This window comes from Pelagibius sp. (assembly GCF_028281305.1).
In the GTDB taxonomy this organism is placed as follows: domain Bacteria; phylum Pseudomonadota; class Alphaproteobacteria; order Kiloniellales; family Kiloniellaceae; genus Pelagibius.
This window is the reverse complement of the sequence record NZ_JANQKD010000022.1, coordinates 1-115,343: the sequence shown is the minus strand read 5'-3', so window position 1 is coordinate 115,343 and position 115,343 is coordinate 1. Positions and strand designations below refer to the sequence as shown.

The 115,343-nt window shown below is 65.2% G+C and carries 97 protein-coding genes (1 of these 97 running past the window's edge); 46 read left to right on the top strand and 51 right to left on the bottom strand.

Annotated elements, in window-relative coordinates; all coding sequences use genetic code 11:
- The 3 genes from Q0982_RS05880 to Q0982_RS05870 all read left to right on the top strand — a co-directional run.
- Positions 1–526, top strand: the end of a protein-coding gene (locus Q0982_RS05880; protein ID WP_299392848.1) for an FGGY-family carbohydrate kinase. 1,016 nt of this gene lie to the left of the window's left edge; only the last 526 of its 1,542 coding nucleotides appear in the window; its start codon lies beyond the left edge, outside the window; it ends in the stop codon at positions 524–526.
- Between the two features lie 69 nt (positions 527–595).
- A complete protein-coding gene (locus Q0982_RS05875; RefSeq protein ID WP_299392846.1) occupies positions 596–2,674 on the top strand; it encodes a 4Fe-4S binding protein in 2,079 nt (692 codons plus the stop codon).
- Complete coding sequence (locus Q0982_RS05870) at positions 2,671–3,603, top strand: FAD:protein FMN transferase (protein WP_299392844.1); 933 nt, start codon at positions 2,671–2,673, stop codon at positions 3,601–3,603. The genes Q0982_RS05875 and Q0982_RS05870 overlap by 4 nt, the downstream gene beginning before the upstream one ends.
- A gap of 36 nt (positions 3,604–3,639) precedes the next feature.
- On the opposite strand, the gene Q0982_RS05865 is transcribed toward Q0982_RS05870, so the two are convergent.
- Positions 3,640–4,539: an ABC transporter substrate-binding protein gene (locus tag Q0982_RS05865; RefSeq protein WP_299392843.1), complete on the bottom strand. Its 900-nt coding sequence runs from the start codon at positions 4,537–4,539 to the stop codon at positions 3,640–3,642.
- Positions 4,540–5,250: a cytochrome c-550 PedF gene (gene pedF / locus Q0982_RS05860; protein WP_299392841.1), complete on the bottom strand. Its 711-nt coding sequence runs from the start codon at positions 5,248–5,250 to the stop codon at positions 4,540–4,542.
- 199 nt (positions 5,251–5,449) lie between these two features.
- Between pedF and Q0982_RS05855 the strand changes: the two genes are divergently transcribed.
- The 6 genes from Q0982_RS05855 to Q0982_RS05830 all read left to right on the top strand — a co-directional run bounded on the left by Q0982_RS05855 (position 5,450) and on the right by Q0982_RS05830 (position 10,220).
- Positions 5,450–6,640: an ABC transporter substrate-binding protein gene (locus Q0982_RS05855; protein ID WP_299392839.1), complete on the top strand. Its 1,191-nt coding sequence runs from the start codon at positions 5,450–5,452 to the stop codon at positions 6,638–6,640.
- A gap of 5 nt (positions 6,641–6,645) precedes the next feature.
- On the top strand, positions 6,646–7,605 hold the full coding sequence (locus Q0982_RS05850; RefSeq protein WP_322096960.1) for a YVTN family beta-propeller repeat protein: 960 nt from the start codon (positions 6,646–6,648) through the stop codon (positions 7,603–7,605).
- A 14-nt stretch (positions 7,606–7,619) separates the two neighbouring features.
- Positions 7,620–8,072 (top strand): hypothetical protein, encoded by a 453-nt coding sequence (locus Q0982_RS05845; protein ID WP_299392837.1) that lies wholly within the window; start codon positions 7,620–7,622, stop codon positions 8,070–8,072.
- The gene (locus Q0982_RS05840) at positions 8,072–8,806 is read left to right on the top strand and encodes an ABC transporter ATP-binding protein (protein WP_299392835.1); all 735 of its coding nucleotides are present in this window, start codon (positions 8,072–8,074) and stop codon (positions 8,804–8,806) included. The genes Q0982_RS05845 and Q0982_RS05840 overlap by 1 nt, the downstream gene beginning before the upstream one ends.
- Positions 8,803–9,594: an ABC transporter permease gene (locus Q0982_RS05835; protein ID WP_299392833.1), complete on the top strand. Its 792-nt coding sequence runs from the start codon at positions 8,803–8,805 to the stop codon at positions 9,592–9,594. Before Q0982_RS05840 ends, Q0982_RS05835 begins: the two co-directional genes overlap by 4 nt.
- 65 nt (positions 9,595–9,659) lie before the next feature.
- Positions 9,660–10,220 carry a sel1 repeat family protein gene (locus tag Q0982_RS05830; protein WP_299392830.1) on the top strand — a complete coding sequence of 187 codons (561 nt, stop codon included), beginning with the start codon at positions 9,660–9,662 and terminating at the stop codon, positions 10,218–10,220.
- On the opposite strand, the gene Q0982_RS05825 is transcribed toward Q0982_RS05830, so the two are convergent.
- From Q0982_RS05825 to Q0982_RS05815, 3 genes are read right to left on the bottom strand one after another with little or no spacing between them, the layout of a single operon-like run.
- The gene (locus Q0982_RS05825) at positions 10,205–10,843 is read right to left on the bottom strand and encodes an ATP-binding cassette domain-containing protein (RefSeq protein WP_299392827.1); all 639 of its coding nucleotides are present in this window, start codon (positions 10,841–10,843) and stop codon (positions 10,205–10,207) included. The genes Q0982_RS05830 and Q0982_RS05825 overlap by 16 nt on opposite strands.
- Positions 10,844–10,850: 7 nt before the next feature.
- A complete protein-coding gene (locus Q0982_RS05820) occupies positions 10,851–11,627 on the bottom strand; it encodes an ABC transporter permease (RefSeq protein WP_299392825.1) in 777 nt (258 codons plus the stop codon).
- A complete protein-coding gene (locus tag Q0982_RS05815; protein ID WP_299392824.1) occupies positions 11,599–12,597 on the bottom strand; it encodes an ABC transporter substrate-binding protein in 999 nt (332 codons plus the stop codon). The genes Q0982_RS05820 and Q0982_RS05815 overlap by 29 nt, the downstream gene beginning before the upstream one ends.
- A 286-nt stretch (positions 12,598–12,883) precedes the next feature.
- Here Q0982_RS05815 and Q0982_RS05810 point away from each other — a divergent pair, with 286 nt between their 5' ends.
- From Q0982_RS05810 to Q0982_RS05765, 10 genes are all read left to right on the top strand, one after another.
- The gene (locus Q0982_RS05810; RefSeq protein ID WP_299392821.1) at positions 12,884–14,650 is read left to right on the top strand and encodes a PQQ-dependent methanol/ethanol family dehydrogenase; all 1,767 of its coding nucleotides are present in this window, start codon (positions 12,884–12,886) and stop codon (positions 14,648–14,650) included.
- A 162-nt stretch (positions 14,651–14,812) separates the two neighbouring features.
- On the top strand, positions 14,813–15,535 hold the full coding sequence (locus tag Q0982_RS05805; protein ID WP_299392819.1) for a response regulator transcription factor: 723 nt from the start codon (positions 14,813–14,815) through the stop codon (positions 15,533–15,535).
- A gap of 45 nt (positions 15,536–15,580) precedes the next feature.
- Positions 15,581–16,768 carry an FIST N-terminal domain-containing protein gene (locus Q0982_RS05800; protein ID WP_299392817.1) on the top strand — a complete coding sequence of 396 codons (1,188 nt, stop codon included), beginning with the start codon at positions 15,581–15,583 and terminating at the stop codon, positions 16,766–16,768.
- On the top strand, positions 16,765–19,014 hold the full coding sequence (locus tag Q0982_RS05795; RefSeq protein WP_299392815.1) for a PAS-domain containing protein: 2,250 nt from the start codon (positions 16,765–16,767) through the stop codon (positions 19,012–19,014). Before Q0982_RS05800 ends, Q0982_RS05795 begins: the two co-directional genes overlap by 4 nt.
- Before the next feature lie 133 nt (positions 19,015–19,147).
- Complete coding sequence (locus tag Q0982_RS05790; protein ID WP_299392812.1) at positions 19,148–20,278, top strand: 4Fe-4S dicluster domain-containing protein; 1,131 nt, start codon at positions 19,148–19,150, stop codon at positions 20,276–20,278.
- 20 nt (positions 20,279–20,298) lie between these two features.
- Positions 20,299–20,793, top strand: coding sequence for a Crp/Fnr family transcriptional regulator (locus tag Q0982_RS05785; protein WP_299392810.1), 495 nt, complete (start codon positions 20,299–20,301; stop codon positions 20,791–20,793).
- Entirely contained in the window at positions 20,790–21,653 is an 864-nt protein-coding gene (locus Q0982_RS05780; protein WP_299392808.1) for an FAD/NAD(P)-binding protein, read from the top strand. Before Q0982_RS05785 ends, Q0982_RS05780 begins: the two co-directional genes overlap by 4 nt.
- A 2-nt stretch (positions 21,654–21,655) precedes the next feature.
- On the top strand, positions 21,656–22,423 hold the full coding sequence (locus Q0982_RS05775; RefSeq protein ID WP_299392805.1) for an oxidoreductase: 768 nt from the start codon (positions 21,656–21,658) through the stop codon (positions 22,421–22,423).
- Complete coding sequence (locus Q0982_RS05770) at positions 22,413–23,720, top strand: Ni/Fe hydrogenase subunit alpha (protein WP_299392803.1); 1,308 nt, start codon at positions 22,413–22,415, stop codon at positions 23,718–23,720. Before Q0982_RS05775 ends, Q0982_RS05770 begins: the two co-directional genes overlap by 11 nt.
- Positions 23,704–24,195 (top strand): hydrogenase maturation protease, encoded by a 492-nt coding sequence (locus tag Q0982_RS05765; protein ID WP_299392801.1) that lies wholly within the window; start codon positions 23,704–23,706, stop codon positions 24,193–24,195. The genes Q0982_RS05770 and Q0982_RS05765 overlap by 17 nt, the downstream gene beginning before the upstream one ends.
- A 55-nt stretch (positions 24,196–24,250) precedes the next feature.
- Here Q0982_RS05765 and ltnD read toward each other — a convergent pair whose 3' ends face one another.
- The 4 genes from ltnD to Q0982_RS05745 form a co-directional block, all read right to left on the bottom strand.
- Positions 24,251–25,150, bottom strand: coding sequence for an L-threonate dehydrogenase (gene ltnD, locus Q0982_RS05760; protein WP_299392799.1), 900 nt, complete (start codon positions 25,148–25,150; stop codon positions 24,251–24,253).
- A gap of 280 nt (positions 25,151–25,430) precedes the next feature.
- On the bottom strand, positions 25,431–26,591 hold the full coding sequence (locus Q0982_RS05755) for a mannose-1-phosphate guanylyltransferase/mannose-6-phosphate isomerase (RefSeq protein ID WP_299392797.1): 1,161 nt from the start codon (positions 26,589–26,591) through the stop codon (positions 25,431–25,433).
- Between the two features lie 48 nt (positions 26,592–26,639).
- Positions 26,640–27,413, bottom strand: coding sequence for a sulfotransferase family 2 domain-containing protein (locus tag Q0982_RS05750; RefSeq protein ID WP_299392796.1), 774 nt, complete (start codon positions 27,411–27,413; stop codon positions 26,640–26,642).
- A gap of 75 nt (positions 27,414–27,488) precedes the next feature.
- Positions 27,489–28,598, bottom strand: a complete 1,110-nt coding sequence (locus Q0982_RS05745) for a glycosyltransferase (protein WP_299392794.1) — start codon at positions 28,596–28,598, stop codon at positions 27,489–27,491.
- 203 nt (positions 28,599–28,801) lie between these two features.
- On the opposite strand from Q0982_RS05745, the gene Q0982_RS05740 reads away from it, so the two are divergent.
- Genes Q0982_RS05740 through Q0982_RS05730 form a run of 3 tightly spaced genes read left to right on the top strand, consistent with a single transcriptional unit; the run spans position 28,802 to position 32,025 of the window.
- Positions 28,802–30,247: an oligosaccharide flippase family protein gene (locus tag Q0982_RS05740; RefSeq protein WP_299392792.1), complete on the top strand. Its 1,446-nt coding sequence runs from the start codon at positions 28,802–28,804 to the stop codon at positions 30,245–30,247.
- Positions 30,244–31,167 carry a sulfotransferase gene (locus Q0982_RS05735; RefSeq protein WP_299392791.1) on the top strand — a complete coding sequence of 308 codons (924 nt, stop codon included), beginning with the start codon at positions 30,244–30,246 and terminating at the stop codon, positions 31,165–31,167. Before Q0982_RS05740 ends, Q0982_RS05735 begins: the two co-directional genes overlap by 4 nt.
- Positions 31,168–31,203: 36 nt before the next feature.
- Positions 31,204–32,025 carry an FkbM family methyltransferase gene (locus Q0982_RS05730; RefSeq protein ID WP_299392789.1) on the top strand — a complete coding sequence of 274 codons (822 nt, stop codon included), beginning with the start codon at positions 31,204–31,206 and terminating at the stop codon, positions 32,023–32,025.
- A 57-nt stretch (positions 32,026–32,082) separates the two neighbouring features.
- On the opposite strand, the gene Q0982_RS05725 is transcribed toward Q0982_RS05730, so the two are convergent.
- The 9 genes from Q0982_RS05725 to Q0982_RS05685 all read right to left on the bottom strand — a co-directional run bounded on the left by Q0982_RS05725 (position 32,083) and on the right by Q0982_RS05685 (position 43,684).
- Positions 32,083–32,982, bottom strand: a complete 900-nt coding sequence (locus Q0982_RS05725; protein WP_299392787.1) for a sulfotransferase — start codon at positions 32,980–32,982, stop codon at positions 32,083–32,085.
- Between the two features lie 223 nt (positions 32,983–33,205).
- Positions 33,206–34,198, bottom strand: a complete 993-nt coding sequence (locus tag Q0982_RS05720) for a sulfotransferase domain-containing protein (protein WP_299392785.1) — start codon at positions 34,196–34,198, stop codon at positions 33,206–33,208.
- A 279-nt stretch (positions 34,199–34,477) separates the two neighbouring features.
- Positions 34,478–36,310, bottom strand: coding sequence for a gamma-glutamyltransferase family protein (locus tag Q0982_RS05715; RefSeq protein WP_299392782.1), 1,833 nt, complete (start codon positions 36,308–36,310; stop codon positions 34,478–34,480).
- 16 nt (positions 36,311–36,326) lie between these two features.
- On the bottom strand, positions 36,327–37,847 hold the full coding sequence (locus Q0982_RS05710) for an amidase (protein ID WP_299392779.1): 1,521 nt from the start codon (positions 37,845–37,847) through the stop codon (positions 36,327–36,329).
- A gap of 12 nt (positions 37,848–37,859) precedes the next feature.
- Positions 37,860–38,714, bottom strand: a complete 855-nt coding sequence (locus Q0982_RS05705) for an ABC transporter permease (protein WP_299392777.1) — start codon at positions 38,712–38,714, stop codon at positions 37,860–37,862.
- Between the two features lie 32 nt (positions 38,715–38,746).
- A complete protein-coding gene (locus Q0982_RS05700) occupies positions 38,747–39,697 on the bottom strand; it encodes an ABC transporter permease (RefSeq protein WP_299392775.1) in 951 nt (316 codons plus the stop codon).
- A 66-nt stretch (positions 39,698–39,763) separates the two neighbouring features.
- Entirely contained in the window at positions 39,764–41,557 is a 1,794-nt protein-coding gene (locus tag Q0982_RS05695) for an ABC transporter substrate-binding protein (RefSeq protein WP_299392772.1), read from the bottom strand.
- 67 nt (positions 41,558–41,624) lie between these two features.
- Positions 41,625–42,695 carry an ABC transporter ATP-binding protein gene (locus Q0982_RS05690; protein ID WP_322096959.1) on the bottom strand — a complete coding sequence of 357 codons (1,071 nt, stop codon included), beginning with the start codon at positions 42,693–42,695 and terminating at the stop codon, positions 41,625–41,627.
- Positions 42,692–43,684, bottom strand: a complete 993-nt coding sequence (locus tag Q0982_RS05685) for an ABC transporter ATP-binding protein (protein ID WP_299392770.1) — start codon at positions 43,682–43,684, stop codon at positions 42,692–42,694. Before Q0982_RS05685 ends, Q0982_RS05690 begins: the two co-directional genes overlap by 4 nt.
- A 253-nt stretch (positions 43,685–43,937) precedes the next feature.
- Here Q0982_RS05685 and Q0982_RS05680 point away from each other — a divergent pair, with 253 nt between their 5' ends.
- The 3 genes from Q0982_RS05680 (at position 43,938) to ppsA (ending at position 48,203) form a co-directional block, all read left to right on the top strand.
- Complete coding sequence (locus tag Q0982_RS05680) at positions 43,938–44,663, top strand: GntR family transcriptional regulator (protein WP_299392767.1); 726 nt, start codon at positions 43,938–43,940, stop codon at positions 44,661–44,663.
- 170 nt (positions 44,664–44,833) lie between these two features.
- Positions 44,834–45,541 (top strand): endonuclease III, encoded by a 708-nt coding sequence (gene nth, locus Q0982_RS05675; RefSeq protein WP_299392765.1) that lies wholly within the window; start codon positions 44,834–44,836, stop codon positions 45,539–45,541.
- A gap of 229 nt (positions 45,542–45,770) precedes the next feature.
- On the top strand, positions 45,771–48,203 hold the full coding sequence (ppsA, locus tag Q0982_RS05670) for a phosphoenolpyruvate synthase (RefSeq protein WP_299392762.1): 2,433 nt from the start codon (positions 45,771–45,773) through the stop codon (positions 48,201–48,203).
- Between the two features lie 39 nt (positions 48,204–48,242).
- Here ppsA and Q0982_RS05665 read toward each other — a convergent pair whose 3' ends face one another.
- The 9 genes from Q0982_RS05665 to Q0982_RS05625 all read right to left on the bottom strand — a co-directional run bounded on the left by Q0982_RS05665 (position 48,243) and on the right by Q0982_RS05625 (position 59,886).
- Positions 48,243–49,445: a mandelate racemase/muconate lactonizing enzyme family protein gene (locus tag Q0982_RS05665; RefSeq protein WP_299392760.1), complete on the bottom strand. Its 1,203-nt coding sequence runs from the start codon at positions 49,443–49,445 to the stop codon at positions 48,243–48,245.
- Positions 49,446–49,482: 37 nt separating this feature from the next.
- Positions 49,483–50,661, bottom strand: a complete 1,179-nt coding sequence (locus Q0982_RS05660) for a mandelate racemase/muconate lactonizing enzyme family protein (RefSeq protein ID WP_299392756.1) — start codon at positions 50,659–50,661, stop codon at positions 49,483–49,485.
- A 28-nt stretch (positions 50,662–50,689) separates the two neighbouring features.
- Complete coding sequence (locus Q0982_RS05655; RefSeq protein ID WP_299392754.1) at positions 50,690–51,796, bottom strand: CapA family protein; 1,107 nt, start codon at positions 51,794–51,796, stop codon at positions 50,690–50,692.
- Between the two features lie 28 nt (positions 51,797–51,824).
- Positions 51,825–53,588 (bottom strand): ABC transporter ATP-binding protein, encoded by a 1,764-nt coding sequence (locus Q0982_RS05650; RefSeq protein WP_299392750.1) that lies wholly within the window; start codon positions 53,586–53,588, stop codon positions 51,825–51,827.
- A 17-nt stretch (positions 53,589–53,605) separates the two neighbouring features.
- Positions 53,606–54,763, bottom strand: coding sequence for an ABC transporter permease (locus Q0982_RS05645; RefSeq protein WP_299392746.1), 1,158 nt, complete (start codon positions 54,761–54,763; stop codon positions 53,606–53,608).
- Between the two features lie 9 nt (positions 54,764–54,772).
- Positions 54,773–55,762, bottom strand: a complete 990-nt coding sequence (locus Q0982_RS05640; protein ID WP_299392743.1) for an ABC transporter permease — start codon at positions 55,760–55,762, stop codon at positions 54,773–54,775.
- A gap of 113 nt (positions 55,763–55,875) precedes the next feature.
- A complete protein-coding gene (locus tag Q0982_RS05635; protein WP_299392740.1) occupies positions 55,876–57,810 on the bottom strand; it encodes an ABC transporter substrate-binding protein in 1,935 nt (644 codons plus the stop codon).
- A 194-nt stretch (positions 57,811–58,004) separates the two neighbouring features.
- Entirely contained in the window at positions 58,005–58,868 is an 864-nt protein-coding gene (locus Q0982_RS05630) for an IclR family transcriptional regulator (RefSeq protein ID WP_299392737.1), read from the bottom strand.
- Positions 58,869–58,980: 112 nt separating this feature from the next.
- Positions 58,981–59,886, bottom strand: a complete 906-nt coding sequence (locus tag Q0982_RS05625; RefSeq protein WP_299392733.1) for an alpha/beta hydrolase — start codon at positions 59,884–59,886, stop codon at positions 58,981–58,983.
- 1,030 nt (positions 59,887–60,916) lie between these two features.
- Between Q0982_RS05625 and Q0982_RS05620 the strand changes: the two genes are divergently transcribed.
- The gene (locus tag Q0982_RS05620; protein ID WP_299392731.1) at positions 60,917–71,158 is read left to right on the top strand and encodes a hypothetical protein; all 10,242 of its coding nucleotides are present in this window, start codon (positions 60,917–60,919) and stop codon (positions 71,156–71,158) included.
- A 79-nt stretch (positions 71,159–71,237) separates the two neighbouring features.
- On the opposite strand, the gene Q0982_RS05615 is transcribed toward Q0982_RS05620, so the two are convergent.
- The 9 genes from Q0982_RS05615 to Q0982_RS05575 form a co-directional block, all read right to left on the bottom strand.
- A complete protein-coding gene (locus Q0982_RS05615) occupies positions 71,238–72,323 on the bottom strand; it encodes a histone deacetylase family protein (protein ID WP_299392728.1) in 1,086 nt (361 codons plus the stop codon).
- Between the two features lie 22 nt (positions 72,324–72,345).
- On the bottom strand, positions 72,346–73,746 hold the full coding sequence (locus Q0982_RS05610; RefSeq protein WP_299392727.1) for an aspartate aminotransferase family protein: 1,401 nt from the start codon (positions 73,744–73,746) through the stop codon (positions 72,346–72,348).
- On the bottom strand, positions 73,743–74,255 hold the full coding sequence (locus Q0982_RS05605; RefSeq protein ID WP_299392724.1) for a GNAT family N-acetyltransferase: 513 nt from the start codon (positions 74,253–74,255) through the stop codon (positions 73,743–73,745). The genes Q0982_RS05610 and Q0982_RS05605 overlap by 4 nt, the downstream gene beginning before the upstream one ends.
- Positions 74,245–75,117, bottom strand: coding sequence for a 3-keto-5-aminohexanoate cleavage protein (locus tag Q0982_RS05600; RefSeq protein ID WP_322096961.1), 873 nt, complete (start codon positions 75,115–75,117; stop codon positions 74,245–74,247). The genes Q0982_RS05605 and Q0982_RS05600 overlap by 11 nt, the downstream gene beginning before the upstream one ends.
- 136 nt (positions 75,118–75,253) lie before the next feature.
- Complete coding sequence (locus Q0982_RS05595) at positions 75,254–76,285, bottom strand: extracellular solute-binding protein (RefSeq protein ID WP_299392719.1); 1,032 nt, start codon at positions 76,283–76,285, stop codon at positions 75,254–75,256.
- A gap of 47 nt (positions 76,286–76,332) precedes the next feature.
- A complete protein-coding gene (locus Q0982_RS05590) occupies positions 76,333–77,184 on the bottom strand; it encodes an ABC transporter permease (RefSeq protein WP_299392717.1) in 852 nt (283 codons plus the stop codon).
- Complete coding sequence (locus Q0982_RS05585; RefSeq protein WP_299392714.1) at positions 77,181–78,074, bottom strand: ABC transporter permease; 894 nt, start codon at positions 78,072–78,074, stop codon at positions 77,181–77,183. The genes Q0982_RS05590 and Q0982_RS05585 overlap by 4 nt, the downstream gene beginning before the upstream one ends.
- The gene (locus Q0982_RS05580; RefSeq protein WP_299392711.1) at positions 78,071–79,141 is read right to left on the bottom strand and encodes an ABC transporter ATP-binding protein; all 1,071 of its coding nucleotides are present in this window, start codon (positions 79,139–79,141) and stop codon (positions 78,071–78,073) included. The genes Q0982_RS05585 and Q0982_RS05580 overlap by 4 nt, the downstream gene beginning before the upstream one ends.
- Before the next feature lie 166 nt (positions 79,142–79,307).
- Positions 79,308–80,372 (bottom strand): P1 family peptidase, encoded by a 1,065-nt coding sequence (locus Q0982_RS05575; protein WP_299392709.1) that lies wholly within the window; start codon positions 80,370–80,372, stop codon positions 79,308–79,310.
- Positions 80,373–80,468: 96 nt separating this feature from the next.
- Here Q0982_RS05575 and Q0982_RS05570 point away from each other — a divergent pair, with 96 nt between their 5' ends.
- The gene (locus Q0982_RS05570) at positions 80,469–81,434 is read left to right on the top strand and encodes a LysR family transcriptional regulator (protein WP_299392706.1); all 966 of its coding nucleotides are present in this window, start codon (positions 80,469–80,471) and stop codon (positions 81,432–81,434) included.
- 223 nt (positions 81,435–81,657) lie between these two features.
- On the opposite strand, the gene Q0982_RS05565 is transcribed toward Q0982_RS05570, so the two are convergent.
- The 3 genes from Q0982_RS05565 to Q0982_RS23840 form a co-directional block, all read right to left on the bottom strand.
- Positions 81,658–82,119 (bottom strand): GNAT family N-acetyltransferase, encoded by a 462-nt coding sequence (locus Q0982_RS05565; RefSeq protein WP_299392704.1) that lies wholly within the window; start codon positions 82,117–82,119, stop codon positions 81,658–81,660.
- Between the two features lie 225 nt (positions 82,120–82,344).
- On the bottom strand, positions 82,345–83,820 hold the full coding sequence (locus Q0982_RS05560; RefSeq protein ID WP_299392702.1) for a tripartite tricarboxylate transporter permease: 1,476 nt from the start codon (positions 83,818–83,820) through the stop codon (positions 82,345–82,347).
- A 1-nt stretch (position 83,821) separates the two neighbouring features.
- Positions 83,822–84,253, bottom strand: coding sequence for a tripartite tricarboxylate transporter TctB family protein (locus Q0982_RS23840; protein ID WP_367575445.1), 432 nt, complete (start codon positions 84,251–84,253; stop codon positions 83,822–83,824).
- A gap of 190 nt (positions 84,254–84,443) precedes the next feature.
- Between Q0982_RS23840 and Q0982_RS05550 the strand changes: the two genes are divergently transcribed.
- Positions 84,444–85,436 carry a tripartite tricarboxylate transporter substrate binding protein gene (locus Q0982_RS05550; protein ID WP_299392697.1) on the top strand — a complete coding sequence of 331 codons (993 nt, stop codon included), beginning with the start codon at positions 84,444–84,446 and terminating at the stop codon, positions 85,434–85,436.
- A gap of 68 nt (positions 85,437–85,504) precedes the next feature.
- On the opposite strand, the gene Q0982_RS05545 is transcribed toward Q0982_RS05550, so the two are convergent.
- Positions 85,505–86,413 (bottom strand): alpha/beta hydrolase, encoded by a 909-nt coding sequence (locus Q0982_RS05545; protein WP_299392695.1) that lies wholly within the window; start codon positions 86,411–86,413, stop codon positions 85,505–85,507.
- 364 nt (positions 86,414–86,777) lie between these two features.
- Here Q0982_RS05545 and Q0982_RS05540 point away from each other — a divergent pair, with 364 nt between their 5' ends.
- The gene (locus tag Q0982_RS05540) at positions 86,778–87,632 is read left to right on the top strand and encodes a class I SAM-dependent methyltransferase (protein ID WP_299392692.1); all 855 of its coding nucleotides are present in this window, start codon (positions 86,778–86,780) and stop codon (positions 87,630–87,632) included.
- An 82-nt stretch (positions 87,633–87,714) separates the two neighbouring features.
- Here the strand turns inward: Q0982_RS05540 and Q0982_RS05535 are convergent, their stop codons facing one another.
- Entirely contained in the window at positions 87,715–89,112 is a 1,398-nt protein-coding gene (locus Q0982_RS05535; protein ID WP_299392690.1) for a multicopper oxidase family protein, read from the bottom strand.
- Between the two features lie 246 nt (positions 89,113–89,358).
- Here Q0982_RS05535 and Q0982_RS05530 point away from each other — a divergent pair, with 246 nt between their 5' ends.
- From Q0982_RS05530 to Q0982_RS05480, 11 genes are all read left to right on the top strand, one after another.
- Positions 89,359–89,793, top strand: a complete 435-nt coding sequence (locus Q0982_RS05530) for a hypothetical protein (RefSeq protein WP_299392688.1) — start codon at positions 89,359–89,361, stop codon at positions 89,791–89,793.
- A 157-nt stretch (positions 89,794–89,950) separates the two neighbouring features.
- A complete protein-coding gene (locus Q0982_RS05525; RefSeq protein ID WP_299392685.1) occupies positions 89,951–90,733 on the top strand; it encodes a MotA/TolQ/ExbB proton channel family protein in 783 nt (260 codons plus the stop codon).
- On the top strand, positions 90,690–91,112 hold the full coding sequence (locus tag Q0982_RS05520) for a biopolymer transporter ExbD (protein WP_299392683.1): 423 nt from the start codon (positions 90,690–90,692) through the stop codon (positions 91,110–91,112). The genes Q0982_RS05525 and Q0982_RS05520 overlap by 44 nt, the downstream gene beginning before the upstream one ends.
- An 8-nt stretch (positions 91,113–91,120) precedes the next feature.
- A complete protein-coding gene (locus Q0982_RS05515; RefSeq protein WP_299392680.1) occupies positions 91,121–91,525 on the top strand; it encodes a biopolymer transporter ExbD in 405 nt (134 codons plus the stop codon).
- Positions 91,525–92,622, top strand: coding sequence for an energy transducer TonB (locus tag Q0982_RS05510; protein WP_299392678.1), 1,098 nt, complete (start codon positions 91,525–91,527; stop codon positions 92,620–92,622). The genes Q0982_RS05515 and Q0982_RS05510 overlap by 1 nt, the downstream gene beginning before the upstream one ends.
- A 222-nt stretch (positions 92,623–92,844) precedes the next feature.
- On the top strand, positions 92,845–92,997 hold the full coding sequence (gene hemP, locus Q0982_RS05505; protein WP_299392676.1) for a hemin uptake protein HemP: 153 nt from the start codon (positions 92,845–92,847) through the stop codon (positions 92,995–92,997).
- Between the two features lie 202 nt (positions 92,998–93,199).
- Positions 93,200–95,338, top strand: coding sequence for a TonB-dependent hemoglobin/transferrin/lactoferrin family receptor (locus Q0982_RS05500; protein ID WP_299392674.1), 2,139 nt, complete (start codon positions 93,200–93,202; stop codon positions 95,336–95,338).
- 37 nt (positions 95,339–95,375) lie between these two features.
- Positions 95,376–96,287, top strand: a complete 912-nt coding sequence (locus Q0982_RS05495; protein WP_299392671.1) for a hemin ABC transporter substrate-binding protein — start codon at positions 95,376–95,378, stop codon at positions 96,285–96,287.
- A 12-nt stretch (positions 96,288–96,299) separates the two neighbouring features.
- Positions 96,300–97,385 carry an iron ABC transporter permease gene (locus Q0982_RS05490; protein ID WP_299392669.1) on the top strand — a complete coding sequence of 362 codons (1,086 nt, stop codon included), beginning with the start codon at positions 96,300–96,302 and terminating at the stop codon, positions 97,383–97,385.
- Positions 97,385–98,191, top strand: coding sequence for a heme ABC transporter ATP-binding protein (locus Q0982_RS05485; protein WP_299392667.1), 807 nt, complete (start codon positions 97,385–97,387; stop codon positions 98,189–98,191). Before Q0982_RS05490 ends, Q0982_RS05485 begins: the two co-directional genes overlap by 1 nt.
- A 62-nt stretch (positions 98,192–98,253) precedes the next feature.
- Positions 98,254–98,565, top strand: a complete 312-nt coding sequence (locus tag Q0982_RS05480; RefSeq protein ID WP_299392666.1) for an antibiotic biosynthesis monooxygenase — start codon at positions 98,254–98,256, stop codon at positions 98,563–98,565.
- Between the two features lie 156 nt (positions 98,566–98,721).
- On the opposite strand, the gene Q0982_RS05475 is transcribed toward Q0982_RS05480, so the two are convergent.
- The 6 genes from Q0982_RS05475 to Q0982_RS05450 form a co-directional block, all read right to left on the bottom strand.
- A complete protein-coding gene (locus Q0982_RS05475; protein WP_299392663.1) occupies positions 98,722–100,032 on the bottom strand; it encodes a TRAP transporter large permease subunit in 1,311 nt (436 codons plus the stop codon).
- Positions 100,032–100,538 (bottom strand): TRAP transporter small permease, encoded by a 507-nt coding sequence (locus Q0982_RS05470; RefSeq protein ID WP_299392661.1) that lies wholly within the window; start codon positions 100,536–100,538, stop codon positions 100,032–100,034. Before Q0982_RS05470 ends, Q0982_RS05475 begins: the two co-directional genes overlap by 1 nt.
- A gap of 60 nt (positions 100,539–100,598) precedes the next feature.
- Positions 100,599–101,612 carry a TRAP transporter substrate-binding protein DctP gene (gene dctP, locus Q0982_RS05465; protein ID WP_299392658.1) on the bottom strand — a complete coding sequence of 338 codons (1,014 nt, stop codon included), beginning with the start codon at positions 101,610–101,612 and terminating at the stop codon, positions 100,599–100,601.
- Between the two features lie 76 nt (positions 101,613–101,688).
- Positions 101,689–102,300 carry a 3-isopropylmalate dehydratase small subunit gene (gene leuD / locus Q0982_RS05460; protein ID WP_299392655.1) on the bottom strand — a complete coding sequence of 204 codons (612 nt, stop codon included), beginning with the start codon at positions 102,298–102,300 and terminating at the stop codon, positions 101,689–101,691.
- Positions 102,300–103,691 (bottom strand): 3-isopropylmalate dehydratase large subunit, encoded by a 1,392-nt coding sequence (gene leuC / locus Q0982_RS05455; protein ID WP_299392653.1) that lies wholly within the window; start codon positions 103,689–103,691, stop codon positions 102,300–102,302. Before leuC ends, leuD begins: the two co-directional genes overlap by 1 nt.
- Positions 103,688–104,482: a GntR family transcriptional regulator gene (locus Q0982_RS05450; RefSeq protein ID WP_299392652.1), complete on the bottom strand. Its 795-nt coding sequence runs from the start codon at positions 104,480–104,482 to the stop codon at positions 103,688–103,690. The genes leuC and Q0982_RS05450 overlap by 4 nt, the downstream gene beginning before the upstream one ends.
- A 145-nt stretch (positions 104,483–104,627) precedes the next feature.
- Between Q0982_RS05450 and Q0982_RS05445 the strand changes: the two genes are divergently transcribed.
- The 6 genes from Q0982_RS05445 to Q0982_RS05420 are packed head-to-tail and all read left to right on the top strand — an operon-like array spanning position 104,628 to position 111,792.
- Positions 104,628–105,188, top strand: a complete 561-nt coding sequence (locus Q0982_RS05445; protein WP_299392650.1) for a nuclear transport factor 2 family protein — start codon at positions 104,628–104,630, stop codon at positions 105,186–105,188.
- On the top strand, positions 105,185–106,879 hold the full coding sequence (locus Q0982_RS05440) for a hydantoinase B/oxoprolinase family protein (RefSeq protein ID WP_299392648.1): 1,695 nt from the start codon (positions 105,185–105,187) through the stop codon (positions 106,877–106,879). The genes Q0982_RS05445 and Q0982_RS05440 overlap by 4 nt, the downstream gene beginning before the upstream one ends.
- Positions 106,880–106,884: 5 nt before the next feature.
- Positions 106,885–108,939: a hydantoinase/oxoprolinase family protein gene (locus Q0982_RS05435; RefSeq protein ID WP_299392855.1), complete on the top strand. Its 2,055-nt coding sequence runs from the start codon at positions 106,885–106,887 to the stop codon at positions 108,937–108,939.
- On the top strand, positions 108,936–109,541 hold the full coding sequence (locus Q0982_RS05430; protein WP_299392646.1) for a cysteine hydrolase family protein: 606 nt from the start codon (positions 108,936–108,938) through the stop codon (positions 109,539–109,541). Before Q0982_RS05435 ends, Q0982_RS05430 begins: the two co-directional genes overlap by 4 nt.
- The gene (locus tag Q0982_RS05425) at positions 109,538–110,398 is read left to right on the top strand and encodes an oxaloacetate decarboxylase (protein WP_299392644.1); all 861 of its coding nucleotides are present in this window, start codon (positions 109,538–109,540) and stop codon (positions 110,396–110,398) included. The genes Q0982_RS05430 and Q0982_RS05425 overlap by 4 nt, the downstream gene beginning before the upstream one ends.
- 44 nt (positions 110,399–110,442) lie before the next feature.
- Positions 110,443–111,792 (top strand): FAD-binding protein, encoded by a 1,350-nt coding sequence (locus Q0982_RS05420; protein WP_322096958.1) that lies wholly within the window; start codon positions 110,443–110,445, stop codon positions 111,790–111,792.
- Between the two features lie 316 nt (positions 111,793–112,108).
- Here Q0982_RS05420 and Q0982_RS05415 read toward each other — a convergent pair whose 3' ends face one another.
- The 4 genes from Q0982_RS05415 to Q0982_RS05400 form a co-directional block, all read right to left on the bottom strand.
- Positions 112,109–112,318 carry a hypothetical protein gene (locus Q0982_RS05415; RefSeq protein ID WP_299392639.1) on the bottom strand — a complete coding sequence of 70 codons (210 nt, stop codon included), beginning with the start codon at positions 112,316–112,318 and terminating at the stop codon, positions 112,109–112,111.
- 5 nt (positions 112,319–112,323) lie between these two features.
- A complete protein-coding gene (gene thrS / locus Q0982_RS05410; protein WP_299392636.1) occupies positions 112,324–114,309 on the bottom strand; it encodes a threonine--tRNA ligase in 1,986 nt (661 codons plus the stop codon).
- A 111-nt stretch (positions 114,310–114,420) separates the two neighbouring features.
- On the bottom strand, positions 114,421–114,903 hold the full coding sequence (locus Q0982_RS05405) for an iron-sulfur cluster assembly scaffold protein (protein WP_299392635.1): 483 nt from the start codon (positions 114,901–114,903) through the stop codon (positions 114,421–114,423).
- A gap of 174 nt (positions 114,904–115,077) precedes the next feature.
- On the bottom strand, positions 115,078–115,343 hold a 266-nt coding region (locus Q0982_RS05400; protein WP_299392632.1), incomplete at its 5' end, for a GTP-binding protein.

The following is a 115,343-nucleotide window of genomic DNA, read 5'->3' as shown; positions in this document are numbered from 1 at the left end:
GCCCTATCTCTCGGGCGAGCGCTTCGGTGCCGCCGTCAACGCCCGCGCCCAGTTCTTCGGCCTGACGGCGGCCCACGGCCTGCCCGAGCTGCACCGCGCGGTGCTGGAGGGCGTGGCTTTCGCGGTGCGCCGCAAGCTCGCCATGCTGCAGGGCGGCGGCGAGCGGCCGGAGCGCTTTGTCGCGGCCGGCGGCGGTGCCAAGTCCGCACTCTGGGTGGCCATCAAGGCAAGCATGCTGGGAACGCCCTATCTGATCCCCGAGGAGTTGGAGTGCGGGGTTGTCGGCGCTGCCTGCATGATGGCGGTGGCCAGCGGCGACGCGCCGGACCTCAAGGCCGCCGTGGCCCGCATGGTCCGCTTCGAGAAGGAGGTCTTACCCGACCCCGCCTGGTCCGAGCGCTACGACCGCATGGCGCCGGTCTTCGACCAGATCTTCGATGCCTCCGTCGGCCTTTATGGTTGTCTGGACGCGCTGGACGGAGACATCGAACAGTTGGTCGAAGACCGGCAATCAAGGAATTGCTGATGCGCTACCCGGGCCGGGCCTTGCGACCTTCGTAGGGTTTTCGCGGCCCTGCGGCCTCCCTAGACTTGCATGATGGGGTGGATCGGCCTTCCGCGCTTCTGTCGCTTTGCCTTGGCGCTCCTGGCGGTGGTCCTGCCGCTGGGCAGTGGCGCCGCTGCGCTGGAGCGTGACGAACTGGCCGCGCTCATCATGCCGCCCTTTTCCCTCGGCGAAGCGCTCAACGACCAGGGCGTCTGGTCGTTGCTGAACTCGGGCGGAGCCGAGGCCGGCTATGTTTTCGAGACCCAGCCCCTGGCGCCGCTGCCCGGCTTTTCGGGCGCCCCGATCAACGTGCTGATAACCCTCGACCTGGAGGGCCGCTTTATCGACGCCCGGCTGATCGAACACAACGAGCCGATTTTCGTCTCCGGTCTCGGCGAGGCGCCTTTCCGCAGGTTCTTCGAGCAATACCGCGGCCATTCGATCTCCTCGACCCTGGTGGTCGGCGTTCCCTATGGGCGCGACGACGGGGCTTCCTCGCTGGTCTACCTCGACGGCGTCACCAAGGCGACGGCCAGCGTGCGCATCGCCCACGAAAGCATCCTGGCCGCCACCCTGGCGGTGGCCCGGGAGAAGATGCAGGGCTTGGCAAAGGGGCCGCCGGCGCACCCCGACCCCGACTATGATGAGGCCCTGACCTGGCAGGATCTGGTGGACGAGGGACTGGTGACCCGGCGCCTCTTCACCAACGGCGAGGTGCAGCAGGCCTTTGCCGGAACCGTCTGGGCGGATGACGACCCGGAGGCGTTGGACGACCCGCACGGTGCCTATCTCGATCTCTGGGTGGCCGACCTGGGGCCCCCGGCGATCGCCCGGGCTGTCCTGGATGAGGACAGCTTCGCCGAGCTGCAGGATTTCCTGACCCTGTCGCCGAACGACGAGCCGATCCTGGTCATCGACGCTGGCCGCCACGGCCTGGTGTCCGAGGACTTCGTGCGCAACACCAGTCCTGACTGGATGTCGGCGGAGCAGGACGGCCTGCCAGTGGCGCTGCGAGACGCCGACCTCTTCGTAGAGCTTCGCGACGGCGTGCCCGAGGGCACGGCCATGATCCTGCGCACCGACCGCAGGTTGGGTTTCGATCCGACGCGGGAGTGGACGCTGAACGTCCTTGCGGTGCGCGAACACGGGTCCTTTCAGCCGCAGGTGGGGACGATAAAGCTGGCGGCGGCGCATCAGACCGACGAGCGGTTCTTCACCCGCCCGGGGGTCATTGAGCCGGTAGCGCCCTGGGTCGAGGCGCTGCGCAACCGCGCTTCCGATCTCGTCGTGCTCTCCGTGTTCCTGGCCGCCCTGGTCGCCGTTCTCGGCCTGCGCATGAACAGCTTTGCGGCACTTCCCGCCTTCACACCGCTGCGCCTCTGCGTCCTGGCCGCCATGACGGGGTTTGTGGGCTGGTGGGGCCAGGGTCAGCTCTCCATTGTCACCGTTCTGGCGGTGATCCGGACGGCCTTCGACGGCGGCAGCTTCGCCTTCCTGCTCTACGATCCCTTCTCGCTGGTCATTTGGGCGGTGGTGATCGTCAGCTTCGTGCTCTGGGGGCGCGGACTCTTCTGCGGCTGGCTCTGCCCCTTCGGCGCGCTTCAGGAGTTCGCCCATCATATCGGCACGAAGCTCGGCCTGCGCCAGATCGAACCCAGCGCCCTTTGGGACCAGCGCCTCAAGGCGCTGAAGTACGTGCTGCTGGCGGGCCTCGTTCTATCGGTCTTTGTGGCTCCGTCAATGGTCGATACCTTCGCGGAGGTCGAGCCCTTCAAGACCGCGATCACGGTCTACTTCGTGCGGGAATGGTACTACGTCATCTATGCCGCCTTCTGGCTTGTGCTGGGGCTCTTCCTCTTCAAGGGGTTCTGCCGTTATGTCTGTCCGCTGGGGGCCGTCATGGCCATCGGCGGACTGCTGCGCGGCCGCGACTGGATCGCCCGGCGCGAGGACTGCGGCAGCCCCTGCCAACTTTGCCGCGTGCGCTGCAAGTACGGCGCCATCGCCAAGACCGGGGAAATCCAGTACGCCGAATGCTTTCAATGCCTGGACTGCGTGCAGATCCACGACGATGCGGCGCAGTGCGTCCCGCTGGTCCTTGCCAACCGCAAGCGGGGGGCAGCATGACCCGGCCAGGGCTATCGCGGCGCCGCTTTCTCGCGATCGCTGCGAGCTGCGCCGTCGCCGGACCGGCCCGCGCGAAAACCACCACGCGTTGGCGCGGGATCGCGCTCGGGGCGGAGGCGGAAATCACTCTGCACGGGCCCGAGGAGGCTGCCGGCCCCGCCCTGCAGGCGGCCAGAACGGAACTGCGGCGCATCGAGCGTCTCTTCAGTCTCTACGATCCGGCCTCGGACCTTGCGCGCCTCAACCGCGACGGCCGGCTCGACGATCCCGCGCCCGATTTCCACGCCCTGCTGGATCTCTGCAGCAGGGTTCACGCGGCAACCGGCGGTCTTTTCGATCCGAGCGTCCAACCGCTCTGGCGGGCCATGGCCAACCATCGCGGTGCGCCGCCACGCGATGTTCTGGAGGAAGCGCAGGTGCGGGTTGGCTGGGACGGTGTGGTCTATGGCCGCACCGCGGTGCGGTTGACCCGGCCGGGGATGGCGCTGACCTTCAACGGGATCGCCCAGGGCTTTGCGACGGACCGGGTCGCCGGGGCGCTCGCCCGCTTCGGTTTCGAGGAGACCCTGGTGAACATCGGGGAGTTTCGGGCCGGTGCCGGGTCCTGGCGGATCGGTATCGCCGACCCGGATCAGGGTCTTGTCACGACCCGTTCCCTGGAACGGGGTGCCATGGCCACCTCAAGCCCCGCGGCGCTCGTGTTCGGGGGCGGCGGCCTGGGTCACATTCTTGACCCGGGCTTTCCCCTGCGCGAAGCGTCGTGGTCGACGGTCAGCGTCGAGGCGGAAAGCGCGGCGCTGGCCGACGCCTTCTCGACGGCACTCTGCCTGCTGGACGCCCCGGCTGTCCAAACTGTCCTGGCGGCGAACGCGGCGTTGAAGCGCATCGTGCTTGTGGATCGCGACGGCGACGTGGCAACGCTGGTCTAGGCAACGCTGGTCCAGACAAAGCCCGCAAGGCCCCGCTTACCACTCCGCCGGCGTGTAGGAGAGGCCGTAGTCCTCGAAGACCGTCTGCAGGCGCCCGTTCTCGAAGGCAGCCCGCACGGCGTCGCCCACGGCGTAGGCCAGCGGACGGTAACGGTGATTGACGGCAACACCCAACGTCCACTCGCTGGTCGAAAAGCCCAGAAGCGGCGGCATGTGGATGTCCAGATCCGCTGTCAGCCCGTGCTCCAGCTGGGACTTCGGGCCCATTACCGCTTTCACTTCGCCCTGTGCCAGGGCCGCCATGGCCTCTTCCGGTGTCGTATAGCGCCGGACGTTGGCCCGGAGTTGGCCGCCGGCAAAGCTGGAGAGATAGAAGTCGGCAATGGTGTCGTTCTCCACCCCGACGAGATCGAAGCGGAAGTAGGCCGGAACCGGCGGGTCTTCCGGATAGGCATCGCGGCGGAACGCGATGGCGATCTTTTCGTTGAAGTACTGACCGGTCAGCACGACCTGCTCCGTGCGGCAGCTCAGATCGCTGTCGTAGGGTACGTGAATCATCACGTTGCTCACCCGTCCGCCGACGATGGGGCCCTTCCAGACGTAGTTGCGCAGGTCCGCATCGACGTTTTCGCCGGCAGCCACGAAGTTGAAGCGCGGCTCAACCTCCAGGGCCTCGGCGATGATGCGGCCGAGCTCGATGTCGACACCGCGCGGCCGGCCCTTTTCCTCCCAGGAGTAGGGCGCAAAGTCTTCGTAGACCGCGAACTCGATGAAACCGCGCTCCTGGATCTGATCGAGGTCCTGGCCGACGATATCGCGGCTCGCGTTCTGCGGCTTTGGTCCGGGCACAAAGCCTTCGCAGCGGGCTTGGGCGGTTGCGCTTGCGGCCAGCAGGGCCAGCACCGCAGCGCAGAGGCCGGCGGCGGACTTGATCATCTACTGCGCGGCCGAGAGACCGATCGTCAGCGTATCTGCGGCGGTCTTGAAGCTTTCCGCGGAGCCGTCGAGCATGCGGGCGGCGCGGAAGGCGACACTGTCGGCAATCGGCGCGCCGGATCCGGTCTCCACCTCGGAAGCAATCTCGGTCAGCTCCTGCCGCACGGCATCGATGGCACCCGGATCGCTCTTTTCCTCGGCCGCCCAGGTCTGAAGCTGGTCGCGGATCTCCTTCAACCGGCCGCTGAAGGGGTCCAGCGCCCCTTCATCCGGCCGGGTTTCGATATAGGTGCGAATGGCCCAGGCCGCCTTCTGGCCGAGCAGATCTCCGAACGCAGGCATCTTGGTGATGCCGTTCTGCGTGTAGCCGTTGCGGAAGCGCTCCATGTACCACTCGTCGCCGTACTCTTCTGCTTCCAGATAGCGCAGGTCCGGAGCCAGGCCGCCGGAGACCGCGCCGAGACCGTGGCAGCGCGCGCAGTTTTGGTTGTATCCGGAGGCACCGATGTCGATCGCCGCCTGCCAGACCTCTTTCTCGACATCTCGATAGGGGTTCTCGATCAGCCACTCCTCGCCGACATCAGGCAGAGCGTCGGTGTTGACCGGCTGTGGCGCGACGTCGCCGTGCGCGTAAACCATCGTTGCAGCGGCCAGTGTCGACAGGCCGAGAAGGGTCCCCTTGATCCAGCGTCGTGATGGCAAAGATGGCATGTCCATGCTCCCAGAGCTTTCCTGCTTTTGGTGAGTCGTAGCACAGCCCTTGAACCGCTCCATATTGGACTTTCGGTCTAAGTCCACCCCGGATCGCAGACCTACACGGGGTGTTCTAGACAGTCCGGGCGTAAGACCATCGTCTTATTCGAGGCCCGGGGGTCTGCTGGTACCGTTTCAAGAAAAAGGGAGGAAATCGATGCAGAGGCGTTTCCGTTCCGCACTGATTGCGGTCACAGCCTTTGCAGTCCTGGCGACTGTGGCCCCTGCTTCGGGGCAGATCAAGGTAGCGGTCAGGATCGCTTACCTGGAGCAGCAGGTCGACCTGCCGCCCACCTTGTCGAACCTCGATCCTCTGCCGGAGGATCTGGGCCTGGCCGGTGCCGAACTTGGTGTCAAAGACAACGCCACGACCGGAAGCTTTCTCGGCCACGACTACAGCCTGACCGTTGTCACCGTTCCGCCTGGGGAGGACTTTCTTGCTGCGGGCCGGGCCGCCCTGGCGGACAGCAGCTTGCTGGTCGTGAAGGCACCGGCCGAGAGTCTGACCGCCCTGGCCGACCTGCCCGAGGCAGCCGGCGCCCTTGTGTTCAACGCCTCGGCCCAGGACGGCCGCCTGCGCGACGCCGACTGCCGGCCCAACCTGTTTCACACCATCGTCAGCTACGGCATGCGCGCCGATGCTTTGGCGCAGCTCATGAGCAAGAAGCGCTGGAGCGACTGGGCGCTGGTCGAGGGCAGCTACCCCGGCGATACCGCTTTTGCCGAGGCCCTGAGGACTTCGGCGCGGAAATTCGGTCTCTCGATCAGCAGCGAGCGGCAATGGGTGTTCGACGCCGACATGCGCCGCAACGCTGCGCAGGAAGTGCCGCTTTTTACGCAGACGCTGGGCGACCATGATGTCCTGGTGGTGGCCGACGAACTGGGCGACTTCGGCCGGTACATTCTCTACAACACTTGGGAGCCTCGGCCGGTCGCGGGGTCCGAAGGCGTTGCGCCGCGCGCCTGGTCCTCTGTCGTCGAGCAGTGGGGGGCCGCTCAGCTTCAGAACCGCTTCGAAGACATGGCCGAGCGCCGGATGTTCTCCGAAGACTACGCTGCCTGGGCGGCGGTGCGCAGCATCGGCGAGGCCGTGACCCGCACCGGCGTGGCGGAAGCCGACGCTCTGCGCGACTACATTCTGTCCGATGCCTTCGAGCTTGCCGGCTTCAAGGGCCGCCCGATGAGCTTTCGCACCTGGAACGGCCAGCTGCGCCAGCCGGTGCCGCTGGTGCATCCGCGCGCCCTCGTCGCCCTGGCGCCGCTGGAAGGCTTTCTGCACCAGCGCAGTGAACTGGATACCCTCGGCCTCGACGCGCCGGAATCCGCCTGCCGTGCTTTTGGGGAGTGACCGCAATGATGAGAACGATCCTGGCAGCCAGTCTGTTAACTCTCGCCGCGCCTGCCGGCGCTGCTGAAATCTGGGTCAGCAACGAGAAGGACGACACCATCAGCGTCATCGACGTGGAGACGCTGGAAGTCGTGCGTACCATTCCCACCGGGGAGCGCCCGCGCGGGATCACCTTTTCCCAGGACTACAGCCGGCTCTACATCTGCGCTTCCGACAGCGACACGGTGCAGGTGATGGATCCGGAGACCGGCGAGATCCTGCATGACCTGCCGTCTGGGGAGGATCCGGAACAGTTCGTCCTCCATCCCAACGACCGGCACCTCTACATCGCCAACGAAGACGATGCGGTGACCACCGTTGTCGACACCGAAACCCGTAAAGTGATCGCCCAGATCAACGTCGGCATTGAACCGGAAGGCATGGCGGTCTCGCCGGACGGCAAGATCGTCATCACCACCTCCGAGACGACCAACATGGCGCATTGGATCGATACCGAAAGCAAGTCGATCTTCGCCAACACGCTGGTGGACTCGCGCCCGCGCCATGCCGAGTTCATCAAGGAAGGCGGCGAGCTCTGGGTGAGTTCCGAGATCGGCGGCACGATCACTGTCTTCAACGTCGCCGACCAATCGGAGGTCGCGAAGATCCGCTTCGAGGTGCAGGGCGTTCATGAGGATCGCGTGCAGCCGGTCGGCTTCGAGTTCACGGCGGATGAGAAGCGGGCTTTCGTTGCCCTCGGTCCTTCGAACCATGTGGCGGTGGTAAATGCCGAAACCTTTGAGGTGGAGAAGTACATTCTGGTCGGCCGGCGTGTCTGGCACATGGACTTTTCGCCCGACCGCTCGCTGCTGTTCACGACCAACGGTGTCTCCGGCGATGTCACGGTCATCGACGTTGCCGCCCTGGAGCCCATCAAGACCATAAAAGTCGGCCGCTTCCCTTGGGGCGCGGCGGCAAGACCCTGAGGGAGGAAAGCACAATGAGGGGACTTCTGATCGCACTGGCCATGGCCGTTGCACTGCCATCGGCCGCCATCGCGGACCAGCACGGCGGCGAAGAGAACAGGTTCGGCCTGGCGGGACTGCTGTCCGGCTCCAACAAGGCGGACCTGCCGAGCCTGACCCTGGCAGCCGGCGAACCCATCGCGGACGGCCCGCTGATGCTGAAGTCCGGCACCTACTACGAGATCGAGATCGAAGCCGACGGCTCGGCCGAGCTGGCGCTGGCCGGGGCGGAGTTCTTCCGCGCCATCTGGATCGACGAGATCGTCATCGAAGGGCTGGAGATCCGTCCGCTCGGGCTCGACAGCGTGGAATTCGACGAGGCCGGCACCATGGAGATCGGCTTTGTCGCCATCAAGCCCGGGCGCTATGAACTGAAGATCCCCGGGTCGACCGGCGAGAACCAGCGGGTCGACATCATCATCCAGTGATGCCGGAAGCTGACAGCGGGCTGAGGGTTTCCCACGTCAGCTATTCCTATGGCAGCAAGGAGGCGCTGCAGGACGTCAGCTTCTCCGTTGCCCGGCACCGCTTCTGTGCCCTGTTGGGGCCGAACGGGGCCGGCAAGTCGACGCTCTTTGCCCTGCTGACCCGGCTTTTCGTCAGTCCCGAGGGCCGGATCGAGATCGCCGGGATCGATCTGGCCAGGACCCCGCGGGCGGCGCTGGCGCGGATCGGCATTGTCTTTCAGCAGCCGACCCTCGATCTCGAACTGACCGTGCGGCGGAACCTGACTTACTTTGCCGCCCTGCACGGTCTCACCGGGCGCGCCGCCGCCCAGCGGATCGACGCTGCCCTGGAGCGCCTGGATATGCGCGAGCGGGCCGGGGAGCGCGCGCGGGAACTGAACGGCGGCCACCGGCGGCGCACCGAAATCGCGCGCTGCCTGATCCATGACCCTGAGGTCATCCTGCTGGACGAGCCGACGGTGGGCCTGGATGCGGCCAGCCGCCGGGCGATCACCGACTATGTGCATCGGCTCTGCGAAGAGGACGGCCTGACGGTGCTCTGGGCGACCCATCTCGTCGACGAGGTGAAGCCGCAGGACCAGCTTCTCGTTCTGCACCGCGGGCGTATTCTGGCGGAGGGAACCGCCGCCGAGGTCGCTGGAGACAGGCCCCTGGCCGATGCGTTTCTTTCGATGACCGCGGCGGAAGCCTCGTGAACGCCTATATCATCTGCCTCTATGCCATCCTGGAGCGGGAGTCGCTGCGCTTCGTCGGCCAGCGCGGCCGCTTCGTTGCGGCCCTGGTGCGCCCGCTGGTCTGGCTGCTGGTTTTCGCTGCCGGCTTCCGCGCGGCCCTGGGGCTCTCCATCACGCCGCCCTATGAGACCTACATCACCTACGAGGTCTACATCGTGCCCGGGCTCTGCGGCATGATCCAGCTGTTCAACGGCATGCAGAGCTCTCTCAGTCTGGTCTACGACCGGGAAATGGGATCGATGCGTCTGCTGCTGACCAGCCCCATGCCGCGCTGGTGGCTGCTGTTCTGCAAGCTGCTGGCGGGCGTCACCATCTCCATCTTCCAGGTCTACGCCTTTCTCGCCATCGCAGCGGCCTTCGGCATCGTTCTGCCCTGGGCCGGCTACCTGCTGGCGCTGCCGGCCCTTGTGATCAGCGGGCTCACCCTGGGTGCGCTCGGCCTGGCGCTGTCCTCCATCATCCGTCAGTTGGAGAATTTCGCCGGGGTGATGAACTTCGTCATCTTCCCCATGTTTTTTCTGTCGTCGGCGCTCTATCCGCTCTGGCGGATGGCGGAGAGCTCCGTGCTGCTGCGCGACATCTGCGCCGTGAACCCCTTTACCCATGCGGTCGAACTGATCCGCTTTGCCCTCTACGCAGAGGTGAACGGCCCGGCCCTGGGCTGGACGCTGCTCGCGCTGACCGTCTTCATGGCCCTGGCGCTCTGGGGATACGACCCGGCGCGCGGGCTCATCCGACGAAAGGGCTAGGGCAACGCGGTCGCTCTCGCCGCCGGTTCCCGCTATACTGCCTTGCGACGAGAGGAGCAGGCGCCATGAGAAAGCTGCTGCTGGTCGGGTGCCTCTGCCTGCTGCCGGGCCTGGCGCAGGCCGAGGGGGGGACCCTCGATCACGGGACCCACGAGCACGGGACCCTGAATCCCGAGGAAATGTCCCTCAACACCGTTATGCAAAAGGCGCTGCGGGGCGAGGTCGACATGGTGACCTGCGCCCAGGGCTACTTCATCACCAAGTCGGGGCGCCATGCCATGGCGCGGCAGCTCTTCGAGCGCTGTGCCGAAGCGGGCTATACCGGCGCCATGACCTGGATGGCGCAGCTCGACGACAACGGCCTCGGTGCGCCGGAGAACCCGGAGGCCGCGGCCGCCTGGGACCGGCGCGCGGCCGAGACGGGGGACCCGGTGGGGCAGTTCAACTACGGCCTCGATCTGATGCGCGGGCGCGGCGTCGATCAGGATCTGGCCCTCGGCCGCAGCTACGTCGATCAGGCGGCTGCAGCGGGTCTCAAGGTGGCAAAGCGTCTGCAGGATGCGGGCTATGATCTCGACGAGGTCACGCCTGACGCCGACAACTGGAAGTATCAGGTCCTGTTCTGATCCCGGTTTTGGGAACCGGCGCCGTTGCGCGCGTCCACCGCAATCGTGGCCGGCATGCCTTCCAGCCGGACGATGCGGCTGGCCAGGCGCTCGGCCTCCATCTGCGAGTGGGTGACGAAGATCGTCGCGACCGGCCGCGCGGCCAGCAGACGTTCGGTCAGCTCCAGCATTTCCCCGGTCAGGGCCGGGTCAAGCGAGACGAAGGGCTCGTCCATCAGCAGCAGATCCGGTTCCGCCGCGAACGCGCGGGCCAATGCCAAACGCCGTTGCTGGCCAAGCGAGAGCTGGGTCGGAAAACGCTCGCCCATCCCCGCCAGCCCCACCTCAGCCAGCAGGCTGTCCGCCTTTTCGGGCCCGGCGCCGGTGGTCAGGCAGATGTTGTCGCGCGCGCTGCGCCACGGCAGCAGGGTCGGTTCCTGAAAGACCATGGCCAGACGCTCGGGCCGGCGGACGCGGCCGTCGAAGTCCTTGTCGAGGCCGGCGATGATCCGCAGCAGGGTGGTCTTGCCGATGCCGGAAGGCCCGGTCACGGCCAGGGTTTCCGGCGGCTCCAGATCGAAGGCGACCGGTCCCAGCACAGCGGCGCCCGGGTAGTGCTTTTCGGTGATCGCGACGGAGATCATGATCCGGTCACATCCGGCGCCAGCGGGCCGCCCGGGCCTCCCAGGGGCGCAGGACGAAGGTTTCGATCGCCAGCATGACGGCGATGAAGCTGAGCGCATAGACCAGGATCATCCCGACGTCGAAGAGTTGGAAATAGAGGTGGATCTGGAAGCCGACGCCGTTGCCGCGCCCCAGAAACTCGACCACCAGGACGATCTTCCAGATGAGCGATATGCCGGAGCGGCCGGCGGAGGCGAAGAAGGGCGCAAGCTGTGGAACGACAACGTGCCTGAGCCGGGCGCCACGATCCATCCGGAACACCCGCGCCATGTCCTCCAGCGCCGGGTCAAACGCCCGTGCGCCCTCGCGGATCGTCACCACCACCGTCGGAATCTTGTTCAGCGCCACCGCCAGGATCGCGGCGGCCTCGTTCAGCCCGATCCAGAGGTAGCAGAGCACGATGGTGACGAGGGCGGGCAGGTTCAAAAAGAAGATCAGCCAGGGGTCCAGCCAGCGGTCGGCGCGGCGGCTGCGGCCCATGAACATACCGATGGCGCTGCCGATGGACATGGCGACAACAAAGGCCAGCACCACCCGTGCAAGGGTGGCGCCCAGGTGCCGCAGCAACTCGCCGGAGGCCAGTTCTCGAACCGCCAGGGGCGCGACCTGCCAGGGTGCCGGCAGCAACGCGGGATCGCCGCCGGCCAGCGCCAGAAGCGACCAGCCCGCCAGCAGCCCGGCGAGCGAGAGCAAAGGAACCCAGGGGTGCCGGGTGTCAGCTTCCGGCTTCGACAAAGAGCCCATCGGGTAGGTCGCTTGCCAACCCCACAAGATCGCTGCCGCCCAGGCGCGACATCAGCGCCAGCAGGGCCGCCGCCGAGTCCTCGTCAACCGGGCCCGGTGCAGGGATGCCGGCGCGGAAGCCCGCCTTGAGGGCGTCGAACTGGGCGTCGGAGGCGGCTTTCATGCGTGGGCGCAGGCGCTCCCACTCCGCATCGTCTTCGGCGAGCAGGGCCTTGGCGCTGCGCGATGCCGCTGCGAGGCCGGAGACGAGCTGCGGCCTGTCGCGCAGCATCTCACCCTTCACCACGTAGCCGAGCAGCGGGGTTTCCGGGTCGAGCCCCAGGTCTTCCGCCGCCTCGGCCACCGAGATCAGGCGCCGCATGCCCGCGGCCTCCATCTTGGCCATGAAGTGCCAGTAGTTGATGGCCCCGCCCAGTTCGCCGCCGAGCGCGGACTTGAAGATCAGCGGCGGCGCGCCGAAAACCTGCTCCGTCTCCTTTTCCAGGTCGATGCCATGGGCCTGTTCGGCCAGGGCGCGCAGAATGATCCAGCTTTTGTCCAGGGGGCCGCCGGCCACGCCGATCTTCTGGCCCTTGAGATCGACCAGGGTCCGGGCCGGGCTGTCGGCGGGCACCACGATGCCGCCGACGGCCTTGGAGTAGGGAATGAAGACGTAGTCCCTGCCGGCCGCACGCTGGCGGGCCACCCAGATCCAGTCGGAGACGATGACGTCGGCTTCGCCGCCCTGGAAGGCCACCTTGGCGGCCGCCCCACCGGCTACGCCTTCGACCTCCAGCGCAAAGCCGTTTGCCCGGTCGAGGCCATGATGGGTGATCGTGTCCAGTTCCCAGTTGACGGTGCCGAACTTCAGCACCGAGATCCGCAAAGCCGGCATTTCGGCCAGCGCATCGGCGGCGGCGAGGAGCACCGCCAGTGCTGCGGCCAGTACAACCGCCAACGACCGGCTTGGCCCTACGACGGCAAGCCTCATGGCGCTACCTCCCTGGTTTACGACCCCTTTTGTCTCTTAGAGCCACAGACTACAGCTTCCGCGGAAACTTGGAATACGACCAAGGCAGCACATCGTTTTGTTCCGGGTTTTGTTCCGGGTTTTGTTCCGGGTTCTGTTCTGGGCTTTGTGCCGGCCGTTTCGGCTACGACCATGGTGCAATTTTCAAGCCGCAGCCGGCCAAGAGATACTCCAGAGTGCACGGAAGGCCGGCTGCAGCCGGCGACTTCGGAATCGGCCGTGGCGAACGCGGCGAGGGAGGAAAGACATGCATCGGTTCTTGCTTGTAGTGACCGCCGGGGTGCTCGCGTCCGGCCTGGCGCAGGCACAGGTGACGGAAGATGACCTGCAGAACGACCAGGCGGTCACGACGCAGATCGTCACCAACGGCATGGGGCGCCATCTTCAGCGGTACAGCCCGCTGGACATCATCAATACATCCAACGTCAAGAACCTGGTGCCTGCCTGGGCCTTTTCCTTCGGTGGGGAGAAGCAGCGCGGCCAGGAAAGCCAGCCGCTGATCTACGACGGTGTCATGTATGTGACCGGGTCGTATTCCCGGATCTACGCCGTCGACGTCAAGACCGGAGAGGAGATCTGGCAGTACGATGCCCGCCTGCCGGAAGGCATTCTTCCCTGCTGTGACGTGGTCAACCGCGGCGCGGCGATCTATGGCGACAAGGTTTACTTCGGAACGCTGGACGCCCGCATCGTCGCGCTCGACCGCAAGACCGGTGACGTGGTCTGGCGCAAGAAGATCGCCGATTACAAGGCCGGATACTCCTACACCGCCGCGCCGCTGATCGTGGACGGCCTGATCATCACCGGCAATTCGGGCGGCGAGTTCGGTGTCGTCGGCGAGGTCCAGGCCCGCGATGCCGAAACCGGCGACATGGTCTGGACGCGACCGGTCATCGAAGGGCACATGGGCACCTTCAAGGGCGAGGAGTCGACCATGACGGGCACCCTCAATGCGACCTGGCCGGGCGACATGTGGAAGACCGGCGGCGGGGCCACCTGGCTCGGCGGCAGCTACGATGCCGAAACCGACACCCTTGTCTTCGGGACCGGCAACCCGGCGCCCTGGAACAGCCATTTGCGCGATGCGGGCGAACCCAAACCGGACAATTCGGGCGACAACCTCTATGCCGCTTCGCGTCTGGGCATCGACCCTGCCAACGGCGAGATCAAGTGGCACTTTCAGACCACGCCGCGCGAAGGCTGGGACTTCGATGGCGTCAACGAGGTGATTCCCTTCGAAGACGCCAACGGCAACAAGCGTTTCGCTACTGCGGACCGCAACGGCTTCTTCTATGTGCTGAACCGCGAGGACGGCGCCTTCGTCGACGCCTTCCCCTTCGTGAAAGATATCACCTGGGCGGAGGGCATCGACGAGAACGGGCGCCCCATCTTTGCCGAGGACAATCGCCCTGGCGATCCAGCGGCAGCGGCCGATGGCGCGAAGGGCGAGAACGTGTTCTCGATCCCTTCCTTCCTAGGCGGGAAGAACTGGATGCCCATGGCCTACAGCCAGAAGACCGGGCTGTTCTATGTTCCGTCGAACGAGTGGGGCATGGACATCTGGAATGAGCCGATTTCCTACAAGAAGGGCGCGGCCTACCTCGGTGCCGGCTTCACCATCAAGCCGCTGTTCGAGGACTACATCGGATCGTTGAAGGCGATCGATCCCCTGACCGGCGAGGTGAAGTGGGAGTACAAGAACAACGCACCGCTGTGGAGTGGGGTGATGACGACCGCCGGCGGCCTCGTTTTCGCAGGCACGCCGGAGGGTCATCTGAAGGCTTTTAACGACGAGACCGGTGAGGAGCTCTGGTCGTTCCAGACCGGCTCCGGCGTCGTCGGCCAACCGATCACCTGGGAGATGGACGGCGAGCAGTTTGTCGCCGTGGTCTCCGGCTGGGGCGGCGCGGTTCCGCTGTGGGGCGGCGAGGTTGCCAAGAAGGTCAACTATCTCAACCAGGGTGGCCTGGTCTGGGTCTTCAAGGTGCCCAAGCAGCTGGCCTCCTCCAACTGAGGAGCGGGCCTTGGTTAACGGGGGCGCGGCCTTTCGGCTGCGCCCCCTTTGTTTTTCTGTGTGTTCGGGTCTAGGTCTTTAGTCGGGTATCGCACCCCAGCGGCTTGCGTTACCCTTAATTCCAGGAGCAGGTGACGGCGAGCAGCGGGAGCCAAGACCATCATGGCGGCCATGTCGACCACGCAAGCGGAACAGCCAGAGGTCATCAGCCTCGCCACGGCGCTGGTTGTCGATGATCACCCGCTGTTCTGCGAAGCCCTTTCCATGACCCTGAAGTCGGCGATCCGGGTCGGCAAGGTCGTGACGGCGGAGCGGCTGGAAGATGCCATCGCCCTGATCCGTGACGGGCTGGTGCCCGATGTCGTGCTGCTCGATCTCAATCTTCCCGATGTCAACGGGCTCGACGGTCTGGTGCGCCTGAAGACCGCCGCAGCGGCGGTGCCGATCATCGTTGTATCTTCGCTTGCGGAGAACCGCATCGTCGACTCGGCCATTCAGGCTGGCGCCTCCGGCTTCGTGCCAAAGCACAGTCAGCGCGACGTTTTTCTGCGCGCCTTCTCCGAGATCTGGTCCGGCAAGGTCTACCTGCCGGAGGGCTTCGTTCCTATTGAGCGGGACGCGGCCGCGCCGCTTTCTGCCGAGGAAGATGCAATTCAGCGCCTGACCCAGTTGACGCCGCAGCAGGCACGCATTCTTCAGTGCGTCTGTGAGGGAAAGCTAAACAAGCAAATCGCCTTCGATCTTTCGATCGCCGAGACTACGGTGAAAGCCCATGTGACGGCGATTTTGCGAAAACTGGGTGTGCAAAGCCGGACTCAGGCGGTTTTGCTGGCGCAGAACGCGCATTTCGCAAAGCTCTTGCAGGACAACAACAAGGTCACCTAACCTACCCCCAAAGAAGAAACGAAGAACGTTTTCTGGGGAGGTCATATGGACGCACCGGTCCTGCCGTCGGCGGGCGAGACGCTTGTGCCGGGCGTCGTCGTGAAAACCGCCCATGCGCCGGCCCAGCATCCGCGCGAAGCACTGGCAACGCTTGTCCGGGAGATGGGCGACGAGGACCTGAGCCTTGTGGTCCTCTTTGTCTCGCCCAGCGGCGATTTGCCGGCCATTGCAGCGGAGGCAGCGGCGGTCTTCGGCGCCACCCCGGTGATCGGCTGCTCTACGGCCGGGGAGATCTCGCCGCGCGGCTACACGGAGGGCGAGATCGTCGCCGTGGGCTTTCCCAAGAGCCACTTCGTTGCGCTGATTCAGTTCGTTGCCGACCTCAAGGCAATGCTGCGCAAGGATGTGGTCCGCTCCACGGTGAAACTGCGGGGCGAGCTGGCGCGCGTGGCGCCGCAATGGACCTCCGAGTTCGCCTTTCTCATGGTCGACGGTCTTTCCCTGCTGGAGGATCAACTGGTGTCCGCACTCAGCACCGCGCTGGGGCCGACGCCGCTGTTCGGCGGCTCTGCCGGTGACGGCCTGGACTTCAAGCAGACCTTCGTGATTCACGAGGGCCGGGTCCATCGCGACGCCGCCGTTCTGGCACTGATCCGCACGGACTGCGCCATCAAGGTCTTCAACTTCGATCACCTGACGCCGACCGAGCGCAAGATGGTGGTCACCGAGGCGGACCCGGAGCGCCGTGTCGTGCGGGAGATCAACGGTGAACCGGCGGCACGCGAGTATGCCCGGCTCCTCGGCATGGACCCCGAGCAGCTCTCGCCCTTTATCTTCGCCGCCCATCCCGTGGTGGTGAAGGTCGGCGGCAAGCATCACGTGCGGGCGATCCAGAAGGTCGAGCCCAATGGCGATCTGACGTTCTTTTCCGCGATCGACGAGGGCCTGGTGCTGACGCTTGCCGATCCGCGGGACATCGCCCGCGACCTGGATGCCGCGCTCGGCGATCTCGCGCTGCGCAGCCGCCCCCAGGCGATCATTGCCTGCGACTGCATCCTGAGGCGCGTGGAGGCGGAGCAGAAACAGGCCATCCGGGCGCTCTCCGGCATCCTCTCGGCCAACAAGGTGGTCGGCTTCAGCACCTACGGCGAACAGCTCAACTCGGTCCATGTCAACCAGACCATGACAGGAATCGCCATCTACGCGCCGCCCGGTGGGAAGAAGGCGCCGTGACCGCACCCTTCATCGATCCTGCCGACAGCCTGGAACAGCAGAACAGGAAGCTGTTGAAGATCACCTCGGTCCTGATGCGGCGGGTCGAGCAGGCAATCGATGACAGCGGCGCAGCCTATGCCCACTTCCAGCGTGCCCTGATGCTGGAAGAGGAGGTTCAGGCAAGGACCTGGGATCTTGAACAGACCCTGGGGTTGCTCAACCAGTCGAACGCCGAGCTTTCGCGCGCCAACCGTGCGGCGGAGCGCGCCCGCCGCGACCTGTCGAACGCACTCGAGGCGGTGCAGGAAGGCTTTGCTCTGTTCAACGCAGGCGATGTGATGGTGATGTGCAACAGCCGCTTCGGTATGCACATGCCGGACATCCGTGCCCAGCTCGCGCCCGGGCTGACGTTTCAGCGCTACGTGCAGCTTGTCAGCCAGAGCGCCCATCTGGCCCTGCCGGAGGGCGAGACCGCCGAAAGCTGGGCGGAGAAACGCAAGCAGAAGCACAAGGAAAACCACGTAAACTTCAACGTCAGGATCACCGGCGACCGCTGGGTACAGGTCAGCGAGCACCGCACGCCGGACCAGGGGACGGCGATCCTGCAGACCGACGTAACGGACATGATCCGCCTGGAGCGCCAGGAGCGCGAGAAGCTACTGGATGATCAGGCCCGTCTTATCCGCGCCACGCTGGAGCACATCAACCAGGGTATCTGCATCTTTGACGGCCAGCACCGCCTCGTCGGCTGGAACCGGCGCCTGGCGGCCCTTCTCAACCCGCCGATGCATCTGCTGCGGGTGGGCACCAGCTTCGACCGCCTGCTTGAGCATTTCGGCCGCGACCTGACCTTCGCGAAGGGGCAGTCCCTGCGCAAGGTGCGCGACTGGGTGCACCAGCAAGGCAGCCGGTCGCCGCTGTCGCTGGAGGTAACGCGGCAGGAGAAGACGCATCTGGATGTCTTCGGCCAGGAGATGCCCGACAAGGGTTTCGTCATCAGCTTTACCGACGTGACCGGCGAGCGCGAGGCCATTGCGGCCCTCTCCGCGGTGAACGAAACGCTGGAGCAGCGGGTTCTCGACCGGACCCTGGCGCTGAAGGACGCGCTGGAGGTGGCGGAGCGCGCCAACGCCTCGAAGTCGCGTTTCGTCGCCGCCGCAAGCCATGACCTGCTGCAGCCGCTGTCGGCGGCCAAGCTGTTCCTATCCTCCCTTGCCAACATGGACCTCGACGAAGAGCCGCTCGTCGTGACCCAGCGGATCGAGAGCGCGCTGAACAGCGTCGAGTCGATCCTGGCGGCCCTGCTGGATATCTCCAAGCTGGATTCCGGCCAGGCCTCGGTGGAGCTTTCCACCTTCCCGATGAACCAGGTCCTGGCCCCGCTGCGCGACGAGTTTCAGCCGCTGGCCCGCAAGAAGGGTCTCGATCTGCGGGTGGTCGGCTGCGATGCGGTGGTGAAGAGCGATCCCTCCTATCTGCGCCGGGTCCTGCAGAATCTGATCGCCAATGCGATCCGATACACGGTCTTCGGCAAGGTGCTGGTCGGCGCGCGCCGTCAGGGCAATGACCTCAGGGTCGAGGTCTGGGACACGGGGCCCGGCATTCCCGAGGACAAGCGGGAGACGATCTTCAAGGAATTCCAGCGCCTGGAACCGGCCGGCCACGCCGGGGAGGGCGTGGGCCTGGGGCTGGCCATCGTGGAGCGGGCCTGCGCCCTGCTGGATCACCCTCTGCAGATGCACTCGCAGCTTGGCGCGGGGACCGGATTCACGGTGACACTGCCCAGAAGCTACGGTCCCGCGCGATCGGAAGCGGCGCAGACGCCGGAGGCGTCGGGCGAACAGGCCGGCGCCCATGTCATCGCGCTGGTGATCGAGAACGACAAGGACGTGCGCTGGGCGATGGCGACCCTGCTGGAAACCTGGGGTGTCAGCGTCTTCGATGTCCGCGATCAGGCCGAGGCACTGGCGCTCCTGAGGGAGGTCGGCGTGGCGCCGGACATTCTGCTCGTCGACTACCAGTTGGATCGCGGGGAGAGCGGGCTCGATGCAATCGACGCGTTGCGTGCCGAGTTCGGCAAGCTGCCGGCCGCTCTCATAACTGCCAACCGCTCCGAAGAGCTGCGCAGGAGCTGTGACACAAAAGGGATCGGCTACCTCAACAAGCCGATCAAACCGGCCGAACTGCGCCAGCTTCTTCAGGCGCTTGGTTCGCCCCCGGTCCCGGGGCTCCGCGGCGATCCGGGGCAGGACGCGGCCGAGTAGGCGCCGGCTCCAAGGCTCTCAACCCAGGGCTCCTGTGCCCTCCAAACCGATTTGATCTCGCTCATTCCCAGCAACGCCGGGCCGTGCGATGAAACGGGTACAGCCTGTGGACCACCCAAGAGGAGTGACAGCTTTGGATCGTGCCGCCGCCGAACCTGTCGATCGATCCATCGTGATCCCTGCCGAGAGCCTCGATACCCTGATCGGAGCTCTGCGGGACGGGGGTTATCAGGTCTGGGGCGCGCAGGAACGCGACGGCGCCCTGGGGCTCGCGCCCCTCGCCGCGGCAGCGGATCTGCCGCGCGGGCGAGTCGAGGCCGCGGAGGCCGGCACGGTGCGGCTGACGGACGGGCCGCGCCCGGCGTACTTCGATCACACCCTGCCGATGCAGGGCCTGAAGCGCATGGTCTATCCGGCGCGCGAGCGCCTCTATGCCGCGGGGCAGGCAATGTCCCTGGAGGAAGACCCGGTCGAGGCGCCGCCCATCGCGGTGCTGGGCGTGCGCCCTTGCGATCTGGCCGCGCTCGACACCCTCACTGCCGTCTTCGAATCCGGTCCCTTCGTGGACGACCGCTTCCGGCAAAGGCGCGCAGCATTGTTCCTGGTGGCCGTGAACTGCATGCGGCCCGCCGCGACCTGCTTCTGCGCCTCCATGAACACAGGCCCGCGGGCCGAAGGCGGCTTTGACCTCGTCCTCGACGAAGTGATGGAGGGCGACCGCCATGTCTTCGTCGTCGCCTCCGGCTCCGCGCGGGGCCGGGCCGTTCTCGACGCCTTGGCGGGCGAGGAGGCGGGGCAGGCGGACCGTGAGGCCGCGCGCGCAGGCTCGCAGGCCTGCGCCGAGGCGCAGCGGCGGCATATGCCCGATGGGGTCGCGGCGCTGCTGAAGCAGAGCTACGACGATCCGCATTGGGCCAACGTGGCGGAGCGTTGCCTGAGCTGTGCGAACTGTACGCTGGTCTGCCCGACCTGCTTCTGCTCCACCGTCGAGGACCGATCCTCCCTCGATGGTGCCGAGGCTGAGCGCTGGCGGCGCTGGGACAGTTGCTTCGGGCTCGACTTCAGCTATCTGCACGGCGGAGCCGTGCGCACGGAAACCGCTTCGCGCTATCGCCAGTGGATGACCCACAAGCTGTCGCACTGGCATGACCAGTTCGGCATGTCCGGCTGCGTGGGCTGCGGGCGCTGCATCGGTTGGTGTCCGGTGGGGATCGACATCACGGCGGAGGCGCAGGCTCTGGCGGCATCGGAACAGGCCGCCTGAGCATATCGGAGGACCCCCCAATGGCCGAAAGCAAGATCCACTCCATAGCCGAGATTCTCGCGGCCCATCCCTGTTTTGCCGGTCTTGACCCGGCGATCACCGATCTTCTGGGAGGCTGCGCGTCGAACGTCCACTTCGCGAACGGGCGCTATCTCTTTAAGGCCGAGGAGGCGGCCGACACCTTTTACCTGCTGCGGGGCGGGGATGTCGCGCTGGAACTGCGGATGCCGGGGCGCGGCCGGCTGACGGTGCAGACGCTTCACCCTGGCCAGGTGGTCGGTGCCTCCTGGATTCTGCCACCCTATCGCTGGCGTTTCGATGCGCGTGCCGTGGGCGATGTCCGGGCCACGGGCATTGACGCGGCCTGCCTGCGCGGGAAGTGCGACGACGACCCGTCGATGGGCTATCAGGTGATGCAGCGCTTCCTGCCGATTGTGGCCGAGCGCCTGCAGACGACACGGCTGCGGCTGATCGATCTCTATGCACCGCCGGCGGAGGTGGGGAACGCCCTATGAGTGATGTCCAGACCCTGGACCGCCCGCAGGCAGCGCAGAGCGGCGGCATGCTGCCCAGCATCTACGAGGTGCGCAGGCGGCGCCGGGAGCTTGCCGACTGCGTTACCCTGGAGATGGCGCCGCTCGAAGGCGCCCCGCTCTCTTTCGCGCCCGGCCAGTTCACTATGCTCTATGTGCATGGTGTGGGCGAAATCGCCGTCAGCATTTCCGGCAATCCGGGCAACGGCGAGGCCCTGGTGCAGACGGTGCGTTCCGTGGGTGCGGTCTCCAAGGCCGTCTGCGGCCTGGCGGAGGGCGCGCGGCTGGGGGTGCGCGGGCCTTTGGGCGTTCCCTGGCCTGTCGAGCAGGCCCTCGGCAAACATCTGATGGTGGTGGCCGGCGGACTGGGCCTGGCACCGACGCGCCCCATCATCTACTGGGCGCTTGCCAATCGCGACCGCCTGAAGAGCATCTCCATTGTCTATGGCACGCGGTCCCCGGACCAGATCCTCTATGCGCCGCAGCTTCTGGGCTGGTCCAACACGGAGGGCCTGCAGGTCGGCATCACCGTCGACCGTGCGGGTGAGGACTGGACCGGCCGCGTCGGCGTGGTCACCGAGCTGATCGCCCCGATGCTGCATGATCCTGCGGAAACCGTCGCCATGCTTTGCGGGCCGGAGATCATGATGCGTTTTGCTGCCGACGCGCTGGCAGACGCCGGGGTCTCCCAGGACGACGTCTATCTGTCGCTGGAGCGCAACATGAAATGCGGCATCGGATGGTGCGGTCATTGCCAGTTGGGGCCGCACCTGCTGTGCCGCGACGGGCCGGTCTTTGCCTATCCGGCGGTGCGGGACCTTATGACGGTGTGGGAGCTCTAGCGATGAAACCCAGACTGGCGGTTTGGAAGTTCTCGAGCTGCGACGGCTGCCAGCTCACGCTGCTCGACTGCGAGGACGAGTTGCTCGACATCGCCGAGGCCGTGGAGATCGCCTATTTCCTGGAGGCAACGCGCACAACCCGGGCCGGCCCCTACGATGTGTCGCTGGTCGAAGGCTCGATCTCGACAGCCGACGAAATGGAGCGCATCCAGCAGATCCGCCGGGACAGCCGTATCCTCATCACCATCGGCGCCTGCGCGACTGCCGGCGGCATCCAGGCGCTGCGCAACAGCCGCGATCACGACGCACTGCGCGCCTCGGTCTATCCTAGTCCGCAGTTCATCGAGGCGCTGGCCACCTCGACCCCGATTGCCGATCACGTTACGGTCGACTTCGAGCTGCGGGGCTGCCCCATCGACAAGGGCCAGCTTCTCGAAGCTATCACGGCCCTACTGAAGGGCCGCAAGCCGGCGATCCCGGATTACAGCCAGTGCACCGAGTGCAAGCTGGCGGGGACGGCCTGCGTCATGGTCACCAAGGGCATTCCCTGTCTGGGTCCGGTCACCCAGGGTGGCTGCGGCAACCTCTGCCCCCAGGTGGGCCGCGGCTGCTACGGCTGCTTTGGCCCCAAGGAGAACGCCAACACCGGGGCGCTGGTGGCTGAAATGGCTGCCCTGGGCGCCGACCGGCGCACCATCCGCGACCTCTTCGGTGGCTTCACCGCCAGTGCCCCGGCCTTTGCAGCGGAAAGAGAACGCCATGACGGATAAGGCAGCCGACGGCACAAGGACGATCCAGGTGGAGGCCCTGGCTCGCGTGGAGGGGGAGGGGCGCTTCAAGGTCCGTGTCGAAGGCGGCAAGGTGGTGCGCTCCGAGTTCAGCATCTTCGAGCCGCCGCGCTACTTCGAGGGGCTGCTGCGTGGGCGTTCCTTTGAGGATGCCCCGGACGTAACCTCGCGGATCTGCGGAATCTGCCCCATCGCCTACATCATGGGGGCGAGCAAGGCCATGGAGGATGCGCTCGGCTGGGAGATCCCGCAGCCGATCGCCGATCTGCGCCGGCTGATCTACTGCGGCGAGTGGATCCAGAGCCATGTGCTGCACACCCACCTGCTGCATGCGCCGGATTTTCTAGGCCTGCAGGATTCCATGGAACTGGCGCAGTCCAACCGCAGCCTGGTCGAGAACGGCCTGCAGGCGAAGAAGGCCGGCAACCGCCTGATGGAGGTGATCGGCGGGCGCAGTGTTCATCCGGTCAACACCCGAGTCGGCGGCTTCTACCGTGCCCCGGAGCAAGAGGCGATCCACGGCTTGGTGCCGGAACTTGAGGCCGCCGAGGCGATGTCCATCGCCGCGCTCGATGCCTTTTCCGGCTTCGATTTTCCCGACCTGGAGGTCGACTATCTTTTCGTCGCGCTTCGGCACATCAGCGATTACCCCATCACCGAGGGGCGGATCGTCTCTTCGGAAGGCCTCGATATTGGCGTCGCCGACTTCCCTGATCACTTCGAAGAGCATCAGGTCGCCCACTCCAATGCCCTGCAGGGGGCGACCATCGATGGCCGGCCCTATCTTGTCGGGCCGCTCGCCCGCTTCAATCTCAATGCCGACCGCCTGCCGCCCGATATCCTGGCGCTGGCCGAGCGGGCGGGCCTGGCGCCGGGTTGCCGCAACCCTTTCAAGAGCCTGCTGGCACGCCAGGTCGAGACGATCTATGCCTTTCGCGAGGCGGCGCGTCTGGCCAAGGCCTACCAGCCGCCGGAGCCGAGCTTCGTCGAGGCGCCGCTGCGGGCCGGGACCGGCCATGGCATCACCGAAGCGCCGCGCGGCATCTGCTATCACCGTTATGAGGTCGCCGAAGACGGCGCCATCGTGTCCGCCACAATCGTGCCGCCGACTTCGCAAAACCAACGCCAGATCGAGCTGGATCTGATCGGCACGGTGGAGCGCTTTCACAATCTGGACGATGACGACCTACAGTGGCGCTGCGAGCAGACGATCCGCAACTACGATCCCTGCATCTCCTGCGCGACCCACTTCCTGAAGCTGGATGTCGAGCGCGGCTGACCGCGGTGCCTCCGCGGGACTGCTGATCGGCCTCGGCCATGCCGAGCGGCAGGACGACGGGGTCGGCCCCTTCGTGGCGAGGGAGCTTCAGCACCGCGGGCTTCCCGCCGTCGTGCACAGCGGCGACGGTACGGCGCTCTTGGATCTCTGGGACGGGCAAGCGGTCTGCGTGGTGGTGGATGCGATGACCGCTCCCGGTGCGGAACCTGGCGCACTCCGGGTTTTCACGGATTTTGAAGATCCCGGGTTTCAGCGGGCCGGCTTCGTGCACTCGACCCATCGTCTCGGCCTGCCCGAAGCGGTGGCCCTGGGCCGCACGCTGGGGCGGCTTCCAGGGCGCCTTGTCGTCATCGGCATTGCGGGAACGGCTTTTGGCTTCGGGCCGGCTCTGTCATCGCCGGTCAGGGCCGCGGCTGAAAGCCTGATCGGTCGGATTGCTGAGGGCGGCTTTTCTTTCGGCCATGGCCTGCGATAGTCGGATCACCGTCCGGTTTGCCTTGCCGTGGCCGCAGTGACGCGCCTGGGCAGGGTTACTCCTCTCCCGGCAGCGTCAGGCCGGCGTTGCGGGCGTAGACCTTGGCGACGGCTGAGTCGTCCTGCTGCCCCAGTCCCATGCCGACGGCGACCATGTATTGCTGAAGCGCCGCGGCGGTGATGGGAGCGCTGAAGCCGGCGCTGCGCGCGGTGTCCAACACGATGCCGAGGTCTTTAGGCCAGATGTTGACCTGGCTCAGCGCGGTGTAGTCCCCGGCCACGATGTGGGGCGCGCGGTTCTCCAGCATCCAGGACGTACCGGCGCATTTGCTGATGACCTCAACGAACTTGGCAGGCGCGATGCCCTGGGTCATGCCGAGGGTCAGCGCTTCGGCCATGGTGGCGATGTGAACCCCGGCCAAGAGCTGGTTGACCGCCTTCATCGCCGAGCCGGCGCCTGCGGCCGCGCCGAGTTCAAACACGGTTTCGGAGACGGCATCCAGCACGGGTCGTGCGGCCGCAAAAGCTTCGGGACTGCCCGAGGCCATGATGGTCAGTGCGCCGTCAGCGGCCTTGACAGCCCCACCTGAGATCGGCGCGTCGAGATAGAACACCCCATGCTCGCGACAGCGCGCTTCCATATCGCGGGCGAAGCCGGGCGCAACAGTGGCGCAGGCCAGCACGACGGCGCCGGCCTGCAATTGCGGCACGATTCCACTCTCGCCGAACAGAACGGCTTCGGTCTGCTCGGCGTTCAACACCACGACGACCGCTGCTTGGAGGGATCCGGCCGCCTCTGCCAGGGATCCCTTTGTCCCACCAACTTCGCGAAACCGCTCGGTCCGGCCGCGGTCGACGTCGGCGCCGAGTGTGCGAAACCCTGCCCGCAGGCAGGATTGGGCCATGCCGAAACCCATGGAACCCAGGCCGATGACCGCGACCTCTTGGTCAGACATGCTCATTTTCCCTCTACGCCGGTCGTCTGCGACGAAATTGCCCGCCACTACGACATCATCCTGTCAACCTCTGTCGGCGGTCGCCGCGTCGGCTGCTGTGCCATGTTTTGTGGCACATTTCCACCGGACCGCGAAAGCCATGTGAAGACGAGCCTTAGTATTTCTGCATAGAGCTTAAGGCAGACTACTGATCCTCTGGACTCGTTCTGACTGACAGCAGTAGCGCGACTTCGCCTGCTGGGCGAAACCGCACAGTGCTTCTGCCTGAAGATGACCCGTTCTAAGCGCTGGATTTGCGCTGGGTCTCTGTCGCCTTGAGTTTTCGCACGACGTCGCGCACCGCCATGGTGCTGCTGCGTGGTGCCACCAGGACGGCGTCTTTGGTGGAAATCACCACCATGTCGGCGAGCCCTATGGCGGCCACAAGACGGCCGTCCTCGCTGCGCAGATAGCTGCCCTGGACATCCTGGATCAGGCAGTTCCCCAGCACCGCGTTGGCCGCGTCGTCTTTCTCTGCGATCTCCCAGAGGGCGTTCCAGGCGCCGACATCGCTCCAACCCATATCGCTCGGAATGACGACGACCCGGGCGGCCTTCTCCATGACCGCATAGTCGATGGACTCGGAGGGACAGGTGTCGAAGACCGCAGCGTCCAGGCGGATGAAGTCCTGATCGCGGGTTCCGGCCTCCAGAGCCTTGCGGCAGGCCTGCAGGATGTCCGGACGCTGCCGCGCGAGTTCTTTGAGATAGCGCGCGGCGGAGAACACGAAGATCCCGCTGTTCCAAAGATACTGGCCGCTGGCCAGGTAGGTCTCCGCGGTTGCCAGATCGGGCTTCTCGACGAAGCTTTCCACCCGAAAAAGTCCCGGGGCCTCGGACAGGGCCGGGCCCCGTTTGATGTAGCCGTAGCCGGTCTCCGCACGGGTCGGACGGATGCCGAAAGTGACGAAGCCCTCTGCGACCGCCTCGCGCGCCAGCTCCAGGGCGCTTAGGAAGGCGGCCCTGTCGCGCACGGCGTGGTCGGCTGGCATCAGGACCATGACCGCTTCCGGGTCTTCCGCGGTCAAGACCAGGGCGGCGACCGCGGCGGCCGGGGCGGTGTTGCGCCCGCAGGGCTCCAGCACGATTCGCTTGGACGTCAGGCCAAGCTGCTGGAGTTGGTCGGCCACCAGAAAGCGATGCTCGGCACTGGCGACCACCAGCGGGGGCGCGCAGCCGTCAAGCCCCGCGATGCGCTCGACAGTCTCCTGCAGCATGCTGCGCTCCGAGATCAGGGACAGCAGCTGTTTGGGGTGCTGCGGCCGCGACAGCGGCCAAAGGCGCTCGCCTGATCCACCGGAAAGGACGACCGGGTGAAGCTTGCTTGCGATGACCGGAACTCCCCCTGTTACGCCCGCCAGCCGGCGGGAATCCTGAGGATTTGGGCGTGCGGCGTACCGCAAGCTCCGGCCAGAGCCTGTCAAACTTCACAGGCCGGATGCATGTCATTCCTATGTCAAGGCGCCCGTCTGCGGGTCCGCCCGGTCTGCGGGTCTGGGTTCTGAGACGGGCTCGAACTGATAGTCAAAGCGCTCAATGTCCCGCTGGTAGAGTTCGGCCACCAGGTCCCGCGTCCGGGCGTCGTAGTACTCCTGGTAGCGGCTGAAAGTCGGAAAGTTCTCAGTGCCGCGCCCGCGCCAGATTTTCTTCAGCCCTCCACGGACGGACTTTGTTGTCTGGTCCCGCGCGGTCTTGGCCTTCGGGACGGACAGGTTTACGTGGGGGAGATCGATCGGCGGCAGACCGATCTGCACGCAGACCTGCTTGAAGTCGCTGTTCAACCGTTCGAAGCGGCCGAGGAAATCCACCTTGAGCGCGCCGTCTTCGTCGCAGATGAAATCAATCTGCGGGCCGACGAACCATTGCTTGTCGCGCCACATCCAATCACCCAGGTTCTTCTCGACGAAGTCGCTGTAGCTGCACTTCTTGTGGAACTTGTAATACTTGTAGATCGAGACCGCGCGGTCCCAGGGGTTCCGCACGAAGGCAAACTTGAAGTAGGAGTCGAACTGCTCCTGCGGCATATACTTGCAGCCGACGTATTCGTGCCATTTGAGATGCGCGAGCCGCGGCGGCCCCAGCTCCGGCTTGTCATTGGGCATCATCAGCAGCGGCGCCCGCGTCTCATAGGTCAGCCCGAGAAGGTCGAAAAAGACGTGCTCGATGCTCTGGCCCGCGTTCTTGGGAATATGAATGAAAACGCATTTGTGGTGATGAGAGATCATGCCTTTATCCGTAAGTGACCTGCAGAGCCGGGTGCCGTACACGACGGCAGGCGGTTGGGTTCTCTTCCATCGGCATCAGATCCGCCCTTGCTGGGGCTTGCGGCTTTCAAGCTGCGCTTTGTCCCTTCGCGTTCCCTCCTGCTGCTCATAGGCGGCGGCGGTCAGCGCCCCCATCTGGGGCCATGTTCGCGCCTCGGCCTCGCGGCGATTGAAGTCGGCCATGGCCGCGAGGTCGGCGCTCTGCGCGGCTTCCATGGCCTCGGTCAGCGCTCCTGGTGCGAAGTAGAGTGCACCCTGTTCGCCGGGAAAGTCGTAGACCCGGGCCGTCTCCGGCAGGATCAGCGGTTTACCGAAAGACATGGCCAACAGCGCTGAGCCAGAGGTCAGGGTCTGGGCGAAGGGCAGGACAACGACCGATGCGAGTTCCAGGTAGACCGGCAGCGCCTCGTCGGCCAAGTATCTGGGCCGCAGGATAATCCGGGTGTCGGCGGCCGCCTTGTCCCGCAGCCAGTCTCCCATCTGCGGATCCAGCACCGATCCGACGATGACCAGCCGGGCGTCCGGGGCAGAGAGGGCACCGAAGGCCTCGATCAGGGCATCGATCCCTTTGTAGCGGCGGATTGCGCCGATGAAGAGGTAGACGAAGTTGCTGTCCTCAAGACCCAATTCATGGCGCACCAATGTCACAGCTTCGGGCTTTGCCGGAGGGTATTGTCCGACGTAGCTCGCGTGGGGCACGACCCTCGTCTTGGCAGCCAACGGAAGACCATAACTTTGTTCGAGTACACTCACTGCGCTTCGGCTGTGCACGAGGCAGACCTCCACATGCCGGGCGATCTGGCGGCGCAGGCGCAATTCCCAGGCGCTGTCCTCGCTCTCGTGGGAGACGCGGTTGTGGACCGTCCAAACGGTCCGCACGCCGAGGAGGCGGCAAAGCCTGAGGTCGGCAACCAGCAGAAGCAGCTTGGCGAGGCGCTTGAGCGGGTTGGTCGACCAGAAGTGCGACTTGATCCAGGGGTTGATCCAGTGCAGGTGCAGGATGCCGACATCGGGGTGCTGCATCAGCAGGCGAATGAGCGGGAGCCGCGCTTTCGGATAGTCGCAGAGGGTCACCGTGTAACCTTGTCCGCCAAGCGCATCCGCCAGCAGGTTCTGATAGGGATTGGCCTTCCCCCAGTTCGGCAAGAACAGAACCCTGCGTTTTTCACGAGCCATGCGGAGCGGAACCGGAGCTTGTGGAGATTGGCGAACCGGGGGAACCCAGCCCTGTTCCAGGTCTCTACACCAAGAGCGCCAGACCGACGAAGTGACATTCTTGGGAAGCGAATGACGGAATACGGGAAACCGGCGCGCCCGGCGCTCGGTCGAAGCGGCTGAGACCGGCGGCCTTGTCGATCCGTAGATCCATCGGCTGGACCTTCAGCGAGCAGACCTTCCAGTTCGGCCTGCAGTTTGCCGCATCGGTGATCATTGCGCGGCTGCTGACGCCGGACGAGATGGGCATCTTCGTCCTGGCCATGTCGGCATCTGCGGTTCTGACATCGCTGCGCACCTTCGGCGTGGGCAACTACCTCATTCGCGAGGCCGAGCTGACGCTGGTCAAGATCCGCTCGGCCTTTGGCGTCATGCTGGCGATCTCCTGGTCCCTCGGCCTGCTGCTGTTCCTGGGGCGGCACGTCATCGCCGGCCTTTACGAGAGAAGCGGCATCGCCGAGGTGATGGTGGTGCTGGCGGTCAGCTTCGTGATTGCGCCCTTCGGAGCCCCCGCGGTGGCCTTGCTGACCCGCGAAATGCGCTTCCGCACCCTTCACAACATCGGTCTCTTTGCCACGCTTTGCGGATCGTCGCTCAGCGTCGGTCTGGCCTTTGCCGGTTACAGCTTCATGGCCCTTGCCTGGGGGACGCTGCTGACCGCGTTCCTTTCCTCGTTGCTGCCCATGTTGGTGATGCCGCGCTATGCTTTGCTGCTGCCGTCGTTCGTGTACTGGCGAGACATCACCCGCTTTGGCGGACTTCTCTCGCTTGCGCATCTGATCGGCACCCTGAACACCCAGGGCACGCGTTTCATCCTCGGCGGCTTCACCTCTCCCGCCCTGGTCGCGCAGTTCACCCGTGCCGCCCAGCTGCCAAACCTGTACCGGAAGGGCGTTTTCGGACCGGTCGCCAGGGTGCTGACGCCGGCCTGGATGAGGAACGTCCGGGAGGGCCACTCCATTGCCAAGGGCGTGGAGAAGCTGGTTGCGCTGAATACCGTTCTCATGTGGCCGGTCTTCCTCGCGCTCGGGCTGATCGCCGTTCCCTTCATCACGCTCGTCTTCGGAGAGAACTGGCGCCCGGCCGGTGAGATCTTTGGCTGGATCCTGCTGGGTCAGGCGATTATCGCGATCATGCCGCAGCCCGAACAGGTGCTGGTGCCGCATGGGGAGGTTGCCCGCCTTCTGCGCTTGCGCTGCCTGACTGCGGCGTTTTCGTTGGCGACCGCCGTCGTCGGCGCGTCAATCAGTCTCGAGGCCTTTGCTGTTTCCCGCGTTGTCGCGGCGGTCTTCTTCGTTGCCGTGAACTTCATGGGGATGCGCGAGTTCATCGATTTTCAGGTCCGGCGATACGCCGCAATCTATCTGCGCTCCGCGGGCGTCGCCGCGGCTGCGGCCCTGCCGGCTGCGGCCATACGCTTCAATGGACAGGACTCGATGAACCTGATCGAGCTCCTGATCGTGATCGCCGGATGCGCCCTGCTTTGGGTCGCCGGCACCGCTGCGGCGAGGCACCTGGTCTGGTTCGAGGGTGTCGCGGTCCTGCGCCGCCTTCGGGCGGAAAGGGGGGTCTCGGGATGAAATCCATCGGACGCGCGATCCTGGGCCCGCGCCGCAGCCGGCTGACCTCGCGCGGGGCGCGCGACCAGGCGGCAAGGCTCGAACGCCAGCTTGACGCCTTCGACAGCCGCTTTCTGACCGGTGCGCCCCTGCAGACGTCCAGCGGGCCGCTTTGCGAAAACCCCGTCTTCATTCTGTCGGCCGGCTGGCGCTCCGGGTCCACCCTGCTGCAGCGCATGGTCATGGCCAACAATCCCTCGATCATCGTCTGGGGCGAGCCCTATGACATCGCCTCGCCGATCCAAACCCTGGCCGACCAATTGCGGCCCTTCTCGGCAGACTGGCCCCGCAGCGGCTACTTCGTCGAACCGAGAGGGTCGGATCTGTCGAATGAGTGGGTCGCCAACCTCTATCCGCCGGCACAGGCCTTTCGGACCGCTCATCTCGCCTATCTCGAAACCCTTTTCGCCGCACCGGCGGAGGCCCTGGGGCGCAGCCACTGGGGACTGAAGGAGGTGCGCCTGGGCTCCGACCATGTGCGCTATCTGCGGTGGCTCTATCCCAAGGCGAAGTTCGTTTTTCTGATCCGGAACCCTTTGGACGCCTATAGATCCTACCGCGGCCGGCTGACCTGGTTTGCGGACTGGCCCAACCACGTGGTGGCGACGCCCCACAGCTTCGGGCGCCATTGGCGCCGCCTCTGCAACGAGTTCCTGGAGATGCAAGACCAGGACGTCGGGGTGCTTCTGCACTACGAGCGTCTCGGCGATGACGCCACGCTTTCGAGCCTGAGCGACTATCTCGGATGGTCCGTGCCGCGGCTTCAGGAGATGGCCAGGCTGAAGGGCTGGAACAGCAAAGAGGAAAAACCGCTGGGTGCCATCGAGAAAGCCATGCTGCGCAGGGCCGTCGGCAGCACGGCGCGGGCGCTCGGCTATTGATGGTGGCGGTCACTTCAGTCAGCAGGATGACGATGGATGGTTAACCGCTCCGTGAAGAACCTGGCTAAGGCGGTCCTGCCGAGAGGGGTCGTCAATCGACTGTCGAACAACGGCAGGTATCGGCAGGAGGCCCTGCCGCGGTTTACCGCGCCGGTGAACGGGGCAGCGGAGACGCTGGCCTGCTGCATTGCCTACACCGAGAGCGGGGGATTCTGCGTGCCCCTTTCCTCACGGCACCGCCCGGCGGCGCGCCGCATTCTCGAAGGCTCGGTCTACGAACCCGATACCATCGCGTTTCTGACCGCGCACTGCGGAGACGGTGATATCGTTCATGCCGGAACCTACTTCGGCGACTTTCTGCCGGCGCTGTCACGTGCCTGTTCGCGCGATGCGAAGATCTGGGCCTTCGAGCCGAACCCCGAGAACTTCCGTTGCGCCAGTGTGACCCGCGCGCTCAATGTCCTCGACAACGTCCACCTGACGAACTGCGGGCTGGGCGCCAGCGGAGGCAGCGCGGTTATGCAGGTCAGATCGCCTGATGGCAGGGCGTTGGGTGGCGGCAGCCAGCTGCAGAACCAGGGCACGGCCCTGTCTGCGGACCTGACGGTCGAGGTCGGGATCGTGGCGCTGGACGACGTGATTCCGCCGGACAGGGGGGTTTCCATCATTCAGCTCGATGTCGAGGGGTTTGAGCAAGAGGCCCTGTCCGGCGCCATGAAGACCCTGTCCCGCTGCAAGCCGATCCTGGTTCTGGAAACCCTTCCGGAAGAGGCCTGGCTGGCCAGCAACATCCTCAGTCTGGGATACAGGCTCGACGCGGAAATCCATGGCAACCGGGTTCTCTTACCGCCCTCCTAGTGCGATCCGCTGAAGAAAGCGATCAAGTCGGTGCAGGGGCCCGGGCCTTGCTCCACCTCAAAGCTTGTAGCGCAACAGACTCTGAAGCCGCCAGGGCAGCCGCTCGCGGGCATCGTGCAGACGCTGACGTGCGGCCGAAAGCCTGCCTTGACCCTGACTGTAGGGCAAGTCGTAGGCAAGCTTGGCCGAGAGCCCATCGCTCAGGTGGTCGAAGCGCCGGATCGCATGGGCCGGCCAGTGTGCGGCGCGGGCCAGGGGGTTGAAGTCGGTGGCCTTGGCGACGGGGTCCCAGTTGAGTTTGTCCTGCTGGGAGCTGCCGTAGACCGGAAACTCCGCCAGTCTTTTCCGGTCGAAGCCGGCCGGGTCCAGCCCGATCTGGGCAGCGACAGAGTTCAGCACGCTGCCTGTGTCCGTTGCCAGGTCCTCGTAGCGCACCAGAACGAAGGGCTTCAGCCCCTCCGCCTTACGCCGCTCGGCCGTCGAAAGGACCGTTTGCACGGCCGTCCCCCAGCGCTTGCAGGCGGTCTCGAAGTCCCAGCCGAAAGAACGCATCCCGGACTCGATGGTCGCCGGGCCCTGCCGCAAAACGATGACCACATCGGCCTGGGGCAGGAAGTGTTCGATGCGATCGATCCCCCTGACCGAAGGGGTCTTGAAGACCGGCCGCTTGCCCGGGCTCCGCACGTCGTCCTCGAGGAAGGTCAGCAGGGCCTCTCCCAGCCTGCCGCGCAGTTCGTCCAGGCGGCGGTGGCACGGCCAGTGTTTGGGCCAGCTCGTGGCGATGCCTTCGACGCAGTCATCCAGGTCCGGCAGGCTGTGGACAAGGAAGTCTTCGTAAAGGGTCTTCGCCGTCGTGCAGTCGCGGTGGGTTCTGAGCATTCGGCCTAGATAGTTCGTTCCTGTTCTGGGCATCAGACCGAGAACGAGGATTGGCCGATTGGGGTTCACGTCGACCATCGGGGGGCTCCTTTGGAAAGCCACAGGGCTGCGCTGACTGGCATCGAACGGCTGACTGGCATCGAACAGACCTGCGCAGCCGATATCACTGTCCCTTTGGCTGGTTGCCGATGCAAGGGACATCGCTTGGGCAGCGCCGGGGCCCGGATCGGAGCCAGGATCGGCGCCTCAATCCGCGTTGCGGGCGGGATTGCCACCGCGCCGCGGGAGGAGAGGGGCGCCGTCAGCCTACGAACTGTCCGGGCACGAAACCCGCGGCTGGGGAGCGCGGATTGGGCAGGCCGCCGGCGCCGTAGAGGTCCACTTCGAAGTAATCCATCAGATCGAGAAGCTTCCTGCGCGTTTCGCTATCGAAACGGTGGCGCCATTTCTGGACCTGTTCGGATTTGTCCCCTGCCAGATCGACCGTGGTTCGGCTTCTGATGTCCAGCCGGTCGACGATCCTCCGGGGCATCTGCATGCCCCAGGCGTCGAAGACGTGCGCCAAAACCGCCTGCGGTGCCAGCACCAGGTGCTCGTAGTGGATCGTGATCCAGTCGCGGTTGTTGCCGGCGTGCTGCAGAAGGTACTGATTGGCCAGGCACCACTTGGCGACGTGACGCTCTTCCACGGTGCTGACAGCGGCAAGGCGGGCGCGGTGCGGTTCGAAGAACTCGGCGAAGCGCTCCTCGGGAATCGGGAAAGCGGCGGGCGCATGCTGCCAGCCGCCGTGACGCATCATCGAGGCTGCGACGGCCATGGGGTGCCGGGTCAGAACGAGCGGCTTCAGATCGAAGCGGAATCGGTTCAGGAGCCAGGGCAGCAAGAGTTTTGCACGGACGAACTTCACCAACAGGCGTTCGGCGCGATAATAGTCCAGCGGGTTCGAGTAGCTGCAGGTAAAGCGGTTGAGGACTTTGCCTTCATAGATGTCTTCGAAGAACCGCATCACCTCGGGCCAACTCTCATTCTCCGGGATGTGTTGCTCCCATCCGATGCCCAGACTGCGCAGCCGGGGCACGTTCTGCAGATGCAGAGGTTCGTAGACGGTCGCCACACCCCGGATTCCCTGCAGGACTTCGAACAGCCAGGTGCTGCCTCCACGTGGGTCGGCGACGACGGTGATCGCCGATTTAGGATCAAACCGCGAGAAGACGTTTGCTCCGGCCACCAGGGCGCCGGTGGCAAGCCACTTGCTTTTTTTGATAAGGGAACGCCGCCCCTCGGCCGCAGCCATCTTTCGGCTCCATGATCGCCAGACGCAATCGCGGGAACGGAGCCCCCTCCCAAAGGCAAACCGCAGAGGGACCAAGCTGGTCCAAAGCGCCTGGATGCGGACCGAGGCCTTGGGCCGTCAGTCCATCGGGCTCAGCCGGTTCCCCTTCGCGTGTTTCCATCGCGACCTGGCATCTCTGCCGTCCGGCTTTATGACATCTGCAAGACAGGGTTTGCCGGGCCGTAACGGATTGCAAGGGACATCAATTGGGCGCCGCAGGATCGGCGTTATCTGTGCTGCTCAGCGGCCTGCAGCGTAGCCCTGCATGAACCGTGGATTGGCCGCGGCCTTCAGCAGGCCGTTGTCCCGCGCCGCTGCCGTGACACGGCCCAGGCTCCAGGGTTCGCCCACGTCGAGGTCATGGCCGCGCCGGCGCAAGTCCTCCAGTGTTGCCTCGGGAAAGCGGTCCTCGACCTTCAGCTTTCCGGGCTCGCATTCGCGGGGGTGAAAGGAACTTGGGAAGTGCAGGCTGTTGAACTCAGGGGCGTCTATGGCCTCCTGCAGGTTCAACCCGAAATGGACATGGCGGAGGAAGACGTGCAGTGCCCATTGGTCCTGCTGGTCGCCGCCGGGGGTGCCGAAGGCCATGTAAGGTTTGCCGTCGCGCAGCGCGAAGGACGGCGAGAGCGTGGTCCGGGGCCGCTTCCGGGGTGCCAGGCTTGCCGGCAGTCCCTCCTGCAGCCAGAACATCTGCGCCCGGGTGCCGAGACAGAAGCCCAGCTCCGGGATGGCCGGGGAGCTTTGCAGCCATCCGCCGCTGGGTGTGGCCGAGACCATGTTGCCCCAGCGGTCGATGACGTCGAGGTGGCAGGTGTCGCCCAGGCTGGTGTCCGCCAGCCGGCTGTCCTCCTGCCGCCTGTCCTCGCCCCGCCTGTCCTCGCCCCTGAAGTCCGCCGTCGTCGGTTCGCCGCTGCCGGCCGGGCCGTCCGCCGACTCTGCGGCGGCGATGCGCACCACCGGTTCGGCGCCGAAACCGGGGACGCTGCCGGGGCGCAGCTCGAAGGAGGCCTGCTCGCCGACCAGCGCCCGCCGCTCTGCGGCGTAGTCCTCGGAAAGCAGGACGTCGGTGGGCACAGAGACGAAGTTGGGGTCGCCGTAGAACGCCTCACGGTCGGCGAAGGCCAGTTTCTGGCTCTCGACGATCAGATGCACGAACTCCGGGCTCTCGGGCTCCAGGCTGTCGAGGTCGAAACCGCTGAGCAGGGCCAGGGACTGCAGCATGACCGGGCCCTGCCCCCAGGGGCCCGTCTTGCAGAGAGTGTGGTTTCTGTAGTCGTAGGTCAGGGGCGGCTCCGTTGATGCCGACCACCCGGCCATGTCCTCGCCCGTGAGCAGGCCGCTGTGTGCCTCTCCGCTGGCATCCATGACCGTGTTCTCGCGGCAGAAGCGGTCGATCGCATCCGCCACGAAGCCACGATACCAGGCATCGCGGGCCACCTCGATGCGCGCCTCTCGGGTCTTCGCGCCGACGCTTTCCTGCACTACGCGGCGGTAGGTCTGGGCCATTGCCGGATTGCGGAACAGGCTGCCGGCTTCGGGCACCCCCTTTGCCAGATAGAGTGAGGCCGAGCTTGGCCAGTCGTTCTCGAAAACCTCCTGAACGTTCTCGATAGCCGCGCAGACGTTGGGAAGCAGGGGATGTCCGTTCTCGGCATAGGCGATGGCGGGCGCCAGAACATCCGCCAGTTCCATGGTGCCGTGGTCGCGCAGCATCACCATCCAGGCATCGAAGGCACCGGGCACGACGGCGGCCAGCAGGCCCGTGCCGGGAATCATGTCGAGACCGAGATCGCCGAAGGCCGCGATGGTGGCGGCGGCCGGTGCGACGCCCTGGCCGCAGATCACCTCCACTGCGTCGCGCCGGCTGCTGTAGAGGATGATCGGCATGTCGCCAGCGGGGCCGTTCAGATGCGGTTCGACCACCTGCAGCGTAAAGCCGGCAGCCACCGCGGCATCAAAGGCATTGCCGCCGCGTTCCAGGATCGACATGCCGACGGCTGTTGCGATCCAGTGGGTGGAGGTGACGACACCGAAGGTGCCGGTGATCTCGGGGCGGGTGGTGAAGGCAGTCACAAGGTTATCCTTATGCTCAGTCCCCGGGCGGTGACGGGCAGGGTTGAAGGTTGGCGGTTTTGGCAAAGGGCGGAGGGATCCGCACCTTGGTAGCCTGTTCGAAGGCGAAGGCAAAGCGAATCAGCACCGCCTCCTCATAGGCCCTGGCTATGAAGGAAAGGCCGATTGGCAGTCCGAAGAGATAACCGGCCGGCACCGTAATGCTCGGGTATCCGGAAACCGCCGCAAGATAGGCGCTGCTGCCGGAACGGTTGTCGCCGTTCACCCAGTCGATGAGCCAGGGCGCACAGGTGGTGGGAACCACCAGGGCGTCGAGCTCTCGCTCGGCCATGACCCGGTCGATGCCTTCCTCGCGGATCAGCTGCAGGCAGTCGCGCCGCGCATTGCGATAGATGGGGTCGTCCAGGCCCGCGGTTGCCTCTGCCTTCTCCAAGAGGTCCTGCGGGAAGTAGGGCATGACCTGCTCACGATGGGCTTCGTTGCGGGCGATCAGCGCCCTCAGGTCCTTCGGTGCCCCATCAGCCGCAAACTCGGCCAGATAGGCATTCAGGCCGGCTTTAAACTCCGTGGTCAGGACCTTCATCTCGAAAGGCCGCACCGCTTCGGCTTCGGGCAGTGCGATGTCATGAACGATCTCCGCCCCAGCCTCGCGGATGGCCTGCAGGTTGCCGTCCAGGATGGCGGCGGCCCCTGCATGGATTGCCGCCAGGCCGGGCAGACAGCCGATCTTTGCACCCTTAAGGCCGCCGGGGTCGAGGCAGGCTGTGTAATCCCGGCTGCCGCGCCGGTCCGCCTCTGCCGTTGCGGGGTCGCCGGCGTCGCTGCCGGCCACCACGCCCAGGACCAGCGCCGCGTCGGCCACGCTGCGCGCCATCGGGCCGGCCGTGTCCTGGCTGTGGGAAACCGGGATGATGCCGCGGCGGCTGATCAGCCCGACAGTGGGCTTGATGCCGACGACCCCGTTCATTGCAGCGGGACTGACGATGGAGCCGTCGGTTTCGGTGCCGATTGCCGCGGCGCAGTATCCGGCGGCGACCGCGACGCCCGAGCCGGAGCTGGAGCCGCCGGGCGTGCGGTCCAGGGCGTAGGGGTTACGCGTCTGACCGCCGCGGCTGCTCCAGCCGCTGGACGAGCGGGCGGAGCGGAAGTTGGCCCACTCGCTGAGGTTCGTCTTGCCGAGGATGACCGCTCCGGCAGCGCGCAGCCGGGCGACGACGGTGGCGTCCTCCCTGACGGTAAGTCCCTCCAGTGCCAATGATCCGGCAGTGGTGGTCATCGGCGCCGCGGTATTGAGGTTGTCTTTCACCATCACCGGGATGCCGTGCAGCGGACCCTTGACGGCGCCATGGCTCAGCGACGTGTCCAGCGCTTCGGCATCGTCCAGCGCCCGCGGGTTGAGTTCGATCACAGCTTTGGTCTTGTGATCGAGATCCTCGATGCGGGTGATGTAGCTCTCCGCCAGCGCGCGGGCGGTCAGGGCGCCGCTGTCGAGGGCGCGGCGCAAGCCGGCGAGGCTTCTGTCGCTTTCGCTGAGCATTGCCGGCGCGCGTCAGTAATCACGGCTTTCGCGCACGTCGAGGAAGTCGCGCAGCGCGTCGCCGAGGAAGTTGATGGAGAGCACCGTCAGCATGATGGCGAGACCCGGAAAGATGCCGAGCCACCAGGCCCGCGAGATGAAGCTGCGGGACTCGGAGAGGATCAGGCCCCAGGTCGGCGTCGAGGCCTCGACGCCCAGGCCGAGGAAGGACAGACTGGCCTCGCCGAGAATGGCGTAGGACACGCTGACGGTGGCCTGGACGATGATCGGCGCCGTTGCGTTGGGCAGGATATGGCGCCACATGATGCGGAAGTCGGAGGCCCCGACCGTGCGGGCGGCGGCGACGTACTGCTCCTCCTTGATGGAGAGCACCATCCCGCGGGCGATGCGGGCGAAGTCGTCGACGAAGGCAAGGGAGATGGCGACGATGACGTTGACCAGCCCCGTGCCCAGCACCGCCACTAGGTAGACGGCGATGATGAAGTTCGGGAAGGCCCACTGCAGGTCGATGTAGCGCATCACCACATGATCGACCCAGCCGCCGAAATAGCCGGCCAACACCCCCAGGGTCACGCCGAGCACCAGGGCGAGGGCCACCGTCGAGATGCCGACGAAGAGCGACACCTGGGTTCCGACGATGAGCCGGCTCAGCAGATCGCGCCCCAGGTCGTCGGTGCCCAGCGGGTGGGCGAGGGAGGGCCCCAGGATCATGTCGAAGGCCATGTCGTTGGGGTCGTGGGGGGATATCAGGGGGCCGAAGACCGCGGCGAAGACGAAGATTGAGAGCAGGACCAGCCCGACCAGCGCCTTCTTGTCGGCCATCACCAGCCGCCCGAAGCGCCCCCAGCCGGTGACACGGCGGGGCATGAACTCCTCTGCCGGAACGCTCGCGTGCTGGGTCATGTGTCGTACCGGATGCGCGGATCGATGACGGAATAGAGCATGTCGACCAGGAGGTTGCTGAGCACGAAGATGGCCGAGACCACCAGGATGGCGCCCTGGACCACCGGATAGTCGCGGTTGAGGATGCCTTGGATCAGCAGGCGCCCGAGGCCCTTGATGGAGAAGACGTTCTCCACCACCACGGCGCCGGACATCAGCAGGGCAAAGGCGATTCCGATGACCGTCACCACCGGGATCAGGGCGTTGGGCAGCGCATGGCGCAGGATCAGCGCCGACTGTCGCAGGCCCTTGGCCTGCGCCACCCGCATGTAGTCGGTCTTCAGGACCTCCAGCATCGACGAGCGGATCATGCGGGCGATGATGGCGGAAAAGCCGGTGCCGACGGCGATCGCCGGCAGGATCAGGTGGGAAAGCCAGGGCCAGAATCCGGCGGAGAGCGGCTCGTAGCCGATTGCCGGCAGCCAGGAGATGTTCACGGCCAGGAAGACGATGAGCAGGATCGCCAGCCAGAAGTCCGGCATGCTGAGGCCGAGGAAGGCGAAGACCGTCACGCCGTGATCCCAGGCCGTGTTGCGCCGCGTCGCGGCGATGAGGCCCGCCGGCACCGCGATCACCAGGGCGATGACGAAAGAGAGGCTGGCAAGGGAAAGGGTGCGTGGCAGGGCTTCCAGCAGCAACTGCTGCACCGGCACCCGGGCGCCGTAGATTGAGGTGCCGAAGTCGCCCTGCAGGGCGTTGGCGAACCACTTCACGTATTGCACATACATCGGCTGGTCGAGGCCGAACTTGCGCCGCAGGGCCTCAACCGCCTCCATGTCGCCGGCATCGGCCAGCATGGCGGCGAAAGGATCACCGGGCACGATCCGCAGCATGAAAAACACCAGGGTCGCCACCGCCCACATGACGATGACGGCGCCGAGGCTGCGTCTCAGGAGATAGCCGTACATCTCTTCTAGCGTCTCATGACGGCAGGCGACGGGTGGCCAGGGCGACCACCCGTCGCTGCCCGCCGGTTACGACAGGGTCACGCGGTCCAGGTCCACCAGGCCGGGGATCCGGCTGACGGCCGGGTAGTTCACCGATTTGTGGTGGACCAGGATGTTGGCCGGATGGAACAGGAAGGCGCAGGCCACCTTGTCGGAGGTGATCTTGTTGGCCTTCTGGACGAGCTCACGACGCTTCTCGATGTCGGCGGTCGCGCTCTGTTCGTCGATCAGGGCGTCGGCCTCCTTCTCGGAGAAGTATCCGAAGGGATACTTGCTCTCGTCGCGTTTGCGCCCGTTGAACTTGGAGCTGGACTGCATCCAGTCCACCAGTCCGTCGTCGGGGTCGTAGTCGCCGCCGCTGCCGGCCCGGCGCAGATCCCAGTTCATGGTGTCGAAATCCTCGATGCCGACTGAGAATTCCTTGGTCAGCAGTTCGACGTCGATGTTGAGGTTGCGCTTCAGGATCGAGGCGACGACCTGGGACTCCCGCCGGCCCGACGGCGTGGTGATCAGCTTCAAGGTCGGGAAGCCCTCGCCGTCGGGATAGCCGGCATCGGCCATCAGGCGGCGTGCCTCTTCGAGATCGAAGCGCTGGGCACTGGTCTCCGCGAGCGCCTCGTCGAAGTAGTAGCCCATGGCCGGGTTGATGGTGCCGTAGGCCGCGGTGCCGCGCCCGAACTGCGCCTGCTTCAGATAACGGTCGCGGTCCAGCGCCTTGGCGATGGCGAGGCGGACCTTGAAGCCCTTTTCCTTCATCAGCTCTTCCATGGGCTTGTCGAAGTCGGTCACCTTCATGTGCTCGTGCCAGGGGTTCATCCACAGCGACTGGAAGCCGGGTGCGGGCTTCTCGTCGACCACCAGGTCCGGGTTCTCCAGGAAGCGGTCGATCAGCTCCGGCGCGATGGGGTTGCCGCCGATAAGCTGGATGTCGCCGGCTTCCATGGCCGCTGCCAGGGGCTCTGCCGCCGAGATCGGCTTGATGATGACCTTGTCGAGCTTCGGCCGCTCCGGATCGTAGTAGTCGTCGAAGCGCTCCAGGACGACGCCCTGACCGAGTTCATGAAAGGTCACCCGGAAGGGGCCGGTGCCGACCGGCATGAGGCCGTACTGAGACGGCGACATGCTTTCCAGAGCGCCCCGGCTGACGATCGTCATCGCACGGCCGCTGGAGCGTTCCAGGGCCTTGGTCAGGAAAGAGGCCTGGGCCTGCTTCAGCTTGAAGCGCACAGTGTAGGCATCGACCTTCTCCAGTGCCGCAACATTGTTCAGCACGCGGGCGTGGATCGACTGGTTCGGGTCCTTGGAGCGCTGGTAGGTGAAAAGCACGTCGTCCGCATCGAAGCTGTCGCCGTTGTGGAAGGTGATGCCCTCGCGCAGCTTCATCGTGTACTCGGTGCCGTCGTCCGAGACCGACCAGCTCTCGGCCAGATTGCCCTCGGCCACCAGGTCGGCATTGATGTGCATGAGGCCGCCGAGAACGTTGGATGAAATCTGGAACTGCAGGACCTGGTTGATCTGCGCCGGATCGAGGGTCTGGATCTCGGCAACGCCGGACCAGCCGCAGGTGAGCGTGCCGCCGCCGTGACCCGCGGCGGCGGCCGGTTTGACGGCGCCCATGCCGGGCAGGAGCTGGGCTGCCGTCAGAGTGCCGGAGGCGGCCATCAGCCGCAGCACCGTACGGCGCTTGAGACGCGGGCCCGACATCTGCTCGCGGTTGAGGCCGAACAGCGGGTCGCGGGGGTCGAAGTCGTAAGCCGCCGCGAGGTCGGCGTCGATCTGCGCTCTTTGCCGATCGGTCAAGGGTGTGGTTTTTTTCTTCATTGTCACCTTCTCCTGTCTGTATTCCCTGTTTTCTCTGGGTAACCGCGCCCTTCTGGCTTTTTGCCTGCTAGGGAGGGGCGGTCGTGGGCTGGAAGGTCGGAGGCTCGCCGGCCTTCAGGCAGGCCGCCTTGTGGTCATCCCCGAGGTCACGGAGCTCCGGCACTGTTTCGGTGCAGGCCTGGTCCGCCAGCGGGCAGCGCGGATGGAAGACGCAGCCGCTCGGGGGATTGCTGGGGCTCGGAATCTCGCCCTTCAGGACCTGGTGATCGCGGCGCTCCTCGATCTCCGGGTCCGGCACCGGCACCGCCGACAGCAGCGCCTGAGTGTAGGGGTGCTGGGGATCGGCGAAGAGACGTTCGCTCTCGCTGATCTCGACCAGCTTGCCCAAGTACATGACGGCGACCCGGTGGCAGATATGGCGCACCACGCTGAGATCATGGCCGATGAAGAGGTAGGTGAGGTCGAACTCCTCGCGCAGGTCCTCCAGCAGCCTGATGATCTGCGCCTGAATGGACACGTCCAGCGCGGACACGGCTTCATCGCAGACGATCAGGTCCGGTCGCAGCGCGAGCGCCCGGGCGATGCCGACCCGCTGGCGCTGGCCGCCGCTCATCTCGTGCGGATAGCGGTCGGCGAGACGCGGGGAGAGCCCGCAGACGTCCAGCAGCGCGCGGACCCGTGCGTCCAGCGCGTTGCGGTCCGGCTCCATCTTGTGAACGATCAAGGGCTCACCGACGATCTCGGCCACCTTCATCCGCGGGTTCAGGGAGGAGAAGGGGTCCTGAAAGATCGCCTGGACGCGGCGCCGGAAGCCCGCGGTCTGCGGGCCGTCGAAAGCGGCGATGTCAGCCCCGTCAAAGTGAACGGAGCCCGCCGTCGGCGTCTCCAGCTTCAGAATGCAGCGGCCGATGGTCGACTTGCCGCAGCCTGACTCCCCGACCAGGCCCAGGGTCTCGCCGCGCCTGATGGTCAGGCTGACGTTGTCGACGGCTTTGACCGCACCCACCGTGCGCGGGATGAGCGCGCCGCGGCGGATGGGAAAATGCTTGCTGAGACCGCGCAGTTCAAGCAGCGGGCCTTCTGTCTGCGCTGCCGGTCCTTTGCTGGTGGGCCTGTCCATCTCTGCCGCGACAGTCATCGCACCAGTTCTCCGGCAACGCGCTGGGACTCGAAGCAGGCGCTCCAATGCTCCGCGGCAACGGGCGAGAGGGCCGGCGCTTCCGCCCGGCAGCGCGCCGTTGCCATATGGCAGCGGGGCTGGAAGGCGCAGCCCGGCGGCAGGCTGGCAAGGTCGGGCGGACTGCCGGGGATCGGTTCCAAGGGGGCACCGCGCGGCCGGTCGAGGCGTGGGACCGAGTTCATCAGGCCGACGGTGTAGGGATGGCTCGGCCGCCGGTAGATCTCGCGGGCCTGGCCGCGCTCGACCACCGAACCCGCGTACATGACGTTCACCCGGTCGGCGTAGCGCGCCACCACCGCCAGATTGTGGGTGATGATGACCAGGGCGACGCCGAGGCGCCGGCAGAGATCGCGCATCAGTTCCAGGATCTGCGCCTGTATGGTGACGTCGAGGGCGGTGGTCGGCTCGTCGGCGATGATCAGCGGCGGATTGCAGCTTAGCGCCATGGCGATCATCACCCGCTGGCGCATGCCGCCGCTCAGGTGATGGGGATAGGCCTTCAGGCGGCTTTCCGGATCGGCGATGCCGACCATCGTCAAAAGCTCGGCGGCACGGTCCCGCGCTGCTGCGGCGCTCAGGCCCAGATGAAGGCGCATGGCTTCAGTCATCTGACGGCCGATCGACAAGACCGGGTTGAGGGAGGTCATCGGTTCCTGGAACACCATGCCGATCTGCCCGCCGCGCACCCGGCGGATCGCCTCGTCGTCAAGCGCGAGCAGATCGTCTCCCTTGAACAGGATCTTGCCACTGACGATGCGTCCGGGCGGCTGGGGGACGAGGCGCAGCACGGAGAGGGCGGTGACCGACTTGCCGCTGCCCGACTCGCCGACCACGGCGACGATCTCGCCGGGCTCTACATCATAAGAAACGGCGTTGACGGCGCGCAGCGCGCCGCCGCCGGTCGAGAACTCGACGACCAGATCCCTGATCTCGAGCAGTGCGGTCATGACCGCACCCCGGCTCCGGCAGTCTCCGGCCCTGCAGTGAGGCGTCGCGGCGCGAGGCCTCCATGGTGTCCGCACGCCCTGGCATGGTGTCCGCACGCCCTGGCGCCAAAGGCCAAGGGACTGCCTTGCTGCATCAAGAAACGTCCGCCTCTCCACCCCCTGCCGCGTGCGGGAGGTGCTTGTGCCCTGAGTTCATAGGTATTATCATTATTGATATTGATAATCTTAGACAGCCACGGGCGCCTGTCAACCGATGACGGAAATTGCTCAGATCCTGTACGACAATGCCGGGCCGTTCGGCCGCGCACGCAAGGCCGATGCGGTCTACCACGCGGTCAAACGGGCCATCCTGCTGCGCTCCCTGAAGGCCGGCGACGCCCTGATCGAACAGCAGATCGCGGCGGCGGCCGGCTGCAGCCAGGGCCCGGTGCGTGAAGCCCTGCTGCGCCTGGAACAGGACGGCCTGGTGGCGCGGCGCGGTTATCAAGGCACGCTCGTTTCCGCCACCACGGCCGCCGAGGCGGCGAAGATGGCGCAGATCCGCATCGAGATCGAGACGGCCGGTGTGCGGATGGCGACGCCGTCCATCACCAAGGCCAAGCTGGACGAACTGGCGCGGCTGCTCGACGACCTGGAGGACGCTGAGGACCGCCTGGATGCCTATGCCAAGAGCGATCTCGACCGCGCCTTTCATCTGGGAATCTTTCGCGCCTCCGGCATGCAGGCCCTGGAGCCGATCCTTATGCGCTGCTGCCTGCACATGCACCGCTTTACCTTCGGCAACGAGAGCCGCGAAAGCGGACCCGCGGCCAACGACGACCTACGCGGGCCCAGCCGCGACCAGCACCGCGAGATCTTCGAGGCGATCGCCGCCGGCCGGGCCGAGGACGCGGCAGAAACGCTCAGGCAGCACATCGAGGCGGTGATCGCATACTGGGCGCCGGACCTTCAGTCCGCCATGCTGGCCAGCCCGAAGTAGCGGGCGCATTTAGCTTCCCTCCATCCTCCATAGGCGCGCTTTGATTGCATAGCGCCCCCGGGCGCCTGATGGTGAGCGGTCGCAGCGACGCTCCCGGGCCGATCTGCAAAACGCTGGAAAACCTGAATGTTCTTGTTTTGTTCAAACCACTGCGCGATACTTGCCGCGCTATGCAACTCGCCCTTCAGCTTGATGGACGGCAGGCGCGCTTCGCGGAGGTCGACCGGCGGTTGCGGCGGCGTTACAGCCCCCCGGGCCCATGGTTCCGGCTGGATCCCGTCAGCCAGCTGGTGCTCGGCATGGTGGGCGGGCGCACCTACGAGGCGGATTCGCGGCGTGCCTTCCTGGCGCTCTGCGACCGCTACCGCGGCTGGGAGCGGCTGCGCGACGCCCCCTTGGCCGAGATCCGCGAAGCGATCCAAGCCGTCACCTATGCTGAGGTCAAGGCGCGGCGCCTGAAGGCCGCGCTGTCGGTGATCACGCAGAGGCGTGGGTCGCTGACGCTCGACTTTCTGGCGGGCTGGGGCGTTGCGGCGGCGCTCGCCTGGCTCGAAAGCCTGCCGGGCGTTGGCCGCAAGACGGCGGCAGCGACCTTGAACTTCAGCACCCTCAAGATGCCCACCCTGGTGATCGACACCCATCACCTGCGCGTCTTGCGCAGGCTCCAACTCGTTGGCCCGCGCACAACGTTGCCGGATGCCTATGACCGGATCGTACCCTATCTGCCGATGCAGTGGCGTGCCGAAGATCTCGACGCGCACCACCAGCGTATGAAGACCCTGGGGCAGGATGTCTGCAGCCACGCAGAGCCCACCTGCGGGCTCTGCGTTCTCCGTGATCTCTGTCCATCTGCAGCCTTGATCGGGAAAACTGATTGAAGGCATTCCGGAATCGGAATTCACCTCCTGCGCTCCGCTTCTTATCTCCTCTCAATCACGCTCGCGACGTCGACGAGGTGCCGATTTGTGACCATTCCAAGACATTGACCTGCATCAGCGCTGCCGGGCGATGGCCATGGCATGGTTCATGTCAAGCAACGGAACCTGCACGAATGAAACGGAGCGGCAGTCTGCGATGGCTGCGCGGCCGAGAGGGAGGAAGACAGCAATGCCGGCAAAGTCCTATGTGTCTTGGTTCGCCGACCTCAGTCTCGATGATGTCCCTGTCGTTGGCGGCAAGAATGCGTCTTTGGGAGAGCTCTACAGGGAACTGACGCCGCTTGGCGTTCGGGTGCCGAACGGATTTGCCATTACCGCCGAGGCCTTTCGCGATGCCTTGAGCGCGGCGGGGGCCTGGGACGAACTTCACGCCCTGCTGGACGATCTCGACAAGACCGACGTCAAGGCGCTGGCCGCCGCCGGCCATAGAGCGCGCGAGATCGTCTACGCTGCCGGGCTGACGCAGGAAATGCGCGAACAGATTGTCGCTGCTTATCGGCAGCTTGAGGAGGAGTACGGGCCTGACCTCAGCGTGGCCGTGCGCAGTTCGGCGACGGCCGAAGATTTGCCGACGGCCAGCTTTGCCGGCCAGCACGACACCTATCTGAACATTCGCGGCGAAGAGCTGCTGATCGACGCCGTCAAGCGCTGCAACGCCTCGCTCTTTACCGACCGCGCCATCTCCTACCGCATCGATCAGGGCTTCGACCACTTCAAGGTGGCGCTCTCGGCCTGCGTCATGAAGATGGTGCGCTCCGATCTCGAGTCCAGCGGTGTCATGTTCTCCATCGATACGGAGACGGGGTTTCGCGACGCTGTCTTTATCACCGGTGCCTACGGCCTGGGCGAGAACGTCGTCCAGGGCGCCGTCGATCCGGACGAGTTCTATGTCCACAAACCGACCTTCCGCCTCGGCCACCGCGCCGTGCTGCGGCGGGTCCTTGGCGACAAGCAGGTCATGATGGTCTACGCCCCGGGTCGCACCCGCGAGCCGGTGGTGAACAAGCCGACGCCGAAGCCGGCGCGCCAGCGCTTCTGCCTGAGCGATCCCGAGGTCCTGGTGCTGGCTGACTATGCCATCAAGATCGAAGACCATTACAGCGAGCGTGCCGGCGCGCCGCGGCCCATGGATATCGAGTGGGCGAAGGACGGCGTCGACGGGGCGCTTTACATCGTGCAGGCCCGGCCCGAGACGGTGGCCTCTCAGCAGGCCGCAACCAACCTGGAATCCTACGTGCTGAAGGAGACCGGACCCGTCCTCGCCACGGGCCGGGCCGTGGGCACCAGAATCGGCAGCGGCCCGGTGCGCGTTGTCGTCGACTCCCATCATCTGCCGGACTTCAAACCGGGCGAGGTGCTGGTGGCCGACACCACCACGCCGGACTGGGAACCGGTCATGAAGACGGCCGCAGCGATCGTCACCAACCGCGGCGGCCGCACCTGCCATGCCGCCATCGTCGCACGGGAGCTTGGCATTCCTGCCGTGGTGGGTGCCGAGCACGCCAGCGAGATCCTGAAGAACGGCCGGGAGGTCACGATCTCCTGCGCCGAGGGCGATGTCGGACGCATTTACGATGGCAGGCTGCCCTACGAAGTGGAGACGACCGATCTCAGTACCTTCGAGCGGCCCGCCACGCACATGATGCTGAACCTTGGCAACCCGGAGCTGGCCTTCAAGACCAGCTTCCTGCCGAACGACGGCGTCGGCCTGGCCCGCATGGAGTTCATCATCAACGAATACATCAAGGCCCACCCCATGGCCTTGCTGCACCCCGAGCGCATCGCGGATGAGCGGGAGCGGGAGCAGATCGAAGCCATGGTGAAGCACTATCCTTCGCCGGCTGAGTTCTTCGTTCAGAAGCTGTCAGAGGGTGTGGGCATGATCGCTGCCGCCTTCTATCCCAAGCCTGTGATCGTGCGCCTTTCCGACTTCAAGACCAACGAGTACGCGGCGCTGATCGGCGGGGCGGCCTTCGAGCCGGAGGAAGCTAACCCGATGCTCGGCTTCCGCGGTGCTTCGCGCTACGTCCATCCGGCCTACGAGGAGGGTTTCGCCCTGGAATGCGCGGCCATGAAGCGGGTGCGGGATGAGATGGGGCTGACCAACCTGAAGCTCATGGTTCCCTTCTGCCGCCGGATCGAGGAAGCGCGCAAGGTGATCGATGTGATGGCCAAGAACGGGCTGACGCGCGGGGAGAACGGGCTCGAGGTCTACGTGATGTGCGAGATCCCCAACAACGTCATCCTGATCGATGGCTTCGCCGAACTCTTCGATGGGTTCTCCATCGGCTCCAACGACCTCACCCAGCTCTGCCTGGGTGTCGACCGCGACTCGGAAAAGGTCGCCTTCGAGTTCGACGAGCGCGATCCCGGCATGTTCGAGATGTTGCGCCTGGCCGTGGAGGGCGCGAAGCGCAACAACCGCCATTCGGGCATCTGCGGACAGGCGCCCTCCGACTACCCAGAGGTTGCCCAATATCTGGTGCGTCTGGGCATCGACTCGGTCAGCCTGACCCCTGATAGCCTGCTGCGCACGATGATGGCGGTGCGCGAGATCGAGCGGGAAATGGGCAAGGAGCCGCGGGCCGAAGCCGCGGAGTAGCGACGGTCGGTCTTGCTTCTCGCGTGAAAGCCGGCGCTGTCAGGTCTCGCCGAGTTGGCGCATGACGGCGAAGAGTTCCGGCTTGCGCTCGAAACCGATCCCCGCGGCGTCCGGCAGCCCAACGTAGGAGTCCTCTACGGCGCAGTCCTCGGCAAAGCCGTTGAAGGGCCAGAAGACGTCCGGGTAGCTCTCGTTCCCGCCCAGGCCCAAGCCGGCGGCAATGTTGAGGGAGAGCTGGTGCCCGCCGTGGGGGATGCAGCGCCGCGGCGACCAGCCCTGCGCTTTCATGACTTCCAGGGTTCGCAGGTACTCCACCAGGCCGTAACTGAGCGCGCAGTCGAACTGCAGCCAGTCGCGGTCCGCCCTCATCCCGCCGTACCTCAGCAGGTTGCGCGCATCCTGGTGGGAGAAGAGGTTTTCGCCCGTTGCCATGGGGCCGCTGTAGTAGTCCGCCAGTGTCGCCTGCAGGGCGTAGTCCAGCGGGTCGCCCGCTTCCTCGTACCAGAACAGGCCGAGAGGCTCGAGCGCCCGCGCATAGGCGATGGCCGTGTCGAGATCGAAACGCCCGTTGGCGTCGACGGCCAGGCGGTCCGCTGCACCGACCACCTCGATGGCCGCCTCGATGCGCTTCAGATCCTCGAGCAGCGGCGCCCCGCCGATCTTCATCTTGCAGACACTGTAACCGCGGTCCAGGTAGCTCTGCAGTTCGTCTTGCAGGCCTTTCAGCCCCTTGTCCGGGTAGTAGTAGCCCCCGGCGGCATAGACGAAGACCTTGTCGTCGGCTTCGCCCTGGCGGTAGCGCTCCGCGACCAAGCGGTAGAGAGGGACGCCGGCAATCTTCGAAACCGCATCCCAGACCGCCATATCGAGGACACCCACGGCGACGGAGCGTTCGCCGTGGCCGCCCGGCTTCTCATTGGCCATCAGGCAGTCCCAGATGCGGAAGGGATCGAGCGTTTCTCTTTCCGCGTCCAACAGAGACAGCGGCTCTGCGTTGCGCAGCCGCGGGATGAAACGTTCGCGCAACAGGCCGCTGGGCGCATAGCGGCCGTTCGAGTTGAACCCGTAGCCCACGACGGGCTTGCCGTCGCGGACCACATCCGTCACCAGGGCGACGACGCTGACGGTCATCTGACTGAAGTCGATGTAGGCGTTGCGCAGATCGGACTTGATGGGAACCACGGTTTCCCGGATGTCGACGATGGAAACCGGTGCAGAGGGTTCTGCGATAACAGCCGTCATGCTTTGCCTTTCGGTGTCTTGAAACCCTTGCGGGCGGTCACTGATCGACCACGAAACCATCGCGATGCGCGCGCATCGCCACCGGCCGCGATACCTTCGGCGCAACCTTATCGATATTGTCGACCAGGTCCATGCCGATTCCCGGGCGCGCGGGGATCTCGATGAAGCCGTCTGCGACCGGCGGCACCGCGTCGACCAAGTGGGCGCCGCGCAGCTGATGGTCCGGCCGGTCCGCCGCGGTGGGGTCGGAGAAATCCAGCCCCACCGTCGGGTACTCCTGAATGGCGAAGTTGGGGATCGCAGCGTCGAGCTGCAGACAGGCGGCCAGGGAGATCGGCGAGAGGGGGTTGTGAGGGATCACCTGGATGTCGTGTGCCTCGGCCAGGGCGGCGATCTTGCGTGCGCCTGTGATGCCGCCGCAGATGCAGACCGAAACCCGTGCATAGGCCAGCGCCTTGCGGGCGATATGGGTCTGGAACTCGAAGAGAGAAAAGAACCGCTCGCCGGTGGCGACCGGAACCGTGATCTTCTCTGCGATCCGTGCCATGGAATCCGGGCTCGTCGGTGCCATCGGATCTTCATAGAACATCGGCCGGTAGGGCGCGATTTCATTTCCAAAGACGATGGCTTCGGCCGGTGTCAGGCGGCGGTGGATCTCTATGCAAAGATCGACGTCCGGTCCCAGCGCCTCGCGCAGATCGTGCACGATCCCCACGGCGTCCTCGATCTTCCGGGCATGAGGACGGTGATAGGGAACCGAACGATCTTCGTCGAGGAAAGGGTTCAGATGGCCGATGGCGGTAAATCCGAGGTCCTTCAGCTCCAGGCAGCGGGCAATCATCTCCTCCCGCGTCTTCGCCTTCACATGAGCATAGACCCTTGCCGTCCGGCGGGTTGGCCCGCCGAGCAGTTCGTAAACCGGAACGCCGAAGGCCTTGCCCTTGATATCCCAAAGGGCAACGTCGACAGCCGAGACGGCGCCGGAAAGCGCGGCACCGCGGAAATGCGACCAGCGGGTCAGCACGTTCCAGTGATGTTCGATTGCGCCGGCATCCCGGCCGACGAGATATTCGCCGCATTTCTCGATGGCCGTCGCCGCTGGCTCAAGCTGGCCCCAGGCGCCGCACTCGCCGGTGCCGGTGAGGCCATCTTCCGTTTCGATGACGGCATAAAGAAAGCGGTCGGCAAAGACCGGTGTGACGCTCTTGATCTTCATAAAGGCTTCCGGTCCCCCTTTGCTGCGTTCAGGCGGCTTTGGCCGAGGACCTGCGGACCAGGGCTGCATCGGCGCCGCGCCGCTCCACGGCCGTGCCGAAAGGAGCGGAGCGTTCCTCCAGTTGGCGAAGGATGTCGGCCCCCTCCGGCTGGGCCGGATCGGCAATGCCTACCAGGTTGTCATCGTTCCGCCGTACCGGCAGCACGGAGATGTCCCGTACTCCGGCTTTGGAAGCGATGAGCCGGATCATGATGCCGTCGAGGTTTCGGCCCTGCATGCGCACCCAGTCGAAGGCGAAGTTTCCGAGACTGTAGAAGACCGGCTTGCCCTTGTAGAGCTCGGCCCCCTGGACGACGTGAGGGTGGTGGCCGAAGACCACGTCGGCTCCGGCATCGATGGCGGCGCGCCCGACGGTCTGCTGATAGTCGGCGATTTCCGTACTGCTGGAGATGCCCCAGTGGCAGGACATGACGACCACGTCCACATCTTCGCGCAGTTTTCTGATGTCCTCCTCCATTGCCGCAAGCTCCTCGCTGTCGGGCACGGTGAGGATCAGCGGCGGTGTGCCGGGCATCTCCAGCGCCCGGCGGCCCGGCTGATAGCCGGTGTGGATCTTGATAGTGGCGCAGCCTGCACTCTCCGGCGTTGCGGCGTGATTCACATGCCAGAAGACAGAGGTGTAACTGAGGAAGCCGAAGCGCACGCCCTTGGACTCGACGATTGCCGGCTTGCGCGCTTCGGCAAGATTGGCGCCGGCCCCGCAGTGGGCGATGCCGGCGGCATCCAGGGTCGCGTTGCTGGTGAGGGCAGCGCGGGGCGGATAGCAGACGTTGCTGGCGCAGGCAAAGGCCTTGAAGCCGGCGGCCTTGTAGCCCTCCACCATGCGCGGGTCGCTGTGGCGCCACAGCAGCTTATGGGCGATGTCCGGATTCTCCGGGTCCTCGGAAGGCGGGCTGAGCGGGCCTTCGAGTTGCCCGAAAAGAACGTCTGCGGCATTCAGGGTCGCACCGACGCGCTTGAAGGCCTCCGCCGGATCGCCGCGGCCCTGGATGTTGGTGTCGCCGACCAGCAACAGCGTCGCCTCGTCGGCGGCTGGCTGCTGAGACCAGGTCCAGGGGGTCGCGTCCTCGGTCATGGATGTCACCTCCGTTTCCGTTTCTGTCCTAAGCGTTGGCCACATAGCGGTGGCGTTCGTGGATTCTGCGCTGTGTGGGATCGGGCCTCGGCACTGCGGACAGCAGCGCCTTCGTATAGGCGTGCTGAGGGTTGTCGCAGACGGCCAGCGCCTCGCCGATTTCGACGATCTCGCCCTTGTACATAACCGCGACGCGGTCGCAGAAATAGCGGATCACGCTGATGTCGTGACTGATGAAGATGAAGCTGAGGTTCATCTGGCGCTGCAGCGAGAGCAGCAGGTCGAGGACCTGGGCGCGCAGGCTGACGTCGAGGGCCGAGGTCGCCTCGTCGGCGACGATCACGCGCGGCTCGGGTGCCAGGGCCCGGGCAATGCAGATGCGCTGGCGCTGACCGCCCGAAAAAGCATGGGGATAGCGTTCCAGGACCTCGGCCTTCAGATCGACCCGCTCGATCAACTCAACGACGCGATCGCGGATCGCCTTCGGCTTCCAGCCCATCATCAGCAGCGGCTCGCCCACCACCTGTTCGATGGTCATGCGGGGATTGAGAGACCCGAAGGGATCCTGGAAGATCATCCGGATTTCGCGGTAGATCTGCCGCAGTTCGGCCTTGCTCACCGCCTCGATATCGACCTCGGAGCCGTCGCTGCGGCGATAGAACACCGCGCCGCCGCTGGGGTCGATCATGCGCAGCAGACAGCGCCCCAGCGTCGTCTTGCCGGAACCGCTCTCGCCGACGATGCCAAGGTTCTCTCCCTCGCGCAGAGTGAGGTTGACGTCCGAGACCGCGCGCAGGGCGGAGGTTTCGCGCTTGAAGAAGCCCTTGTGGACGACAAAGTCCTTAACCAGGTTTTCCACCCGCAAGATCGGCTGCGTCTCGGCACCGGGGCTCTGCCTTTGCAGTCGCGACTCCGCCGGCCTTTCCAACCGGAGGGCCGAGCCGATCAGCATGCGGGAGTAGGGGTGGCGGGGGTTTTTGAAGATCTCCTCGACCGGCCCGCTTTCCACCATTTCGCCGTGCCGCATGACGCAGACCGTATCGGCGATCTCCGCCACCACGCCCATGTCGTGGGTGATGAAGATCACGGCCATGCCGAACTCGTCCTGGAGCTCTTTGATCAGGTCCAGGATCTCTGCCTGGGTGGTCACGTCCAGGGCCGTCGTCGGCTCGTCGGCAATCAGGACCGAGGGATTGCAGGCCAACGCCATGGCGATCATGGCGCGTTGGCGCATGCCGCCGGAGTACTCGAACGGATAACGGTCGACGGTGGTTTCAGGGTCGGGGATTTCCACCCGGCGCAGCAGCTCGATGGTCCGCGCCCGGCGGCCCTGCTTGTCAAGGTCGGTGTGGAGCTTCAGTGCCTCCTCGATCTGAAAGCCGATCTTGTGAACAGGCGAAAGGGAGCTCATGGGCTCCTGGAAGATCATCGAGATCTCCTTGCCGCGGATGGCGCGCACCGCACGTCCGCGCGGGTCCAGGGCCGCCAGGTCGACAACGCGCGCTGCATCACCGTCGACGCCATGGAGCCGGATCTCGCCGGCGACCACCTTGCCGGGGCTGGGCACGATGCGCAGGATCGAGCGCGCCGTGACGCTCTTGCCCGAGCCGCTTTCACCGACAATACAGAGAGTCTCGCGCCGTCTGAGGGTGAAGCTGATGTTGTCGACCGCCTTCAGGAGCCCGGTGCGCAGGGCGAAGTGTGTGGAGAGGTTCTTCACCTCCAGCACCACATCCTCTGCGGGGTCTGCCTGCTGCGGGACGGTTGGGAGATCGGCGGCGGGTGTGTTCATGGGCGCGTTGCGCTCCCTTAATCCGCGTAGGGGTCGGCGGCATCGCGCATGCCGTCGCCGAGGAAGTTGAGGGAAAGCACCGCGATGACCACCGCAAGGCCGGGCAGCAGCAGCCAGGGCGCCGTGGCGACGGCGCGCACATTCTGGGCCTCCTGAAGCAATACCCCCCAACTGACCACTGGCGGGCGCAGGCCGATGCCGAGGAAGCTGAGCGCCGTCTCCGCCAGGATCATGGTGGGGATCGCCAGGGTCAAGGTGGCGATGATGTGGCTGAGGAAGGAAGGCGCCATGTGGCGCAGGATGATGCGCACCTCGCCGGCGCCGTCGAGTTTGGCGGCTGCGACGAAGTCCTCCGTCTTCATCGAGAGAAACCGCCCGCGGACTTCCCGCGCCAGGCTGGTCCAGCCGATCAGGGAGATGAGGACCGTGATCAGAAAGTAGACCGTGAGGGGGGACCAGTTCTGCGGGATCGCCGCCGCGAGGCCCATCCAAAGAGGGATCGTGGGAATGGCCTTCAGGAACTCGATGGTCCGCTGGATGATATCGTCGATCAGGCCGCCGTAGTATCCGGAGATGCCGCCCAGAAGTACCCCGACGAAGAGGCTGACGAAGACCCCGACCAGGCCGATGGACATGGAAACCCGCGCGCCATGGACGATACGGCTCAGCATGTCGCGGCCCAGGCGATCGGCGCCCAGCAGGTAGAATGGGTCGCCCTTGTTCACTGGCCCGATCAGTTTGGTCTGCATGGGGATGAAACCCAGCAGCAGGTAGGGATCGCTTTCGACGAAAAAGCCAACGGGAACGATCTTGCTTTCGTCGGGCACGAAGGTGCGGCGGATCGCCACCGGGTCGATCTCCACCTTGTAGCCGGTGACGTGAAGGCGAAAATCGGAGCCGCCCGCACCGTCGGGCACGAAGAAGCCGAGGCTCTGGGGCGGCGCATAGGTGTGGCGCGTGCTGGTCTGGTTGGGTGGCAGCGGCGCCAGGAACTCGGCGAAAAGCGCCACCAGGTAGATCGCCAGCACCACCAGCCCGCTGACGACGGCCAGGCGGTGCCGTTTGAAGCGCCACCACATGAGCTGCCATTGGCTGGCGTAGGCGGAGTCCCGATCATCGGCGGTGCCGCTCTCGTCGCCGGGGGGCAGGGTCTGGGGGATATCTGAAAGCGCCATCGGCCGGCCCTATCCGTAGCGGATGCGCGGATCGAGCCACGCCAGCAGCAGGTCGGAGACCAGGGTTCCGACCACGGTGAGGATGCTGAGAATCATGATGAAGCTGCCGGCCAGGTACATGTCCTGCGACTTCAGGGCGATGAGCAGGACCGGGCCGGTTGTCGGCAGGTTGAGGACGATGGAGGTGATGGCCGCACCCGAGACCAGCGACGGCAGCTCCCAGCCGACCTGGCTGACGAAGGGGTTGAGGGCAAGCCTGACCGGATAGCGGATCAGCAGCCTGCCCTCGGAGACGCCTTTGGCCCGCGCGGTCTCCACGTAGGGCTTGTTGAGCTCATCGGCCAGGTTGGCGCGCATGACGCGGATCAACCCGGCAGTGCTGGCGGTGCCGATGATGATCACCGGAATCCAAAGGTGCGCCAGCAGGTCCCAGAGTCTGGCCCAGCTCCAGGGTGCTTCCGCAAACTCCGGCGAGAAAAGGCCGCCGACGCTCTGCCCGAAGAGGGTGAGCGCGCCGTACATCAGGATCAGTGCCAGCAGGAAATTGGGGATGGCGAGACCCAGAAACCCCAGGAAAGTGAAGACGTAGTCGCCGAGCGAGTACTTCTTTACCGCGGAGTAGACGCCGATCGGGAAGGCGACGACATAGACGAAGACCAGAGAGGCCAGGGAGATTACGAAGGTCAGGCCGACGCGGTCCCAGAGCACGTCGGAGACCGGGCGCTGATACTGGAAGGACCAGCCAAAGTCCCCCTCGAAGAGGATACCCGTGATCCATTGCCAGTATTGAATGACCAGGGGCTCGTCGAGACGGTAGCGTTTGCGGAGGTTCTCGACCTCGATACTGCTGATGTCGCCGCCGTCGGCCTCCAGGGTCGAGATGTAGGTGTCGAGGAAGTCTCCCGGCGGCAGCTGCACGATCGCGAAGGAGACGATGGAGATCGCCAGCAGGGTCGGTACCATGAAGACCAGGCGTCTGAGCACGTAGTTGGAGAGCATCGCCGCGATCTATCCGCCTTCTTGCTGCCGCTTCATCATAGACCCCGGACGCAGAGACAGCGACCCCGGCACCCGACGGGTGCCGGGGTCATTGCCAAGCTGATCTCGGGCCGTCAGCCGTTCTTGCCGCCGACGAAGTAGTAGGTCGGTGGATTGGTCGGCCCCGGCGGCGCGAACCAGTAGGAGCCGTGCATCGTCCGCGGCACGTTCTTCATGCGGTTCGACACGATGCCGTAGCCCGACTTCGGCACCACGACGCCGATGGTATAGAAGCTGTCGGCGGCGATCTGCAGGATCTCCCGCATGGCGTCTTCGCGCTTCTGCGCATCGGCCAGAGAGTTCACATCGTCCCAGAGCTCGAGCTGACGCTTCACGTGGGCCGGCGGCTCCGTCCCGCCCTCGCGGCCGCGCTGCCAGTCGTACCAGGGAATGCCATAGGCGGCGTTGTGATGCATCGGCACCCAGGGGGTCGGCCGCAGAAAGGCATCGCGGGCGCCGCCCGGAAAGTCCTCGATGATCACATCGTGGTCGTTGGCGTTCTTGCGCGAACGTACGAGGGACCGTTCGACGATGTCGACGCGCGCGTTGATGCCGACCTTCTTCCAGTGCTCGACAACCATCAGGCTGGAGTCGGCCATGAACTTCTTGTCGGCGCGGGTGAGGATGGCGAACTCGATGGGCTTGCCGTCTGGGCCCAGGCGCCAGCCGTCGGAATCGCGCTCGGCGAAGCCGGCCTTATCCAGAAGGGCGTTGGCCTTGTCGACGTCGTACTCGGTGAACTGCATGGCGAGCTGCTCGTTGTAGAGCGGTTTGTAGCTCGGCAGCACCGCCGTCTGCATGGGCGTACCCTGACCGATGAAGACGAGGTCGATGATCTCCTGGCGGTTGATGGCATGGCTGAGCCCAGCGCGGAAGTCCTTGTTGGCCAGCACTTCCCGCAGCACCGGGTCCTTGTGCATCTGGTTGAAGGAATATGTAGCGAGATTGGAGTCCGAGGGGATCAGTTCGAAGAAGTCGAAGTCCGCCTGCTCCCGCCCGTCGAACAGCACGGCCTTGTTGGCGACAGTGTTGACCATGGTGCCGATCATGTCGATCTCGCCCGCCAGGGCCTTCAGCAGCAGAACTTCGGGGTCCTGGACGATCTCGAAGACCACGCGGTCGATATAGGGCAGTTGCTGGCCTTCCGGGTCGACCTTCCAGTAATAGGGATTGCGCTCGGCCACCACCTGGTTGCCGTCGCCGTAGGGCAGCGTGACCATCCAGGCATTGAGGGTTGGCTTGTCCGGGTTCAGCCAGGTGTCCGCCTTGATGCTGAAGAGGTCGGCCCAGGAACTGGCGCCGGACTCCGTGACCAGGGCGTCCAGTCCCTCCTTGTTGAAGTCGGGATGGAACTGGCGCATGTAGTGCGCCGGATACTTGGTCAAAGCGTCGCCGCCGATCTGCGTGGTGACCTGGGCCATGCCTTCCAGAAAGCTCGCCTTCGGCTTCTCGAAGGTCACCGTGAAGGTGATTGCATCGATCTTCTCGATCTTCGCCGGGCTTTCCTTGCCGGCACGCAGATAGCCGGGAAATTCGGCCAGGTCCGAATGCTGGAAGACATTCTCGTAGGCAAAGAGGATGTCGTCCGTGTCGAAGGGGTCGCCGTCGGACCACTTCATGCCCTCACGCAGAGTGATGGTGTAGACCCGAGCGTCCGGGCTCACTTCGTAGGAGGCGGCGATGTTCGGCACCACGCCGGTCCAGTCGGGCGCCCAGTGAAACATGTGGTCGTAGCCGACGGTGCGCAGGTTCCAGGTCGGCGCGCTTGGCTTGGAGCCGGTACGCCAGACCCCGCCGTAAACTCCGACGCTTTCCAGCGGCTCGAGAACCCGCGGGTTCTTTGGCAGGCGCTCGGCCAGCGGCGGAAGCTTGCCGGCCTCCACCAATGCCGTCAGCTGCGGTGCCTCGGTATAGGGTGCGGCAAGGCCTGCGCCTGACGCCGTTGATACGGCGGCCGCAAAGGCAGCCACGGCGCCAAGGGCGCGCCTGCCCATCCATTGCTCTGACATGGTGATACGTCCTCCCCAAAAGTGCATGCGGCAGCTGCAAACTGCTCTCTTGTGATCTGCGGAAGACTGGGGGCTCGACCTATTTTTGTCAATGAACAAAAAACTTTTTCATTCAATGAAAAATATACAGCAATGCTCTCGCCGGCCTGTCGTCGAGAATCGTGGGTATCGCTTTGAAGAAGGCGCGCGCGGCGTCAGTCGTCGAAGATCTCGACCGTGGTTCCGCCGTCCTGGGCCACCCGGTGAACCGGGGCCTGGGGGCCGTCCGTGAAGCCAAGGCGGCGCGAGATATCCGCCGCCGCTGTCATAATCTTCTGGCCAAAGGCGCCGGGGTCACTGCGGGGAAAGCGGGTGGCCACGCGGGAGACGGAGAGGGCGCCGACGACATGGCCGTCGCGCCCGCGGATCGGCGCAGCCAGGCAGCAGATTTGCTGCTCGTATTCCTCAAGGTCGACCGCGTAGCCCTGGGCCCGGGTGTTGTCGAGCTCCTGCAGGAGCCCGGCCCAGGTGGTGATTGTCGAGGCCGTGAATTCGGTAAAGGGCTCTTCGCCAAAGACCTCCTTCAGGGCCGCCTCCCACAGCCAGGCCGTCAGGACCTTCCCGGCGGCCGTGCAGTGGAGCGGCGCGCGTACGCCCAGCCGCGGGGCCATGCGGATCATGCCGCGCCCTTCGCGCTGGTCGACGAAGATGACCTCGCCGTGGTCGCGCAGGCCCAGCGAAACCGTATCCCCCAGTTCATCTGCAAGGCGGCCCAGCACCGGCTGCGCCACCTGGTGCAGGCGCAACCGCTCGGTGAAGGCCGAGCCGACCTGGAAGGCCCGTGGGCCGATATCGTAGAGGCCGGTCTGTTCGTCCTGGCGCACATAGTCGCGGTGCCGCAGCGTTTCCAGCAGTCGCGAGGTTGTCGCCGGCGTCAGATCGAGGCGCCGCGCGATTTCCGAGAGCGACAGCGAGGCTTCCTCGGCCAGCACCTCCAGCACGCGCAGGCCGCGGTCCAGCGTGCGGGTGACCTCGACCTTGGTTCGGGTCTTGGCCCTGCCGCGTTTCAAATCCGCCATGGTTTCCCTCAGTTCACTGCGCAACACCGGCGGGCTGCCGGCCGATTCCGTTGCTCAGAATGACGGATCGACCCGAATTTTTCAACCAATGAGAAATAGAAGGAGGGAGACTTCAGACCGCCTTGGGCAGGGAGAGGGTCTGGCTGATCCAGCCGCAGATTTCCCGGGCGGCGGCGGCTTCGAAGCCGACGAAGGTGTTGGAGGCGCCTTCGATGATCTTCGCCTTGACCTCCGGGGACTGGACCGCCGTTCTGCGAATGCGCTCGATGAAATCCTGCAACGGCCGCTCGCGGGTCTCCGCAAGGCCTCCGTAGAGGACGAAAATGGGTTGGCGGATCTGAGCCAGAGCCGGTGGGCGGTCACCCGCTTCGCCATAGAACTCGCGGTGAATGCGGGCCCGGTCCGCGTAGACCTGGGCACTGACGGTGCTGCCGAAGGAGTCCTTCACCGCACCCATGGCCATCAGCTCCTGCCCCCGGCCCTCGGCGATCATCCGCTTTGCCAGAGCCGTCGTTTCGGCGGGGGCCAGGTCGGTGATCTTGTCTCTCACGATAGTGCCCGATGATGCGAACACGCATCCTGCCGTGTGACGGTCCTGGCGCTGGACCTGGTAGAACACCACCTTGGGCGCGCCGTAGCCGACGCCGACCAGAACGTAGTTCTTGAAGCCTTCCTTGCGCGCCAGCTCGGTCCAGGCAGCAATATCGAAGGGGCTGTCGATGAACTGTTCCCACGCCGTGCCGCCCAGCAGGAAACCTTTCGGGGTGCGAAACCAGGCTCCCAGGTCATGGCCCCGGGTGTTCACGGCCAGGAACGGAAGGCCGAGGCGCGCCACATGGCGGCCGATTTCGACGAACTCGCGCTGGCTGAACCGGCGGTGCATCCCATGGACCCAGATCACCAGTGGACCGCTGCCCCTGCCCGGCTGCGGTGTGATGAGCAGGCCCTCAAGCTCCAGCCCGTCCTCGGTGGTCACGAAGACCAGCCTTTCTAAGGGATCGTTTGCTTTGCTCGGCATGGAGGCCAATCAGTCCCCGTTTTCGCGATCCGGTCGGTCCCCGGCCTTCGTGCAAGGTAGAGAATTCAGGCTGGACGTTACAAGCTTTCACCGTAGATCGCCGGGCCAAAGGTGCCTTGCGTCTCCCGGCCCTGATACAGCTGTGTCTCGACTTGCGCCGTGATGTCGAAGCGCCGGTGGAAACACGCCAAGCTTGCCCGCAACGCCTGGGCCGTTCCTGCTCCCGAAGCGGCGCCGCCTCTCCGCGCGCGGTCAGCGACCCCGGGCCGAGTGATGGCGAGGCGCTGAGGCAGGCCTTCGCGGGTGATCCGAAGAACCATGACCGGCTCGATCTGACGCGCCGTGCCATGCCCACCATACAGGCCGAGGCGGAGCGCGTGATCGCACTGCCCGGCCGGTAGAGCGAAGATGGAGGCCGCCGATAGGCTGGATCCCAACGGTTTCCCGCGCGGCCCGAACACTCATACGCCAAACCCCAGTCAGAAGCCGCACCCCAGGGAGAGGCCGCACCCCAGTGGGAAGCCGCTACGGGGCGCGATGCCAATCAATCCTGCTCCTGCCGCTTCAGGCGTGTATTCACACGATCTAGGGTTGATGGGGTTGCCAAGCGCATCTGGCCGCCTGCAGGCGCCGGGGCCGTGTCGCGTCTGCCGACTGCTTGCGGGCACGGGCCGACGACCAAAGATCTCGGACCGGTCGCAGGCCCAAACCGCTACCACGCTTCTCCGGGTAAATCCGCACTCTCCGGCCCCATCTTGGCCCTGGAAGGCGAGCGAGTTTCTGGTCGTAGTACACCATTGATGATTGCGGATCTTAACGCTTGTGGGCGCAATTCTTAATCATATGGAGGGCAAAGAGATAAAAGTCCTATAAAACTCATACATAACATTGAGTATTTTCGGATATTTTTCTTGTTTTTATCACAACTCTCCACGAGACTGCGGCTCGTGGGATTGATCAGTAAAGGGGTGGTTAACAGCGCTCAATAGCGCCTGCGAGCACCCTGGCTCGTCTTCTTAGGAGACGAAAAATGACTGACGATCTCACCCGTGGCCTCGAGGGCCAGCAGGACACCTCGGCCGACTCCACTGAAATCACCTACACCACCGGTAGAGAGGGCGCCGCCACTGTCGTTGGCCAGGCCGCCGAGGTGGTCAACGTTTCGCGCCCCGCACCGGGACAGACGGTCGAGATCCAGGCGGCAGCCGGGCAGACCTATAACCTGGACTTTCCGCCGGCCGGCGCGCAGGTCCAACTCGATGGTCCCGACTTCATCCTGGCCTTCGAGGACGGCGGCCAGATTGTCTTCAGCGACATGGCCACGGTGGTCGAAGGCGGCGATGCGCCGACTTTCACGTTGGCGGGCACGGAAGTCGGCGCGGAAGTGCTGTTGACCCAGGCTCTGGCCCTCGCCGGTCAGGACGATGCCACGCTGGAGACGGCTGCAGGGCCCGATGCGGTGGGCACTGGCGCCACGGTGTATGTGGACTTTCTGGGCAACCTTATCGAACTGCTGATCGCGCAGGGCGTGATCCCGCCGGTCGAGCTTGAGTTCGGCCTGATCGACCTGGAAGAAGACCCCTTCGCACTGACGACCGGCGCCCTGGAAGAGCAGTCGACACCGCTGATCAACGAGATCGGTATCGCGGTGAAGATGAACATCCCCGATCTTCCCCCTGAAGAAGGTGGCGAAGCGGCCGAAGAGGCCGCCGTCGCGGCGGCTGCTAAAGAGGCCAAGACCGCCTCCGAAGTCAACTTCATCGAACTGATGAACACTGACGGTGGCGCCTTCGACGTCAGCGGCATGACCCTGGAAATCCTCAATCCGGCCGGCGATGTCATCACCTTCGTGATGCCCGGCGGCACAGTGCTGCCGCCAAACGGCTTCGTGGTGCTTTACCAGTCCGCCGAAGATCCGGAAGAGGACGGCGAGACCGTCTATGTCCGCATCTTCGATGCCGAGGGCAACGTCGTCGGCGGCGTCGATGTGGTCGGTGCCGACTTCTGGAACCTGGGCAACGACACCACCGATCCCATCGCGGTCAATCTGGTCGACGGCGGCGAGTCCCTCGACACCTTTGCCGCCAACCTCACGCAGGACGACCTCACCGCGTTGACCGACCCGAGCTTTGAGGGAACGCCGGCCGACTTCGTCTCCCCCCTGCTGGACCTGAACCTGGAGACCTTCAACGGCCAGTTCACCGACAACCACCACATCTTCTCCCGGGTGAACTCGAGCGACACCGACAGTCAGAACGACTGGACCACCAACAACATTCCCACTGACGGCGGGCTCAACACCACCGGTGTGCCCGGCGGCCCCTTCGCCTACACGATCACGGGTGCCGATGTCCTGTTGGTTATCGATCTCTCCGACGGCACAACCTACGAGGTTGGCCCGCTGTTCGACGGCGATGGCGTGCTGTCCGGCGACTTTGAGGGGCTGACCTTCGGCCAGGGCGCCGATGCCGGCTTCCTCTTCGCCTACGACGACGGCGATGATCGGATCGTCAAGGTTGACCCGGCCACCGGCGAGGTGGTCGAGCAGTGGACCTTGGACGACCTGGTCGTCGCGGGGCTCAGCAACCCGGGTCTGACCGTCGCCAGCGACGGCACCTTCTACGTCGTGGGTGACAATGAAGGCGTGTACGAAGTGGTCTTCGGTGCCGGCGTTTTCTCGCTGACCGAGATCGCGCCCACGGCCGAGTTTGGCGATTTCGACATTACCGGCCTTGCCGCCGATCCGAACGACCCGAACCTGCTCTATGCCATCGGTGAGGATTCCGGGACGGTCAAACTCTTCACCATCGCTGCCGACAGCGGTGTGGTCACCGAACTGCCGGGGGCGATTGGCGTAGCCTCCAGCCAGCAGATGGGCCTTGCCTTCGATGCCGACGGCAACCTTTGGGCTATCGACGAGCAGAACGACCTGGCTTACCAGGTCGACCCGGTTACGGGGGCGTCGATCCCGGGAAGCACGGTTCTTCTGCCCTCCGGTCTGTCCCTCGAGTCCATTGCGATCCTGCTGGACGGCGTGCCGGACATCGTCGATGCCAATCCCTGGGATCCGCTGAACGACGACCTCAATCCCGAGCAGAACAATCCCGATCCGCTGGCCGGCCAGAACTTCCTGCAGGCCGCGGACGGTGGCGACACCGTCGAAGGCTTCGGCGGTCCCGACTTCATTCAGGGTGCTGCGGGTGACGATGGTCTCTACGGCGGCTCTCAGGATCTCGTCGAACAGCAGGCCCAGAAGATCGCCGGTCAGCTCGAGCTGCTTGAGGGCGCCGGCGTTCCGGTCCTCGGCGAGGGCACTCAGAATGGCCTTGATGCCGAGCTCGTCCATCAGCCTTTCTTCAGCGACCACAACGACTTCCTTTTCGGTGATGCCGGCGACGACCAGATGTACGGCGGCTCCGGCGGCGATTACATGATCGGCGGCGAGGGCGACGACTCCATGGACGGCGGTACCGGCGACGATGAGATCTTCGGCGACGGTTCGCAGGAGATCGGCGGGTTGCCGGAAGAGGGCGAAGGCACCGGCGAAGACGGTGCCATTGAGTACGGCGACGACGTGCTTGCCGGCGACGCCCTGAACAACCTCGACAGCCTGCTGGGCGGCGACGATGCCGAGCCCGAGATGGAGGCCCCGGATGGTGTCGAGGCCATTCTGGAGGGTTACGACGGTGCGGCCGCGGCGATCCTCGGCGGCAACGACACCATCGATGCCGGCAAGGGCGACGACATCGCCTCCGGCGATGCGCTCGCCACGGGGGCGGAGTCCGTCTATGCCCTGGGCTATGCCGACAACAGCTACCAACGCCCGGAAAACGGCGTCGCCGCCGACGGCGCGCTGGTCCAGAACGACGCGGAAGCCGGGGACCCTGGAAGCATTTTCCTGGTGGATGCTCTGGGCAATGTCGAGCTTGCAGTCTCGGCCGACGATATCACCGACCTGACCGAGCTTGGGACCGTCGGCTTGATTGGCACCGGGATCGACATCGACTCCGAGGGCACGGTCTATTTCACGGAATCGGCATCTGGTGCGGTCTATAGGAAAACCGAGTTCGGCGATGTCGAACTGGTCGCCTCCGAAGCCGCCATCGAGACGGCGCTTGGCGGTGGCGTCAGCGTGACCCCGCAGGGCCTCGTGGTGGGGCCAGACGGTTTCGTCTACATCACCGAAGATACGACGGATTCGATCCTGAAAATCGATCCGGCCGACGGCACCGTGACGGTTCTGACCGCTGCGGCCGACGTGGAAGGGCTTGCCGGAATTACTGACTTCAACGTTGAGGGCGGCCTCATCGTCTCGGCCGACGGGCTCAGCCTCTATGTGGCGTCTGAAGGCACCCCTGACGCGATCATCAGGATCGATCTTGCCACCGGCACGCCGGAGGTTCTGGCCAGCGGTGCGCCCTTCAATGATCTCGACGGCTATATGGTCCTGGCGCCGAACGGCGATATCATTGTCGCCGATGAAGGCAATGATGCTCTCTATCGCGTCACGCCGGATGGTGTGGTGACCGAGTTCCTCAGCAATACAGAGCTCACGACAGCGTTCGGCGGTGTAGTCGATCTGGAAGGTGGAATCTGGTTCGACAGCGACGGCAACTTCTATGTTACCGATGAGATCTCAGGCGACATTGTCAAGTTCGAGAGCGTGAACCCTTGGACTGGCGAGGTCGATCCGGCGGGTGAAGTGCTGGTCGACGAGGCTGCCATCCAGGCCGCGATCGGCAGCAACGTCGACTTTGAGGGCGGCGCCGTTGCGGTGCCGGGCGGCGGGGCCTTCCCGACGGACACCGGCTTTGCCAACGACATCATCGACGGCGGCGAGGGCGACGATGCCCTGGCCGGCGACTCGGCGGCCATCGCGGTTGCCGACGAGGACAGTGAAGAGGCCACCGAGGCCAAGGCCGTGGCCATCAACAACGCCGTCTACTCCGACGGTGTGAGCGATGGCGAGTCCAAGGCCGCGACCGGCAACGACATCATCGACGGCGGCGAGGGCGACAACCGGATCGCCGGCGAGGCCCAGGCCATCGCCGACGACGCCGAGGCGGTGGCGCAGAACACGGCCGCCGGCGAGGACGTCGAGGCGGGCAACGACAAGATCAAGGCCCATGAGGGCGATGACCAGCTTTCCGGCGATGCCCAGGCCCTGGGCAAGGACAGTGCCGTCTCCAAGGCCTACAACACGGTGGTCGGTCTCGGCGAGAGTGCTGAACGCTCTTCGGCCGGCAACGACTACATCGTCGCGGGCGAAGGCCACAACACGGTTGCCGGTGATTCCCAGGCGATCTCCGAGGACGGCGAAGCCTCCGCCTATGGTGAGAATACTGCGGGCGATGGCGGCAGCGATGACGTAAACCGGGCCGGCAACGACACCATCTTCGGGTCGCTGCTGGGTGACGATGTGCTCTCCGGCGGTGCCCAGGCGGTTGCCGCGAAGGATGCCTTCGCCAAGCAGCAGAACCATGCTGGCGGCGAAGACTCGGCGGATGACGACAACGAGGCCGGAAACGACCTGATCCAGGGCTACGAAGGTGACAACGTGGTTGCCGGCGACGCCCAGGCCATCGCCGAGGACCATTTCTCTTTCGCGACGGCGAAGTCCCACAATCACTCTGAAGCCGACGATATTGAGGACGGCGCCAACAATGCCGCCGGTGACGACCGGATCTACACCGGCGACGACGATGACAAGGCCGCCGGTGACGCTCAGGCGATTGCCGGGAAGCTCGCGGACGCATGGTCGACCAACAAGGCGCTCGGCTACGGCAACACCGCCGGCAACGATGACATCGATGTCGGACATGGGAAAAACAAGGTCGCGGGCGACGCCCAGGCCATCGCGGGCCTCAAGGCCTGGGCCTACGGCACCAACATCGCGGGTGACGGAGACGCTGACCGCGAGAACGCGGCGGGCAACGACACCATTGTGTCGGGTAGTTCCTCCGACACGGTCTCCGGCGGCGCCCAGGCCCTGGCGGGGCTCTTCGCCTACGCTGATCAGGTGAACCAGGCCGGCGCCAGCGGAGATGGGGAGCACGGCAATTCCGCCGGCAATGACGATATCGACGTTGCCGGAGGAAAAAACCGGGCCGCCGGTGACGCCCAGGCCATTTCCACCTACGGCGTGGCCGAGGCGTACAGCACGAACGAGGCGGGCGCCGAGGGCAGCTTCGTCGGAAACACCGCCGGCAATGACGCCATCGAAAGCGCCAGCGGCCGAGATACCGTCTCCGGCGATGCCCAGGCGATCGCCAAGTTCCATGCCCTGTCGGTGTCTTCCAACGTAGTGGGTGGCAACGACGACAATCGAGCCGGCAACGACTTCATCGATGCAGGTCACGGCCACAATGTGATCGCGGGTGATTCCCAGGCGATCGCATCGCACGGTGTGGCAGAGGCCTATGGCGAGAATACCGCTGCCGACAACAACGACAGCTATGCCGGCAACGACACCATCAGAAGCGGCAACGACGAGGACACCATCTCCGGCGGTGCCATGGCGGTTGCGGCGGCGCTGGCCTTCGCCCGACAGGTGAACGCTGCCGAGCAAGGTAACGCCGGCAACGACGACATCGACTCCGACGTTGGTAGCGACGACGAGGACGAGGTGGCCGGCGATGCCATGGCCCGCTCCCAGGGCTGGGGCTTCTCGGATGCCGTCGCCGAATCGGTCAACACGGCGAGCGGTAGCGGTAGTCTTGCGGGCCTCGACATCATTGATGCCGGCGGCAGCGACAACCACGTTGCCGGCGAGGCCATGGCGGTCAATACCGACGAAGATACCGGCGACGATGCCGAGGCCACTGCCGCCAACACGGCGACGGACGGAGGCTACGCCGGCAACGACGAGATCTTCACCGGCGGAAGCGCCGATGTTGTCTCGGGCGGCACGCAGGCGCGGGCCAAGGATGATGCCACGGCGGATACGGACAACCGGGCTACGGGCGACAATTCCGAGGCCGGCAACGACACCATCGAGGCCGGGCAGGGCAACAACCAGGTTGCCGGTGACGCCCAGGCGATCTCCGACGACGATGCCTGGGCCTATGGCAGCAACATTGCGGGTGATGGCAACGGGGACAGCGGCAACCGGGCTGGTGATGACAGCATCACCACGGGTGACCAGACCGACACCGTTTCCGGCGGCGCCCAGGCTCTGGCCAACGATCAGGCCTTTGCGGAGCAGATCAACCGGGCCGGCGCCGGCGGGGACGACGAGGTCGGCAACTATGCCGGCAACGACGACATCGATGTCGGCGATGGCTTTAACTGGGTGGCCGGCGATTCCCAGGCGATCTCCCACAATAATGACGCCGCGGCCTATGGTGAGAACGAGGCCGGCAACGACGGCAGCGCCGATGGCAACTACGCCGGCAACGACACCATCGTTGCGGGTGAGAACAGCGATCGAATCTCAGGCGGGGCCCAGGCAAGCGCCAACGACGCAGCCTATGCGTCGCAGGAGAACGATGCAGGCACCGGCGCGTTCGACGACGACAATCGCGCGGGCAACGACGATATCTCCGCTGGCGGCGGTGCGAACAGGGTCGCGGGCGATGCCCAGGCTCTGGCTGGCGGTAACGCCACGGCGCTCTCGGACAACCACGCGGACAGCACGGATACCGAGCCCGACGGTTTGGCCGACAACCAGGCGGGCAACGACGTCATCGACGCTGGCAACGATGGTGACAGGATCTCCGGCGACGCCCAGGCCATCACGGACGGCGATGCGACGGCGGCGGCCACAAACACGGCCCTCGGCAACGGCAACCTGGCGGGCAATGACAGCATCACCGCTGGTGATGGGTCGAACCTGCTTGCCGGTGACGCCCACGCGGAAGCCGGCGGCGATGCCGATGCGCAGACGGACAACACCGCCGACGGGGCCGGCAATGTGGCCGGCGTCGACACGATCACCGGCGGTATCAACGTTGATATCATCGCCGGCGGCTCGCTCGCCATCGGCAACACCGGTGCGGCGAATACCAACAACCAGGCCCTGAATGGTGGCGTGGCTGGCGACGACACCATTGATGCAGGGGACGGCGACGACACCGTCTCCGGCGAGTCGGGCTCCCTGGTCGTTCTCGGCGGCACCGCGACCACCGAAAACACCGCAGCGGGCGGCAGCGTCCAAAACAACAGTCGGGCCGGCAACGACAAGATCATTGCCGGAGATGGCAACAATGTCGTGGCCGGTGATGCCCTGGAGACGGCGAATCTGAACGCCGAGGCCCGTGCGACCAACAACGCAGTCGGCCTCAAAGCCTTTGCCGGCAACGACGTGGGACTGGCCGGTACCGGTACCGGCTCCGACGACATGGCGGGCGACGCTCTGGTCAAGGGCGAGCTGGGCTTGGCCGTGGCCACCAACAATGCCACCGGCGGCTCCTCCCATGCGGGTGACGACAGTCTCCGCGGAGAGGGCGGAAACGACGAGATTGCCGGCGAAGCCGCTGCTTTCGGTGCGGGCGCCCAGTCGGAATCCCACAATACGGCGAATGCCGGTGGTGGCTGGGCCGGCAACGACTACATCAACCTCGGTTCCGGCGAGGACTGGGCCGCTGGTGACGCGGGTTCCTTCGGGGCCGACAGTGGCAACGCCACGGCCTGGAACACGGCAACCGTCTCTGAGGATGCAAACGACATTTCCAAAGCCGGTGACGACGATATCTATGCCGACGGTGAGAACGGCAGAGAGCGGATTGCCGGTGACGCCCTGGCCGCAGGCGCTGGCGCCACCGCGCTGGCCATGAATACGGCGACGGCTCTCGTCGGCGACGTCGATGCCTACGGCGGCAACGACCTCATCGTCTCCGACAACGGCGGCGCCCTGAACGACGATCATGGCGGCGACGGCCCGGATGAAATCGGCGGCGATGCGCTGGCGACAGCGGCGGATGGTATTGCCACGGTCGTGAACAGCGCTGAAGTGGACGGCGATCCGCACAGTGATGCCTTTGCCGGTAATGACACCATCGATGCCGACGGCGACAGAAACGTCATCGCCGGCGATGCGGCCAGCACCGCTGAGGACGGCGGCAACGCCACGGCGACCAACATGGCCGCGGCCGCCGGCGAGATCGACGGTGAGTTCATCAATGAGGCCCAGGCAGGCAACGATCTGATCGAAACCAGAACCGTGGTCTCTTTCGATGATCAGAGCGACGAGGACGACTACATCGCCGGCGATGCCCTGACCCGCGGTGTCGGGACCACGGCGCTGGCGGTCAACCAAGGCACGGGCTCGGACTATGGCTATGCCTACGCCGGCAACGACACCATCGAATCCGGTGACGACGGCGATGCCGTTGCAGGCGAAGCCCTGACGACCGGCGACGATGCCCTGGCGAGAGCCGAAAACAGTGGCTTCGGCGAAGACGACGCCACTGTGACGGTCGGCAGCGACTCCATCGAAGCCGGCGTCGACGCCGACACGATCTCCGGCGGCGCCCTTGCCACCGGGGTCAACGGTGTCGCGGAGGCCGACAACGACGCCGCGGCGCAGGACAACGCCGTGGTCGTGGTCGGCAACGACACCCTCAGTGGTGGCCCCGACGCAGGCGATATCAACGGTGACATGATCGCCGGGGATGCTGCGGCGAGCGGCGCGGGCGGCGTAGCCTTGGCCGAGAACGCGGCGGAAGCCACCAACGCCGGTGCCGCCCAGGCCGGCAATGACCTCATCAACGGCAAGTGGGGCAGCGACATTCTCTCCGGCGATGCTCTGACCGGCGAGGACGGCGGCAACGCCACGGCCCGGAACACCGCCTTGGTGGCCGAAGATGGCGATGGTGCCGCGGCTGACGCCGGCAACGACCTGATCCTCTCGGGTTCCACTCAGAGCAACGAGACGATCGCTGGCGATGCCTTGACCCTCAACGATGAGGCCGTCGCCCGGGCGGAGAACACCGCGCGGGTGGAGGAGAATGCCGCGGGGAACTCCGCTTCCGCGGGCAATGACGTCATTGAATCCGGAGGCGCGGGAGCTGGCTTCGTCGGCGGCCACAACATCGCCGGCGATGCCTATGCCGAAGGCGACGGCACCGGCGCCGACAACTTCTACATGGCGGAGGTTCAGAACACGGCCCTCGGCGGGTTCTCGGCCGCCGGCAACGATGAGATCCTGGTCGGCGGCCAGGCCTCTGAGGTGGCGGGCGACGCCCTCACCACCGGCGAGGACGGCCATGCACTGGTGTTGAACCAGGCTCTTGAGGATGTCGACACCCTTGGTCCGCTGGGGGTGCGCGAAGCCGGCAACGACACCATTACGTCGACCGCCAACGGCAGCAAGGTCATCGCCGGCGATGCCCTGGCCACGGGGCAGAACGGCAATGCCGTCGTTCACAACACCATTGCCAACGCTGCTGCTGCGGCGATCGTCGGCAGCGATCTGATTGAAGGCAGCGACGATCTGGATCTGATCGCCGGCGATGCCATGGCCACCGACTCCGGCGATGCGGTCGTAATCAACGATCCGGTCGGCGAGTCGGAGTCCCAGGCCGGTGAAGACACCATCATCGCCGGTGACGGCAACGATACTATCTCCGGCGACGGTTTGTCCGTCGGCGGGACGGCCTCGGTGACCAACGGCGGTGATGACGAGATCGACGGTGGTGACGGTAACGACTCGATCGCCGGCGATGGCATGGCGCTCGACGGCGGTACCGTGATCCTGATCGACTCGGCCGGTGACGACACCATCGACGGCGGTGACGGCAACGACACCATCTACGGCGACTCCTCCGATCCTGACGATGCCATCGGCGGTGACGACATTCTCCTCGGCGGTGCTGGCAACGACCTCATCTACGGTGGCGCCGGCGACGACTTCATCAACGGCGGTTTCGGCGAGGATTCGGTCTACGGCGGTGCCGGCGACGACACCCTGGTTTTTGGCTCCCTGGATGCCGTGATCGACGGTGGCGACGGGACCGACACCGTTCTGATTACAATCGATGCCGATCTGACGGGGAACACCAGCCTGAACGATATCGAGATCATCGATATGACGGATGGTGATGACTTTGACGACCTCACGCTGACGGCTGCGGATGTCCTGAGCATGACGGATGCCAACGATCTGCTGCAGATCCTCGGTGATCCGATTGGCGGCGCCGGTACGGGTGATCAGGTCAACCTCACCGGTGGCAACTGGAACGCCGGCGTGGTTGGCGTGGACTTCACCGTCTACACAAACCTCAACGGCGCGACGGTAGAGATCGACAACGACATCGACGTTACCGTCAGTTGATAGAGGGGTCCGCCATAAGGCGGACGGCGGTATCAAGTCCTTCAGGGCCCGGTGGGAAACCGCCGGGCTCTCTTCTTTTTTAGGAGGCGTCTTCCGCTTCCTGCGCCGCCCCGGCCCGTCGTGACGGTTTCGGGCCCGCCAGAAAGGCCTCGATCGCCGCCCGGAGGTTGGGGCCCAGCGCGTTGCTGGCATAGCCGCCTTCCTGCACGACCACGCAGGGCAGCCGCAGTTCGGCAATGCGACCGGCAATCCGGCCGAAGCCGTTCGTCGTGATGGCAAGGCCCTGCACCGGATCGTCAACGTGGGCGTCGAGACCGAGGGCGACCACCAGAGCGTCCGGCGCGAAGTCGGCGACCTGAGTCAGCGCCCGCTCCAGCGCCGCAAAGTAGCCATCGTCTCCGGTGCCCCGGGTAAGGGGGATGTTCAGGTTGAAGCCTTCGCCGGCACCGGCACCCCTTTCGTCGGCATAGCCCCAAAAGAAGGGGTAGAAGCGCAGAGGGTCGGCGTGGAGAGAGACGGTCAGCACGTCGGCGCGCTGGTAGAAGATCTGCTGGGTGCCGTTGCCGTGGTGGACGTCGACATCGAGGACGGCGACCTTGGGATACCGGCTGCGCAGCCGCTCCGCAGCGATCGCTGCGTTGTTGAGGAAGCAGAACCCACCCGCCAGGTTGCGCGCTGCGTGGTGTCCCGGCGGCCGGCAGAGAGCGTAGACAAGGGCTTCGCCGCCAAGCACCAGGTCTGCGGCATGAACGGCGCTTTGTGCGCTGGCGTAGGCGCTGCGCCAGGTCTCCGCGTTGATGGGCGCGGCACCATCCATGATGTGGTAGCCGACCTGGCCGACGGCGGATGCAGGATAGCCGCCTTGGGCCTCGCCGGCCCGTGAAACGGGGTGGAGGTTGGGCATTACCTCTTCCGGCGCGCCGGCAATCCGCCGCCAGCGTGGCAGAATGGTTTGCAGGAAGGTGAGGTAGCGGTCGTCGTGCACCGCTGCAAGGGCGGACGATCCACTGTCCGGCGGCGGCACCGGGACGATACCGAGGTCCCCGAGGGCATCAAGAAAGGTCTGCGCGCGCTCCGGGGTTTCCGGGGCCGGCACGAAGGTGCCATTGGCCATGATACGCCGGGGATGGTAGGCGCTCTGCGCCGGATCGAAGATGGCTTTCATAAGCTGAACTGCGTCCGCGCCCTCATGCCCGGTGCCGCGCCGTGCCGCAGGAACCGGCGGCACCGCCCAGCCAGCCCTCCCTGGTGAGTTCGTCCGTACAGTCGGCCAGCGTGCGGCGCAGCGCGGCGGAGATTTCATCGAGCACGGCCTCACTGCTGTTGAGAGGTGGCGAGATCATCACCCACTCGCCATACCTGCCGTGACTGGTGCGGCGGGCATAGACGATGAGACCGTTCTTCATGGCGGCTTGAGAGACGCGCCGGGTGATCTCCACCTCCAGGGGGAAGGGTTGCTTCGTCGCCTTGTTCATGACCAGTTCGATCGCCATCAGCAGCCCTTTGCCACGCACGTCGCCCAGAATTGGCGAGTCGTGCAGCAGTACGCGCAGTTTTCGATCGAGAGAGGGGCCAAGGTCCGCCGCTTTCCCGGTCAGGCCCTGGCGTTCCACTTCGTCCAGGACCGCGAGACCGGCTGCGCAGGTGAGCGGATTGGCCACATAGGTGTGGCCATGCAGGAACCCGCCGCCTTCGGCGAGGAGGTCGACGAGGCTGCGCGGTGCCATCATGGCGCCCAGCGGCGTATAGCCGGCCCCCAGACCCTTGGCGAGCACGACCAGATCCGGCCGTCCCTGCGGCCAGTGGTGGGCGGAGAGAAAGCGTCCGGTACGCCCGGCGCCGCTCATCACCTCGTCGTAGATCAGTAGCAAGCCGTAACGGGAGCAAATCTCGCGCACGGCCGCGTAGTAGCTGTCGGCCGCCACCAGGGCACCGGTCGCAAGGCCGCCGATCGGCTCCATGACGAAGGCCAGGCAGGTCTCCGGGCCTTCGCGCAGTATGGTTTCTTCCAGCGCCGCGGCGGCGGCGGCCTGCCAGCTTTCCGGGCTGTGACCCGCGGGAATGCGGTAGGTGAAGGGCGCGGGAATCTTCGGCATTCTGACCATCATCGGCCCGAACACCGCGTCGGCTTCCTCGTCGCCGGTAATGGCGAGCGCACCCAGCGTGGAGCCGTGGTAGGAGGGGTTGCGGGCGATCACCTTCCAGCGCTTGCTTTCGCCGCGCAGCCAGGCGATCTGGCGGGCGAACTTCAAGGCGGCCTCGATGGCCTCCGACCCGCCCGATGTGAAGAAGGCGCGGTCGAAGCCTTCGCCGCAGAGGCCGGCCAGGCGCTCGCCCAGGGCTTCATTGGCCTCGTTCACGAAGGCCGTCCGCGAGGCGAAGGCGCAGTTGGCGGCTTGCCGGGCGATGGCTTCGACGACGTGAGGGTTGCCGTGGCCGATATTGGTGACCACAGGTCCGCTGGCCGCGTCGACATAGCGCCGGCCCTGCTGGTCCCAGAGATAGGGGCCTTCGGCGCGGGCAAGGCGTGGCAGGCCGCGGCTGGAAGCGGCGGCATAGAAGGCCTGGATCGCCAACTCCCCGCTCATCGCCCGTCCTCCGCCAAATGGCGAAAGGCTTCGCCGGCGGCCTGACAGATGGTTTCGTCGCGGCGCGGCTCGAGGCCGACCGCCTCATAGAAGGTAAGCGCCGCTTCGTTGCCAGGGTCGACAGAGAGCCGCAGATGGGTGCAACCATCTGCGCGGCCGCGGCGTGCCGCGTCTGCCAGGAGCCTGCGGCCGAGTCCGTGACCGCGGAAGCGCTCGACGACATGCAGGTCCTGCACGTAAACCCCGAGGCAGCCGCGCCAGGTGGAGTATGTGTAGAAGTACAGCACCAGCCCTGCCGGCGTGCCTTCGGCCTCGGCGATCAGGGCCTCGAACTGACGTTTGTCGCCAAAGCCGTGATGCCGGATGGTCTCAAGGGTGCTGCCGCAGGGCGGCGCGTCTCTCAAGGTGCGCACAAGATCAGCCAGCAGGTCGCAGACAATCTGAGCGTCTTTTTCGACTGCCTGACGAATATGCACCTTCGTCTTCGCTATGACCGGGTCAGAAGCCAACTTGGTCTCCTCCCTTCAGAACCAGGGTGGAGCGGGCCTCGTTGGGTGTCGCGACTTCGAGGCCAAGTTCCTCGACAATCCTGCGGATCTTTGCGACCTGGTCAGCATTGCTCTCGGCAAGCTGTCCGCGGCCGATGGTCAAACTGTCTTCCAGGCCAACGCGTACGTTGCCGCCCAGGATTGCGCCCATGGTGGCCAGCGGCATCTGGTGGCGTCCCGCGGCCAGCACAGAGAAGCGGTAATCGCTACCCAGCAGCCGGTCTGCAGTCTGCTTCAGGTGCATGAGCTGCTCTGGATGCGCGTCGATGCCGCCAAGGACTCCGAGAACGAACTGGACGAAAACGGGCGGTTTGATGGTGCCCTTGTTCAGGTAGAAAGCGAGGGTCTGCAGATGACCCGTATCGTAGCACTCGAACTCGAAGCGGGTGCCGGCCCCTTCGCCCAGCCGCTCGAGCACCGCCTCGATATCGGCGAAGGTGTTCTTGAAAACGAAGTCGCGGGTCGCCTCCAGGAAGCCCTGCTCCCAATCGTGCTGCCACTCGTCGTAGCGGCGCGCCAGAGGAAAGATGCCGAAGTTCATGGACCCCATGTTCAGCGAGCACATCTCCGGGCGGGCCCGCAGCGGCGCGGCCAGGCGGTCCTCCAGGGTCATGTTGGCGCCGCCCCCGGTGGTGATGTTCAAGACCGCGTCGGTGGCCTGCTTGATGCGCGGCAGAAACTCCATGAAGACGTCCGGGTCCGCCGTTGGCAGTCCGCTGTCCGGGGTGCGGGCGTGCAGATGGAGAATTGCCGCGCCGGCCTCTGCTGCGGCGACCGCCTGCTCGGCGATCTCCGACGGCGTGACCGGCAGATGCGGCGACATCGTCGGCGTGTGGATCGAGCCCGTCACGGCACAGGTGATGATAACCTTGTTGTCGGCCACGACGGGCCTCCTTGGTTGGTGGTCCGGGCGCCCCTCCGCCGCCCTGTGGCGCCGGAGGGTCCGCCTCAGGGTGCACCTATTTCAGGAGTCTGGTCCAGACCTGGTCCTGCAGCTTGATCGACTTTTCCGAGCAGGCCGGCACGAAGATGAACCTGCGGTCGGCAGGGGCGACGATCTCCGGCGCAGTCTTCAACTCGTCGGCCATGAAGGCATCGCTGCCCGCCACAGCGTTGGAATAGCGCGCGAAGTTCGACTGAATGGCGACGTTTTCCGGTTGCAGCATGAAGGACAGGAATTTCAGGGCGTTTTCCTTGTTCTTGGCCCCGGTCGGCACGACCATCACATCCATCCAGGTCAGCACGCCCTCTCTGGGGTAGGAATAGGCAAACTTCGCGTCCTTGCTGCGCAGCTTCAGCGAACTGCCGTTCCAGTTGGAGTGGGCCTTGACCTCACCGGCCAGCATGCGCTCGCGCAGTCCCTCGGACTGATACATCTTCACGTGTTCTTTCTGCGCTTTGAGGACGTCGAAGGCAGCCTGGAAGTGGGCCGGGTCCTCGGTGCAGAGGTCGTTGCCCAGATAGGCGTGGACCATCTTCACAACCTCGTCCGCGGAATTGAACATGCCGATCTCGCCCTGCAGTTCCGGCGGCGGGTTGAACAGCACTTCGTAGGTGTGAATGTCGCCGCCGTACGCCGAGGTATCCACGGTGAAGCCGGTGGTCCCCCACAGCCAGGGGATGGAGTATTCGTTTGTCGGGTCCCAGGGCGGCGACTGCCAGCGGCTCTCCAGGTTCTCGAAGCCGGCCAGAGACTTGACGTCGACGTTCTGGATCAGGCCTTCGGAGATCATGCCCGCGACGAAGTTGTTGCCGGGAACGGCGACATCGTAGTCGGCGCCGCCGGCTTGAAGCTTGGCGAGAAGGGTTTCGCTAGAATCGTAGGTGTCCAGCACCACCTTGATGCCGGTTTCCTCTTCGAACTTCTCGAGCAACTCGGGCGAGGTGTATTCGGCCCAGTTGGCGAAGTTCAGCACGCCTTCGGCGCCGGCGCCCGTGGCGATCAGGGTGAGGGGGACGGCCACGGCGGCCAACCTTAAAGTCTTGTGCATTGTGCGTCTCCACTGTTCGGTTTTTTTGGTTTCTGTTGCAGGGACAATCACGGCGAAGCCTCCGAACGCCGTGCGATCAGCCAGGCAAGGCTGACGAAGATGAAGGAGATCAGCAGCACCAGGGTCGAGATCGCGTTGATCTGCGGGGTGATACCGATGCGGATCAGGCTGTAGATATAGATCGGCAGGGTGGTCGTGCCGGCGCTGCCCACCATCAGGCTGATGATGAAGTCGTCGACGGAGGTGATGAAGGCGAGCATCAGCCCGGCCAGAATGCCGGGCGCCAGCAAGGGAAAGGTCACATGCCAGAAGGTGCGCCAGTTGTCGGCGTAGAGATCCTGCGCGGCCTCTTCGTAGACCGGGCTCAGGCTGTCCAGGCGGGCACGGATCGGCAGGTAGGCAAAGGGAATGCAGAACACCGTGTGGGCGATGATGAGATTGCCCAGGCCCAGGCTGAGACCGATGCCGGTGAAGAAGATCACCATGGCGATGGCGATCACGATCTCCGGCACGATCAGCGGCAGCAGCAGCGTGCTGAGGGCGAGCTGCTGGCCGCGGAAGGGGCCGCCGCGCACCATCGCCAGCGCGGCGAAGGTGGCGAGCGCGGTCGCCAGAGTGGAGGCGACGCCGGCAACGATGAGGGAGTTCAGGGCCGCCCGCTGGATATCGCTGTTGGCCGCGACCTTGACATACCAGTCGAGGCTGAAGTGCGACCAGATGGTGGCAGAGTTGCTGCCGTTGAAGGAGAAGACGACCAGCAGGGCGATCGGTGCATAGAGAAACAGAAAGAAGGCCCAGGTCGCCGCCCCGAAGCCTGGAATGCGACCGACCGCAAAGCGCCGGGCTCCGCGGTTCGCTGCGGCTCCCTGCGCAGGGCTCATGCGGACGGTCTCGCTCATGGCTGCCAGGCCCCGCTGCGCCGCCGCTGTGCCTGCCAGAGCAGGACGGCCAGAACGGCGGCCAGAAGAATCAGCGACATTGCCGAACCGAAAGGCCAGTTCCGGGAAGCGCCGAACTGTGCCTGGATCAGATTGCCGATCATGAGATGCTTGCCGCCGCCCAGCAGCGCCGGGGCAATGAAGGAGCCCAGCGCCGGAACGAAGACCAGGATCGCACCGGCGGCGATGCCCGGTCGGGCCAGCGGCAGCACGACATGGCGCAGCATGGCACGGCGGTTGGCGTAGAGGTCGTGCGCCGCCTCGATAAGACCGCGGTCGATACGCTCGATCGCCGCGTATATCGGCAGCACCATAAAGGGCAGGAAGGTATAGACGAGACCGATCGCGATGGCGCCGTTGGTGTAAAGCAGGCGCAAGGGCTCCTCGATCACGCCGGCCGCTTCCAGTCCGTTGTTGATGAGGCCCTCGTCGCGCAGGATCATGATCCAGGAGTAGGTGCGGATCAGCAGGTTGGTCCAGAACGGCACGGTGACCAGCAGCAGCAGGATCCCCTGACGCGACTTTGGCTGAAGCGCGATCACGTAAGCCACCGGAAAGCCGGCCAGCAGGCAGAGCGCCGTTGTGAGCGCGGCCAGCGCCAGCGAACGCAGGACGATGCGTGGATAGGCGTCGTTGAAGATCAGTTCGCCGGTGAAGTCTTCTTCGAAGAGGACCTGGACGTAGGCCTCCACGGAGAAGGTCGGGCGCACGCCGCCCCAGGGGTTGGCTTCCATGAAGGACGCGATCGGCACCAGCAGCAGCGGCACGACGAGAAAGAGGCCAACCACGACGAGCGCCGGCCCCAGGGCGAGTGCGATCCCACTGCGGGAGAGGCGGGCGGGGCCGGTCATGGTTCCAGCACCCAGAGTGCCGCTGCGGGCAGGCTGACCCGCACCGTCTCGCCCTCCTGCGGAGGCACCGCGGCGCCCTCCGTGTTGCGCAGCCGCACGGTGATGCTTGCGCCGAGAGCCTCGACATCGAGCAGAACACAGGTGTCGGCGCCGAGGTACTCGATCTCCCGAACGCGGCCTTCGAACACGTTCGCAAGGTCGTCATAGGCCGCGCCGTTGACAAGCCGGCAGCTTTCCGGGCGGATGGCCACCGAGAGCGCCTGATCCTGTCCGTCCGAAGGCAGGACCGGCGCAGCGAAACGCAGCTCTGCGGTACCGCCAAGGACCAATCTCTCCGCGTCCTTGGGGCGTCCGAGGATGATGTTTGTGTCGCCGATGAAATCGGCGACGAAGCGGCTGCGCGGGCGCTGGTAGATCTCTTCCGGGGGGCCGAGCTGCAAAACCCGGCCCTCCGACAGGACAGCAACGCGGTCCGACATGATCAGTGCTTCTTCCTGATCGTGCGTCACGAAGATAAAGGTGATGCCCGTCGCCTTCTGCAGACGTTTCAGCTCCAGGCGCATTTGCTTGCGCAGCTTAAGGTCCAGCGCCGAAAGCGGTTCGTCGAGCAGCAGGATCTTGGGTTCGTTTGCGAGGGCCCGTGCCAGGGCGACGCGCTGCTGCTGGCCGCCGGAGAGCTGCGCGGGCCGGCGCTCCGCCAGACCTTCGAGCCGCACCAGGGCCAGAACCTCCTCCACCTTGCGGGCGATGACGGCGCTGTCCAAGCCGCGCATCTTGAGGCCGAAGGCGACGTTCTCACCCACCGACATGTGGGGGAAGAGGGCATAGCTCTGAAACACGGTGTTGATGGGCCGGCGGTAGGGCGGCAGACCCTGAAGCGGATCTCCGTCCAGCAGAACCTCGCCGGAGGTCGGTTGTTCCAGACCTGCGATCATGCGCAGCAGCGTGGTCTTGCCGCAGCCGGAAGGGCCTAGCAACGTGAAGAACTCGTTCTCACCGATCTCCAGGCTGAGGTCGTCGACGGCGCGGACGGCTTGGCTGCCGGCAGCGTCGAAGACCTTGGTCACCCGGCGTATGACAAGTCCCGCCCCAGAGACAGTCCCGGCGGGACTTGCGCGCTCTCCCGTCATCGTCCTCCCAACTCCCATCCCCAGGGAAGTGCCGAGAAACGATCTTAGGGAGCGCCTCTGCTTTGATCTAATCTATTCGAAGAATGCAGAACATTGATGAAATCTATGTCGATGCGATCTCCTTCAGACGGTCCAAAGGGATGGCGTAAGAGGTGCGCCCCTCTCGTCCGGTCATGGTTTCCGCTGCGCAGAGGGCGTTCCAGATGCTTTCCTCGGTCGCTTCGATGACCGCCTGGAACAGTCCGGCAAGCGCCATGTCCGGCAGGAAGCGCGCGTTGTGGAGTTGCTTGTCCTCGGCTGCTGAATGAACGTTTCCGGTCGAGAAGGCGAGGAAGATGTCGCCGCTGGCCGGCGCGGCGATGCCGCCGGTGCGGGCCACGCCCATGCCGGCGCGCTGCGCCAACCGGCGGCATTGATGCGGCAGGAGCGGGGCGTCGGTGGCGACGACGGCAATGATGGAGCCCTCGTCCCGGGGCATCGGCCAGGGGCTGGGAACATCAGTGGTCGGGATCGCTGCCCCGATTGCCCGGCCGTCCAGGCGAAGCTGATGCCGCCGGCCGTAGTTCGCCTGGACAAGCACGCCGAGGGTCCAGCTTTCACCGGCGACTTCGACCAGCCGCGACGCGGTGCCGACACCGGCCTTGAACTCGTGTGTGTTCATGCCGGTCCCGCCACCGACGTTCCCTTCGGCCACCGGGCCGTCCTTGGCCGCCTTGAGGGCTGCGTGCACATGTTCGGGCCGCACCGCCAGGGCCGAGGGGTCGCTGAGCCAGCCGTCGAAGGTCTCCGCCACCAGCGGCAGGCAAAAGTCAAAAGCGAAGCCGCCGGCCAGTTCGTAGCTCACCAGTCCCTCGTGGACGGCGCCGATCGAGTGGGTGCCGGTGATGGCCAGGGGGCCGCACATCAGGCCGAACTCCTGCAGAAAGGACAGGCCGGTCATCTCTCCGTTGCCGTTGAGGACATGAGCGTCGGCAAAGAGATGCCGCTGCCAGATCTCACCCTCCTCGGGAACGATCACGGTAACGCCGGACCGCACGGTCGCCGGCGAGTCCCTGATGATCGATTCATGTCCGACCCGCAGACCGGCGACATCGGTTATGGCGTTGAGCGGACCCGGCGGCAGGCTGCCGACGGAAAGCCCGAGATCCCGCAATCGCGCTCTGTTCATGGCCTGCCTCTCCCTTCTCTGTGGACGCTCTGGACATTGATACCATCTGTGTGAAAGCATCATGGCATTCAAATGGTCAATGATGGGGATTGACCCATGACCGACTATCGGGCGCGCGATGGCTTGGCCGACCTTGACTGGAACCTGCTGCGCACCTTCGTTGTCATTGTCGAAGAGGGCAGCATAACCCGCGGCGCCAGCCGCCTGATGCGCACCCAGCCGACGATCAGCAGTGCTCTCAGGCGCCTGGAAGAGCAGGTCGGCCGCCGGCTGGTCGAACGTGGCGGCGGCCGCTTCGCCCTGACCCAGCACGGCGAGGTCCTCTACCGCGAGAGCCGGAAGGTGCTCGATGCGCTCGGTCAACTGGGCGGCCTGCTTAGCGATGCGGACCAGGAGGTGACCGGTGCGATCCGCATCGCCATGGCAAGCTACGTCGTGTTTCCGCCATTCGACCAGCTTCTGGGCCGCTTTCACAGGCGCTATCCGGCGGTGACCTTCACCCTCGATGTGATGCCCAGCGTGGAGGTGATTCGTACCGTGAGAGACGGCCTCTGTTCCTTCGGGATCTGCCTGCTCTCCCATCAACGCCGCCGGCTGACCACTGAGATGCTGTTCCGCGAGCAGTTCGGTTTCTTCTGCGGGTCGGGCCACCCCTTGTTTGGGCGCGACGACGTCACCGTGGAGGAGATGCGCGACAGCACCTACGTGTCCTTCAAGACCGATCAGCTCACCGATGCCTTGCATCCGGTGGCCGAGCTCCGCCGCAGCCTGCAGCTTGGCGAGGAGCCGACCGGCACCTCCTCGCACCTGGAAGAGGTGCGCCGGATGATCATGGCGGGCATGGGCATCGGCTCGCTGCCGGTCCACGCCATGGCGCGCGACGTGCGTGACGGCCGGCTCTGGCAACTGCCGCCTTACGAGAACCTGCCGGCTGTCGACGTTCATATGGTGACCAACGAGCGCACGCGTCTGGACCGCGGCGAGCAGATCCTCATCGCGATGCTCCGGGAGTACATTGCATCCACCGACCCGGCGGAGCGCTCCTTTCCCCTGGCGACCTGAAGCCGCTCTGCGGCGGTGGGGGGCGCCGGCCGCCCGGCCGGTCCCGGAGGGCGAAGACGCAAGTGCTACGCCGCGGGGGTCTGCATCAGGGCATAGCCGCCTGCTTGCGCCAAGGCGCTCAAGGCACTTCGCCGGGGTGTGGAGACAGAACTCAAATCGACCGGACCGCCGATCGAAGTCCTCGGAGACAGCTGCCTCTCCATCGAGAACTCCGAATGCCGTATCAGGTCAAGGCCAGCTTCAGGCCCTCGTGGCTGGCTTGGAAGCCGAGGTTTTCGTAGAAACGCAGCGCCTCGGGACGGCTCTTGTCGGTGGTGAGCTGGACCAGGCCGCAGCCGCGCCGGCGGCATTCCTCGATGGCCCAGTCGAAAAACCGCTGGCCGATGCCGCCGCCGCGCTGCGCGGCGGCGATGCGCACGCTCTCGATCTGACCGCGCCACATGCCGAGGCGGGAGAGGCCGGGTATGAAGCTGAGCTGCAGGCAGCCGATCACGGTGTCGTCGGCCACGGCCACGGCAAGGTACTGGTTCTGGTCCGAGTCGATAGCAGCGAAGGCTTCGCCGTAGCGCGGGTTGGGCGGTTGGGCAGGATCCTCGCGCCCGCTGCCCAGCACGTCGTCGTTCAACAGCGCGACGATCGCCGGCAGATCCGCACGGACGGCGCGGCGGAACGATACTTCTGTCATCGGGAAACTCTCCTGGGAGGCCTTGCGTGGCGCCGCCGTTGGCGCGGCCGGAGGCATGACGGACTGGGATAACAGTCATGGAAACCCGCGCCGCGGTCAATGTCTGGCGAGGCCGCCTGAACGACTTGGTGCTCTTTGCTGTGGCTTTCCGCCGGTGTCTCGCGTCTCTCTGCCGCCCGGGCAGTCCCCTGCAAGGCGGGTCGGCCCGGTTCCGGATCAGCGTCATCATCGTCGGTAGGTTCGGCGCAGCATCAGGAACGCGCTTGCGCCCACGATGATGGCGATGCTGGTCAGGCTCACCGGATCGCTGAGGAAAACCGAGGGATCGCCGCGCGAGAACAGCAGGCTGCGGCGCAGGTATTCCTCAAAGGCCGGCCCCAGGATGAAACCCAGGACGATGGGGGTAGGTTCGAGGCCAAGGCGCACCAGCAACCAGCCGAGGGCGCCGAAGGCCAGCATCAGCCAGACATCGAAGAGCGAGTTCTGCACCGAGTAGACGCCGATCAGGCTGAAGACGATGATGAGCGGCACGAGTTTCGGAAATGGCACCCGCAACAGCGATGCCCAGAGGCCGGCGAGGGGCAGGTTCAAGACCACAAGGATCACGTTGCCGACGACGAGGCTGGCAATCAGCGCCGCGAAGAGATCGGGATTGTTGTCGATGAAGCTCGGTCCCGGCGCGATGCCGTGAATCATCAAGGCTCCGGCCAGGACGGCGATCACCGGATTGCCCGGAAGACCGAGCGTCAGGAGCGGGATCAGGGCGCTTTGCGCCGAGGCGTTGTTGGCCGCCTCGGGCGCCGAAACCCCGGCAACGGCGCCCTCGCCAAGGGGCCGGTCCGCGGTCCTGAAGGCGCGTTCCAGTCCGCGGGCGGCGAGGGCCGACATGACGGTGGTGACACCGGGGATCACGCCGAGGATACCGCCGATGCCGGTGCCGCGCAGGGTCGGCAAGGCGGCGGCCTTGAGGTCGGCCCGCGTCGGCCATGGCAGGCCCAGCGGGGCAATGCGTTGCGGCCGGCTGCCGCTTTCAAGGGCGCGGATGAGTTCGGCGATGGCGAAGAGGCCCATGACCAGAGGCATGAACCCGATGCCGTCGCGCAGCTCGGTGATGCCGAGGGTGAAGCGCGGCATGCCGCCGCCCGAATCGGTGCCGACCAAGCCCAGGCAGGTACCGAACAGAATCAGTGTGAGGGCCGCCAGCGGCTTGCCGGGTGCGATGATGGCCGCGGCGAAAAGCCCAAGGGCAATCAATCCGGCGAGTCCGGCCGGGGCTATCAGCAGCGACCACTGGGCTATGGGGCCGGCCACCAGCGCGATGAACACGGCTGAGGCAAGGCCGGCAAAGAGCGACGAGAGGGCGGCGATCGCGATGGCCGGGCCCGCGCGGCCGGCCAAGGCCATGCGATGACCGTCGAGCGCAGTCACGACGCCGGAGGACTCGCCCGGCAGGTTCAACAGGATGGCGGTTGTCGAACTGCCGTACTGTGCGCCGTAATAGATTGCTGCCAGCATGATGAGCGCGCCGGCGGGGTCGAGCGTAAAGGTAAGCGGCAGAAGAAGGGCCAGGGTGGCCGCCGGCCCGATGCCCGGGAGGACGCCGACGACCGTGCCGACGAGCGCGCCGGTGAAGCAGAGCAGCAGGTTCTGCAGCGTCAAGACCCCCGCGAAGTCGGCGGCCCAGTTTACGACAGCATCCATCTCAGAACGCTGCCCAGGGCCAAAGGCGGGTGGCGGGCGGCAGCAGCGTCAGCCCGATGACAAGTGTCGCCGCGCCGGCAAACAAACCGGATAGGGCGAGAGCGCGCCAGTGTCGGTCGCCGGCCCCCCAGCCGGTGATGAGCGCCGTTGCGACACAGGCGGCGACCAGGCCGGTGAGCGGCAGCATCAGAATGAAAACGAGAACGCCGCTCAACAACGCGAGACCCGGTCCAAGGGGTCTGGAGGAAGCCGCGCTTTCTCCCTCGCTGCGCCTTCCAGCGGGCCCGAAGGCAGCCAGTGCAGCCCATAGCAGAGATAGAGCGACAACCCCTTTGGAAAGCCACTGCGCGAAGAGGCCTGGCCCAACCCTGCCGTCAATCCAGGCCGGCTGGGTATATGCCAGAAGCAGCATCACAAGGCCCAGCGCGCACAAGACAGCCGGGGGCTTGAGGGCGGAGAAAAGGCGGGAGCGCGTTTCCAAGATTAAGAATTCTCTAAAGTAAAGAATAACTTGCAGTTTTATTGACAGTGATTCTCATTTGCAATATCCAGTTTGCCCGTACCTCCCGGTTTGCCGTCGCTGGACACGGTGGGCCTTTCCACAGCGAACAAAGGATTGTCCCATGATTACGAGACGCGCGTTGGTCGGTTCCGCCCTGGCTGCCCCTTTCGTCATGGCCGCTTCAAGATACAGCCTTGCCAATGACTGGCCCAAAGCCGGCCCCATTCGCTTGGTGGTCGCTTCCGGTGCCGGCGGCAATGCCGATGTCGTGACGCGCATTGTCGCCGCCGAGCTGGAGACCGCACTTGGACAGAGCTTCGTCGTCGAGAATCTGTCGGCGGCGTCCGGCATGCAGGCGACGGAGGCCGTCAGCCGCGCCGATCCGGACGGCTACACCTTCCTCGTCGGAACGTCATCCCAGCTTGTGCACAACATCGCGCTGTTCGACCCGCTGCCGGTTGACATCACCACCATGCTGCGTGGCGTCGCCATGATGAACGAAGTCCCGATGGTCATGTGCGTGAACAACGACGACCCGGCCGGTAACCTGGAGGACTTCATCGCGCGTCTGCGTGCGGCACCGGAGGATTCTCAGTATGGCTCAGGCCCGACCGGCACCACGACCCACATCACCGGTGCGCTCTTCCTGTCCGAACTCGGCCTCGATGTGGTGCACATTCCCTATCCGAAAAGCGGCGAAGCGCTGCGCGATCTTATCGCCGGCCGCCTGAGCTTTGTTTTCAATCCCTCCCTGACGGCGGTGCCCCAGGTGCGTGACGGTGCTGTGCGGGGGCTCGGCGTATCGGCACCCGAACGCCTTGTCGCCATGCCGGATCTGCCGACCGTTTCGGAAGCGGGCCTGCCCGGGTTCGTGTCGCAGACCTGGAACACTTTCGCGGCGCCGGCGGACACGCCCGAGGAGATCGTCGTCCGGCTCAATGAAGCGGTCAACTCCGTCGTCCAGTCCGATGCAATACGCAGCCAGCTCGTCAATCTCGGCTCCATCGTGCCGCCGAGCAAAACGCCGCAGGAGGTCGATGCCTACTATGCGCGGCAAAGGGAGATCTGGATCCCTGTGGTCCGCGGCACCGGCGCCACCCGCAGCGCGGGCTGACATCGATGACTCTCGGCGCGGCCTCTCTGGTCATCTTCCGTGGCCGGGCCGCGAAGCAAAGATGATGCTTATCGGTTGCCGCTCTGCGTCTTCAGGAAGTCGGTGATGCTGTCCAAGACGCCCGGCGCCAACGGCAGGTCCGGGTTGGTATAGGCGGCCTGGTTGGCGGCGCGGTCGGGGCTGCGCACTTCCTTGAGGACGTGGTTGGTGTCGGCCAGCAGCCGGAGCGTTGCTGCCGGCGCGCTGGCGCTGAGCCGCCGGGCATCCGCTTCGCTCACCTGGATATCGCGCGCGCCCTGCAGGATCAGCACAGGGCCGCCGTACTGCTTCAACAGCGCGGCAGGATCGTACGCGAAGAGATCCATCAGGTAGCCCTGGACCGAAGGGTGGAACAGGGGCAGGAGGGCCGGGTGCATGGTCCGCGTGTTGACGCGCCGGCCTGCCTGCAGTTGGTCGACCGCCTGCAGCGCCTCGTCCAGGACGGCCGCATTGTTCGGGTTGGCCATCAGCTGTTCCCTCAGCAGTTCTGCGAAGGGCCGTCCGTGCGTTGCCGCCAGGATCAGGCCGCAGAAGTCGCCGGCGTTTTGCTCCACCGCCATCAGTGCGACCAGCCCGCCTTCGCTGTGGCCGAGCAGCCACGTGCAGGCAATTCCGGTCTCCTCCCGCAGAACCGTGGCCCAAGCCCGAATGTCGTTGGCGTAGTCAGCGACGGTCACGGCGTTGGGGTCTGCAAGCGCCGCCTGGCTGGCGAACATGCCGCGTTTGTCGATGCGCAGACTGGCGACTCCCGCCGCCGCCAACCCTTCGGCCAGAAGGCGATAGGTGGCGGCCCGGACGCCGTAGGGGCTGTTCCCGTCGCGGTCGGTCGGCCCGGAGCCGGGGATGATGAGCACCACTTGGCTTGCACCCTCTGCAGGTTTCAGCAGGGTTCCTTCCAGCAGACCCTCCGGGCCCGGCGCCGTGAGGATCGACTCCACGGGCTCAGCCGAGACCGCCGCTGTGAAGGAACACGCGAGGGCGGCCGCGATCAGGCATCTGGCTAGGGTCGCGATGGTGCTGATCCATGCTCGGGGAAGCCGATAATGAGGAAGCACTATATCGCGAATGCGTCGCATTTGCATTGACGAAGTTTCGGGGACTGGCCATCCTGGCCTTTTGCGGCTGATCCGGTATCGGCACGGGGGAGGGCTTCGTGAGTATGACGCTAGTACGCAACGTGGCTGGAGATCAGGGCAGCGCAGATACGAAGAGGGCCGCGCCTGCGTTCTCCGCCGGTTGCGGACCTCGGCGCATACCGCGATGGCTTCAGGCCTTTGCCGATGTCATGGAGGCGGGCCGGCCATGACGCAGAACCAAGCGCTGCATCAGACACCTGCGCCGACAGACGCGCATGCCGTCGATCTTTCCGGCGTGCCGGAGACCATGCTGTGGACGTTGTGGAACCGCGCCTGCGAAATGCGCCGCGCCAGCCGCTTGATCGAGGACCCGATGGCGGCCGATCTGGTGGCGCGGATCGACTATGACTTCGCAGGCCGCTTCGGCCGACCCTCTGTTTTTCACCCGGTGCGGGCCCGCTACAGCGACGACCTGATCCGCGCCTACCTGAGGTCCGTTACCGAAGACCCTGTTGTCGTCGCCTTGGGCGAGGGCCTGGAGACCCAGCTCTTGCGCGTTGACGACGGTCGCGTGCGCTGGGTCAGCGTCGACCTGCCGGAGGCGATGGCCGTGCGCCGGAAACTGCTGCCGGCGCATCCGCGCGGCGCTCTGGTCGAAGCCTCCGCCCTGGATCCGTCATGGATGGATGCGGTTCCGAGGACGGCGCCCCCTTTCATCACCGCGGCGGGACTGCTGATGTACTTCGAGGAGGCCGAGGTGGCCGCGTTGCTGTGCCGGATCGCCGAGGCCTTTCCCGGTGCGCAGATCTTCTTCGATGCCATCCCGCCGGTCTTCTCGCGCAAGACACTGCGGGGCCTCAAGGTGACGAGGCGCTACACGGCGCCGCCCATGCCTTGGGGCATTTCGATCGACGACCTCCCGGCTTTCATCCGGCGGATTCCCGGACTCCAGGTCGTCTCCGTGCAGAGCTATGCCGACCCCTTTCCGCAGCGGACCCGTCTCTATCGCACGCTCTCCCGAATCCCCGCCTTGCGCCGCCGCTTCGCCGCCAGCTTGGCGCACCTGCGTTGCAGGGAGTGAAGGGGCGGCGCCTGAGGCCGCTTGCGACTGCCAGCACCCTGTTCCTGGCCTCCACAGTGATGCCGGTGCCGGCGTTCGGGCACTACTCGACGCGGATGTAGCCGGCGAGGCCCGTCTTCTGGTGTTCGATGACGTGGCAGTGAAAGGCCCAGTCTCCGGGATTGTCGGCAACCAACGCGATATCCAGCGTCTCATTGGCCTGCAGGAGCGCCGTGTCGGTCAGCAACGGCGGCAGTTGGCGCTTGTCGGAGCGGAACAACCGGAAAGTCAGGCCGTGCAGATGAATCGGATGGCTGTTCTTGGTCTCGTTGCGCAGACGCAGGATGTAGCTTCTGCCCTTTTTCAGGACGGCGAGGGCGCCCGGTGCCTCGGGGAAGTCCCCGGGCCAGGGCTGGCGGTTGATCGACCAGAAGGTATAGCCCAGGGTGCCGCAGAGGCTGGGGGCAGGGCGGTCGCCCGGCGCCCAGCCGAAAAGGAAGGGGATGATCTCGGCCTTCTCAAGCACAGGCTCGGCGACCGGATTGGGCGCCAGCGGTGCCAGTTCGGCAAGGCGGCGTCCGGCACTGCGGCCGACGGCCCGCAGACGGGCCAGAGCCACCGGGCGGCCCGATATCGTCGTATTGAGGACCGCCGTCTCGCCCTCGACCTCCGGCACCCGGATCGCCAGGTCCGCGCGTTGCCCGGCGGCCAGGACGATCTCCTGCGGCTGATAGGCCGGCGGAGTCGGATGGCTGTCCAGGGCGATCAGCCGGGCCTCCGCGCCCGTGAGGGAAAGCCTGTAGATGCGCGTGACGTCGGTTGCGATCAGGCGCAGGCGGACCAGGCTGCCGCCCGGCAGGTCGTAGGTCGGCTGCACGCGCCAGTTCGCCGTCATGACAGTTCCGAAGGTGCCGCCGCGCGCGGCCTGGCGCGGCCGGAACAGCTCGATGAACTGGCCGTCCTTGCCGAGGCGGAAGTCGCGCAGGTTCAAGACAAGATCGCGGTCGAAGCCGGCGTTCTCGTCGTCTTCGACGATCAGCGCGCCGGTCATGCCGCGCGCCATCTGCTCCAGGGTGTTGCAGTGCGGGTGGTACCAGAAGGTCCCGGCGTCCGGGGCGGCGAAGCTGTAGCGTACCGTCTCGCCCTGCATGATGGGCCACTGGGTCAGGTAGGGCACGCCGTCCTGTTGGTTGGCGATCCGCAGGCCGTGCCAGTGTACGGTGGTCGGCTCGCCGAGATCGTTGGTCACGTCGATTATCGTCTCCGCGCCACGGCGCAGCCGCAGAACCGGCGGCGGCCCGTCCGCCGCGAAGCTCATCATGCCGGCGGTGACCTGATCGCCCTGCAGGGCATAATCCAGTGTGCTGGCCTGGAGGCGGTGATCGGGTGCAGCACCCCTTGTCAGACGGCCGCTGCCCAGCAGGAAGGCGCCCCCGGTCATTGTTCCGCCGGCCAGAAGGCCCAGGGCGACGCGCCGTGTAAGGTTCTGGTTTGCGCTCATCGTCTGCCTGATTGTGTCCGCCTGCCCGTGCCCCGGCCGGCCTTGGATACCTAAGGCGATGACGGGCCGGCCCGCAATCCCCCAACTCTCAGACCTTCCCGACCGGAGGAGGGGCACGAATCCTCTGCCGAGGGCTTAGCATATTTGCGAATGATTTGCAGTTGCGATAGTGTCGCAGCGCTGGACGGGGCTGTTTTCAGGTTTGGACCCAGCCCGGCCCCGGGCGGATTCATGAGGAGGTGTACGGTGCGAGAGGGCATTTCGCCTTGGCTTGCAGGTCTTCTGCTGGTCCTGGTCTTCGGCTCCGCGGTTCCGGCGGAGGCCGGGGAAGCGGCTCCGTTGAAGATCGAGCTCAATAAGCTGGAACCGCAGGGGGAGGCCTGCCGGGCCTACCTGGTGTTGGAAAACGGTTCGGACAGCGCCTTTGCCGACCTCAAGCTGGACATGGTCATGTTCGACAGTGACGGCGTGGTGAGCAGGCGCCTCGCCGTTCAGGCAGCTCCGCTGCCGGCCGGCAAGACCAGCCTCAAGGTCTTCGATATCCGGGATCTGTCTTGCGGCCGCCTGGGCCGTGTGCTGCTGAACGACGTGATGGCCTGTGGCGACCAAAGCGGTCCGCGTGGCGATTGCCTGGCCCTGATCCAAGCCACGGCCCGCGCACCCTTGTCGATGATCAAGTAGCGCGGCCGGCAAGCACCGCGTATCCGGGAGAAAGGCGCTAAGCCCCTTGAAAGAGCGGCCAAAACATGATGAAAATGAGTCGCATTCTCAGTAAATCAACATACCCGGCTGGCGCCAGCGCTGCGCAAAAGCCAAAGCAAGAGAGAGATCCGCGTCGATGAGTGACGAAAGGCAGGCCGCCATGGAGGCGGGTACTGCTCCTGAAATCCTTGCCGGTGACCCTGAAAGCATGGGTGCGCGTGCCCTGGACCTGCTCCAGACCGGCGGTCCGGTGGTGGCCGTTCTTTTGGTGATGTCGGTGATCGCGCTGACCATCGTCATCTTGAAGATCTGGCAGTTCGGCTCTGTGCGCCTCGGCGAACGCCGGACGGCGCGCGAGGCCTTGCGGCTCTACCGCGCCGGCAGGTCCGATGAGGCTCTGTCCCTGACGGCGGACGCGCGAAGCCCGGTGGCGCAGGTTCTGGCGCGGGCCATTCGCGGGCAACGGCGGGGCGTCGACGAAAGCATGGTGCGCGAGGAGGTTCGGCGCTTTGGCGGCGATGTCTTGGAGTCCCTGCGGGCCGGCTTCCGGCCGCTCGAGGTGATCGCCTCCCTGGCACCGCTCCTGGGACTGTTCGGCACCGTCCTGGGCATGATCGAGGCGTTCCGTCAGTTGGAGCAGGCCGGCAGCCAGGTGAACCCGGCCATTCTCTCCGGCGGCATCTGGGAAGCGCTCTTGACCACGGCCGTCGGTCTTGCAGTCGCCATTCCGGTGGTCGTGCTTCTCAACTGGCTGGAGCGCAGGGTCGACAGCCTGGCGCACGAAATGGAAAGCATCGTCACCCAGGTCTTTACGGAAGATCTTTCAGAAAGCTTCTCGGTGCCGCTCTCCGGCTATATCGAGGAAGGGAAGCACCATGGTTCGAACCGCCTGCCCTCAGCCGCGGCGGCTGGCCGATAGGTCCGGGCGCCGCCGTGCCCTGGTCAGCCTGACGCCTCTTATCGACGTGGTCTTCATCCTTCTGGTGTTCTTCATGCTGGCCTCGAGCTTTCTGGACTGGCGCGCCATCGATCTCAGCACGCCTGCCGGGACTTCCGCCGGCGCCGCGATGGAAGGGGCGCTTCTCGTGGAGGTCCTTCCGGCGCGTCTGCGGCTCTCCGGGGAGGTCCTTTCGATCGAGACGCTGGCGACGCGGGTCACCGCACAACTGCGTGAGCGGCCGGACCGGCGGGTTCTGGTCAGGCCTGCTGAAGGTGTTGCCCTGCAACGGGTGGTGCAAATCCTCGACCGGCTGGCGGCGGTAGGGGCGACGGATGTCTCTCTGATCCGGGCGCGCTGAGGAAGCAGATGCAGTTTCAGCCGCCGCGCCCCCGAAACGACGATGAGCGAATCCTCCCGCTCATCAACATCGTTTTCCTGCTGCTGATCTTCTTCATGCTGGGGGGACGTTTCTCCGCCACCGACCCGTTCCAGATCACGCCACCTCGGTCGGTGAGCGAGGGACCGGCGGCAACGCAGGATCTCGTCGTTCAGATGGCCGCTGACGGGCGCCTGGCCGTGAACGGCACGCTTCTCGACCGGTCTGCGCTGGAGGCGCAGGTGGCGCGGCGTCTCGCTGGCGCGGAGGGCGTGCAGGTTCGGCTGAAGGCGGACGGCGGGGCCTCTGCCCTGCAGGTCGTGGCAGTGATGGAGTTGCTGCGCGAGGCAGGCGTCGAGCGGCTGCAGCTCTTGACCGTGGGGTCGGAGCCGTGATGCGGGTCGCGAAACGGCACTGGGCCTTTGCGCTCTCGGCGGCCTTGCTGCTGCATCTGGGCCTCGCCGCCGCGATTCTCTGGCAGGCGCCAACGTCCGGCGCGCGGGAGAGCGGCATCGGCGGCATCGTGGTTTCCCTCGGTCAGGCCGGTGGGGCGCCGGGCAGCCCGACGCCTACGGAGGCCGCGCTGCCGGAGGCGGAGACGGCGGCCAGTCCCGAAGAGGCCGCCGCCGTGCCGGCGGATCTCACCGCGGAGGTCCCACCCGAAGCCGCGCCCGAACCCGTGACCGAAGCGGTCGAGGTCGACGATGTGCGACCCGAAGAGACCGTGACGCCGGCGGAGCCGGTTGCGGATTTGAAAGGCGTGGAAAGCGTCAACGTACCGGCCGAAGTCGCGGCAGTCCCTGTCGAGGCCGCAGAGGCATCGCCCCCGCTCGAAACCGTGGAAGCAGCAGCGGTACCCATCGCCGTGGAGGCGGCCGCGCCCCTTGAGGCCGAAAGCGTCGAGCCGCAGCGGGAAACACGGGCCGCTGCTGTCGCCGTGCCGCCGAAGCCGCAGCGCAAGCCTGCCCCACCGCAGCGCGTCGCCGGGGAGCCGGTGCCGGCGAAGACCGTTCAGGCGGCCCAATCACCGACACCTGCGGTCAGTCAGGCTGCGCGGAAAACGGAAGTGGCCGCGCTGCCGAAAGCGGACACCACCGCAGAGACCGCAACGGTGGCACCGGCGGGCGCGGGCGGCCGCTCGGGGACCCAGGCAAGCCCGGACGCCGGCGATGCAACAGCGGCCAGCGCCGGCGGCCAGCCTGCCGCAAACACTGACTACATGGCCGAGCTTCTGGCCTGGCTGGAACGGCACAAGAAGTATCCGCGTCGTGCCCGTTTGCGGGGGCAGGAGGGGACGGCATTCATCTACTTTGTCATGGACCGCGACGGCCGGGTGCTCGACTTCAGCATCAAGCAGACCTCCGGGCACAGGGTGCTGGACCGGGAGGCGAAGGACATGATCGAGCGGGCACAGCCGCTGCCGCGGTTCCCGGACCACATGGCCGGCGCCCGGCTTGCCCTGGTGGTGCCGGTGGATTTCTCCCTCCGCTGAGCCGGGGTGGATCAGGCAGCGCTTTGGATGATCGCGTAAGGATGCGGAACAGGATTCTTACAATCGCAAGGCGTTATGAGAATGAGAGTCATTTGCAAATATGGAGAAGATGCGCTAATAGCCTTTGTTCATCAAAGACTTTCCGCTGCTTGGTCGAGGGGGAAGCCGGAGTTCATGGGGCAAAGCAAGGACCCAACGCAGAAGCCAGGAGGGCAGGTGCCGATGACGCGCTCAGTGCCGGGAGGCCGCTTTGCGGTCCGGCGCGTGTCCAGCAGCGATCTCTTCGCCGGCGCCAAGGAGGTCATCGTCACGCACGGCGGCGAGGACTATCGCCTGCGTCATACCAGCAAGGGAAAACTGATTCTGACGAAATAGCACCTGAACAGAGAACAAAGCTCATAACCATGAAGACAGCCCGGGACGATAGCGAGTCCGCCCTGCGGTTGTTGAGAGACATGACAGAGGTCCAAGCCAGCCACCGAAAGCCGCTCCGGCACATGGCAGCCAGCCAGGACGCACCTTCGCAAAGAAGGCAGCAGAGGGGGTTGGAATGGCATTGCCAAGGACGAGCTGCGCGGTGGCAGCACTTTTACTTACGGTTACGAACCCGACGGCGGTGATGGCCCAGACGGGCGAGGAGGGCGCTGCATCGCCCGGCGAGGCCGCAACGGGTGAGACGGCAGTGGGTGAGACGGCGGAAGGAACGACAGGTCAGCCGGTGCAGATGGATGCGATTTCGGTGACGGCAACGCGCAATCCGATCCGTGCTTTCGAGTATCCGGGCATGGTGACGGTGATCGACCGCGAGCAGATTCAAACTCTGCAGCCTTCGACGCCCGACGACGTCCTGCGCTTCGTGCCGAACGTCGAGTTCACCGGCGGCCCGCGCCGCACCGGCGAGGTGCCGAGCATTCGCGGCTTCGACGGTCCCGATGTGGTGATTCTCTTCGATGGCGCGCGCCAGAACTTCGGGTCGGCGCACGACGGACGCTTTTTCATCGACCCCAGCCTGCTGAAGCAGGTCGAGGTGCTGCGCGGGCCGGCCTCCTCGCTCTACGGAAGCGGCGGCACCGGCGGTGTCATTGAGTTCCGCACGGTGGATGCGGGCGACCTGCTCGCACCCGGCGAAACCCTCGGCGCCTCCGTCTCCGCCGGTTACCAGAGCGTCAACCGGGAGCAACTGGGGACCTTCACGGCCTACACCACCCCGATGGAGGGGCTGGATCTCATCGGCAGCATCACCCGGCGTGATTCCGGATCCATCGAACTCGGCGACGGAAATGAACTCGATGCGACGGACGACGAGATCATTTCCGGCCTCGTGAAGGGAAGCTACGGCTTTGCCGACCATCACCGCGTCGAAGGCTCGGTCGTCGCCTTCACCAACGATGCCGAGGAGCCGAACAACGGCCAGGATCCCGACGCCGACGATGTGGTCGACAAGGACATTCGCTCCACCACCTACCGCGCGGCCTACAGCTACAAGAACCCGGACGATAATCTCTTCGACCTGGATTTCCTGACCTACTACACAGACTCCCAGGCCGACGAGATCCGCCTCGACGACCTCGGCCTGGGGCCGACAGGTGAAGTGCTGAAGCGCGATGTCGACACCATCGGCTTCCGCCTCGACAACCGCTCCCGGGTTGAGCTTGCCGAAGACATCGCCACCACCTTCACCTACGGCGGGGAGTTCTATCGGGATGAACAGGACGGCGCAGCGGGCTCCGGGGAGCGGGACGGCGTTCCCGATGCCGATGCAGATTTCTATGGCATCTATGCGCAGGCTGAGATCACGGTGACCGAGCCTTTCGGGGTCATTCCCGGCGATCTGCTGATCATTCCCGGCATCCGCTACGACGATTTCAGTGTCTCGAGCTCGGTGGCTTCCGAGGACACCAGTGAGGACGAGGTTTCGCCTCGGATCGGTGTCAGCTACCTGCCAACCGACTGGCTCATGGTCTTCGCAAACTACGCCCACGCTTTCCGTGCGCCGACCTTCGACGAGCTGTTCCTGACCGGTGTGCACTTTCGAATCGGTCCGGGCGTCAATCGGTTCATTCCCAACCCGGACTTGAAGCCGCAGACGACACGCACTGTCGAGTTCGGCGGCGGGCTGGATTTCGATAGGGTTTTCACAAGGAACGACCGCTTCCAGGTGAAGGCCTCGCACTTCCGCATCTGGGGTGATGACTTCATCGATCTGTCGGTTAACCAGCCGGCATTCCCCGCTTGTCTGGCGGCCGGTCCCGGCGGCTGCGACGGCACGACGGAGGTGGACAATGTTTCCGAGGCGGAACTCTGGGGCACGGAGGTCGAGGCCTCCTACGAGATCGACCGCTTCCTGTTCTCCTTCGGCTTCTCCACCATCGACGGCGAAGACGCGGATACGGGCGACAAGCTGGGTTTGCTGACGCCCGACCAGTACACCCTGAACACGGCAGTCAAGCTGCCGGAGATCGACTCCATCGTTGGCTGGCGGCTGCTGGTGGCGGACACCTTCGACAAAGTCGATAACCCTGATGAGGAGCGCTCCGGCTATGCGGTCAACGATTTCTACTTCGCCTGGCAGCCCTCCGACGGACTGCTTCAGGGGCTTCGGCTCGACCTCGGCGTCGACAACGCCTTCGACAAGAACTATTCGCGGGTCTTTACCGACTCGAAAGAGGCGGGCCGCAGCTTCAAGGGTTTGGTCAGTTACTCCCTCAACTGGTGATCAGGAGGCGGCGGGTTTGCGCCGGAATGGTGTCGATATGAGCATAGGCGTCCTGCGTTGCGGTCTTCTCCGGGCGGGCTTCGCATCCCTTGTGCTGTTTTTCGCGGCACTGCCCACGCAGCCGGTCTTTGGAGAGCCAGGGGCGGAGGATAGCAGCCGGGTTGTCTCTGTCGGCGGCTCGATCACCGAGATCATCTACGCGCTGGGGGCGGGGAACCGCCTGATCGCCGTGGACAGCACCAGCCTGCATCCGCCCGAGGCGCGTGAGCATCCGGACGTCGGCTACATGCGCCGGCTTTCCGCAGAGCCGATCCTCGCCATGAAGCCAACCCTGCTGCTGGCCGTCGAGGATGCGGGACCGGCCACCGTGCTCGATCAGCTTCGCGCCGCCGGCACCAAGTTGGTCATCGTACCTGACGATCCCACGCCTGAAGGGGTCCTCCGAAAGGTAAGCGTCATTGCGGAGGCGCTCGGCCTCGAGGAGGAAGGTCAAAGGGTTTCCGATCGTCTTCGGCAGGATCTGGTGCGTCTGGGCGAAGCTGTCGAAGATGTCGAGCGCACGCCTTCGGTGCTCTTTTTGCTCTCCATCGGACGGGGCGCACCGCTGGCGGCCGGGCAGGACACCTCGGCGGCCAGCATCATCGCACTTGCCGGCGGCCGCAACGCGATCGATGCCTTCGAGGGCTATAAGCCCCTCTCTCCCGAGGCCATGGTCGGCGCCGAGCCGGACTTTCTTCTGGTGACGGATCGCACTCTGGACCTGCTTGGCGGGACGCAGGAGCTGCTCTCGCGGCCTGAGATTGCCGCGACCCCCGCTGGTCGAGAGGCAAGGTTGATCACCATGAACGGCCTGCTCCTTCTGGGCTTTGGCCCCCGCACGCCTGAGGCCATTCGCAATCTGGCGGCAGGGCTCCATCCGGAGTTGTCGATCCCCTCTTCAGCCAACTGACCCGCTGCAACGATGGAGATAGCGGTCGACATCGGCCAGGCGGCGGAACGGCAGGCGCGGCGGTCCAGATACGCCCTCGCCGTCTTCGCCACCGTTCTGCTGGCCGCTTTCTTCTTCGCGGTGGGCTACGGCGCCGTTGCCATCGCGCCTTTGGAGACGCTCGCCATTTTTCTGAGCCAGATCGGCCTCGAAGTTCTTGGCGGCTACGAAGGGGTACAGGAAATGGTGCTGCTGGCCATTCGTCTGCCCCGGGCAATCCTGGCCCTTCTGGCTGGGGCGGCCCTGGCCGTCGCCGGCGCCGCGCTGCAAGGTCTCTTTCGCAACCCCCTGGCCGATCCCGGCCTTATCGGCGTCTCCACCGGCTCGGCGCTCGCCGCGGGTACGGCCATCGTGTTTAGCGGCGCGCTGCTGGGCGTTCTTCCGGCCTGGCTGAGCGCGGCGATCCTGCCCCTGGCTGCCTTTCTCGGCGGTCTCGCCACCACCCTGGTGGTCTACCGCATCGCCAGCCGCGACGGCCGCACCGAGGTCGCCACCATGCTGCTGGCCGGTATCGCGCTCAACGCGCTGGCGGCAGCGGGGATCGGCCTGCTGGTCTTTGTGAGCGACGACCAGCAGCTCCGTGATCTGCAGTTCTGGCTGCTCGGGGGTCTTGGCGGTGTGACCTGGAACAGCCTGCTCTCTGCGGCCCCCCTGATCCTGGTGCCGACTCTTCTCCTTGCGCTGTTTTCACGTCAGCTCAACGCGCTCCTTCTCGGCGAGACGGAGGCCACCCATCTCGGCTTCGACGTGGAGCGCACCAAGCGCTTGATCATCGTGCTGGCGGCTCTTGCCGTCGGAGCATCGGTGGCGCTGACCGGGGTCATCGGTTTCATCGGTCTGGTGGTGCCGCACCTGGTGCGCTTGATGATCGGCCCGGACCACCGCACCCTGCTGCCGGCGTCGATCCTGCTGGGGGCGGCGCTGCTGCTGCTGGCCGATCTGGTCGCGCGGACCATTGTGCTGCCGGCGGAGCTGCCCGTCGGTATCCTGACGAGCTGCATCGGCGGGCCGTTCTTTCTCTGGCTGCTGATCCGCCGCCGCGGGCTGGGGATGTGGTGATGCTGAGCGCCTCGGCCCTGCGGTACCGCTACGGATCCAAGCTGATCCTCTCCGGCGTTTCCCTCTCCGTCCGGCCCGGTGAGGTGCTCGCCATCATCGGCCCGAACGGCGCCGGAAAGTCGACCCTGCTGCATCTGTTGTCCGGGGCCACAAAGCCGCAGGACGGCGACGTCAGCCTCGACGGACGGCCCCTGCGGCAGTGGCGGCCGGCGGCGCTAGCCCGGCGGCGGGCCGTCCTGCCCCAGGCGCCGCTGCTGAGCTTTCCCTTCCGCGTGCTCGACGTTGTCATGCTGGGCCGCAGTCCCTATGCCGGACAGGTGGAGCGGCAGGAGGATCTGCGGATCGCGGCGGCGGCTCTGAGAGAAGCCGATGTTGAACACCTTGCCGAGCGAATCTATCCGACGCTTTCCGGTGGCGAGCGGCAGCGGGTGCAGTTGGCCCGCGTGCTCGCCCAGGTTTGGCCGGCGGACGCGGAAGGATGCGCGGATGAGCCGGAGGCCCTCGGCAGCCGCTATCTGCTGCTCGACGAGCCCACCAACAACCTCGACATCGCCCACCAGCAGACGGCGCTGGCCGCGGCCCGGCGCCTGACCGGCCACGGTCACGGCGTGCTGACCGTCCTGCACGATCCCAACCTGGCCGCGCTCCACGCCGACCGCATCTGTATCCTGCAGGGCGGGGCGATCGTGGCCGAAGGGGCACCTGATGAAGTCATCACCGAGCGCAATCTCGAAGCCGCCTTTGGCCTGCGCGTCACGGTGATGCGCCACCCCGCCAACGGTCGTGCCGTCATGGTGCCGGCCTGATGGCGGGGAGTCTCACAGATGCCAATCACAGCAACCCCTTATCCGGATCACTGGAGGATCGAATGTACATCGCCATGAACCGCTTTCAGGTGCGCCACGGCCACGAGACCGAGTTCGAGGAGGTCTGGAAAGGCCGCGACAGCCGGTTGAAGGACGTGCCCGGCTTCGTCGAGTTTCACCTGCTCAAGGGACCCGAGCACGAGGACTACCGGCTCTACTCCTCCCACACCCTCTGGGCCTCGCGCGAGGACTTCGAAGCCTGGACGAAGTCGGAAGCCTTCCGCGAAGCCCACCGATCCGCCGGTGGAAACCGACACATGTACCTGGAAGGTCCGCACTTCGAAGGCTTCGACGTGGTCCAGCACATGAAGTAAGACGATCACGCGACGGCAACTGGGCCAGCCCGTGAGCCGTGGCCTTGTCCATATGGATCTTGATGGCTGAGGATCGCACGCTGCACTGAGAGGGCGGTCTCCAAGGCGGGGCTTCGTCGTGTCTGGCTCGCGCAGACAAAAACGAATCTATGCCCTCTAGCCGGTTTGTGGCAGCCAGGTTGCGAGCGGTGGGAACATGATCAGAAGTGCCACCAAGATCAGCGAGCAGATGATGAATGGCATGGCCGAGAGGTAGATCTCGCGCATTGTCGTATCGGACGGTGCGACGCCCTTCATCACGAAGAGCAGGAGCCCGAAGGGCGGTGTCGTAAAGCTGATCTCGAGAGCGAGCATCATGATGAGCCCGAACCAGATCGGGTCGAACCCCAGGCTCATCGCCAAGGGGAAAAAAATCGGGACGGTGAGCAGCATGATCGATATCTGCTCCATGAACATCCCAAGGATCAACAGAACTCCGAACATGACAAGGAGCATGGCGACGGGATCCAGATCGAAGCCGGTCGCCCAGGTGATCAGACCGCGGGATGCCCCGGAGAAGGCGAGGAGCTGGCTGAAGGTCGCCGATCCGAAAACGATCAGATAAGCCATGAGGGTGACCCTGAGCGCGCTGCGGACGGAGTTCTTGATGGCTTCCCAGGTCAGGCAGCGGTAGATGATCGCAAGCAAGAGAACGCCCAGGGCCCCGAAGGCGGCGGCCTCCGACGGGGTGACAATCCCGTTGATCATCATCACGACGATGAGGACCATGAGACCGATCATCGGCACCACATCGCGCAGGAGAAGACCTAGCTTCTCCGCGACGCTTTGCGGGGGAACGTCGTAGGCCGGAGCGGCCTCCGGATCGAGCCGCGTCTGAAGGTAGATCGTTCCGATATAGAGCGCTGCAAGGATAAGCCCGGGAATGATGCCGGCAATCAGAAGGGCGCCAACATCAATCTGGGCAAGCGTCGCCAGCAACACGGCCAGCGCCGATGGCGGAATGATGATTGCGAGTCCCCCGGTGCCAAGGATCGGCCCGATCGACATGTACTTCTTGTAACCGCGCTTGGTCATTTCCGGGACCATGAGGGATCCGAGAAGGGCGGTGGATCCCATCGATGAGCCGGAAAGCGTCGAAAAGCCTGTGCCGCCCAGGACCGTTACATAGCTCAGCCGTCCGGGCAGCCGTCCCAGCAGCCTGTCGATGGCCGAGAACATGCGCCCGCCAAGACCGGTGTGAAAGAAGATCTCACCCATCAGAAGAAAGAGTGGAATCGGTACCAGCGCGAACTTCGTCAGCGAGCCCCAGCCGTTGTTCAAGAGCGCAACGACCCCCCGCTCGCCCCCCATGAAGATCCATGCGCCAAGGATGTTCGCGGCGAGGAAAGCCAACGCCACTGGCATGCCGAGCGCCATCAGAATCAAAATCGAGCCGACGAGCAGCCCCAGCGCCTCGTACCACTCCATTACTCGTGGATTCCCGCTTCGCCCGAGTGCATGAGCTGCGGGCCGAATACGAAGCGCGCAAACTCGATGGCCATCACGGTGAAGGCGAGGGGGAAGCTGATGGTCAGCATCCAGCGCGGGAAGAAGTAGGCGCGCACGTCGTAATCGTTGCGTTCCACATTCGTCAGGAAAAGCTCAAGCCCGTACCAGGCCAGGATCAGAGAGACAGCGACGCAGGCGGCGGCGATGAGCCTGCTGACGATCCGCCGAAGTCCGCCGGGAAGCGCCGCCGTCACAAGCTCGATGTGGACGTGACCCTTTTCCCGGACGAGCCAGGGCGCGCCAAGCATGGTCATGTAAAGGAGCCCGTACTCGGCAGATGTGAACAACCACGCGAAAGGCTGCACCCCGAGGTTCCGCATGGCGACGGAGGTCACCACTGAAACCATAAGCCAGACGAGCGTCGCCGCCGCGATCAAGGCCATGCCATAGAGCAGCAGGTCATAGAGGCGGACTATCGGGCGCATCTGCTCTCCGGACAAAGGCTGGCCCGGACGTTCGCGCCGTCCGGGCCAGGCCTCAAGTTATTACTTGTCGGCTTCGGGATCGTAGAAGAGCTCGATCAGCCGGTCGTAGTTTGCGGTACCCATCGGATGCTCGGCCATAAGCCCCTGCATCCGCTCCCAGTTCTTCTCGCGAGCGGCAAGCAGGTAGTTGGCCTTCGCCTCGCCTTCCAGCGAGACGACCTTCATGCCTTGCGCGTCAAGGGCGGCAAAGTCCTCATCCCGCTTCGTCCGGAGCGCGTTGACGCTGTCGATCTCGTGCTGGATCGCTACGTCCTGCACGATCTTCTGGGCCTCTGGGCTCAGCGCGTTCCACCTGTCGAGGTTCACGATCACGCCAAGGTCGGTGGAGAAGAAGCAGGGCTCGATCCGGTAGTTGAGGAATTCGTTCCACTTCAGGTCGATCAGACCAATCTGGGTCCAGCCGGTTGCATCGACGACACCGCGCTGAAGGGCGGCATAGACTTCACCGGTCGGCAGGTCGATGACCTGAGCGCCGAGATAGTTCGCGAAGAAGGCGTTGTAGACGGCATTGCCGCGAAGCTTCAGGCCTTCGACTTCAAGGTTGCCGTCGGCGTCGAAGCTGGGCTCGTCCCGGGTCCAGAGGTTGTAGCACACACCGCTGTCGAACCAGCCGAGGTACTTCAGGCCCATCTTCTCCTGGTGAATCTGGTCGATCAGTTCGATGCCGCCATTCTGCCGCGTCTCGATAGCCGTCAGGTTCGATGCAACCAGCGCGTCTTTTTCGGGCAAGGCACCGCCGTAGAACGAGCCGGGCGTATAGACCATGTCGACGATTCCGTCGCGCACCGCATCTGGCTGCTGGAACATGCCGATGGCTTCGGGCCCGCCCCGGACTTCGATCTGCACAACGCCTGCGCCCGCTTCGTTCACCTTGTCGACGAAGGCCAGGAAGCTTTGGGTGTAGATCAGCGTTTCGGGGAACGCGTGGACTGCGGTGATGGTCTCCTCGGCGTAGGCCGCGCTCGCCATAGCGGTGGAGCCGGCGACGAGTCCGGCGATGAGGTTCATCTTCATGGGCGTTGTCTCCTCTTTACCCAATCGGGCAGCCCTTTGGCCTCCCTGTGAAGGGGCCGGTCTCCGGTCCCCGTGTTCATGTGCTTCCCTGCTCGTTTGCGAAGACCCATGGCGCTGCCTCTGAGTGCTTTGCCCGGAAGGCGGCGATCTGCTGTCGCCTTGCCATGGTCAGATCGATGTCGTCCCAGCCGTTGATGAGCTTCTCCCGCCAGGCGGGATCAATCTCGAAGGACCGGGTGATGCCGCCGACCGTCACGGACTGGGCTTCAAGGTCCGCCTTTGCGGGCAGCGTCTCGGCGCCCAATGCATGAAGCATCTCGTCCACAGTCTCGACGCGGGCGGGCAGTAGACCGTTGTTCACGGCATTGCTCGCGAAGATGTCGCCGAAGCTCGGCGCGACGACGACGCGGAAACCGAAATCAACAAGCGCGTAGACCGCAGCCTCGCGACTGGAGCCGCTGCCGAAGTTGCGCCGGCTGACGAGAATGGAGGCTTCCGGGTGCCGGTTGAGCGGGAAATCTGGGACCGGAGCGCCGTCGGGGTCGTACCGCAGGTCGTTCAACAGGAAGCGCCCATAGCCTTCCGACCGCGGTGTCACCATGAACCGGGCTGGGATGAGCTGGTCGGTGTCGACGCTTTCGCGGTCGAGCGCCACGGCCGGGCCGACGTGTTCGGTCCATCCGTGCATCACACGCTCCTTCCTTCAAGGAGCGGGCGGACATCGGTCAGGTGACCCGTTACGGCAGCAGCGGCGACCATCGCGGGGGACATCAGATGGGTGCGTGCACCCCGTCCCTGGCGGCCCGGGAAGTTGCGGTTCGTGCTTGAGGCGCAGCGCTTGCCGGGCGCGACGACATCGCCGTTCATTGCCACGCACATGGAGCATCCCGCACCGACCCATTCGAGCCCCGCTTCGATGAAGATCCGGTCGAGGCCCTCGGCCTCAGCCTGCGCCTTGATGACCTGCGAGCCGGGTGACACCAGCCCCGGGACCTTGGACTTTCGGCCGCTCAAGACTGCCGCGGCGGCGCGCAGGTCTTCGATACGGGCGTTGGTGCAGGAGCCGATGAAAACCTGATCGACGGCGACCTCCGAGAGGGCACGGCCCGGTGTCAGGTCCATGTAGTCGATTGCGGCGCGAACGCGGTCGGCTTTCGCGCCTTCAAGCTTGCTCGGGTCGGGCACCGCCGCAGTCACCGGCAGAGCATCCTCAGGGGACACACCCCAGGTTACGATTGGTGCGATCTCGACCGCCTCAATCGTCACTTCCCGGTCGAAGGCGGCGTCCTCGTCGGTCGGCAGGGCCGACCAGGTCTCGACGGCTTTCTCCCAAGCCGCGCCGGAGGGTGCGTGGGGGCGCCCGTTGATGTAGGCAAGGGTGGTCTCGTCCGGGGCGACCATTCCGAAGCGGGCGCCGCCTTCGATGGAAAGATTGCAGAGTGTCATGCGCCCCTCCATCGAAAGTGCGGAAACCGCTGCGCCGGCGTACTCGATCGCGTATCCACGCGCGCCGTCGGCGCCAAGCGTGGCGATCCATGCAAGGGCCAGGTCCTTGGCGCCGACACCCGGCCCCAGGGCGCCGGAGACCGTGATCCGCATCGATTTGGGTTTCTTCTGCCAGACTGTCTGGGTCGCCAGAACGTGCGCAACCTCGGTCGCGCCGATTCCGAAAGCCAGCGCCCCGAATGCACCGTGTGTTGAGGTGTGGCTGTCCCCACAGTTGATAAGCAGGCCGGGCAGCGTCAGGCCCTGCTCGGGGCCGACAACATGGACGATCCCCTGGCGGGGATCGCCGAGACCATAGTACGCAATGCCGTGCATCGAGGCGTTGCGCTCAAGCTGGGCGATCATCCTCGCGATCCCGGGATCCGGTGCCGGACCGCGGGTAGGGGCGTAGTGATCGACCACGCCCGTGGTCAAACCGGGTTCAGCAACAGGCAGTCCCCGTTCGGCGAGTTTCGCGAAAGCGTGGTGCGACCCCTCGTGCACGAGGTGCCGGTCGACCCAGAGAAGACTTGAACCATCGTCGCGGCGGTGGATCTCGTGACTGTCCCAGAGCTTGTCGAGCAGGGTCCTCATTCTTCTCGTGGCCCGATGACCGGCTCCCAGTGCCGCGCTTCGTCGGCGCCGACGCGGGTGAGACTCATCTCCAGCCTGAATAGATCCGGCCGGTAAAGCGCGGACAGGTGCTCGACCCCCCGCCCGTCCGCATCCCTGACAACACGGCGCAATGACAAGAGAGCCGAACCAACGGAAACGCCAAGGGCTTCTGCGACATCGGGTGCGGCCAGAGTGGCCGTGACCGATTGATGGGCGCTCTCGACCCGCACGCCGCTGCGTTCGAGCAGTCGAAACAGCGGTTGCGTGGCGAGATCGGCTTCGTCGTAACTGCGGGCGATGTCTTCGGGGACATGGGTCGTCAGGTGCGAAAACGGCTTGCCGTCGGAGAACCGGACGCGCACCGCGGTCTGTATCTTGCTGCTCTTGGCAAGGCCGAGCGCTGCGGCGACCCCAGCCGGCGCAGGACCGTATGAGAAGGACAGAAGCCGCGCCGTGGTCCGCTTGTCGAACTCGACGAGTTGGGGGATCAGCGTCGCGAAGTTTGCCGCAATCTGTGCATCGGCCCTGTCCCGCGGTAGAACCATGGATCCTGCGCCGGTCCGCTTCTCGATCCATCCGTCGTCTGCGAGTGCACCAAGCGCGCGCCGAACGGTAACGCGGCTGACATCAAACCTTTCCGCCAGCCGGTGTTCGCCCGGCAGCAGCGCTCCTTCGGAGTAGCGGTCATTGGCGATGTCGTCGCGCAGCAGCAAGTAGACGCGGCGCGCCTTGCCACCTTCTGGAAGTGTCGATTGCGGGTGGATGGCCACCGCCGCATTCCTCCCTTTGGACGCCCGGCGCCTCGCGTTGACGGCGTACGGGCAAGCCTGCCTGATCAGTCCTCAACATTTATTTTGACCTTTGCATAGCCCAAAACCTGTTATATGGAAAGGACATATTTTTGGGAGGATGAAAATGCCGGTTGTCGAGGCACATATTCTCGAAGGATACGGCGATGGGGAGAAGGTCCGTCTGACCTCGGCCCTGACCGACGCGGTCCGCTTTGTCGTTCCGGCACCCGACGAAGCGATCACGGTCATGCTTCATGAATATCCTGCTGAAGCCTATGCCCGCGGGGGGCGCCACCGTCAGCCCGCCCCTGCGGCTCCCGACCCGACGGTGCTTGTGAAGAACTACCTTGCTGCGATGGAAGCAAGGGATCTCGCAGCAGCCCAGGCATTCCTGGACGACGAATTCGAGACTTTCTTTCCGGGCACCCGGCCCATGAAATCCCTTGCGGAAGTCGTTGACTGGGCGAAAGGCAGATACCGCTTCGTAAAGAAGAATGGGGAAGTCGTCGAAGCCTTTCATAACGGGAGCGTCTCGGTCGTTTACGTCCGCGGCGTCCTTTTCGGGGAATGGCCCGATGGAAGCCCCTTCGACGGCATCCGCTTCATCGACCGTTTCGAAGTGAGGGAAGGCCGGATCGCCAGGCAGGAGGTCTGGAACGACATCGCGGAGGTGCGTGCGCAATGACTGAAGCCATCGACCCGATCACGCTTGCCGTTCTGGCAGGGCGCATGGAGCAGATTGCGGATGAGATGGATGCGACGTTGTTCCGAGCCGCGTTCAATCCGATTATCGCCGAGGCGCACGATGCCTCCCATGGTCTCTATCATGCCGAATCGGGCGATACGCTCGTTCAGGGCAAGTCGGGCCTTCCGATTTTCGTAGGGGTCATGTCTTTTACTGTGAAGGCCGTGATCGACAAGTCCGCCCAGGCGGGCGATCTCGCCGATGGCGACATCTATATCTTGAATGATGCGCACCTCGGGGGCACGCATCTCTCAGACATGCGGCTCGTCCGGCCCTACTTCCGGGATGGAAAGCTGTTCTGTTATCTCGCCAGTGTGGGCCATTGGCACGATGTCGGCGGCGCCGTGCCGGGGAACTACAATCCCACGGCAACGGATGCCTTTCAGGAGGCTTTCGTTCTCCCGCCCGTAAAACTCGCGCGCAAGGGCGAGATCAATCAGGACATCGTTGACATTCTGCTGCGCAACACACGTCTGCCGCAGTCGGCAATGGGCGACCTGAACGGACAGCTTGGAGCGCTCGATCTGGGCGCGAAGCGGCTTGACGAACTGCTTGACGAATATGGCTCTGATACGGTGAAGGCGGCGCTTGACGCGCTGGGCGACCGTGCCGAAAAGCTGATGCGCAGCGAACTGGCGTCCTTGCCCGACGGACGCTGGGAGGCTGTCGATTATCTCGACAATGACGGCATCACCGACACAGCGCTTCCGATCAAGGTCGCTCTCGAAATCGCCGGAGAGTCCATGACGCTGGATTTCGAGGGTACGGCCCCGGTCACCGCAGGGCCGGTCAACATCGCGCTGCCCACCGCCGTCGCCACAGCCTATGTCGCGATCAAGCACATTTTCCCGGATCTGCCTGCCAACGCCGGTGTCATGCGGCCTATCGACGTTCGCGTGCCCGAGGGATCGCTGCTTTCGGCGGAGTTCCCGGCCCCGGTCGGCGGTTATACCGAGACGATCCTGCGGATGATCGACGTTGTTTTCGCGGCGGCGTCCCAGGCTGCGCCTGACCGGGTTGTCGCAAACGCCTACGGCACGATCAACGCGCTTTCGATCGCCGGCAAGCGCGCCAATGGTCAGCCTTGGGTCATGTTCAGCTTCTATGGCGGCGGACACGGCGGCAGCATCGATAGCGACGGCCTGAACCATGGAAACGCGCCAATATCGACGGCGACGATCCCACCGATGGAGATTCTGGAGGCGGCGTATCCGGTGATGTTCCGCCAGTGGGCGCTCAGGCCTGACAGCGCCGGTGCCGGGAGGCATCGCGGCGGGCTTGGCGCGGTTTACGAGATCGAACTGCTCGAAGAGAAGGCAGAGGCGTTCCTCTTTGGCGAGCGCGGGCGTTTTGCGCCGCAAGGAACCGCTGGTGGTGGCGCAGCGGCAATGAACGTCTTTCACTATGAGCAATCGGACGGCTGGCACGCGCCGCCGCTCGCATCGAAGATGTTGGGGATCAGGCTTGAGAGAGGGCAGGCCGTTCGGCTTGAGACCCCAGGCGGCGGCGGCTATGGCGCAGCGGCCGACCGGCCCGCCAAGGCGGTCGCAAAGGACGTGGCGCTTGGCTATCTGACGCCGGAAGCCGCGACGGAGACCTACGGCGCGAGTTGGAAGGAGTTTGCGCAGTGAGCCGCATGATCGGTGTCGATGTGGGCGGTACCTTCACGGATGTCTTCGTATTGGACGAAGCCACCGGGTCCGCCGAGGCGGCAAAGGTCTCGACCACCCGTCCGGACCAGTCAGGCGGGTTTCTGGAGGGCATTGCGCGACAGGTCGACGATCTTTCGTCGGTGGCCGTCGTTGTGCACGGCACGACCGCGGGGACGAATGCCCTGCTCGAGCGCAAGGGCGCGAAGATCGGGGTTATCACGACCGAAGGCCTTCGCGATGTGCTGGAAATGCGCCGCCGCGACCGGCCCCGCACGTGGGGCCTGCGCGGAGATTTTGATCCGGTGGTCCCGCGCGATCTGCGCCTCGAAGTCCCAGAACGGACGCTGGCGGACGGTACGCTGCGCACCCCGGTCGACCTGGAGGCCGTGCGCGCCGCGGCGGAAGAACTCCTCGGCAAAGGCTGCCAGGCGGTCGCAATCCTGTTTGCCAATGCTTACGCCAATCCCGAGAACGAACAAAATGCCGTCGCGGCGGTCCGCAAGCTCTGGCCCAATCCCCATGTCAGCGCCTCTTGCGAGATCCTTCCCGAAATTCGGGAGTTCGAACGGTTCTCGACCACGGCGCTGAATGCCTACCTCCAGCCCGAAGTATCAGGCTACATCAAGCGACTGGATTCCGCCTTGTCGGAGGGCGGGTTCGGGGGCGAGTTCATGATCGTCCAGTCCAACGGCGGGGTGATGGGCACGGAGATGGCCTGCCGCCTGCCGGTGCGGACCGCTCTCTCCGGTCCGGCAGCCGGCGTTATCGCGGCAGGGCACATCGCCCGGACTGCAGGTTTCGACAACGTGATTACCGGAGACATGGGCGGCACGAGTTTCGATGTTGCCTTGATCTCGGACGGCAAGTCGATGCTCTCGCCCCAGACGTCCATCGACTTCGGCATGGTTGTGCGCACGCCGATGATCGAGATCACGACGATTGGCGCCGGCGGCGGCTCGATCGCCTGGGTGGACAAGGGAGGACTCCTGAACATCGGCCCCGAAAGCGCGGGGTCTATGCCTGGACCGGTCGCCTATGGGCAGGGCAACACCCGGCCCACGGTGACCGACGCCAATGTCGTCCTTGGCCGGATCGATCCCGATAGCCCCATTGGGGGCACGCTCGAGCGCCTGGACGTCCCGGCCGCTGCAGAGGCCATAGACACCCATGTCGGCGCAAAGCTCGGCCTCACGACGACCGAGGCAGCGGAAGCAATCCTTCGTGTGGCGAATTCGCGCATGGCCGGCGCGATCCGGCTGGTCAGCATCGAGCGTGGGTTCGATCCCAAGCGTTTTGCATTCATGCCGTTTGGCGGGGGCGGCGCGCTCCACACCGGCGCGATATTGAGCGAGGTAGGCATTGGGCGCGCAGTTGTGCCCCGCTATCCGGGCGTGACAAGCGCCATGGGCTGTGTGATTGCGGACATGCGGCAGGATTTCGTCCAAACCATCAACGCATTGACGACTGCCCTGGACGCTGGCGCGCTGGCTGAGGTGATGCAGCGGCATGTGGCCGACGGACTGGCGCTGCTGGACGCGGCTCAATCGCGCTTCGACGCTCGCGAAACGGTTTTCGAGTTCGACATGGCTTATGTGGGGCAGACCCATACGGTTTCGGTCCCGGTCGAGGTTGAGGTGCACGGCAACCGGGTTCAAGCGCTCACTATCTCCGATATCGAGAAGGCCTTCGATGCCGCCTATCACGCGACCTACGGCCGGCTTCTGCATAACGGCGCACGGCGCGTGATGAACCTGCGCACCGCGGTCATCGGCCGGCGCCCGAAGTTCGACCTGACGGCCCTTGCCCCCCGGGGCGGAAGCGTCGATGCAGCCCGCACTGGGACGCGGCGCGTACACTTCGGCGATGCATGGCACGAAACAGCGATCTTCGACCGGCTGGCCCTTCCGGTCGGCGCCGAAATCTCCGGACCAGCCATATTGGTCCAGCCCGACACCACGGTGTTGATTGACCCAGGTCTCACCGGTCGGGTCGACGCTTTTGGCAACACAATCATCGAGCCTGATGGGGCCCAAGCATGACCGACACGATCGATCCAAAACGCACAGCGCTTCTTACGATCGACCTGCAGAACGACTTTCTGCACCCGGAGGGCGCGTATGGCCGGGCGGATCAGAGGTCTGCGATGATCTCGGCCCTTCCGGAGAGGATTAAGCCGCTGGCGGACGCCCTCCGCGCCAAGGGTGGTGTCTACATCAGTGCTCAGTTCACACTGGTCCCGGGACCGGGCGGAGAGCCGCTGATTGCGCCACATCTCAAGGAACTGCGTCCATTTCTGGGCAAGGGCGACTTCGCGCCAGGGACCTTTGGCCATGCGCTTGTCGATGAGCTGGCGCCGGCCGACTACACGGTCGAAAAGGTCGCCTACTCCGCCTTCTACCAAACGCGACTCGAATACATACTGCGCGCGCTGGGCATCGACAGCCTGATCATCGGCGGCATCGTCACGAACGGGGGCGTCGCCAGCACGGTGCGGGATGCGCACCTTAGAAACCTCCACACCGTTCTGCTGTCGGATGGCTGTGCAGCCTTCAAGCAAGAGGTGCACGATGCAACGCTGATCTCGCTTGGATCGATCACTCCGGTTCAAACCTGCGCCGAGGTTCTGGAGGAGCTGACATGAGCCTGCGATCCAGACTTGAGGACAAGAGCATACTGACCGCCCCCGGCGTCTATGACGGGCTGACGGCGGCAATTGCCGAAGACGCCGGGTTCGAAGCTCTTTATCTGTCGGGAGCCGCCATTGCCTATACCCGTCTCGGGCGCCCCGACATTGGCCTGACGTCGGTGTCCGAGATGGCCGATACAATGGCGCTGATCCGCGACCGCGTGTCCCTGCCGGTCATCATCGATGCGGATACAGGCTTCGGCAATGCCCTGAACGCGCAACGTACGATGCGGCTTTACGAACGCGCGGGCGCGAGCGCGCTGCAGATAGAAGATCAGACATTCCCCAAGCGCTGCGGGCACTTGTCGGACAAGTCGCTTGTCCCCGTTGGCGAGATGGCAGGAAAGATCGCCGCGATGGCCGACGCCCGCGCGTCCGAGGAGACGCTGGTCATTGCCAGGACGGATGCGATCGCGGTCGAAGGGTTTGACCAGGCCATTGCACGGGCGGAGGCCTATGTCGCAGCGGGCGCCGACGTCCTTTTCGTCGAGGCGCCGCGATCCGGCGACGAGCTGCAGAAGGTGGCCAGCCATTTCGGTGATCGCGTTCCCTTGCTGGCCAATATGGTTGAGGGCGGAGCGACGCCTCTGCAGAGCGCGGCCGACCTCGAGGCGCTGGGCTACTCCATCGTCATCTTTCCCGGCGGCATCGTCCGGGCTCTGGCCAGGACGGCGGCGGACTACTATGCCAGTCTCCGCGAAAACGGGTCCAACCGGCCCTTCGCTGAGCGGATGTACGACTTCGACGGCTTGAATCAGCGGATCGGAACCGACGCGATGCTGGCTCTTGGCAGGCGATACGAGCCTGGCTGAGAATGTGCGTCCGTCCGACCCCTGAAACAGGCTTTGATCTTGAAGTGCCTGTGCTGATCATCGGTGCGGGGGCGGGCGGCATGGTTGCGGCCCTTTCGGCGCTGGATTCTGGCGGCGAGATCCTTGTGGTCGAGGCCGACGCCGTGCCATCCGGCTCGACCGCGCTTTCGGCGGGCCTCATACCCGGGGCGGGCACCCGGTTTCAGGCGGCGGCAGGAATCGATGACAACGCCGACCGTTTTGCCGGTGACATCCAGGAGAAGGCCAAGGGCGAGAACCCGCAGGAGCTGGTGAATCTGCTCGCCTCAAAGGCGGGGCCGGTTGTCGATTGGCTGGCCGATCGCTTCGATTTTCCCTTCTCTGTCGTGACGGATTTCGACTATCCTGGCCATTCCCGGCGCCGCATGCATGGGTTGCCGAGCCGGGCCGGGCGCGAGCTGGTGGATCGTCTGCGTGCCGCCTGTGAAACCAACGGCGTCGACATCGTCTGCAACCGGCGCGCTGTGACCCTCTTTCGAGAGGGCGACCGTATCACCGGCGTCGAGGTCGAGAGCCCTGAAGGTCTTGAGCGGATCGGCTGCGAGACACTGATCCTTGCGTGCAACGGATTTGGCGGCAACCGCGAGATGGTGGCCCGATTCATGCCGGAGATCGAGACCGCCCTCTGGTTCGGACATGACGGCAACAAGGGCGACGCGGTGGCCTGGGGCGAGGCGCTGGGCGCCGATCGCCTGCATCTCGGTGCCTACCAAGGGCACGGGAACGTCGCGACTCCGCACGGGATTCTGATCACCTGGGCCGTGATCACCGCAGGCGGCGTTCAAGTGAACATCGAGGGCAAGAGGTTCTGGGACGAAAGTCAGGGGTACTCCGAAGCAGCCCGGGCGGTCCTCGGGCAGCCGGAGGGCATCGCCTGGACCATCTTTGACGAGCGTATTGCCGGCGTTGCGCGCCAGTTTGAGGACTTTAAGCACGCCGAGGCGGCGGGTGCGATCAGGACCGCCGAGACAGTCGAGGCGCTGGCGGAATCCTGCAAGCTTCCGCCAGCGGCGCTTGCAACGACACTCGCAGCGATCCCCAGTGCCGGCGCGGACCCGTTTGGCCGGAGTTTTGCCGGTGCGCGGCTCAACGCTCCCTATCACGCAGTCAAGGTCACCGGTGCGCTGTTTCACACGCAAGGCGGGCTGAACGTGACGCCCGAGGCCCGCGTCAAACGTCCCGATGGCACGGCTTTTCCCAATCTGTTTGCCGCCGGCGGTGCTGCCGTCGGTGTCTCGGGCACAGGCGACAGTGGATATCTCTCGGGGAACGGCCTGTTGTCGGCGGTTGTGCTTGGATTCATCGCCGGCCAGCGGGCGGCCCTCGACACGGAAAAGCAGCTTCCTCATGCCTGATGGGGATGGGGGTCAAGGATCCTCTCCCACCACCTGACCGCACCGCATCGGCAAAGACTCGAGCACAGCCCCACGGAAACGCAGGGCGACCAATTGCGCGGGCCGCCTTCGACCGGCCCAAGCACTGGGAATGGGGAGTGCATAGGTACAGCACGGAATCAGGGTGTGGCCAGATTCATCAAACCAGAAGCCGGGAGGCCGACCGACGAGCGAACCCGATCGAGATGAAGACTGCGTGTGACCGATTGCCATCGGGCCATTCGTAGTGCGGTCGATCAGATCGGACCATAATGGTAGCCGCCGGGCTCTTTGAGGATCATTGCAGTTCACGCTCCGCCTGCTCGAACCAGCCGATTACACGCGCAAGATGGGCCTCTCCCCAGGTCGCAATGAACTTCTGAGTGTGATGGTCGGCGGGGTTGCGAAGCGCCGCGAGACGTTCTTCGGCATAGGTCTGGGTGAGCGGGATGCGGCAAAGCACGGTGATGCAATGCTTCCAGTCGTCGTAAGTCGTCAGAGACTGCATCACGGTCACCTTGCCGCAGCTTCTGCAAGCTGCTCCTTGTCATCGCTCTGCCCCCCAACCGGCGGAAGGGTCACGGGAGAGCTTGTGCTGCGAAGCGCTTCGGTTTCGAGCCGAACCATGGCTTCGCGTACCCTGATGGTTTCGGTATCGTTGCGGCCGATCCGGCGGAACGACACGGTGCCGTCTTTCGCCTCGCGTTTGCCCACAATCAGGAGCGCCGGGACTTTGGCCAGGCTGTGCTCGCGGATCTTGTAGCCTATCTTCTCGTTCCTCAGATCGGTCTCGATCCGCAGGCCAAGAGACGTGAGTTGGGCAGCGACCTCGCTGGCATAGGAGTCGGAGTCGGAAGTGATCGTCGCGACGACGGCCTGGAGCGGCGCCAGCCAGAGCGGAAGCTTGCCCGCATAATGCTCCAGAAGGATGCCCGTGAACCGCTCCAGCGAGCCGAACAGGGCCCGGTGCAGCATCACGGGGGTGTGCTTCTCGCCATCGGCGCCAACGTAAAAGGCGCTAAGCCGCTCAGGCAGATTGAGGTCGACTTGCAGCGTGCCGCACTGCCAGTCGCGGCCGATGGCGTCCCGCAGAACGAACTCCAGCTTCGGTCCGTAGAACGCACCTTCGCCGGGATTGGTGGTGTAGGCAAGTCCGGTCGCCTCGACCGCCGCCTGCAGGGCCGCCTCGGACTTGTCCCAGATTGCATCCGAGCCAATGCGCTTCTGAGGTCGGTCGGAGAACTTGACAAGTACATCTTCGAAACCGAAATCGCGGTAGATGCTCAGGATGAGTTGGCAAACGATACGACACTCCTGGGTGATCTGTTCTTCCGTGCAGAAGATGTGAGCGTCATCCTGAGTGAAAGCGCGCAGGCGCATGAGCCCGTGCAGGGCACCCGATGGCTCGAACCGGTGAACCTTGCCGAACTCGGCAATGCGAAGGGGTAGATCGCGGTAGCTCCTGATCCCCTGCTTGTAGACCTGGACCCCGCCGGGGCAGTTCATCGGCTTCAGGGCAAAGACACGGTCCTCTTTTGCTTCGGTGGTGAACATGTTTTCGCCGAATTTATCCCAATGGCCCGACTGCTCCCACAAGCTCCGCTCCATAATGTCCGGCGTGTTGATCTCGACGTAGCCGGCCCTGGTCTGACGCTGGCGCATGTAGTCGATGAGGGTCTGGAACAGTGTCCAGCCCTTCGGGTGCCAGAAGACCGCACCTGGCGCTTTCTCCTGGAAATGAAACAGGTCCATCTCGCGGCCGAGCTTTCGGTGATCGCGCTTCTCGGCTTCTTCAAGCTGCCGCAGATAGGCATCGAGCTCAGCCTGGTCGCGCCATGCAGTACCATAGATCCGCTGCAGCATCGGATTGCGATGGTCGCCGCGCCAATAAGCGCCGGCGACCTTCAGCAGCTTAAAGGCGGTACCGAGCTTGCCTGTCGAAGGCAGGTGTGGACCGCGGCAGAGGTCGCAGAACTTTCCCTGGCGATAGACGCTCAAGGTCTCGGTTTCCGGTATATCGGCAATAATCTCGGCCTTATAGCGCTCGCCCGTGGATTCGAAATAGCGGATCGCGTCGTCGCGCTGCCACAGCTCGCGCTCGATCACCTCGTCCCGCGCAACGATCTCCCGCATGCGTTCCTCGATCCGCCCGAGGTCTTCTGGCGTGAACGATGTCTCGCGCGCGAAGTCGTAGTAGAACCCGTTCTCAATCGTCGGGCCGATGGTGACCTGGGTCTCCGGATAGAGCTCCTTGACGGCTTGGGCCATGACATGCGCTGCGTCATGCCTCAGCAACTCGAGCGCTTCGGGCTGTTCGTCGATCACGATCTCGACCTCGGCATCGTCTTCGATCAGCGTGTTGAGGTCGCACAAGACGCCATTGATCCTCAGAGCCAATGCCCTATCGGCGATCGTGCCGCCTAAACGGACCGCGATCTCTGTGCCACGAACGGGGCCGTCATGGCTCTGAACGCCGCCTTTCAAGACAATCTGTATCATGACAGTGACCTCAAGGGACCGAGAAGACGCTAGGGAGTTGAACTGCCGTCAACCTGGGCAGTGCATATCGTCGACGGATCAGCCCAATCAGGCGCGAGGGCGGGATCTGGGTCATGTCCGAACGTCCTGTTCGATATTCACGACGGCGGACCGCTCCCCTGAGCGCTCCGGGCGCAGCTCCGCAATCGCGTATTGCAGCGCATCGAAGGGAAGCAGCGCCGAGCTGTGGCGGCTTCGGAAGTCGGCCACCGGCAGGAACGGCTCGAGCTCAGCCCAAGGCCCTGGTGGAGGGAACCTCTTTTCCCGGAGAACGGCGCGCATAATCCCTGCGCCCTCGTCCACCTTGTTGATCGTCAGGCCAACGACGACCCGCGCAACGACGGAGGCGACCGCTTGCCCGATGACACAGGCTCTAACCTCTTGGGTATAGTCGGTAATGACATCGTCATTGAGTTTGAGATCGATTGTGATGCGACTACCGCAAAGCCGGCTATGCGCGGTTGCCGATGCGTCGGGAGCCGCCAGCCTGCCAACCCGGGGTATCGACGCGGCAAGCCGCAGGATCTGCTTGTTGTAGAGATCGAGATCCATCATGCGCTTCCCCCGGCATGGGTGTCCGAGACATGCGCCATGGCGCGTGCGCGAGTGCGCGCAAGCAGGAGCGAGAGACCGTTTGTCCGATGCGGCGAAAGGTGCTCGCCGAACCAGATAGCCGGAACGAAGGTCTCGTTCCGGCGTGTCAGAGAGTTGGTTCGAATGAGGGGCATCTCACTTGCTGTCTTCCAACTGAGCCACGTCGGCTTGCCCGCTGTCTCCGACACCATTCCGCTGCACCGGCTGCTCCACGCTTTCCGGCCCGGCCGTGAATATCTTCAGCGTGTTCCGCAGTGCCGTCTCGTCGAGACCGCGCGTGATAAAGACGATGCGGGTGCGCTTGTCCTTACCCGGCCATTTCTTGAGCATGACCGGCGGGTGAAAAATGTGCTGCACGCCATGGACCACGAACGGGCCTTTCAGGCCCTGGATATTGACGA

Coding starts and splice junctions, on each gene's coding strand:
- Q0982_RS05805 (WP_299392819.1), top strand. CDS start 14,813: ATGGCGGCCATGTCGACCACGCAAGCGGAACAGCCAGAGGTCATCAGC.
- Q0982_RS05800 (WP_299392817.1), top strand. CDS start 15,581: ATGGACGCACCGGTCCTGCCGTCGGCGGGCGAGACGCTTGTGCCGGGC.
- Q0982_RS05495 (WP_299392671.1), top strand. CDS start 95,376: ATGAGCATAGGCGTCCTGCGTTGCGGTCTTCTCCGGGCGGGCTTCGCA.
- Q0982_RS05660 (WP_299392756.1), bottom strand. CDS start 50,661: ATGAAGATCAAGAGCGTCACACCGGTCTTTGCCGACCGCTTTCTTTAT.
- Q0982_RS05645 (WP_299392746.1), bottom strand. CDS start 54,763: ATGGCGCTTTCAGATATCCCCCAGACCCTGCCCCCCGGCGACGAGAGC.
- Q0982_RS05445 (WP_299392650.1), top strand. CDS start 104,628: ATGCCGGTTGTCGAGGCACATATTCTCGAAGGATACGGCGATGGGGAG.
- Q0982_RS05725 (WP_299392787.1), bottom strand. CDS start 32,982: ATGGTCGACGTGAACCCCAATCGGCCAATCCTCGTTCTCGGTCTGATG.
- Q0982_RS05595 (WP_299392719.1), bottom strand. CDS start 76,285: ATGCACAAGACTTTAAGGTTGGCCGCCGTGGCCGTCCCCCTCACCCTG.
- Q0982_RS05720 (WP_299392785.1), bottom strand. CDS start 34,198: ATGGCTGCGGCCGAGGGGCGGCGTTCCCTTATCAAAAAAAGCAAGTGG.
- Q0982_RS05620 (WP_299392731.1), top strand. CDS start 60,917: ATGACTGACGATCTCACCCGTGGCCTCGAGGGCCAGCAGGACACCTCG.
- Q0982_RS05870 (WP_299392844.1), top strand. CDS start 2,671: ATGACCCGGCCAGGGCTATCGCGGCGCCGCTTTCTCGCGATCGCTGCG.
- Q0982_RS05830 (WP_299392830.1), top strand. CDS start 9,660: ATGAGAAAGCTGCTGCTGGTCGGGTGCCTCTGCCTGCTGCCGGGCCTG.
- Q0982_RS05855 (WP_299392839.1), top strand. CDS start 5,450: ATGCAGAGGCGTTTCCGTTCCGCACTGATTGCGGTCACAGCCTTTGCA.
- Q0982_RS05770 (WP_299392803.1), top strand. CDS start 22,413: ATGACGGATAAGGCAGCCGACGGCACAAGGACGATCCAGGTGGAGGCC.
- Q0982_RS05615 (WP_299392728.1), bottom strand. CDS start 72,323: ATGAAAGCCATCTTCGATCCGGCGCAGAGCGCCTACCATCCCCGGCGT.
- Q0982_RS05840 (WP_299392835.1), top strand. CDS start 8,072: ATGCCGGAAGCTGACAGCGGGCTGAGGGTTTCCCACGTCAGCTATTCC.
- Q0982_RS05780 (WP_299392808.1), top strand. CDS start 20,790: ATGAGTGATGTCCAGACCCTGGACCGCCCGCAGGCAGCGCAGAGCGGC.
- Q0982_RS05815 (WP_299392824.1), bottom strand. CDS start 12,597: ATGAGGCTTGCCGTCGTAGGGCCAAGCCGGTCGTTGGCGGTTGTACTG.
- Q0982_RS05630 (WP_299392737.1), bottom strand. CDS start 58,868: ATGGCGGATTTGAAACGCGGCAGGGCCAAGACCCGAACCAAGGTCGAG.
- Q0982_RS05685 (WP_299392770.1), bottom strand. CDS start 43,684: ATGACCGCACTGCTCGAGATCAGGGATCTGGTCGTCGAGTTCTCGACC.
- Q0982_RS05540 (WP_299392692.1), top strand. CDS start 86,778: ATGACGCAGAACCAAGCGCTGCATCAGACACCTGCGCCGACAGACGCG.
- Q0982_RS05775 (WP_299392805.1), top strand. CDS start 21,656: ATGAAACCCAGACTGGCGGTTTGGAAGTTCTCGAGCTGCGACGGCTGC.
- Q0982_RS05735 (WP_299392791.1), top strand. CDS start 30,244: ATGAAATCCATCGGACGCGCGATCCTGGGCCCGCGCCGCAGCCGGCTG.
- Q0982_RS05430 (WP_299392646.1), top strand. CDS start 108,936: ATGACCGACACGATCGATCCAAAACGCACAGCGCTTCTTACGATCGAC.
- ltnD (WP_299392799.1), bottom strand. CDS start 25,150: ATGTCTGACCAAGAGGTCGCGGTCATCGGCCTGGGTTCCATGGGTTTC.
- Q0982_RS05750 (WP_299392796.1), bottom strand. CDS start 27,413: ATGATCTCTCATCACCACAAATGCGTTTTCATTCATATTCCCAAGAAC.
- Q0982_RS05690 (WP_322096959.1), bottom strand. CDS start 42,695: ATGACTGTCGCGGCAGAGATGGACAGGCCCACCAGCAAAGGACCGGCA.
- Q0982_RS05535 (WP_299392690.1), bottom strand. CDS start 89,112: ATGAGCGCAAACCAGAACCTTACACGGCGCGTCGCCCTGGGCCTTCTG.
- Q0982_RS05635 (WP_299392740.1), bottom strand. CDS start 57,810: ATGTCAGAGCAATGGATGGGCAGGCGCGCCCTTGGCGCCGTGGCTGCC.
- Q0982_RS05680 (WP_299392767.1), top strand. CDS start 43,938: ATGACGGAAATTGCTCAGATCCTGTACGACAATGCCGGGCCGTTCGGC.
- Q0982_RS05785 (WP_299392810.1), top strand. CDS start 20,299: ATGGCCGAAAGCAAGATCCACTCCATAGCCGAGATTCTCGCGGCCCAT.
- Q0982_RS05820 (WP_299392825.1), bottom strand. CDS start 11,627: ATGGGCTCTTTGTCGAAGCCGGAAGCTGACACCCGGCACCCCTGGGTT.
- Q0982_RS05650 (WP_299392750.1), bottom strand. CDS start 53,588: ATGAACACACCCGCCGCCGATCTCCCAACCGTCCCGCAGCAGGCAGAC.
- Q0982_RS05845 (WP_299392837.1), top strand. CDS start 7,620: ATGAGGGGACTTCTGATCGCACTGGCCATGGCCGTTGCACTGCCATCG.
- Q0982_RS05490 (WP_299392669.1), top strand. CDS start 96,300: ATGGAGATAGCGGTCGACATCGGCCAGGCGGCGGAACGGCAGGCGCGG.
- Q0982_RS05810 (WP_299392821.1), top strand. CDS start 12,884: ATGCATCGGTTCTTGCTTGTAGTGACCGCCGGGGTGCTCGCGTCCGGC.
- Q0982_RS05875 (WP_299392846.1), top strand. CDS start 596: ATGATGGGGTGGATCGGCCTTCCGCGCTTCTGTCGCTTTGCCTTGGCG.
- dctP (WP_299392658.1), bottom strand. CDS start 101,612: ATGAAGATGAACCTCATCGCCGGACTCGTCGCCGGCTCCACCGCTATG.
- Q0982_RS05520 (WP_299392683.1), top strand. CDS start 90,690: ATGGTTCGAACCGCCTGCCCTCAGCCGCGGCGGCTGGCCGATAGGTCC.
- Q0982_RS05440 (WP_299392648.1), top strand. CDS start 105,185: ATGACTGAAGCCATCGACCCGATCACGCTTGCCGTTCTGGCAGGGCGC.
- Q0982_RS05655 (WP_299392754.1), bottom strand. CDS start 51,796: ATGACCGAGGACGCGACCCCCTGGACCTGGTCTCAGCAGCCAGCCGCC.
- Q0982_RS05825 (WP_299392827.1), bottom strand. CDS start 10,843: ATGATCTCCGTCGCGATCACCGAAAAGCACTACCCGGGCGCCGCTGTG.
- Q0982_RS05550 (WP_299392697.1), top strand. CDS start 84,444: ATGATTACGAGACGCGCGTTGGTCGGTTCCGCCCTGGCTGCCCCTTTC.
- thrS (WP_299392636.1), bottom strand. CDS start 114,309: ATGATACAGATTGTCTTGAAAGGCGGCGTTCAGAGCCATGACGGCCCC.
- Q0982_RS05525 (WP_299392685.1), top strand. CDS start 89,951: ATGAGTGACGAAAGGCAGGCCGCCATGGAGGCGGGTACTGCTCCTGAA.
- pedF (WP_299392841.1), bottom strand. CDS start 5,250: ATGCCATCTTTGCCATCACGACGCTGGATCAAGGGGACCCTTCTCGGC.
- Q0982_RS05865 (WP_299392843.1), bottom strand. CDS start 4,539: ATGATCAAGTCCGCCGCCGGCCTCTGCGCTGCGGTGCTGGCCCTGCTG.
- Q0982_RS05600 (WP_322096961.1), bottom strand. CDS start 75,117: ATGTCGCCGCATCTGCCGGTCACGCCGTCGGAGATCGCCGAGCAGGCG.
- Q0982_RS05665 (WP_299392760.1), bottom strand. CDS start 49,445: ATGACGGCTGTTATCGCAGAACCCTCTGCACCGGTTTCCATCGTCGAC.
- nth (WP_299392765.1), top strand. CDS start 44,834: ATGCAACTCGCCCTTCAGCTTGATGGACGGCAGGCGCGCTTCGCGGAG.
- Q0982_RS05470 (WP_299392661.1), bottom strand. CDS start 100,538: ATGCGCCCGATAGTCCGCCTCTATGACCTGCTGCTCTATGGCATGGCC.
- Q0982_RS05510 (WP_299392678.1), top strand. CDS start 91,525: ATGCGGGTCGCGAAACGGCACTGGGCCTTTGCGCTCTCGGCGGCCTTG.
- Q0982_RS05565 (WP_299392704.1), bottom strand. CDS start 82,119: ATGACAGAAGTATCGTTCCGCCGCGCCGTCCGTGCGGATCTGCCGGCG.
- Q0982_RS05575 (WP_299392709.1), bottom strand. CDS start 80,372: ATGAACAGAGCGCGATTGCGGGATCTCGGGCTTTCCGTCGGCAGCCTG.
- Q0982_RS05425 (WP_299392644.1), top strand. CDS start 109,538: ATGAGCCTGCGATCCAGACTTGAGGACAAGAGCATACTGACCGCCCCC.
- Q0982_RS05590 (WP_299392717.1), bottom strand. CDS start 77,184: ATGAGCGAGACCGTCCGCATGAGCCCTGCGCAGGGAGCCGCAGCGAAC.
- hemP (WP_299392676.1), top strand. CDS start 92,845: ATGACGCGCTCAGTGCCGGGAGGCCGCTTTGCGGTCCGGCGCGTGTCC.
- Q0982_RS05405 (WP_299392635.1), bottom strand. CDS start 114,903: ATGATGGATCTCGATCTCTACAACAAGCAGATCCTGCGGCTTGCCGCG.
- Q0982_RS05610 (WP_299392727.1), bottom strand. CDS start 73,746: ATGAGCGGGGAGTTGGCGATCCAGGCCTTCTATGCCGCCGCTTCCAGC.
- Q0982_RS05710 (WP_299392779.1), bottom strand. CDS start 37,847: ATGCTCAGCGAAAGCGACAGAAGCCTCGCCGGCTTGCGCCGCGCCCTC.
- Q0982_RS05730 (WP_299392789.1), top strand. CDS start 31,204: ATGGTTAACCGCTCCGTGAAGAACCTGGCTAAGGCGGTCCTGCCGAGA.
- Q0982_RS05560 (WP_299392702.1), bottom strand. CDS start 83,820: ATGGATGCTGTCGTAAACTGGGCCGCCGACTTCGCGGGGGTCTTGACG.
- Q0982_RS05700 (WP_299392775.1), bottom strand. CDS start 39,697: ATGTACGGCTATCTCCTGAGACGCAGCCTCGGCGCCGTCATCGTCATG.
- Q0982_RS05850 (WP_322096960.1), top strand. CDS start 6,646: ATGATGAGAACGATCCTGGCAGCCAGTCTGTTAACTCTCGCCGCGCCT.
- Q0982_RS05480 (WP_299392666.1), top strand. CDS start 98,254: ATGTACATCGCCATGAACCGCTTTCAGGTGCGCCACGGCCACGAGACC.
- Q0982_RS05640 (WP_299392743.1), bottom strand. CDS start 55,762: ATGCTCTCCAACTACGTGCTCAGACGCCTGGTCTTCATGGTACCGACC.
- leuC (WP_299392653.1), bottom strand. CDS start 103,691: ATGAGGACCCTGCTCGACAAGCTCTGGGACAGTCACGAGATCCACCGC.
- leuD (WP_299392655.1), bottom strand. CDS start 102,300: ATGCACGGATGGACCGAACACGTCGGCCCGGCCGTGGCGCTCGACCGC.
- Q0982_RS05485 (WP_299392667.1), top strand. CDS start 97,385: ATGCTGAGCGCCTCGGCCCTGCGGTACCGCTACGGATCCAAGCTGATC.
- Q0982_RS05415 (WP_299392639.1), bottom strand. CDS start 112,318: ATGCAGTCTCTGACGACTTACGACGACTGGAAGCATTGCATCACCGTG.
- Q0982_RS05435 (WP_299392855.1), top strand. CDS start 106,885: ATGATCGGTGTCGATGTGGGCGGTACCTTCACGGATGTCTTCGTATTG.
- Q0982_RS05570 (WP_299392706.1), top strand. CDS start 80,469: ATGACCGACTATCGGGCGCGCGATGGCTTGGCCGACCTTGACTGGAAC.
- Q0982_RS05475 (WP_299392663.1), bottom strand. CDS start 100,032: ATGGAGTGGTACGAGGCGCTGGGGCTGCTCGTCGGCTCGATTTTGATT.
- Q0982_RS05765 (WP_299392801.1), top strand. CDS start 23,704: ATGTCGAGCGCGGCTGACCGCGGTGCCTCCGCGGGACTGCTGATCGGC.
- Q0982_RS05695 (WP_299392772.1), bottom strand. CDS start 41,557: ATGAAGAAAAAAACCACACCCTTGACCGATCGGCAAAGAGCGCAGATC.
- Q0982_RS05585 (WP_299392714.1), bottom strand. CDS start 78,074: ATGACCGGCCCCGCCCGCCTCTCCCGCAGTGGGATCGCACTCGCCCTG.
- Q0982_RS05515 (WP_299392680.1), top strand. CDS start 91,121: ATGCAGTTTCAGCCGCCGCGCCCCCGAAACGACGATGAGCGAATCCTC.
- Q0982_RS05625 (WP_299392733.1), bottom strand. CDS start 59,886: ATGCCGAGCAAAGCAAACGATCCCTTAGAAAGGCTGGTCTTCGTGACC.
- ppsA (WP_299392762.1), top strand. CDS start 45,771: ATGCCGGCAAAGTCCTATGTGTCTTGGTTCGCCGACCTCAGTCTCGAT.
- Q0982_RS05705 (WP_299392777.1), bottom strand. CDS start 38,714: ATGCCCCGCCGTGTCACCGGCTGGGGGCGCTTCGGGCGGCTGGTGATG.